The sequence below is a fragment of the Arsenicicoccus piscis genome (assembly GCF_022568835.1).
Classification (GTDB): domain Bacteria; phylum Actinomycetota; class Actinomycetes; order Actinomycetales; family Dermatophilaceae; genus Arsenicicoccus; species Arsenicicoccus piscis.
This window is the reverse complement of sequence record NZ_JAKZHV010000001.1, coordinates 453906-565396: the sequence shown is the minus strand read 5'-3', so window position 1 is coordinate 565396 and position 111491 is coordinate 453906. Positions and strand designations below refer to the sequence as shown.

At 70.4% G+C, this 111491-nt stretch carries 112 protein-coding genes, 5 pseudogenes and 1 riboswitch (2 of these 118 cut by a window edge); of the genes and pseudogenes, 67 read left to right on the top strand and 50 right to left on the bottom strand.

All coding sequences use genetic code 11. The features are described 5' to 3' along the window. The 3 genes from MM440_RS02645 to MM440_RS02635 all read left to right on the top strand — a co-directional run. Positions 1 to 1005: the 3' portion of a DHA2 family efflux MFS transporter permease subunit gene (locus MM440_RS02645; RefSeq protein WP_241441745.1), read on the top strand. It extends 498 nt beyond the left edge of the window; 1005 of the gene's 1503 nt are visible here — the last part of the coding sequence; its start codon lies off the left edge, out of view; the stop codon is at positions 1003 to 1005. A gap of 45 nt (positions 1006 to 1050) precedes the next feature. After that, on the top strand, positions 1051 to 3396 hold the full coding sequence (locus MM440_RS02640; RefSeq protein WP_241441626.1) for a 6-phosphofructokinase: 2346 nt from the start codon (positions 1051 to 1053) through the stop codon (positions 3394 to 3396). A 148-nt stretch (positions 3397 to 3544) separates the two neighbouring features. Further along, entirely contained in the window at positions 3545 to 4519 is a 975-nt protein-coding gene (locus tag MM440_RS02635) for a DUF2382 domain-containing protein (RefSeq protein WP_338155597.1), read from the top strand. Positions 4520 to 4589: 70 nt separating this feature from the next. On the opposite strand, the gene MM440_RS17215 is transcribed toward MM440_RS02635, so the two are convergent. Next, positions 4590 to 4895 carry a GMC oxidoreductase gene (locus tag MM440_RS17215; protein WP_338155596.1) on the bottom strand — a complete coding sequence of 102 codons (306 nt, stop codon included), beginning with the start codon at positions 4893 to 4895 and terminating at the stop codon, positions 4590 to 4592. Beyond that, entirely contained in the window at positions 4892 to 6148 is a 1257-nt protein-coding gene (locus MM440_RS02630) for a GMC family oxidoreductase N-terminal domain-containing protein (protein WP_338155595.1), read from the bottom strand. Before MM440_RS02630 ends, MM440_RS17215 begins: the two co-directional genes overlap by 4 nt. Positions 6149 to 6313: 165 nt before the next feature. Between MM440_RS02630 and MM440_RS02625 the strand changes: the two genes are divergently transcribed. Continuing rightward, complete coding sequence (locus MM440_RS02625) at positions 6314 to 7627, top strand: glucose-6-phosphate dehydrogenase (RefSeq protein WP_241441743.1); 1314 nt, start codon at positions 6314 to 6316, stop codon at positions 7625 to 7627. A gap of 33 nt (positions 7628 to 7660) precedes the next feature. Here MM440_RS02625 and MM440_RS02620 read toward each other — a convergent pair whose 3' ends face one another. After that, positions 7661 to 8575, bottom strand: a complete 915-nt coding sequence (locus MM440_RS02620) for a DMT family transporter (RefSeq protein WP_241441625.1) — start codon at positions 8573 to 8575, stop codon at positions 7661 to 7663. Then, entirely contained in the window at positions 8566 to 9393 is an 828-nt protein-coding gene (locus tag MM440_RS02615; protein WP_241441624.1) for a CPBP family intramembrane glutamic endopeptidase, read from the bottom strand. The genes MM440_RS02620 and MM440_RS02615 overlap by 10 nt, the downstream gene beginning before the upstream one ends. 90 nt (positions 9394 to 9483) lie before the next feature. Between MM440_RS02615 and MM440_RS16875 the strand changes: the two are divergent. The 3 genes and pseudogenes from MM440_RS16875 to argF all read left to right on the top strand — a co-directional run. After that, a pseudogene (locus tag MM440_RS16875) lies at positions 9484 to 9819 on the top strand (arginine deiminase family protein); the annotation flags it as partial. A 94-nt stretch (positions 9820 to 9913) separates the two neighbouring features. Beyond that, positions 9914 to 10738 (top strand): arginine deiminase, encoded by an 825-nt coding sequence (locus tag MM440_RS02610; protein WP_277626183.1) that lies wholly within the window; start codon positions 9914 to 9916, stop codon positions 10736 to 10738. Beyond that, the gene (argF, locus tag MM440_RS02605; protein WP_241441623.1) at positions 10735 to 11745 is read left to right on the top strand and encodes an ornithine carbamoyltransferase; all 1011 of its coding nucleotides are present in this window, start codon (positions 10735 to 10737) and stop codon (positions 11743 to 11745) included. The genes MM440_RS02610 and argF overlap by 4 nt, the downstream gene beginning before the upstream one ends. A gap of 584 nt (positions 11746 to 12329) precedes the next feature. On the opposite strand, the gene hppD is transcribed toward argF, so the two are convergent. From hppD to MM440_RS02590, 3 genes are all read right to left on the bottom strand, one after another. Further along, complete coding sequence (gene hppD, locus MM440_RS02600) at positions 12330 to 13592, bottom strand: 4-hydroxyphenylpyruvate dioxygenase (protein WP_241441622.1); 1263 nt, start codon at positions 13590 to 13592, stop codon at positions 12330 to 12332. A gap of 127 nt (positions 13593 to 13719) precedes the next feature. Further along, a complete protein-coding gene (locus tag MM440_RS02595) occupies positions 13720 to 14268 on the bottom strand; it encodes a pyridoxamine 5'-phosphate oxidase family protein (protein WP_241441621.1) in 549 nt (182 codons plus the stop codon). Positions 14269 to 14306: 38 nt separating this feature from the next. After that, a complete protein-coding gene (locus MM440_RS02590; protein ID WP_241441620.1) occupies positions 14307 to 14783 on the bottom strand; it encodes a hemerythrin domain-containing protein in 477 nt (158 codons plus the stop codon). 141 nt (positions 14784 to 14924) lie between these two features. Here MM440_RS02590 and MM440_RS02585 point away from each other — a divergent pair, with 141 nt between their 5' ends. Beyond that, positions 14925 to 15467 carry a methylated-DNA--[protein]-cysteine S-methyltransferase gene (locus MM440_RS02585; protein WP_241441619.1) on the top strand — a complete coding sequence of 181 codons (543 nt, stop codon included), beginning with the start codon at positions 14925 to 14927 and terminating at the stop codon, positions 15465 to 15467. A 47-nt stretch (positions 15468 to 15514) separates the two neighbouring features. Here the strand turns inward: MM440_RS02585 and MM440_RS02580 are convergent, their stop codons facing one another. From MM440_RS02580 to MM440_RS02560, 5 genes are all read right to left on the bottom strand, one after another. Continuing rightward, positions 15515 to 15886: a hypothetical protein gene (locus MM440_RS02580; protein WP_241441618.1), complete on the bottom strand. Its 372-nt coding sequence runs from the start codon at positions 15884 to 15886 to the stop codon at positions 15515 to 15517. A gap of 42 nt (positions 15887 to 15928) precedes the next feature. Then, positions 15929 to 17245, bottom strand: a complete 1317-nt coding sequence (locus MM440_RS02575) for a Dyp-type peroxidase (protein ID WP_241441617.1) — start codon at positions 17243 to 17245, stop codon at positions 15929 to 15931. Then, positions 17245 to 17913 (bottom strand): copper chaperone PCu(A)C, encoded by a 669-nt coding sequence (locus MM440_RS02570; RefSeq protein WP_241441616.1) that lies wholly within the window; start codon positions 17911 to 17913, stop codon positions 17245 to 17247. Before MM440_RS02570 ends, MM440_RS02575 begins: the two co-directional genes overlap by 1 nt. 310 nt (positions 17914 to 18223) lie before the next feature. Further along, positions 18224 to 18904 (bottom strand): hypothetical protein, encoded by a 681-nt coding sequence (locus tag MM440_RS02565; RefSeq protein WP_241441615.1) that lies wholly within the window; start codon positions 18902 to 18904, stop codon positions 18224 to 18226. Positions 18905 to 18927: 23 nt separating this feature from the next. Further along, positions 18928 to 19755, bottom strand: coding sequence for a methyltransferase domain-containing protein (locus MM440_RS02560; RefSeq protein WP_241441614.1), 828 nt, complete (start codon positions 19753 to 19755; stop codon positions 18928 to 18930). A gap of 100 nt (positions 19756 to 19855) precedes the next feature. Between MM440_RS02560 and MM440_RS02555 the strand changes: the two genes are divergently transcribed. The 4 genes from MM440_RS02555 (at position 19856) to MM440_RS02540 (ending at position 23964) form a co-directional block, all read left to right on the top strand. Then, on the top strand, positions 19856 to 21526 hold the full coding sequence (locus tag MM440_RS02555) for a hypothetical protein (protein WP_241441613.1): 1671 nt from the start codon (positions 19856 to 19858) through the stop codon (positions 21524 to 21526). 66 nt (positions 21527 to 21592) lie between these two features. Next, entirely contained in the window at positions 21593 to 22738 is a 1146-nt protein-coding gene (locus MM440_RS02550) for an App1 family protein (protein ID WP_241441612.1), read from the top strand. Further along, entirely contained in the window at positions 22738 to 23598 is an 861-nt protein-coding gene (locus tag MM440_RS02545) for an Fpg/Nei family DNA glycosylase (protein ID WP_241441611.1), read from the top strand. Before MM440_RS02550 ends, MM440_RS02545 begins: the two co-directional genes overlap by 1 nt. 18 nt (positions 23599 to 23616) lie before the next feature. Beyond that, positions 23617 to 23964 carry a rhodanese-like domain-containing protein gene (locus MM440_RS02540; RefSeq protein ID WP_241441610.1) on the top strand — a complete coding sequence of 116 codons (348 nt, stop codon included), beginning with the start codon at positions 23617 to 23619 and terminating at the stop codon, positions 23962 to 23964. A gap of 9 nt (positions 23965 to 23973) precedes the next feature. Here the strand turns inward: MM440_RS02540 and MM440_RS02535 are convergent, their stop codons facing one another. Then, positions 23974 to 24663: a VOC family protein gene (locus tag MM440_RS02535; protein WP_241441609.1), complete on the bottom strand. Its 690-nt coding sequence runs from the start codon at positions 24661 to 24663 to the stop codon at positions 23974 to 23976. Positions 24664 to 24757: 94 nt separating this feature from the next. Between MM440_RS02535 and MM440_RS02530 the strand changes: the two genes are divergently transcribed. Further along, the gene (locus tag MM440_RS02530; RefSeq protein ID WP_241441608.1) at positions 24758 to 25975 is read left to right on the top strand and encodes an ATP-binding protein; all 1218 of its coding nucleotides are present in this window, start codon (positions 24758 to 24760) and stop codon (positions 25973 to 25975) included. A 106-nt stretch (positions 25976 to 26081) separates the two neighbouring features. Here MM440_RS02530 and MM440_RS02525 read toward each other — a convergent pair whose 3' ends face one another. The 6 genes from MM440_RS02525 to MM440_RS02505 all read right to left on the bottom strand — a co-directional run bounded on the left by MM440_RS02525 (position 26082) and on the right by MM440_RS02505 (position 31539). Next, entirely contained in the window at positions 26082 to 27437 is a 1356-nt protein-coding gene (locus MM440_RS02525; RefSeq protein WP_277626176.1) for an IS256 family transposase, read from the bottom strand. A 284-nt stretch (positions 27438 to 27721) separates the two neighbouring features. Beyond that, the gene (locus tag MM440_RS02520) at positions 27722 to 28669 is read right to left on the bottom strand and encodes an HNH endonuclease (RefSeq protein ID WP_241441607.1); all 948 of its coding nucleotides are present in this window, start codon (positions 28667 to 28669) and stop codon (positions 27722 to 27724) included. A gap of 658 nt (positions 28670 to 29327) precedes the next feature. Continuing rightward, entirely contained in the window at positions 29328 to 29528 is a 201-nt protein-coding gene (locus MM440_RS02515) for a hypothetical protein (protein ID WP_277626249.1), read from the bottom strand. Positions 29529 to 29592: 64 nt separating this feature from the next. After that, positions 29593 to 30852, bottom strand: a complete 1260-nt coding sequence (locus tag MM440_RS02510) for an IS256 family transposase (protein WP_241441567.1) — start codon at positions 30850 to 30852, stop codon at positions 29593 to 29595. Positions 30853 to 30919: 67 nt separating this feature from the next. Further along, the gene (locus MM440_RS17560) at positions 30920 to 31312 is read right to left on the bottom strand and encodes a transposase (RefSeq protein WP_420914120.1); all 393 of its coding nucleotides are present in this window, start codon (positions 31310 to 31312) and stop codon (positions 30920 to 30922) included. After that, positions 31309 to 31539 (bottom strand): hypothetical protein, encoded by a 231-nt coding sequence (locus MM440_RS02505; RefSeq protein WP_241441605.1) that lies wholly within the window; start codon positions 31537 to 31539, stop codon positions 31309 to 31311. The genes MM440_RS17560 and MM440_RS02505 overlap by 4 nt, the downstream gene beginning before the upstream one ends. A gap of 450 nt (positions 31540 to 31989) precedes the next feature. Here MM440_RS02505 and MM440_RS02500 point away from each other — a divergent pair, with 450 nt between their 5' ends. From MM440_RS02500 to MM440_RS02490, 3 genes are all read left to right on the top strand, one after another. Continuing rightward, positions 31990 to 32946 (top strand): Abi family protein, encoded by a 957-nt coding sequence (locus tag MM440_RS02500; RefSeq protein WP_241441604.1) that lies wholly within the window; start codon positions 31990 to 31992, stop codon positions 32944 to 32946. Positions 32947 to 33261: 315 nt separating this feature from the next. After that, positions 33262 to 33504 carry a type II toxin-antitoxin system Phd/YefM family antitoxin gene (locus MM440_RS02495; protein ID WP_241441603.1) on the top strand — a complete coding sequence of 81 codons (243 nt, stop codon included), beginning with the start codon at positions 33262 to 33264 and terminating at the stop codon, positions 33502 to 33504. Next, positions 33501 to 33773, top strand: a complete 273-nt coding sequence (locus MM440_RS02490; RefSeq protein ID WP_241441602.1) for a Txe/YoeB family addiction module toxin — start codon at positions 33501 to 33503, stop codon at positions 33771 to 33773. Before MM440_RS02495 ends, MM440_RS02490 begins: the two co-directional genes overlap by 4 nt. Here the strand turns inward: MM440_RS02490 and MM440_RS17555 are convergent. Continuing rightward, a complete protein-coding gene (locus MM440_RS17555) occupies positions 33688 to 33981 on the bottom strand; it encodes a sigma factor-like helix-turn-helix DNA-binding protein (RefSeq protein ID WP_420914119.1) in 294 nt (97 codons plus the stop codon). The genes MM440_RS02490 and MM440_RS17555 overlap by 86 nt on opposite strands. Positions 33982 to 34114: 133 nt before the next feature. Between MM440_RS17555 and MM440_RS02485 the strand changes: the two genes are divergently transcribed. The 13 genes and pseudogenes from MM440_RS02485 to MM440_RS02430 all read left to right on the top strand — a co-directional run bounded on the left by MM440_RS02485 (position 34115) and on the right by MM440_RS02430 (position 42417). Beyond that, positions 34115 to 35110: a siderophore ABC transporter substrate-binding protein gene (locus tag MM440_RS02485; protein ID WP_241441601.1), complete on the top strand. Its 996-nt coding sequence runs from the start codon at positions 34115 to 34117 to the stop codon at positions 35108 to 35110. Next, positions 35110 to 35856, top strand: a pseudogene (locus MM440_RS17550) (iron chelate uptake ABC transporter family permease subunit); the annotation flags it as partial. The gene MM440_RS02485 and the pseudogene MM440_RS17550, both read left to right, overlap by 1 nt. An 82-nt stretch (positions 35857 to 35938) precedes the next feature. Beyond that, entirely contained in the window at positions 35939 to 36136 is a 198-nt protein-coding gene (locus MM440_RS16865) for an iron chelate uptake ABC transporter family permease subunit (RefSeq protein WP_277626181.1), read from the top strand. After that, positions 36133 to 37167 carry an iron chelate uptake ABC transporter family permease subunit gene (locus MM440_RS02475; protein ID WP_241441600.1) on the top strand — a complete coding sequence of 345 codons (1035 nt, stop codon included), beginning with the start codon at positions 36133 to 36135 and terminating at the stop codon, positions 37165 to 37167. The genes MM440_RS16865 and MM440_RS02475 overlap by 4 nt, the downstream gene beginning before the upstream one ends. Next, entirely contained in the window at positions 37164 to 37967 is an 804-nt protein-coding gene (locus tag MM440_RS02470) for an iron ABC transporter ATP-binding protein (protein WP_241441599.1), read from the top strand. The genes MM440_RS02475 and MM440_RS02470 overlap by 4 nt, the downstream gene beginning before the upstream one ends. Positions 37968 to 38014: 47 nt before the next feature. Beyond that, entirely contained in the window at positions 38015 to 38359 is a 345-nt protein-coding gene (locus MM440_RS02465; RefSeq protein ID WP_241441598.1) for a phosphotransferase, read from the top strand. Between the two features lies 1 nt (position 38360). Then, entirely contained in the window at positions 38361 to 38849 is a 489-nt protein-coding gene (locus tag MM440_RS02460; protein WP_241441597.1) for a low temperature requirement protein A, read from the top strand. Positions 38850 to 38980: 131 nt separating this feature from the next. After that, positions 38981 to 39169 (top strand): ArsR/SmtB family transcription factor, encoded by a 189-nt coding sequence (locus MM440_RS02455; RefSeq protein ID WP_241441596.1) that lies wholly within the window; start codon positions 38981 to 38983, stop codon positions 39167 to 39169. A 120-nt stretch (positions 39170 to 39289) separates the two neighbouring features. After that, positions 39290 to 40534 (top strand): IS256 family transposase, encoded by a 1245-nt coding sequence (locus MM440_RS02450; RefSeq protein WP_241441595.1) that lies wholly within the window; start codon positions 39290 to 39292, stop codon positions 40532 to 40534. A 106-nt stretch (positions 40535 to 40640) separates the two neighbouring features. Then, the gene (locus MM440_RS02445) at positions 40641 to 40793 is read left to right on the top strand and encodes a hypothetical protein (RefSeq protein ID WP_241441594.1); all 153 of its coding nucleotides are present in this window, start codon (positions 40641 to 40643) and stop codon (positions 40791 to 40793) included. After that, positions 40790 to 41254, top strand: coding sequence for an SRPBCC family protein (locus MM440_RS02440; protein WP_241441593.1), 465 nt, complete (start codon positions 40790 to 40792; stop codon positions 41252 to 41254). The genes MM440_RS02445 and MM440_RS02440 overlap by 4 nt, the downstream gene beginning before the upstream one ends. Positions 41255 to 41330: 76 nt before the next feature. Beyond that, positions 41331 to 41894, top strand: coding sequence for a dihydrofolate reductase family protein (locus MM440_RS02435; protein ID WP_241441592.1), 564 nt, complete (start codon positions 41331 to 41333; stop codon positions 41892 to 41894). Positions 41895 to 41958: 64 nt separating this feature from the next. Continuing rightward, entirely contained in the window at positions 41959 to 42417 is a 459-nt protein-coding gene (locus MM440_RS02430; protein ID WP_241441591.1) for a hypothetical protein, read from the top strand. Here MM440_RS02430 and MM440_RS02425 read toward each other — a convergent pair. Together MM440_RS02425 and MM440_RS02420 are read right to left on the bottom strand one after the other, a co-directional pair. After that, positions 42386 to 43030, bottom strand: coding sequence for a maleylpyruvate isomerase family mycothiol-dependent enzyme (locus MM440_RS02425; protein WP_241441590.1), 645 nt, complete (start codon positions 43028 to 43030; stop codon positions 42386 to 42388). The genes MM440_RS02430 and MM440_RS02425 overlap by 32 nt on opposite strands. Positions 43031 to 43090: 60 nt before the next feature. Continuing rightward, positions 43091 to 44053: an RNA polymerase subunit sigma-70 gene (locus MM440_RS02420; RefSeq protein ID WP_241441589.1), complete on the bottom strand. Its 963-nt coding sequence runs from the start codon at positions 44051 to 44053 to the stop codon at positions 43091 to 43093. A 90-nt stretch (positions 44054 to 44143) separates the two neighbouring features. Between MM440_RS02420 and MM440_RS02415 the strand changes: the two genes are divergently transcribed. From MM440_RS02415 to MM440_RS02375, 9 genes and pseudogenes are all read left to right on the top strand, one after another. Beyond that, entirely contained in the window at positions 44144 to 44386 is a 243-nt protein-coding gene (locus MM440_RS02415; RefSeq protein WP_338155594.1) for an SDR family NAD(P)-dependent oxidoreductase, read from the top strand. A gap of 125 nt (positions 44387 to 44511) precedes the next feature. After that, on the top strand, positions 44512 to 45597 hold the full coding sequence (locus MM440_RS02410; protein WP_241441588.1) for a hypothetical protein: 1086 nt from the start codon (positions 44512 to 44514) through the stop codon (positions 45595 to 45597). Between the two features lie 27 nt (positions 45598 to 45624). After that, positions 45625 to 46439: pseudogene (locus tag MM440_RS02405) on the top strand (DUF72 domain-containing protein). A gap of 41 nt (positions 46440 to 46480) precedes the next feature. After that, a complete protein-coding gene (locus tag MM440_RS02400) occupies positions 46481 to 46693 on the top strand; it encodes a hypervirulence associated TUDOR domain-containing protein (protein WP_241441587.1) in 213 nt (70 codons plus the stop codon). Positions 46694 to 46842: 149 nt separating this feature from the next. Next, positions 46843 to 47172, top strand: coding sequence for a helix-turn-helix domain-containing protein (locus MM440_RS02395; RefSeq protein ID WP_241441586.1), 330 nt, complete (start codon positions 46843 to 46845; stop codon positions 47170 to 47172). Further along, on the top strand, positions 47169 to 48008 hold the full coding sequence (locus MM440_RS02390) for an ImmA/IrrE family metallo-endopeptidase (RefSeq protein ID WP_241441585.1): 840 nt from the start codon (positions 47169 to 47171) through the stop codon (positions 48006 to 48008). Before MM440_RS02395 ends, MM440_RS02390 begins: the two co-directional genes overlap by 4 nt. After that, positions 48009 to 48617, top strand: coding sequence for a PIN domain-containing protein (locus MM440_RS02385; protein WP_241441584.1), 609 nt, complete (start codon positions 48009 to 48011; stop codon positions 48615 to 48617). It abuts the gene before it with no gap. A gap of 24 nt (positions 48618 to 48641) precedes the next feature. Beyond that, entirely contained in the window at positions 48642 to 49349 is a 708-nt protein-coding gene (locus tag MM440_RS02380; protein ID WP_241441583.1) for a FadR/GntR family transcriptional regulator, read from the top strand. 128 nt (positions 49350 to 49477) lie between these two features. Beyond that, complete coding sequence (locus MM440_RS02375) at positions 49478 to 50857, top strand: four-carbon acid sugar kinase family protein (RefSeq protein ID WP_241441582.1); 1380 nt, start codon at positions 49478 to 49480, stop codon at positions 50855 to 50857. On the opposite strand, the gene arr is transcribed toward MM440_RS02375, so the two are convergent. Continuing rightward, positions 50818 to 51771 (bottom strand): NAD(+)--rifampin ADP-ribosyltransferase, encoded by a 954-nt coding sequence (gene arr / locus MM440_RS17205; RefSeq protein ID WP_338155592.1) that lies wholly within the window; start codon positions 51769 to 51771, stop codon positions 50818 to 50820. The two genes, MM440_RS02375 and arr, sit on opposite strands and share 40 nt — an antisense overlap. 77 nt (positions 51772 to 51848) lie before the next feature. Next, complete coding sequence (locus MM440_RS02365; RefSeq protein ID WP_241441581.1) at positions 51849 to 52433, bottom strand: DUF4334 domain-containing protein; 585 nt, start codon at positions 52431 to 52433, stop codon at positions 51849 to 51851. Positions 52434 to 52696: 263 nt separating this feature from the next. Between MM440_RS02365 and MM440_RS02360 the strand changes: the two genes are divergently transcribed. The 7 genes from MM440_RS02360 (at position 52697) to MM440_RS02330 (ending at position 62463) form a co-directional block, all read left to right on the top strand. Next, positions 52697 to 53578 carry an alpha/beta hydrolase gene (locus MM440_RS02360; protein WP_241441580.1) on the top strand — a complete coding sequence of 294 codons (882 nt, stop codon included), beginning with the start codon at positions 52697 to 52699 and terminating at the stop codon, positions 53576 to 53578. Positions 53579 to 53777: 199 nt separating this feature from the next. After that, positions 53778 to 55994 (top strand): RNA polymerase recycling motor ATPase HelR, encoded by a 2217-nt coding sequence (helR, locus tag MM440_RS02355; protein WP_241441579.1) that lies wholly within the window; start codon positions 53778 to 53780, stop codon positions 55992 to 55994. A gap of 135 nt (positions 55995 to 56129) precedes the next feature. After that, on the top strand, positions 56130 to 57443 hold the full coding sequence (locus MM440_RS02350; RefSeq protein ID WP_241441578.1) for an alpha/beta hydrolase: 1314 nt from the start codon (positions 56130 to 56132) through the stop codon (positions 57441 to 57443). Positions 57444 to 57474: 31 nt separating this feature from the next. Further along, positions 57475 to 57539: riboswitch (guanidine-III (ykkC-III) riboswitch) on the top strand. A gap of 10 nt (positions 57540 to 57549) precedes the next feature. Beyond that, positions 57550 to 57864, top strand: coding sequence for a DMT family transporter (locus tag MM440_RS02345; protein ID WP_241441577.1), 315 nt, complete (start codon positions 57550 to 57552; stop codon positions 57862 to 57864). 154 nt (positions 57865 to 58018) lie between these two features. Continuing rightward, a complete protein-coding gene (gene lysX, locus MM440_RS02340) occupies positions 58019 to 61330 on the top strand; it encodes a bifunctional lysylphosphatidylglycerol synthetase/lysine--tRNA ligase LysX (RefSeq protein WP_241441576.1) in 3312 nt (1103 codons plus the stop codon). Next, positions 61327 to 62088, top strand: coding sequence for an alpha/beta fold hydrolase (locus MM440_RS02335; RefSeq protein ID WP_241441575.1), 762 nt, complete (start codon positions 61327 to 61329; stop codon positions 62086 to 62088). Before lysX ends, MM440_RS02335 begins: the two co-directional genes overlap by 4 nt. 9 nt (positions 62089 to 62097) lie before the next feature. Continuing rightward, positions 62098 to 62463 (top strand): UBP-type zinc finger domain-containing protein, encoded by a 366-nt coding sequence (locus MM440_RS02330; protein ID WP_241441574.1) that lies wholly within the window; start codon positions 62098 to 62100, stop codon positions 62461 to 62463. A gap of 72 nt (positions 62464 to 62535) precedes the next feature. Here MM440_RS02330 and MM440_RS02325 read toward each other — a convergent pair whose 3' ends face one another. Beyond that, positions 62536 to 63324, bottom strand: coding sequence for a GAP family protein (locus tag MM440_RS02325; RefSeq protein WP_241441573.1), 789 nt, complete (start codon positions 63322 to 63324; stop codon positions 62536 to 62538). Between the two features lie 117 nt (positions 63325 to 63441). On the opposite strand from MM440_RS02325, the gene MM440_RS17200 reads away from it, so the two are divergent. Continuing rightward, a complete protein-coding gene (locus MM440_RS17200) occupies positions 63442 to 64797 on the top strand; it encodes an ATP-binding protein (protein ID WP_241441572.1) in 1356 nt (451 codons plus the stop codon). Further along, a complete protein-coding gene (locus tag MM440_RS02315) occupies positions 64794 to 65444 on the top strand; it encodes a response regulator (protein WP_241441571.1) in 651 nt (216 codons plus the stop codon). The genes MM440_RS17200 and MM440_RS02315 overlap by 4 nt, the downstream gene beginning before the upstream one ends. Before the next feature lie 32 nt (positions 65445 to 65476). Here MM440_RS02315 and MM440_RS02310 read toward each other — a convergent pair whose 3' ends face one another. Both MM440_RS02310 and MM440_RS02305 read right to left on the bottom strand, forming a co-directional pair. Further along, the gene (locus tag MM440_RS02310; RefSeq protein ID WP_241441570.1) at positions 65477 to 65986 is read right to left on the bottom strand and encodes a putative immunity protein; all 510 of its coding nucleotides are present in this window, start codon (positions 65984 to 65986) and stop codon (positions 65477 to 65479) included. Between the two features lie 6 nt (positions 65987 to 65992). Next, complete coding sequence (locus tag MM440_RS02305; protein WP_241441569.1) at positions 65993 to 66796, bottom strand: HAD-IIA family hydrolase; 804 nt, start codon at positions 66794 to 66796, stop codon at positions 65993 to 65995. A gap of 98 nt (positions 66797 to 66894) precedes the next feature. Here MM440_RS02305 and soxR point away from each other — a divergent pair, with 98 nt between their 5' ends. Next, positions 66895 to 67353, top strand: a complete 459-nt coding sequence (soxR, locus tag MM440_RS02300; RefSeq protein ID WP_241441568.1) for a redox-sensitive transcriptional activator SoxR — start codon at positions 66895 to 66897, stop codon at positions 67351 to 67353. A gap of 262 nt (positions 67354 to 67615) precedes the next feature. On the opposite strand, the gene MM440_RS02295 is transcribed toward soxR, so the two are convergent. Beyond that, positions 67616 to 68875, bottom strand: a complete 1260-nt coding sequence (locus MM440_RS02295; RefSeq protein WP_241441567.1) for an IS256 family transposase — start codon at positions 68873 to 68875, stop codon at positions 67616 to 67618. 67 nt (positions 68876 to 68942) lie between these two features. Continuing rightward, the gene (locus MM440_RS02290) at positions 68943 to 70085 is read right to left on the bottom strand and encodes a glycosyltransferase (RefSeq protein ID WP_241441566.1); all 1143 of its coding nucleotides are present in this window, start codon (positions 70083 to 70085) and stop codon (positions 68943 to 68945) included. Positions 70086 to 71637: 1552 nt separating this feature from the next. On the opposite strand from MM440_RS02290, the gene MM440_RS02285 reads away from it, so the two are divergent. From MM440_RS02285 to MM440_RS02265, 5 genes are all read left to right on the top strand, one after another. After that, positions 71638 to 72426: a maleylpyruvate isomerase family mycothiol-dependent enzyme gene (locus MM440_RS02285; RefSeq protein WP_241441565.1), complete on the top strand. Its 789-nt coding sequence runs from the start codon at positions 71638 to 71640 to the stop codon at positions 72424 to 72426. A 148-nt stretch (positions 72427 to 72574) separates the two neighbouring features. After that, entirely contained in the window at positions 72575 to 72946 is a 372-nt protein-coding gene (locus tag MM440_RS02280; protein ID WP_241441564.1) for a YciI family protein, read from the top strand. Continuing rightward, entirely contained in the window at positions 72927 to 74288 is a 1362-nt protein-coding gene (locus tag MM440_RS02275) for an RNA polymerase sigma factor (protein ID WP_241441563.1), read from the top strand. The genes MM440_RS02280 and MM440_RS02275 overlap by 20 nt, the downstream gene beginning before the upstream one ends. A 66-nt stretch (positions 74289 to 74354) precedes the next feature. Then, positions 74355 to 74876, top strand: coding sequence for a GNAT family N-acetyltransferase (locus tag MM440_RS02270; RefSeq protein WP_241441562.1), 522 nt, complete (start codon positions 74355 to 74357; stop codon positions 74874 to 74876). Positions 74877 to 74908: 32 nt separating this feature from the next. After that, positions 74909 to 77398, top strand: coding sequence for a phosphoketolase family protein (locus MM440_RS02265; protein WP_241441561.1), 2490 nt, complete (start codon positions 74909 to 74911; stop codon positions 77396 to 77398). Positions 77399 to 77422: 24 nt separating this feature from the next. Here MM440_RS02265 and MM440_RS02260 read toward each other — a convergent pair whose 3' ends face one another. From MM440_RS02260 to MM440_RS02225, 8 genes are all read right to left on the bottom strand, one after another. Next, the gene (locus tag MM440_RS02260) at positions 77423 to 77908 is read right to left on the bottom strand and encodes a VOC family protein (RefSeq protein WP_241441560.1); all 486 of its coding nucleotides are present in this window, start codon (positions 77906 to 77908) and stop codon (positions 77423 to 77425) included. Between the two features lie 66 nt (positions 77909 to 77974). Further along, positions 77975 to 78457, bottom strand: coding sequence for an SRPBCC family protein (locus MM440_RS02255; RefSeq protein ID WP_241441559.1), 483 nt, complete (start codon positions 78455 to 78457; stop codon positions 77975 to 77977). Then, positions 78454 to 78870 (bottom strand): ArsR/SmtB family transcription factor, encoded by a 417-nt coding sequence (locus tag MM440_RS02250; RefSeq protein WP_241441558.1) that lies wholly within the window; start codon positions 78868 to 78870, stop codon positions 78454 to 78456. Before MM440_RS02250 ends, MM440_RS02255 begins: the two co-directional genes overlap by 4 nt. Positions 78871 to 79460: 590 nt before the next feature. Then, entirely contained in the window at positions 79461 to 79778 is a 318-nt protein-coding gene (locus tag MM440_RS02245) for a hypothetical protein (protein ID WP_241441557.1), read from the bottom strand. A 12-nt stretch (positions 79779 to 79790) separates the two neighbouring features. Next, positions 79791 to 81536 carry a sodium:solute symporter family protein gene (locus tag MM440_RS02240; RefSeq protein ID WP_241441556.1) on the bottom strand — a complete coding sequence of 582 codons (1746 nt, stop codon included), beginning with the start codon at positions 81534 to 81536 and terminating at the stop codon, positions 79791 to 79793. A 131-nt stretch (positions 81537 to 81667) separates the two neighbouring features. Continuing rightward, complete coding sequence (locus MM440_RS02235; protein ID WP_241441555.1) at positions 81668 to 82255, bottom strand: mismatch-specific DNA-glycosylase; 588 nt, start codon at positions 82253 to 82255, stop codon at positions 81668 to 81670. A gap of 23 nt (positions 82256 to 82278) precedes the next feature. Beyond that, entirely contained in the window at positions 82279 to 83208 is a 930-nt protein-coding gene (locus MM440_RS02230; protein WP_241441554.1) for a glycoside hydrolase family protein, read from the bottom strand. Next, positions 83187 to 83612: a hypothetical protein gene (locus MM440_RS02225; protein WP_241441553.1), complete on the bottom strand. Its 426-nt coding sequence runs from the start codon at positions 83610 to 83612 to the stop codon at positions 83187 to 83189. The genes MM440_RS02230 and MM440_RS02225 overlap by 22 nt, the downstream gene beginning before the upstream one ends. A gap of 109 nt (positions 83613 to 83721) precedes the next feature. Here MM440_RS02225 and MM440_RS02220 point away from each other — a divergent pair, with 109 nt between their 5' ends. Together MM440_RS02220 and MM440_RS02215 are read left to right on the top strand one after the other, a co-directional pair. Next, positions 83722 to 85332 (top strand): ABC-F family ATP-binding cassette domain-containing protein, encoded by a 1611-nt coding sequence (locus tag MM440_RS02220; RefSeq protein WP_241441552.1) that lies wholly within the window; start codon positions 83722 to 83724, stop codon positions 85330 to 85332. Between the two features lie 42 nt (positions 85333 to 85374). Beyond that, entirely contained in the window at positions 85375 to 86958 is a 1584-nt protein-coding gene (locus MM440_RS02215; protein ID WP_241441551.1) for a fatty acyl-CoA synthetase, read from the top strand. A gap of 30 nt (positions 86959 to 86988) precedes the next feature. On the opposite strand, the gene MM440_RS02210 is transcribed toward MM440_RS02215, so the two are convergent. From MM440_RS02210 to MM440_RS02200, 3 genes are read right to left on the bottom strand one after another with little or no spacing between them, the layout of a single operon-like run. Next, positions 86989 to 87477 (bottom strand): SRPBCC domain-containing protein, encoded by a 489-nt coding sequence (locus MM440_RS02210; protein WP_241441550.1) that lies wholly within the window; start codon positions 87475 to 87477, stop codon positions 86989 to 86991. Beyond that, positions 87474 to 87806, bottom strand: a complete 333-nt coding sequence (locus MM440_RS02205; protein ID WP_241441549.1) for an ArsR/SmtB family transcription factor — start codon at positions 87804 to 87806, stop codon at positions 87474 to 87476. Before MM440_RS02205 ends, MM440_RS02210 begins: the two co-directional genes overlap by 4 nt. A gap of 33 nt (positions 87807 to 87839) precedes the next feature. Continuing rightward, positions 87840 to 88742: a LysR family transcriptional regulator ArgP gene (locus tag MM440_RS02200; RefSeq protein ID WP_241441548.1), complete on the bottom strand. Its 903-nt coding sequence runs from the start codon at positions 88740 to 88742 to the stop codon at positions 87840 to 87842. A 41-nt stretch (positions 88743 to 88783) separates the two neighbouring features. Between MM440_RS02200 and MM440_RS02195 the strand changes: the two genes are divergently transcribed. From MM440_RS02195 to MM440_RS02180, 3 genes are all read left to right on the top strand, one after another. Beyond that, the gene (locus tag MM440_RS02195) at positions 88784 to 89407 is read left to right on the top strand and encodes a LysE/ArgO family amino acid transporter (RefSeq protein ID WP_241441547.1); all 624 of its coding nucleotides are present in this window, start codon (positions 88784 to 88786) and stop codon (positions 89405 to 89407) included. Positions 89408 to 89471: 64 nt separating this feature from the next. Next, the gene (locus MM440_RS17195; RefSeq protein WP_338155591.1) at positions 89472 to 90758 is read left to right on the top strand and encodes a PPOX class F420-dependent oxidoreductase; all 1287 of its coding nucleotides are present in this window, start codon (positions 89472 to 89474) and stop codon (positions 90756 to 90758) included. A gap of 14 nt (positions 90759 to 90772) precedes the next feature. After that, positions 90773 to 91318, top strand: coding sequence for an SDR family NAD(P)-dependent oxidoreductase (locus MM440_RS02180; protein WP_277626240.1), 546 nt, complete (start codon positions 90773 to 90775; stop codon positions 91316 to 91318). A 70-nt stretch (positions 91319 to 91388) separates the two neighbouring features. Here the strand turns inward: MM440_RS02180 and MM440_RS02175 are convergent, their stop codons facing one another. From MM440_RS02175 to MM440_RS02165, 3 genes are read right to left on the bottom strand one after another with little or no spacing between them, the layout of a single operon-like run. Beyond that, entirely contained in the window at positions 91389 to 92441 is a 1053-nt protein-coding gene (locus MM440_RS02175) for a hemolysin family protein (protein ID WP_241441546.1), read from the bottom strand. After that, positions 92438 to 93796 carry a hemolysin family protein gene (locus tag MM440_RS02170; RefSeq protein WP_241441545.1) on the bottom strand — a complete coding sequence of 453 codons (1359 nt, stop codon included), beginning with the start codon at positions 93794 to 93796 and terminating at the stop codon, positions 92438 to 92440. The genes MM440_RS02175 and MM440_RS02170 overlap by 4 nt, the downstream gene beginning before the upstream one ends. An 8-nt stretch (positions 93797 to 93804) precedes the next feature. Continuing rightward, a complete protein-coding gene (locus MM440_RS02165) occupies positions 93805 to 94692 on the bottom strand; it encodes an SGNH/GDSL hydrolase family protein (protein ID WP_241441544.1) in 888 nt (295 codons plus the stop codon). 207 nt (positions 94693 to 94899) lie between these two features. Here MM440_RS02165 and MM440_RS02160 point away from each other — a divergent pair, with 207 nt between their 5' ends. Both MM440_RS02160 and MM440_RS02155 read left to right on the top strand, forming a co-directional pair. Further along, positions 94900 to 95715, top strand: coding sequence for a vWA domain-containing protein (locus MM440_RS02160; protein ID WP_241441543.1), 816 nt, complete (start codon positions 94900 to 94902; stop codon positions 95713 to 95715). 24 nt (positions 95716 to 95739) lie between these two features. Next, entirely contained in the window at positions 95740 to 97476 is a 1737-nt protein-coding gene (locus MM440_RS02155) for a VWA domain-containing protein (RefSeq protein WP_241441542.1), read from the top strand. Positions 97477 to 97495: 19 nt separating this feature from the next. Here MM440_RS02155 and MM440_RS02150 read toward each other — a convergent pair whose 3' ends face one another. Beyond that, positions 97496 to 99193: an FAD-binding dehydrogenase gene (locus MM440_RS02150; RefSeq protein WP_241441541.1), complete on the bottom strand. Its 1698-nt coding sequence runs from the start codon at positions 99191 to 99193 to the stop codon at positions 97496 to 97498. 162 nt (positions 99194 to 99355) lie between these two features. On the opposite strand from MM440_RS02150, the gene MM440_RS02145 reads away from it, so the two are divergent. Next, positions 99356 to 100993 (top strand): alpha/beta hydrolase, encoded by a 1638-nt coding sequence (locus MM440_RS02145; protein WP_241441540.1) that lies wholly within the window; start codon positions 99356 to 99358, stop codon positions 100991 to 100993. Between the two features lie 93 nt (positions 100994 to 101086). Here the strand turns inward: MM440_RS02145 and MM440_RS02140 are convergent, their stop codons facing one another. After that, a complete protein-coding gene (locus MM440_RS02140) occupies positions 101087 to 101845 on the bottom strand; it encodes a TetR/AcrR family transcriptional regulator (protein ID WP_241441539.1) in 759 nt (252 codons plus the stop codon). An 86-nt stretch (positions 101846 to 101931) separates the two neighbouring features. Here MM440_RS02140 and MM440_RS02135 point away from each other — a divergent pair, with 86 nt between their 5' ends. The 3 genes from MM440_RS02135 (at position 101932) to MM440_RS02125 (ending at position 104300) form a co-directional block, all read left to right on the top strand. Next, positions 101932 to 102705: an ABC transporter ATP-binding protein gene (locus tag MM440_RS02135; RefSeq protein ID WP_241441538.1), complete on the top strand. Its 774-nt coding sequence runs from the start codon at positions 101932 to 101934 to the stop codon at positions 102703 to 102705. Further along, positions 102702 to 103478 carry an ABC transporter permease gene (locus MM440_RS02130; RefSeq protein WP_241441537.1) on the top strand — a complete coding sequence of 259 codons (777 nt, stop codon included), beginning with the start codon at positions 102702 to 102704 and terminating at the stop codon, positions 103476 to 103478. Before MM440_RS02135 ends, MM440_RS02130 begins: the two co-directional genes overlap by 4 nt. Positions 103479 to 103733: 255 nt before the next feature. Beyond that, positions 103734 to 104300, top strand: coding sequence for an ATP-binding cassette domain-containing protein (locus MM440_RS02125; RefSeq protein ID WP_241441536.1), 567 nt, complete (start codon positions 103734 to 103736; stop codon positions 104298 to 104300). A gap of 229 nt (positions 104301 to 104529) precedes the next feature. On the opposite strand, the gene MM440_RS02120 is transcribed toward MM440_RS02125, so the two are convergent. The 5 genes from MM440_RS02120 to MM440_RS02100 all read right to left on the bottom strand — a co-directional run bounded on the left by MM440_RS02120 (position 104530) and on the right by MM440_RS02100 (position 109094). Beyond that, the gene (locus tag MM440_RS02120) at positions 104530 to 105456 is read right to left on the bottom strand and encodes a LysR substrate-binding domain-containing protein (protein ID WP_241441535.1); all 927 of its coding nucleotides are present in this window, start codon (positions 105454 to 105456) and stop codon (positions 104530 to 104532) included. Then, on the bottom strand, positions 105453 to 107033 hold the full coding sequence (ahpF, locus tag MM440_RS02115) for an alkyl hydroperoxide reductase subunit F (RefSeq protein WP_241441534.1): 1581 nt from the start codon (positions 107031 to 107033) through the stop codon (positions 105453 to 105455). Before ahpF ends, MM440_RS02120 begins: the two co-directional genes overlap by 4 nt. A 158-nt stretch (positions 107034 to 107191) precedes the next feature. Then, the gene (gene ahpC / locus MM440_RS02110) at positions 107192 to 107755 is read right to left on the bottom strand and encodes an alkyl hydroperoxide reductase subunit C (protein ID WP_241441533.1); all 564 of its coding nucleotides are present in this window, start codon (positions 107753 to 107755) and stop codon (positions 107192 to 107194) included. A gap of 182 nt (positions 107756 to 107937) precedes the next feature. Beyond that, positions 107938 to 108447: a prolyl oligopeptidase family serine peptidase gene (locus MM440_RS02105; RefSeq protein WP_241441532.1), complete on the bottom strand. Its 510-nt coding sequence runs from the start codon at positions 108445 to 108447 to the stop codon at positions 107938 to 107940. Further along, positions 108405 to 109094: an alpha/beta hydrolase gene (locus tag MM440_RS02100; protein ID WP_241441531.1), complete on the bottom strand. Its 690-nt coding sequence runs from the start codon at positions 109092 to 109094 to the stop codon at positions 108405 to 108407. Before MM440_RS02100 ends, MM440_RS02105 begins: the two co-directional genes overlap by 43 nt. Positions 109095 to 109248: 154 nt before the next feature. On the opposite strand from MM440_RS02100, the gene MM440_RS02095 reads away from it, so the two are divergent. The 3 genes and pseudogenes from MM440_RS02095 to MM440_RS17685 all read left to right on the top strand — a co-directional run. Further along, positions 109249 to 110121 (top strand): SGNH/GDSL hydrolase family protein, encoded by an 873-nt coding sequence (locus tag MM440_RS02095; RefSeq protein WP_241441530.1) that lies wholly within the window; start codon positions 109249 to 109251, stop codon positions 110119 to 110121. A gap of 49 nt (positions 110122 to 110170) precedes the next feature. Beyond that, positions 110171 to 111076 (top strand): annotated as a pseudogene (locus MM440_RS02090) (HAMP domain-containing protein); the annotation flags it as partial. Positions 111077 to 111115: 39 nt separating this feature from the next. Next, positions 111116 to 111491, top strand: a pseudogene (locus MM440_RS17685) (sensor histidine kinase); its annotated part runs 62 nt beyond the window's last position; the annotation flags it as partial.

Genomic DNA, 111491 nt, shown 5'->3' with positions numbered 1-111491 from the left:
GACACCCTCGGCTGGGAGTGGATCTTCATCATCAACGTGCCGGTCGGCCTGATCGCCTTCGTCGCGGCGATGCGCCTGGTGCCCGCCCTGCCGACGCAGGGCCACAGCTTCGACTGGCTCGGTGTCGTGCTCTCGGCGGTCGGCCTGTTCTGCGTCGTGTTCGGCATCGAGGAGGGGCGCTCCTACGACTGGGGCACGATCAGCGGACCACTCACGATCTGGCGGCTGATCGCCCTCGGCGTCGTCGTCCTCGGCCTGTTCGTGCTCTGGCAGGCGCGCAACCCGCGCGAGCCGCTCGTCCCGCTGCGCCTCTTTCGCGACCGCAACTTCTCGGTCGCCAACGTCGCGATCACCACGGTCGGCTTCGCGATCACCTCGATGGCCTTCCCGCTCATGCTCTGGGCGCAGGTGGTGCGAGGCTACTCACCGACCCGCGCCGCCTGCCTGATGATCCCCATGGCCGTGCTGTCGGGTGGCCTGGCGCGCTGGGTCGGCACCCTGGTCAACAAGATTCACCCGCGCGTGCTGTCCGGCTTCGGCCTGCTCCTCTTCTCCGTCTCGCTGTTCCTCATCGGGCTGCTGATGAAGCCGGACACCTCGATCTGGCTGTTCGAGATCCCGGTAGCCCTCCTCGGCATCTCCAACGCGTTCGTCTGGTCCCCGTTGTCGACGTCCGCGACGGCCAACCTGCCGCCGCAGCGGGCCGGGGCGGGTGCCGGGGTCTACAACACCACCCGGCAGATCGGCTCGGTCCTCGGGTCCGCCGCGATCGCGGTCTTCATGCAGTCCCGGATCGCTGCCAACCTGCCCAGTGGGGCTGGCGGTGGCACCGCGACGTCGGGGATGTCGACCGGTGGGCCCATCCCGGACATGATCCGTGAGCCGCTCTCGACCGCCTTCGGCCAGTCCATGTGGCTGCCGGCGGCCGTGCTGCTCGTCGGGCTGGCGGCAGCCCTGCTCTTCGAGCGACCCGCCCACCACGCCCGCGCAGCAGGTCCGAGGTAGACCCCGGGGGTGGTCGCCGGTGCACCCCCTCGGCATGATGGAGCCATGGCGACCACAGCCGGCACCGGCAGCGAGCTGATCGACATCGGGGACTTCACGGACGACGCGCTGGGGGCCGGCAAGGGTCTCGCGGTGCTCACCAGCGGCGGCGACGCGCAAGGGATGAACGCCGCCGTCCGCGGGGTCGTGCGCACCGCGCTCCACCTGGGAGCCGAGGTGCACGCGGTCTACGAGGGCTACCAGGGGCTGGTCGACGGCGGCGACCTCATCAAGCGGCTTGACTGGGACGACGTGGCGCGCATCCTGCACCGTGGCGGCACGATGATCGGGACCTTCCGCAGCAAGGACTTTCGCGAGCGCGAGGGCCGGCTGAAGGCTGCGGCTCACCTCGTGGACCGGGGCATCGACCGGCTCGTCGTCATCGGCGGCGACGGCTCGCTGTCGGGGCTCGACCTGTTCCGTCAGGAGTGGGCCGGGCTGCTCGCCGAGCTGGTCGAGCGCGACCGGATCACCGTCGAGCAGGCCGACGCCCACCCGGCGCTGATGATCGCGGGGCTGGTCGGGTCGATCGACAACGACCTGGTCGGGACGGACATGACGATCGGCGCCGACAGCGCGCTGCACCGGATCGTCGAGGCCATCGACGCGCTCGCGTCGACGGCGGCGAGCCACCAGCGCAGCTTCGTCGTCGAGGTGATGGGGCGCCACTGCGGCTACCTCACCCTGATGAGCGCGATCGCCGGCGGGTGCGACTACGCGCTGATCCCGGAGAACCCACCGGCCGACGGCTGGCAGGACCGGATGTGCGCCGAGCTGCGCCGTGGCCGGGCGGCCGGGCGACGGGACTCGATCGTCGCGGTCGCCGAGGGGGCGCAGGACCGCGAGGGCCGCCCCATCACGGCCGACATGGTCCGCGCCATCATCGAGGAGCAGCTGCACGAGGACACGCGCGTCACGATCCTGGGCCACGTCCAGCGCGGTGGTCGGCCGAGCGCCTACGACCGCTGGGCGTCCACCTGGCTCGGCTACGCCGCCGCCCACGAGGTGCTGTCGGCCACTGCCGACACCGAGGGCAAGGTCATCGGGCTGCGTGGCGACCGGGTCGTCGCGGTGCCGCTGGTGCAGGCCGTGGAACGCACCCGCGAGGTCCCGCAGCGGATCGAGGAGGGTGACTACGCCGGGGCGATGGCGCTGCGCGGCGGCTCCTTCACCGAGATGGTCCGGGTCTTCCGGGACCTCTCGGAGCCGCCGACCGTCGAACCGCGGCACGACGCCACCGCCCGGCGCATCGGCATCCTGCACGCCGGCGGGCTCGCCCCGGGCATGAACACCGCAGCCCGGGCCGCCGTGCGGCTCGGCATCGAGCGCGGGCACACCATGCTCGGCATCCGCGGCGGCTTCCCCGGCCTGCGGGACGGGCACGTGCGCGAGCTGTCCTGGGGCGACGTCGAGGGGTGGACCGCCACCGGTGGTGCCGACCTGGGGATCCGGCGCACCGTCCCGCCGATGGAGCAGCTCTACGCGATCGGGCGCTCGCTGGAGCGCGCCGAGATCGACGCCCTCATGGTCATCGGCGGGTGGAACGCCTATCAGGCCACCTGGACCCTGTGGTCCGAGCGCGAGCGCTACCCGGCGTTCGACATCCCGCTGCTCTGCGTCCCCGCCTCGATCGACAACAACCTGCCCGGCTCGGACCTCGCGATCGGCGCGGACACCGCCCTCAACGTGATCGTCGAGTCGATCGACCGCATCAAGCAGTCGGCCGCTGCCACCCGGCGCTGCTTCGTCGTCGAGACGATGGGGCGGCACTGCGGCTTCCTCGCGCTGATGGGCGGGATCGCCGGCGGTGCGGAGCGGGTCTACTTGCACGAGGACGGGCTCAGCCTGCAGGAGCTCGCCGAGGACGCGGCGACCATGGCGCGCGCGTTCGGCGACGGTCGCGAGCTGTGGCTCGCGGTGCGCAACGAGTGCGTGAGCGAGAACTACTCGACCCACTTCCTCGCCCAGCTCTTCGCGCAGGAGAGCGGCGGCCGCTTCGACGTCCGTGAGGCGGTGCTCGGCCACCTGCAGCAAGGCGGCGACCCCTCGCCGTTCGACCGCATCCTCGCGACCCGGCTCGCGGCGCACGGCATCGACCTGCTCGACCGCGAGCTGGCGGCCGGTGCGCGCGGGGCGCACTACGTCGGGCTCGTCGAGGGCACGGTCACGCAGTCGCCGATCGCATCCATGCGCGAGGAGTCGGACCTGGTCCACCGGCGGCCGCGGCACCAGTGGTGGCTGGCGCTGCGGCCGGTCCTCGCCGCCATGTCGAGCCCCGACGCGCAGGCTCGGGTCGAGGTGACCCGAGGGGAGTCGAGGCGCCATGCAGTGAATCGGGGTGACGCAGAGTGATCACACCCACCAGGTGGTCCATCTCGCGACAATTTCGGCCGACAAGGGGTTACCGAATCGTGATCTGGGGCATGGTGGTGCTTGTCGGCCCGACCCCCCCTGGGGTGCCTGACACACCCGAATTCGTGACAACGGAAGAGGCTTGAGCATGATCACGCAGGACAACGTGGAGCAGTACCTGAACGGCGTCGTGACCGATGAGTCCGGTGACAAGATCGGCAACGTCGGCGACATCTACTTCGACGACCAGACCAACAAGCCCTCGTGGGTGACGGTCAACACCGGTCTGTTCGGCAACAAGAGCTCTTTCATCCCGCTCGAGAACGCGTCGTTCGACGGCGACCAGATCCGCGTCCCCTTCAGCAAGGACAAGGTCAAGGACGCGCCGCACTTCGGCGACGACGGCCACATCTCCGAGGAGGAGGAGCGCGAGCTCTTCCGTTACTACGGCCAGGACTACGACGCCGGCTGGACCGACGGTGACCGGGACCGCACCCGCGACGCCGACGGTGACGTCGACGCCGACCGCCGCCGCGCCGCCGACACGGACACTGAGGGCGTCGTGCGCCACGAGGAGCAGCTGAACGTCGGCACGCGCGAGCGTGAGGCCGGCCGCGTGCGTCTGCGCAAGTACGTCACCACCGAGGAGAAGACCGTCACCGTGCCGGTGCAGCGCGAGGAGGTCCGCGTCGTGCGCGAGCCCATCGCGGAGGGCGACCGTGGTGTCGACCTCGGCGACGCGAAGCTCGGCGAGGACTCCACCGAGGTGATCCTGCACGAGGAGGAGGTCGTCGTCGAGAAGAAGGCCGTGCCGGTCGAGCGGGTCGGCCTCCAGAAGGAGACCGTCACCGACGAGAAGCAGGTCACCGAGCAGGTGCGCTCCGAGCACATCGACGTGGACCAGAGCGGCGACGTCGAGCGTGGCACGGGTCGTCGGATCTCCGACGAGGACTACCGCGACACCAACTACGACGGTGAGGGCTACAACCGCGCCGGCTACAACCAGGAGGGCTTCGACCGCGACGGTCTGGACCGCGACGGCCGTGACCGCCACGGCAAGCCGGGCCTGGTCGACCGCATCAAGGACAAGCTCGACCGCGACAACGACGGCCACGTCGGCTGATCGACCGCGATCCTTCGAGGGCCACCCCGCACCCCGGTGCGGCGGTGGCCCTCGTTGCGTCCGGCTGGTGTCAGGGGTGGGGACTCGCCGGCGCCTCGAGCCGCAGCGCGGCCGGCGCGTGCGCGGGAACGGCCGCCCGCCGGGGCGCGACCGGCTCCACCGGCTGGTAGCCGCTGCCCGGGGTCGGACGCGGGTCGGGGTCACCGGCATTGGGCCACATCGACATCGCCCGCTCCGCCTGCGCGGTGATGGTGAGCGACGGGTTCACGCCGAGGTTGGCCGAGATGGTCGAGCCGTCGACGACGTGCAGGCCGGGGTGCCCGTGGACCCGGTGGTAGGGGTCCACCACCCCCGTCTCGGGGCTGTCACCGATCACGCAGCCACCCCATGAAGTGGGCCGTCATCGGGATGTCGACGACCTCGCCCACGGTGCTCACCGGGAAGCCGCCCATGACGGCGGCCATCTGTCGATAAGCCTTGTTGGCCAACGGGATCCACGTCGGGTTCGGCGCCCCGTGGCCCTGCCGCGAGGTGAGCCGCACCCCCCCCGCCGAGGGCCCGGCGCACCCGTCCGGAGCGGCGCCGCTGCGGCGACACGGTGATCGAGTTGTCCACGTCCTGCATGACCAGGCCGATCATGCTGCGCTCGGACCCCTCGTGGTAGTGCCGCACCAGCGCGATCAGGTCGCGCGGGTTCCGGGCCGCGGAGCGCAGCCACTCGAGCCAGCGCGGTCGACCGGTGCCGCCGTCGACCAGGACGGTCGTGAAGATCCCCATCGCGTTGAATCCCTTGCCGTACCTGCAGGGTTCGAGGTGGGTGTGCTCGTCGAGGTGCACGGAGGACGTGATCGCGACCCCGCGCGTGTAGTCCGCCGGACCGCGGGTGACCGCGCCGCCGAGCGCCTCGCTGTTGGTGCGGGTCAGCACCCCCAGCCGGTCGGACAGCTCCGGCAGCGTCCCCTCGGCCTTCGCGCGGTGCAGCAGGTGCTGGGTGCCCCAGGTGCCCGCCGCGATCACCACGTCGTCGGCGCGGTAGACCCGGTGGCTGCGTCGGCGGCCGACCGGTCCCGCGCCCGTGCGCGAGGTATGGACCTCGTAGCCGGTGCCGTCCAGTCGCGGGACCACCCGGTCTACGGTGGTCAGGGGGTGGATCTGGACGCCCAGCCGCTCGGCGAGGTGCAGGTAGTTCTTGACCAGTGTGTTCTTGGCGCCGTGCCGGCAGCCGGTCATGCACTCGCCGCACTCGAGGCAGCCTCGGCGCTCGGGCCCGGCGCCCCCGAAGTAGGGGTCCGGGCAGGCACGACCCGGCTCCTTCGCCCCGTCGCGCCCGTAGAACACCCCGACCGGCGTGAGCCGGAACGTGGCCCCCACGCCGAGCCGCTCGCCGACCTCGCGGATGACCTCGTCGGACGCGGTGAGGGTGGGGTTCGTGACGACACCGAGCATCCGCCGGGCCTGGTCGTAGAAGGGGGCGAGCTCGGCCTCCCAGTCCGTGATGGCACCCCACTGCGGGTCCCGGTAGAACGTGTCGTGCGCCGGCTCGTAGAGCGTGTTCGCGTAGTTGAGCGAACCACCTCCGACGCCCGCCCCGGCCAGGATGAGCACGTCGTGGTCGCTGCGCTGCGACATGCCCGGATGCTAGCCCGGAAAGCTACTGACCGGTAGGTCGATCCCCGAGGTACCGCCGGACGAGCGAGCGCCGCCGATGCGGGGGAGGATGGCGTCATGGCGCCCACCTCTGCGCAGCCCGTGACGCTCGTGATCCTCGGTGCGTCGGGCGATCTGACCCGCTGACTGCTGCTGCCCGGTCTCGGGACGTTGCTGCGCCGTCGCCCCGAGCTGGAGATCGAGCTGGTCGGCGCGGCCGGGCGCACCATCCCCGAGGACGACTGGCGCGCCATCGTGCGCGACGGCCTGAGCGAGGGCGGTGCACCCGAGGAGGTGGTGGCCCGGCAGCTCGAGCACACCCGCTACGCGTCAGTCGACGTCACGGACCCGGCGGCGCTCGGCGACCTGCTGGCGTCGCTGCCCGCCGGTGACCCGGTCGTGCTCTACCTCGCCCTGCCGCCGGCCATCAGCGAGCGGGCGACCGAGGCGCTGGCCCAGGTCGAGCGGCCCGAGGACCTGCGCGTGGCGATCGAGAAGCCGTTCGGCGCCGACCTCGCGTCGGCGCAGCGCTTCAACGCGCTGCTTGCCCAGATCCTGCCCGAGGAGCGGGTCTTCCGGGTCGACCACTTCCTCGGCATCGCGACGGTGCTCAACATCCTCGGGCTGCGCTTCGGCAACCGGGTGCTGTCGCGGGTCTGGAACGCCGTCGACGTCGAGCGGATCGAGGTGGTCTACGACGAGGAGCTGGCGCTCGAGGGTCGGGCGGGCTACTACGACAAGGCCGGGGCCCTCGAGGACATGCTGCAGAGCCACCTGCTGCTCGTGGCCGCGCTGCTCACGATGGAGGAGCCGGCCCGGATCGACTCGGTCGAGCTGCGCGACCTGCTCACGCACGCGCTGCGGGCGATCCACCTGTGGGAGGACGACCCGAGCGTGGCATCGCGGCGGGCGCGCTACACGGCGGGGCGGATCGGGGACCGCGAGATCCCGGCCTACGTCGACGAGCCCGGGGTGGACCCGAGCCGTGGCACCGAGACGCTGGCCGAGGTCATCGTCGAGGTGCGCAACGGCCGCTGGAAGGGCGTGCCCATCGTGCTGCGCAGCGGCAAGGCGATCGCGGGCGGGCGCCGGGAGGCGCGGATCGACTTCCGGCCGGTGGCGCATGTGCCGGAGGGCTTCGGCAACGAGCCCGTCCCCGACCGGCTGGTGCTCGGCATGCACCCCGAGACCATCACGCTCACCATGGCCTGCAGCGGCAGCGAGGCGGCGCTGGACTTCTCGACCGTCGACCTCTACGCGCAGCTGAGCAGCAGCGAGATGCGCCCCTACGGCGAGATCCTCGGCCGGCTCATCGACGGCGACCTGCTGCTCGCGGTCCGCGGTGACATGGCCGAAGAGTGCTGGCGGATCATGTCGGCGGTCCTCGAGGCGTGGGACGCGGGCGAGGTGCCGCTCGAGGACTACGTCGCGGGCTCGTCGGGTCCGCAGGGCTGGGCGTAGCCCGTCCGGTCGGCTCTGCTCAGCCTGGTGTGCTCAGCCCGGGGGCGGGTCGTCGTGCCGCGCGCCCGCGCCGGCCAGCACCAGGCCGACCAGCACCACCAGGACCCCGACCGCGGAGAGCAGACCCAGGTGCTCGTGCAGCAGCAGCACGCCCAGCAGGGTCGCGGTGAACGGCTCCGCCAGCGACAACGTGCTCGCCAGGCCGGCGGGCAGGTGCGCGAGGCCGCGCTGGAAGAGCAGGTAGGCCACGCCCGTCGCCGCGACGCCGAGCCACAGCATCGAGATCGCGCCGCGCGGGGAGACCAGCCAGCCGAGGTCCGCACCGACGAGCCGGGGGAGCAGCACCACGGTCGCGACCGCGAAGAACAGGGTCATCATCAGCTGGCCGTGGACGCCCGCCACGAGCAGCCTGCGGCCGAGCACGGTGTAGAGCGCGTAGCCCGCCGCCGCGCCCAGCGCGAGCAGCACCCCGCCGACGTCGACGCTGGCGCCGCGCCCGGAGCCGAGGACGATCAGGACGATGCCCACGATGGCCACCGCGGTTGCGACGATCCACGAGCGGGTGGGACGCTCGCCGAGGGCCCAGCCGAAGAGGCCGGTCAGCACGGGGGCCGAGCCGAGCGCGACCATCGTCCCCACGGCGACACCTGTGCGGGCGACCGCGACGAAGAAGCACAGCTGGTAGGCCGCCACCGCGAGGCCGCCGAGGACCAGCCAGCCGGCCGACCGACGCAGCGCGGGGAGCTCGCGCGGGATCGCCCGGCTCTCGCCGCCGATCAGCACGATGGCCGCCATGGTCGCGGTGCCGAGCACCATGCGCAGCGCGCCCACGCTCTGCGGCTCGGCGGCCGCTGGGGCGAGCGCCTGGGTCGTGCCCGTGGTGCCCCAGAGCACCCCCGCCGTGATCGTGGCCAGCAGCCCCGGGCGCAGCAGCGGGTTCACAGCCACGACAGGTGCCCCTTCGCGAGCGTATAGCCGACGAAGGCGACCACGTCGAGCACGGTGTGCGCCACGATCAGCGGCAGCACCCGCTTGGTCCGGGTGAAGTACCACCCGAAGACGACGCCCATGACGGCGTTGCCGAGGAACGGGCCGAACCCCTGGTAGAGGTGATAGGTCCCACGCAGCACCGCGGAGATCGCGATCGCCACCCACGGGTGCAGGCCGATCTGGCGCAGCCGGGTCAGCAGGTAGCCCACGACCACGACCTCCTCCAGGACGGCGTTCTGCACGGCCGAGAGCACGAGCACGGGGACGGTCCACCACGCGCCGGACAGGTTGGCCGCCTGCACCTCGGTGGTGATGCCGAGCTGGCGGCCCACGACGTAGAGCAGCAGGCCGGGCAGGCCGATCAGCGCGGCCAGGCCGAGGCCGTGGAGCAGGGCGCGCGCGGGTGCGCGCCGGTCGGCGCCGTCGCGCACGGGTGCGCGGCGATCGGCGCCGTCGCGCAAAGGGGCGCGGCGAGCGAGACCGAGCGAGGGTTCTACCGGAGCCGGCGCAGCCGTCCCCGGACGCACCCGCAGCAGGTAGAGCGCGAGGAGGGCGGGGACCACGCCGAGCCCGATCCCGACGAGCTGGTAGGCGAGGTCTAGCCACGGCCGGTCGGGGGTGACCGAGGTGTTGAGCTGCGAGGACTGCTGGTTGAGGGCGACGTTGCGGGTCGTGCGCTCGATGATCCGCAGGATCGACCACAGCGCGGAGGCGCCGAGGCTGACCCCCAGCAGGAGCAGCACCTCGACGATGGTCGTGCGCCGCTCGCTTCGCATGGTGGCCAAGTCTAGGGTGGACGACGCTGGGCGACGGTCGCCCGGTCCGGCAGGATCAGCGGTGACCGCCGCGCTCAGCACCTGGAGGAGATGACCATGACCGCGACTGCACGGGTCCACGTGGGCTCGGAGGTCGGCGCGCTGCGCCGTGTCGTGCTGCACCGGCCGGACCAGGAGATCTCCCGGCTCACGCCCAACAACAAGGAGGGCCTGCTCTTCGACGACCTGCCCTGGATCGAGGAGGCGCAGCGCGAGCACGACGGGTTCGCGGACGTGCTTCGCGGCGAGGGCGTCGAGGTGCTCTACCTGCGCGACCTGCTGACCGAGACGCTCGAGGTGCCGGCGGCCCGCGACTTCCTGCTCGACTCGCTGCTCGACGACAAGATCTTCGGGCCGCAGGCGATCGAACCGATGATGGCGCTGCTGTCGACGCTCGACGAGCAGGCCCTCTCCGGGGTGCTCATCGGCGGGCTCACCAAGGACGAGATGCTCGGGCTGCTGCCGAAGGACCCGGGCTCGCTTGCTGCACGCGATGGGCGCGCGCGAGTTCGTGCTGCCGCCGCTGCCCAACCACCTGTTCACGCGGGACACCTCGTGCTGGGTCTACGACGGGGTGTCGGTCAACGCGATGATGATGACCGCCCGCAAGCGCGAGTCGCTGCACTACGACGCGATCTACCAGTGGCACCCGGTGCTCGGGGCCCAGGCGACGGGCGCTCGCCGCTTCGACGAGGGCCGCGGTGCGGTCGCCGGCCTGTCGACCATGGAGGGTGGCGACGTCCACATCCTCGGCGGCGGCGCCGTGCTCGTCGGGCTCTCCGAGCGCACCACCCCGCAGGCCGTGGAGCACCTGGCCCAGCAGCTGTTCACCACCGGCTCCGCGGACACGGTCGTGGCGCTCGCCCTGCCGAAGGCGCGCGAGTTCATGCACCTCGACACGGTGATGTCGATGGTCGACCAGGAGACCTTCACCAAGTTCGCCGGCCTCGGGATGCTGCCGAGCTGGACCCTGCGCCCGCGCGACGACGGATCCGTCCACGTCGAGGACCATGCCCCCGAGCACATGCACCGCGCCATCGGAGCAGCGTTGGGCATCAAGGAGATTCGCACGCTGACCGCCGACCAGGACCTCGCCGCCGCCGAGCGCGAGCAGTGGGACGACGGGTGCAACGTTCTCGCCGTCCGCCCCGGTGTGGTCGTGGCCTACGAGCGCAACGTCGTGAGCAACGAGCACCTGCGCGCCAACGGCGTGGAGGTGCTGACGATCAAGGGAAGCGAGCTCGGTCGGGGCCGCGGTGGTCCCCGCTGCATGAGCTGCCCCATCGAGCGAGAGGACCTGACGTGATCGACCTGCGCGGTCGCAGCTTCATCAAGGAGCTCGACTTCACCCCCGAGGAGTGGCTCGGGCTGATGGACCTCGCCGACGAGCTGAAGGCCGCCCGTCGCTCGGGTTTCCAGTCCAAGCACCTCGTCGACAAGAACATCGCGCTGATCTTCGAGAAGACCTCCACCCGCACCCGCTGCTCGTTCGAGGTCGCGGCCCACCTCGAGGGCGCCCAAGTGACCTATCTGGACCCGCTCGGCTCGCAGATCGGCCACAAGGAGTCGGTCAAGGACACCGCTCGCGTCCTCGGCCGGATGTTCGACGGCCTGCAGTACCGCGGCGCCGCCCAGAGCTCCGCCGACCGTCTCGCCGAGTTCTCCGGCGTCCCGGTCTGGAACGGCCTCACCGACGACTGGCACCCCACCCAGTCCCTCTGCGACCTGGTCACCATGCGCGAGCACTCGGACAAGCCGCTCTCCGAGATCTCCTACGCCTTCCTCGGCGACGCCCGCAACAACGTCGGCAACTCGCTGCTCGCCGCCGGCGCCCTGATGGGCATGGACGTGCGCATGGTCGCCCCGCCCAAGCAGCAGACCTCCCCCGAGATCCTCTCCGCCGCAAGGGATCTCGCCAGCCGCACCGGCGCCCGGATCCTCGTCACCGACGACATCTCCGAGGGCGTCCGCGGCGTCGACTTCGTGCACACCGACGTCTGGGTGTCGATGGGTGAGCCCAAGGAGATCTGGGAGGAGCGCATCGACCTGCTGCGCGACTACCAGGTCAACGCCGACCTGATGGCCCGCACCGGCAACCCCGACGTGAAGTTCATGCACTGCCTCCCGGCCTTCCACGACCGCGAGACCCAGGTGGGCGAGGAGGTCTACCGCCTCTTCGGCATCGACGGCGGCATCGAGGTCACCGACGAGGTCTTCGAGTCCCCGGCGTCGATCGTCTTCGACCAGGCCGAGAACCGCATGCACACCATCCGCGCTGTCATGGTGGCCACTCTGGGGTCGTCGAGCTCGTAGGCCGTCGCGCTGGTTGGGCTCGTGTGGTTGGGCTCGTCGGCGGTCGTGGGGCCCGGCCCTACGGGCCTACCATCCGGCGCTCGCCAGCTCGCGCCTCCCGCCAGGCCCGCCACGGCCCTTCGGGTCGGGCCCCACGCCCCGCTCGGCTCGCGCGAGGCCGGTGGGCGTGCGCTTCGGACTGATTCACGCCGTGTAGAACGTGCAAATCGTCTGGTTTGGGCCACGAATCAGTCCGAAGGGTACGGGTGCGGCGTCTCGGGTGGCCGGCGCTCGGTCGTGGCTGCCGTGGTGGGGGTGTGGCGATATGCGCGGGGCCTCTCAACCGCCGCGGCCCCACCGTCCACGTCGAGCGGCCCGATCCGAGCGCGAATGCGAGCGCAAACCGGTGAGACGCGCAGGAAACCGTGAGACGCCGCCCTCCCGACCCTGCGCACCTCACGGGAGCCTGCGCAGATCACCGCAACGTGCGCACAGACGACCAGCCAGCCCATGCGCTCGGCCGGCCCGCCGACTAGCCAAGCCTCCGAGCGGCCAGCAAACCGAGCGGCCAGCCAGCCCGACCAACCGACCCGACGGGACCCGGTCTACAGGTTGCCGCGGATGTCCTGCTCGCGCTCGAGGGCTACGAACAGGGCCTTGAAGTTGCCCTTGCCGAAGCCGAGCGAGCCGTGCCGCTCGATGAGCTCGAAGAACACGGTCGGGCGGTCGCCGAGGGGCTTGGTGAAGATCTGCAGCAGGTAGCCGTCCTCGTCGCGGTCGACCAGGATGCCGCGCGACTGCAGCTCCTCGATCGGGACGCGGACCTCACCGATGCGCTCACGCAGCTCGGGGTCCTCGTAGTACGAGTCGGGGGTGTCGAGGAACTCGATGCCGTTGGCGCGCAGCTCGTCCACCGTGCGCAGGATGTCACCGGTGGCGAGGGCGAGGTGCTGGGCGCCGGGGCCGCGGTAGAAGTCGAGGTACTCGTCGATCTGCGAGCGCTTCTTGGCGATGGCCGGCTCGTTGAGCGGGAACTTGACCCGGTGGTTGCCGTTGGCGACGACCTTCGACATCAGCGCGGAGTAGTCGGTGGCGATGTCGTCGCCGACGAACTCGGCCATGTTCACGAAGCCCATGACCTTGTTGTAGAACCCGACCCACTCGTCCATCTTGCCGAGCTCGACGTTGCCGACGATGTGGTCGAGCGCCTGGAAGAGGCGCTTCGGGGCGTCGGGGCGACGCACGAGGGTGGAGTTCTTGGCGACGTAGCCCGGCAGGTACGGCCCGGTGTAGCGCGAGCGGTCGACGAGCGTGTGCCGGGTCTCGCCGTAGGTCGCGATCGCGGCGACCCGGACGGTGCCGTGCTCGTCGGTGACGTCGTGCGCCTCCTCGAGGATGGTGGCGCCGGCCTTCTGGGCCTGGGCGACGCAGCGGTCCACGTCGGGGACCTCGAGCGCGATGTCGACGACGCCGTCACCGTGCTTGGCCTGGTGTGCGACCAGCGGGCTGTCGGGGTCGACGGCACCCTTGACGACGAACCGGATCGACCCCGAGCGCAGCACGAACGCCTTGTGGTCGCGGTTGCCGTGCTCCGGGCCGCTGTACGCCTCGAGCGTCATGCCCCACGCGGACTGGTAGTAGTGCGCGGTCTGCGTGGCGTTGCCCACCACGAACACGATCGCGTCCCACCCGGTCACGGGGAACGGGTCCTTGTCGATGTCGTAGTCCACCAGCCCCACCAGCTGCTTGAGCTGCTGCAGGTCCAGCTCGGCGCGGCGCTCGGCCTGGGTCAGCTCCAGGTGGCTGCCGTCGGCCGGCTGGGTCGCGGTGGCGTCGTCGGTCGCGGGGTTCAGCGTCGAGTGGGTCATGCTCGCCAGGGTGGAGGCGGGGTCGCGGCGATGTCTACCGGCCGTCAAGAGATCGATCACACTGCCGCCTGATCCCGCTGCACGACAGCCCGGGGCTGGACACTATGTCCAGTCACAGGACTAATCGTCAGACAGACTGCTCATCACCCGGTGACGGCGTCGCGACCCGCTCACGCAGCAGCCGCTCACGCTCGAACGCGTACCCGACCATCCAGCTCGGCACCAGCCGGTAGATCCGGATGTCGGGCCCCCAGCCCCGCGGGTCGCTGTCGTAGTGGGCGATGAGGTGCGCCACCGTCTCCTCGTAGACCGCTGTGCCGGGTCCCAGCAGCTCGGCGTCCCCGTGTGCGAAGACGGCCATCTCCTCGCCGTCCACGTGGGCGACGCTGACCGCCGGTCGCGCCTCGAGGTGCCGCGCCTTGGCGGAGTCGCCCGATGTCGAGAAGATCCAGGTGCCGTGCAGGAAGTGCCCGTCCAGCGCGCTGATCCGCGGCGCGCCGGCGCGCGTGACGGTGGCGACCGAGAGGACCTTCATGCCGGTGAGGAGGGCCGCGAGATCCGTTGCGGTGAGCCGACGTTCGTCGTTGATGATGCTGCGCAGGTGCCCGGTGGAGCGTGCGTGCGACGCGTCCAGCAGCTCCTGCAGCCGGGTGAGGTCCTCGGGCGTCTCGCGCATCGGTGGCTCCTCAGGTCGCCCCCGGGTGGTCGCTGGGGTCAGTGGCTGTGACCCGGGTGGTCGTGCACGTTCGAGTATGCTCCGCCGGCCGCGTCGAGCGCCACGATCCGCTCCCACTGCTCGCCGTCGAGGCTGACCGCCGCGGCTGGGAACAGGCCGTTCTCCTCGCGCTCGATATGCACGCGCAGGCGGCGTTCGAAGGCGTCGAAGCCGGACGGGTCGCCGTCGCGGATCGTCTCGAGCATCTCGTCGAGGTCCCGGTGCTCGGAGCAGAGGCTGTCGACGTGGTCGGTGAAGTCGTCGTCCTCGCGCAGCACCGCAAACAGGCCGCGCTCCTCGGAGTGGGTGTGCGGTCGCAGCAGCTCGTCGAGGTGCACCATGGCCGCGCGGATGGCTTCCTGGTCGCCGGACTCCACCGCGCGGCGGGCGTCACCGAGACGGTTGACGCACTCGTCGTGCTCGTCGGAGTAGCGACCGATCAGGGTGAGGTTGCGGCACCCGCAGTAGGAGCACATGGCTCCACGATGCGATGTGCGGTGCAGGGTGTCAATTTAACGGAGCGAGGTGTCTATTTGACGGACATCGCATGGCGAGACCTCACGCTCAGGCCGCCGCACGCGTCTACGCCATGACACCCTGACCCAGGACAGACGCACATGACCCAGACGCACACCGAGGCTCGACCCACCACGGCTCGGCACACGCGTGTGACGAGCCCGCTCGGCGACGTGGTGCTGGTGGCGCGCGAGGCCGCGCTCGTGGGCGCCTACTTCGACGGGCAGCGCTACCTTCACGAGGCGTGGACCTTCGGACCTCGGGTAGACCCTGGCGCGGACCCTGTGCTCGGGCTCGCGGCCGAGCAGCTCGCCGAGTACTTCGCCGGGGAGCGACGCGCGTTCGACCTGCCGCTCGCTCCACGTGGCGACGCCTTCGCCCAGCGGGTGTGGGCGCTGCTGTGCGCCATCCCGTACGGCGCCACCACGACCTACGGCGCCTTGGCCGAGCAGGTCGGCGGTCGGGGGCTCGCCCAGGCCGTGGGTCAGTCTGTCGGGCACAACCCGATCAGCGTGATCGTGCCGTGCCACCGGGTGCTCGGCAGCGACGGGTCGCTGACGGGCTACGCCGGTGGCCTCGACCGCAAGCGCGCGCTGCTGGCTCTGGAGGAGCCGGCCGAGGTGACGGCGACGCGCTTGTTCTAACCGCTGTTGCCCCGGCCCGGTGGGCTGCCGCCTCTGGCCAGGACGACTCAGGTGAGCGCCGGGCGGTCCGGGTGCTCGGGGTCGTCGTCGCCGTGGACGTTCGGCTCGTGGCGAGCGGGCTTCGCCGCGCCGGGCCCGTAGAGCACCTCGCCGCTGTCCACCGTGATGGAGATGTCGCCGTCGGAGCGCATGATCGTCTCGGCGAGGTTGCGGGTGACGACGTCGTTCTCGCTCACGCCGGCGGCGTCGAGCTCGTCCTGGAGGATCTTCGTGACCTCGACGTGGTCCTTGCCCCTCGCCTGGCGCGCGGTGGCCACCAGAGCCGACACGTACGCGTCCAGGTCCCGCTCGCTCATCTCGTCGACCGCAGCCGAGTTGAGCTCGATGTTGCTTCCGTAGCCACTGTTGTCAGTCTGCATCCCAGAGTCATACCCCAAATCGCGTCCGCTCACCCCCTCAAGTCACCGCCACAGACCCTCGGCGAGGACCTCGCCCTCACGGACCCCGCGCGGGATGGCGTAGACCGCGGACCCCACCGGCGTCGTCCAGGCGTTGAGCCGGTCCGCCTCGGCCAGCCGACGCTGCACCGGCAGGAACTGCCGCTCCAGATCGGCCTGGAACGCGACGAACAGCAGGCCGGCGTCGGACAGGGCGTGGGCGCTGGGACCCTCGTCGTAGGTGTACGGCCGCCGCAGGAACCGGTCGACGCCGCCGTGCTCGTGCGGCATCGAGCGGCGCACGTGGGAGAACGTGTCGATCACCGGCAGGCCGATGGCGTCGGTGGCCTGCAGGTCGGGGACGTCGTGCTCGACCTGGCCGGTCAGGGGCGCCCCGGTGGCTTGGGTGCGCCCGAGGGCGAGCTCCCGGCTGACCGAGTCGGCCTGCTCCCAGGTGGACAGGTTCATGGCGATCCGGCGTAGCACCATCGACGTCCCGCCCCGCAGCCAGTCGGGTGCGGAGGCACACATCCAGACGACCGGATCATCCTGTCCTGCAGCAGGATTCACCGTGCCGTCCACCTGCCCGAAGAGGTTGCGCATCGAGCGACCCGGCACCTCGGTGCCGACGGCCTCGCGGAATCCCTTCTGGCACCAGACGATCCGCGCCAGCGAGCGAGCGTCCTTGAGCAGCACCCACTGGGCGTGCGCCACGGTGAGCGGCGAGTCCGCGCAGATCTGGACGACAAGATCCGTGCCACGCCAACGCTCCTCGAGCTGGTCGATGCTCGGGAATGCCGGCAGCGGACGCAACCACCCGGGGCGGTCAGCGGTGATCCCGGTGAGGTCGAACACGCCTGGTCCCACACCAAACGTGATCGTGAGTCCCGCCGTGACAGCGGCCATCTCGGGCTCGGTGTCGGCGAGCGGGCCTCGCCCGGACATCAGCGCCGCCGCGTCGTCGGTCCAGATCGTGAAGAGCCGCCGGAGGGTGCTCGCGTCCGCTTCCTCCACGAGGTCGAGACCGAGCCACACGCCGTGTGCCTGTGGCCGATCGAAGACCCCGCCCTGGTGCGTGCCGTAGAACGGTCGCCTCGCCCGGCCCAGGGCGCCGGGGCCGGTCGTGGCGTCAGCGGTCGCCGACGTGCCGGTGCCGGTCGCGCCAGTCGCTCCGGAGCTGGCTGGCCTCGCAGGGGAGCCCTCCGCGTGGGCCGCCTGGTGCCCGGCGAGCCCGCCCAGGCCCAGCCCGCCGAGGGCGCCCACGCCCCCGGCGAGCAGGTCCCGGCGGCGTGGTCCCGGGGAGCGCGAACCGGGCGCGTCCGAGGCTGATCCGACAGCCATCAGTGCCCCGACGTGGGCGCCGGGCTGGCCCCGGTGGAGCCCTCGGTGCCGGGGGCGTACGTCTCCTTGGCGCCAGAGAACTCTCGCCCTGGCGCCGAGATCCGCAGTGTCGCACCGGAGTCCGTGGTCAGCGTGACCTCGGTCGACGTGCCCGAGAGCACCGGCTGGCGCAGCTCCATGAGCATGACGTGGTTGCCGCCCGGCTTGAGCTCGACGCTGCCCTTGGCCGGCACCGTGAACCCGTCGTGGGTCTGCTTCATCACCATGGCGCCGCCGGCGTCCTTGACGGTGATGTGCAGCTGGACCATGTCGGCACCCGGGCTGGTGGCCTTGACGACCGTGACGGGGTGGTCGGTCGTGTTCGTCAGCGTGCCGAACATCCCGGTCATGGTGCCCGTCGTGGCCTTGACCCAGGCGTTGCTGATCACCAGGCCTGAGGTGGAGCTGGCTGAGTCGGTGCTGGTGGGGGTCGACGCGGTCGCTGCCGCGCCTGCGATCTCGGGGGAGGTGGCGCCGGTTGTGCCGACGCCGCCTTGACCGCACGCGCCGAGGGCGGTGGCTGCTGCGAGGGCTACCAAGATGGTGCGGATGTGCCTGGTGGTCCCGCTGGAGCTGGAGGTGCGGATCTGGCTGGTCGGGCTGATGGTGCGGTGGGTGGTGCGAAGCATGAGGTCCCCTTTCACGGGTGCGCGAGATGCGCGAGGTCGAGAGAGCTGGTGGTGGGCCACAGGGCCAGGGCATCGGGTCGGTGCTGCTGGAGCGCCATCGGAGGGCCCGAGCTCGGGCAGCCTGGCGGTGTGGCAGCCGGCTTCGGAGCACGGCATGCGCAGTCGGTGGGCCCGGCGTGCGCGCCCGAACCGAGTCGGCCAGGGTCGCCCCGGGAGGCGTCAGTGCCCCGACCCGAGCGAGCCAGGGCGGCGTGACGGTCTACCGGTCAGGGAGGCGGCAGCACCCCGGCGCCGAACCCCGAGGGTCAGGTCAGCCGAGCGAGGGGACCAGCGTCGGCGGCCCGCGCCGGGGTGCGACGGTGGCGGTCCACAAGGGTCGGTAGGTGGCCGTCCGATACGCCGGGCGAGCGAGGAGCACGGGGAGCGCCCAGAGCTGGCGGACGAGCACCAGCACGGGCAGGAGCCAGGCGGCGAGGAGCCAGAGGGCGGCTTCGCCCCGGGCGAGCACGACGGCGGTGACGACGGTCGCGACGACGTGGGCGGTCAGCATGAGCAACCCGGCAGCGCCGGTCGCGTGGCCCATGTCATCCATCGCACCCAGCGAACCCGCCGAACCGACCGAGCCGGCAACAGTCCCCACCACGGCATGCCCGTGCCCGTGATGCCCAGCGCCCACGACACCGGCGAGCGCACCACCAGGGGCGAGCGAATGTTCTACGGGTGCAAGGGTGTTCGCCGCGAGAAGGGCGAAGGTGTGGTGCAGCGCGAGCTCACCGGCACCGAGCACCGCGAGCAGTCGGCGGGTGCTGAGGCGGCGCGGAGTGATGACGAGGGCGGCGGCTACGACGAGCCCGACGACGCCGGCAAGCACGCCGGGGTGGGGGAGCGCGCCACCGCCGAGGACGTGGGCTGCCCCTGCGAGACCGAGCAGCACCACGGCGAGCGCAAGCGCTCGCAGCAGGCGCGGCAGGCCGCGGTCGGGAGTCAGCACGCGGCCATCTACGAGAGGCCTCGTCAGGGCAGGAGGGGGGCCTCCGGCTTGCGCAGGTGCAACCAGAAGCGGATCTTCGTGGCCTGCAACGGTCGTCCGGCGCCGATGGTGTCGTCATGGAGAGCGAGGAGCTCGTCGGCGTACTCGTCGACGCTGAAGTCGTCCGGCGCGTCCCACGGCACCCGCTGCAGATAGGCGATGAGCGCGGCGACGTCCGCGAATCGGTAGAACCCCACGTGCTCGTCCGCGTCCAGCACCTCGAAACCGGCCTGCGCCGCCTCTTGCGCGAGCCGCGCCAGGTCGATCTCGGGATAGCGCGGGAGCAGCCCCAGCGCCCGGTGGATCTCGCCCAGCTCGCTGCCGCCGACCTGCTGCGTGACGAAGTGCCCACCCGAGCGCAGCACGCGATAGATCTCGCGCGCGTCGTACGCCTCGTGCCGGCTCAGGACCACCTCGAATCGCGCGTCCGGGAACGGCATCGGCGTCGGAGGCTCGCGGTCACGATCGTGCGCCCAGTGCACGACCTCGATGCTGTGCGGCGCGAGCAGCCGCCGCGCGACGGCGACGTTGGGTGCCCAGCCCTCGGCGGCGAATGTGTCGTCGGGCAGGTGCCCGTCGAAGCGCAGCAGGTGCTCCCCGCCGCCCGTGCCGAGGTCGAGGGCGGTCCGGGTGCCGGTCAGCACCTCGCGGTAGGTCCGGTCGAGGTCCCACGGCACGGGGTCCTCGACCATCCGGCCCTCGAGCGCGCTGAAGTCCCAGCCCTCCGGCTGGCCCCGCTCCTCCGCGCGCCAGGCCGTGAGCAGCGCGTCGCGGGTCGGCGGCTCCGCCTGATCCCTCCGCTGCACGTCCACACGAGTGATTCTTCCCCCAGTCGCCGCGCCGCGCCCGTCCCGCCTCGCCGGCCACCCGGGTGGTCTATCACCGCAGGAAGGCGGCCGTTAGGGTTCGACCATGGCTGAGCAGCACGGTGTGGTGTTCCCCCTCAGCGGGGATCCTGGCGCGTCCCCGGACGACGACGCTCGGCGGAGCACGTCACTCGCCGGTCAGCAGATCGTTGCGGCTGCGCTGCGCGCGGTCGATCCCCTCGGGGCGGCGGCTGCCGAGCGCGAGTCCTCCTGGCGCCAGGGCTATCCCGTCCACTTCCGGCGGTTGGTCGAGGCGGGTCTGGTCACTCCGCTCCCCGGGGTAGACCGTGCCGCCGGGTCCCAGCCCGCCGCGCCGGCCGACCCCGCGAGGCCGACAGCCGACCCCGCACACGCGAACCCGGCCGCCGACCACGCAAACCCCACCGCCGACCCCGCGGTCGCGATCGCACGCACCGGACTGGCCGCCGTCCACGACACCATGCGCTGGCGGCCAGACCCCGAGGGGCCCGACCAGCCCTTGACCAGCGCGTTCGGTGAGCCGGGCGCGCTCGGCAGCGAGGGGTCTACCGGGTCGGGAGCGGAGCGCCTGGGCACGGGTGTCGTCGTGGGGGAGGGCGCCCGCGAGACTTCGCTGACCATCCCCTACCAGGGCGAACGCCTCGGCGGTGACGCGCTGCGCGCCCGGCTCGACACCTGGGCCGCGGACGGGGTGATCGAGCCCGGCGTCGCCACGGCGGTCGAGGCCGTCCTGGCCGAGCCGGACTGGCTGGACCTGCGCGACACCACCGTCGCGGTGCTCGGCGCCGGCGCCGAGATGGGCCCGCTGCAGTCGCTGCTGCGCTGGGGCGCGGACGTCGTCGGGGTGGACCTGCCGCGCACCGAGCTGTGGCGGCGCGTCCTCATGCACGGTCGCCGCGGGGCCGGCCGGCTGATCGTGCCGTGCTCGGGGCCGCAGGCCTCGACCGACCCGCAGCCGGTCCCCGAGCGCTGTGGCGCGGACCTGCTGCACCAGGTCGACGCGGTCGAGCGGTGGCTGCAGGAGCTGTCCGGTCCGTTCGTGCTCGGCAACTACGTCTATGCCGACGGGGCGACCAACGTGCGGGTCGCGACCGCCGTCGACGCCCTGGGTGAGCGCCTGCGGGAGACCCGTGGGGATGTCGGCCTGGCGTTCCTCGCGACGCCGACCGACGTGTTCGTCGTCCCGCCGGCCGCGGTCGAGCAGTCGCGAGCGGCCTACGCCGCCGGGCGGCTCGGGCACCTGGTGCGCGGTCCGTTGCGGGCCGTGTCGGGTGGCCGGCTGCTGCGTCGGCAGTACCCCGCGCGTGGCCCCGTCGGCCCGGGCATCAGCGACAGCATCGTGCCGCAGCAGGGCCCGAACTACTTGCTGGCCAAGCGGATCCATCGGTGGCGCGCGACGGAGGCAGCCGCCGACGGGGCGCTCGTCTCGATGAACGTCGCCCCGCCCACCCGCACCCGCTCCGTCACGAAGAACCGCGCGCTCGCCGCGGCCTACGCCGGCGCGCACTGGTTCGGCATCGAGGTGTTCGAGCCGGCGACGTCCAACACCCTCATGGCTGCCCTGCTGGTGCACGACCTGCGGGGGGGTGGCTCGGCGCCGCTGCTCGCCGACGGTGCGCACCCATGGGAGGCCGAGGCGCGTCAGGCGGCGCACGGTGGGCTGTGGCGCACGGGCTACGACCCGCGCAGCGCGCTGGGTGTCGCGGCGCTGCTGGGGCTCGGCGGCGCCCGCACCTGAGCGGCTGGGCGTTGCGAGCGGGCGACTCACCCACCGCGACGTCCGGCCGCCGCATAGGCTGACGCCATGGCCTCCCGCCGTCCGCACCTCGCGTCCATCGTCGAAGACAAGTGGCACAGCCGCGCCGAGCGGGTGCTGCGTGCCCGCGGCTGGCGCACGCGCGCGCTCGGCTACACGGGCTACGGGTCGCCGGAGCAGGTCCGGGTGCTCGGACGCATCAAGCTCGCGCCCAGCGGCAAGGACTCGCACGGCGAGCCGGTGGAGGAGAAGGCCGACCCGGTGCGGCAGCTGCGGGGCTACGACGAGCGGCGTGGCTGGCGCTCGTTCACCACGCCCCCTCCGGCGGTCAACGCGGCCGTCGAGGTGCGCGTGGGCAACAAGGTGGTCAACTGCCGCACGGACCGGTCGGGCTACGTCGACGTGGTGGTCGAGAAGCACGGGCTGAAGCCGGGGTGGCACGAGGCGACCATCCGCTCGGACGACAGCGACGCGGCCACGGCGCCGGTGCTGATCATCGGCCCGGAGACGCGCTACGGGATCATCAGCGACCTCGACGACACGTGCATCTCGACGATGCTGCCGCGCATGATGATCGCCGCGTGGAACACCCTGGTGGTCCACTCTCAGGCGCGCACCGCGGTGCCCGGGATGGCGCCGTTCTATCGCGAGCTGCGGCAGATGTATGACGACGCGCCCGTCATCTACCTGTCGACCGGGGCGTGGAACACCGCCGACACGCTCGAGGACTTCCTGCAGCGGGCCGGGTTCCCGAAGGGGCCGATGCTGCTCACCGACTGGGGCCCGACCAACACCGGCTGGTTCCGCAGCGGGCAGGAGCACAAGCGGGCCACGCTGCGTCGGCTGTGGCGCGAGTTCCCGCACGTGCACTGGATGCTCATCGGTGACGACGGTCAGCACGATCCCAAGATCTACGGCGACTTCGCCGAGGACCACCCGGACGTCGTGGAGTTCATCGCGCTGCGCGAGCTGACCCCCGCCGAGCAGGTGCTGTCGCACGGTCTGCCCGTCCGCAACGAGGACCTGCTGCCGAGCGAGAGCATCAACGCGACGACACCCGTCTACCGCGCCCCCGACGGCTACAGCCTCGCGGCCAGGATCAAGGCCAAGCACGAGGCCGAGCAGGATCGGGAGGCGCGGCGACCGTCGTTGCGGCGCATCGCCGCTCACAACACTCGTCGCCGGAGGCGCTGATGCCCGAACTGCCCGAGGTCCAGGGACTCGTCGACTTCCTCGCCGAGCGCGCGGTCGGTCAGGCTGTCGTGTCCGTAGAGCTCGGCTCGATCTCCGTCCTCAAGACGTACTCACCTGCGCCGCAAGCACTCTCCGGGCTGATGATCGACGCGATCACCCGGCACGGCAAGTGGATCGACCTGGACTGCAGCGGGATTCACCTCGTCTTCCACCTGTCGCGGGCGGGGTGGCTGCGCTGGTCGGAGTCGTTGTCCACCAACCCGCTTCGGCCGGGCAAGTCACCGATCGCGTTGCGGGTCAGGCTCTCTGACGGGTCCGGCTTCGACCTGACCGAGGCAGGCACCAAGAAGAGGCTGGCCGCCTACATCGTCGAGGACGTGTCGACGATCTCGCAGATCGCCTCGCTCGGGCCCGAGCCGCTCGCGGACTCCTTTGACCAAGAGGCGTTCTCGGCGATCCTGCGTGGCCGCAAGGCACAGATCAAGGGCGTGCTGCGCGACCAGTCGATCATCGCCGGGATCGGCAACGCCTACTCCGACGAGATCCTGCACGTAGCCCGCCTGTCGCCGTTCGCGATCGCGGCGTCGCTGTCGGACGATCAGGTCACCACGCTCTACACAGCCCTGCGGGAGACCCTCGCCGGAGCCGTGGTCGCCGCCTCCGGCAAGCCGGCCGCCGAGCTCAAGGACGCGAAGCGCGCCGGCATGCGCGTGCACGGACGCACGGGCGAGGTGTGCCCCGAGTGCGGTGACGTGGTTCGCGAGGTGTCCTTCGCCGACTCCTCCCTGCAGTACTGCGCCACCTGCCAGACCGGCGGCAAGCCGCTGGCCGACCGCCGCACCAGCAAGTTCCTCAAGTAGCCCACGAAAGGATCGACCATGACCATCCCGGCCAACCCCCAGCCGAACGTGCCGTCCGTCGACAACTCCGAGGTGGCCGACGACGCCGTGATCCTCGACGTCCGCAACCAGGACGAGTGGGACGCCGGGCACGCGCCTGGCGCCGTCCACATCCCCCTCGGCGAGCTGCCCGACCGGCTGGACGAGGTGCCGACCGACGCCGGTCTCGCGGTCACCTGCCGTGGCGGTGGCCGCTCCTCGCGTGCCGTCGCCTTCCTCACCGGTCAGGGCCGCGAGGTGCGCAACCTCGTCGGTGGGATGTCCGGCTGGGAGCAGGCGGGCAAGCCGGTCGTCACCGACGACGGGGCGCCGGGCTCCGTCAGCTGATCTGCGGCTCTACCAGGTCTCGCCGGCGCGGGGATAGGCGTAGAACTCGTTGCCGTCCGGGTCGGCGAGCACCATCCAGAGCCGGTGGTCCGGCTGGTCGACGACCGAGGCACCGATGAGGGTGAGGATGTCGGGGTCCAGCACCTCGACCCCGATCGCGATGCCGTTCGCGCAGGTCTTGGGCGACTGCTCCTGGGCGAACAGGATCGACTCGAACGGAGCGTGCGGCACCGGCTCGACGAAGGCGATCGTGGGATCCTCCGGGACCGGGTGGACGGGCGCGCCGAGCACCTTGCCCCACCAGGCTGCGTTGGCCTCGGGGTGGGGGGAGTCGATGACGAGCTGATACATCCGCTTCGGCCGATCGTGCTCGAGCACGAACACGCCGACCTCGCGGTCCTCAGGGTCGGTGAGCAGGTCCCACGGGAAGCTGTTCTGGTCGACCAGGTCCGCGCCCGCGTCCAGCAGGTCGACGACGTTCTGGGCGTAGACGTCGAGGTGGATGCGACGTCGCTCCTGGCGCGGCGCCACCAACGGCTGGATCCAGACGAGGTCCTCGCGGTCGTGGCCGCGCAGGGCCACCCCGCCCCGCTCGTCGGGCGGGCTGTCCTGCAGACCCAGTGCCCGAGCCCAGAAACGGCTCATCCGATCGACGTCGTATGCGTCGATGATGAGTTCGCGATATCGGGCCAGGTACACGCTCTTCACGGTAACGGGTGCGACACGCGTCCCAACAATCGGGGTCTCTGCGTGTCTCTTGGGATCGTGCTAGAGGAGCCCATAGGGTGACATCGTGGACCCGATCAGGAATCCGTATGCCCCTGGCGCCGGCCAGCGCCCGCCCGAGCTCGCCGGTCGCGACGAGCAGCTCACGGCGTTCGACATCGTGCTCAAGCGGGTCGCCGCGGGTCGCCCCGAGCGGTCCATCGTGCTGACCGGGCTGCGAGGTGTCGGAAAGACCGTGCTGCTCAACGCTCTACGCTCAGCCGCGGTGCGGGCGCACTGGGGCACAGGCAAGCTCGAGGCGCGTCCTGAGCAACGGCTTCGTCGTCCGCTCGCCGCTGCGCTGCACACCGCGGTGCGCGAGCTGGGTCACCCCCAGGGCGATGACGTAGACCACGTGCTGGGTGTCATCAAGGCCTTCGCTCAGCGAGATGTGGACCCCAAGGCCAAGATTCGCGACCGGTGGAACCCCGGGATCGACGTCCCGGCGGCGCTCGGTCGAGCCGACTCCGGCGACATCGAGATCGATCTCGTAGAGCTCTTCACCGACTGCGCCGGCCTCGCCGCCGACGTGGGGCGCGGCATCGCGATCTACATCGACGAGATGCAGGACCTGCACCCCGAGGACGTGTCGGCGTTGTGCGCGGCGTGCCATGAGCTGTCGCAGTCGGGCTCGCCCCTGATCGTCGTCGGGGCCGGGCTGCCGCACCTGCCCGCCGTGCTGTCGGCGTCGAAGTCCTACAGCGAGAGGCTGTTTCGCTACACGCGCATCGACCGCCTCGCGCGCGAGGCTGCCGACCGGGCGCTGCAGTCGCCTGCCGAGGTGGAGGACGCGTGCTTCGCCGACGAGGCGCTCGCGGAGATGTATGCCGTGACCGGTGGCTATCCCTACTTCATCCAGGCGTACGGCCAGATGGCGTGGGACGCCGCCCCCGCGTCGCCCATCACCGCCGACGACGTCCGCGTCGCCGCACCCCTGGCGGAGCAGGAGCTCGCCGTCGGGTTCTTCGGCTCCCGCTACGAGCGGGCCACCCCCGCCGAGCGGGAGTACCTGCGCGCCATGGCCGACGCCGCCCTGGCCGAGAAGGAAGCCGGCGGCGCCCTCGACGACATCGAGTCGGTCGCGACCTCCGCCGTTGCCACCGTCCTCGACCGCAAGCCTCAATCCCTATCTCCAGCAAGGGATTCCCTGCTGAAGAAGGGCCTGATCTACTCCGGCGAGCGCGGCCGCATCGCGTTCACCGTCCCTCACTTCGGGCGCTACCTGCGGAGCCAGTCCGAGGTGTGACGGACAGCGGCGCACCCCTGGTCCGTGGGTGTCTGTCGACAGGCGACCAAACCTGACTGCCATGTAGGGGGGGACTATCCGATTATCGGTGTAAGTGGCATTTTCGTTACTGGTGGGTGCTGGCCGCGGGCATGCGGTCAGCGAAGGTGACGGCGAACGCGTTCAACGCTGGCTTCCAGCGCATCCCCCAGCGGGTCTGGCCGGTGCCCTTGGGGTCCAACGATCTCACGGTCAGGTAGAGCGTCTTCAACGCGGCCTGCTCGTTCGGGAAGTGACCGCGGGCCCTCACCGCCCTGCGGAACCTGGCATTGAGACTCTCGATCGCGTTCGTGGAACAGAGGACTTTGCGGATCTCGACGTCGTAGTCCAGGAACGGGATGAACTCGGTCCAGGCGTTGCGCCAGAGCCTGATCATCGCGGGGTAGGCCTTGCCCCACTTCTCGGCGAACTGTTCGAACGCCCGCTCCGCATCGGCCGGGGTGGATGCTTCGTAAACGGGCCTGAGGTTGGCGGCGATCTCGGGCCAGTGCCGCTTCGAGGCATAGCTGAAGCTGTTGCGCAGCAGGTGGATGATGCAGGTCTGGACCTTCGCGGCGGGGAACACGGACCCGATGCTGTCGGGCAGGCCCTTCAACCCGTCGCAGACCATGAAGAACACGTCCTTGACGCCTCGGTTCTTCAACTCGGTCAGGCAGGCAAACCAGAACTTCGCCGACTCCCCATCGCCCTGCCCGGGCCAGATCCCCAGAATGTCCTTGTGCCCGTCGAGGTCGACACCGATCGCGGCGTAGTAGGGCTGGTTACGGACCTGCCCATCCCTGACCTTGACCACGATCGCGTCGATGAAGACCGCCGCGTAGATCGGCTCCAACGGGCGGGCCATCCACGTGTTCATCTCGTCGACGACGCGGTCGGTGATCCGGCTGATCGTGTCCTTCGACACCGAGGTCCCGTAGACCTCCGCGAAGTGGGCAGCGATCTCCCCAGTCGTCAGGCCCTTCGCGAACAGCGACAGCACCATGGCGTCCATGTCCGACAACCGGCGTTGGCGCTTGGTGACCAACTGTGGCTCGAACGTGCCATTGCGATCCCGCGGCACCCGGATGTTGACGGCACCGACGTTGTCGGTGATCACCGTCTTCGAGCGGGTGCCGTTGCGGGAGTTGCCCGACCCGCGACCGACGGGATCATGCTTGTCATAGCCCAGGTGCTCGTTGAGTTCTTCGTCGAGGGCTGCTTCGACGATCTGCGCCGTGAGGGTCTTGAGGAGGCCGTCGGGGCCGGTCAGGGCGATACCGGCGTCCTTGGCCTGGCGCACCATCTGCGCGACGGCTTCACGCTGAGCCTTGTCCAGCTCGGCCGGCTCATCCTGCGGTGGTGGTGGGTTTGGGGTCACAGTCTCCAGTCTGGCCGACTCCACGGCCTCCGCACTGCTGCTGGTGGTGGTTGTCTCGGTCATCATGACTCCTCCTGCCCTTGCGGGCGATGGAGCCACTTACACCGTTTCTCGGATACTCCCTGTAGGGGAACCAGCTCAGGTCCAGGTGGAAACCACTCAGCCGAGTCTCCGACTTAAGCTGTCGTCTCCCGGTACTGCTCTCAGGTCTAGGACTTCTGGGAGGTTGGGTCTGGTCGTGGAGGGAGTGCTGCGGTTCACGGTTCCAGGCGAGGCGGCCGCCCGTGTTGCAGTATGGCGCCTGGCTGACGCCAGGCCGCACAACGTCGCCCGCCGGGACGTGAAGCGCGCTAGGAGGGTGACTTCGTGTCTGCGGCGTACCTGCGTTCGAGGTGAGCTCGAGCGGGCGCGGCCTTGGTCGGCTTGCGCAACGGCTGTCCGTCGAAGGGAGTCAACATCTCCGCGAGGGCGGGGTCTTCGGTGAGTCGGGAGTGGTTGATCTCGACAGTCGCGTCCGGGGTGAGGTGCAGGCGCCCGGTGTCGAAGGCCCGGTCGATGAGGGTGGACAGGCACACTCCGTTGGCGGGGTCGAGACGGGTGGTCTCGTCGGTGGACCAGGGCACGATGTGAGAGGCGACGAGGAAGTCGTGGCTGGTGATGCCGGTGACAGCGCATCGGCGCTCGTAATTGGTTTTCACAGCGTCCGCGAAGGCGCGTTGGGCGCTACCGCGGGTCTTGGCAGTGGCGTAGGTGTCCTGAACGGTGTAATCACCTGCGATGAGTCGGGCGGCGAGGGTCGCTACCTCTACCGGGTCGGCGGGCGCGTGCTCCGCGCGTGCGTCGTCATCGATCAGAGATGGGCGAGGCCCGAGGACGCGATCCACGAGCTCACGTATCCCCCCGGTGATCTTGCGGCGGCCCTGAAAGTTGTCCCCCACGCCGTCGGAATGCTTGGCGACGCGCAGCTCTGCGAGGGACAAACCCTCGCGTTCGCTCTGGGTGAGCATCCGCTCGAGACGAATCCGCATCCACAACCTGGCTTCCCGACGCGCCAGTGCGGCGCGATCGTGCCAATACTCAATGCTCGGATCGCCGGTGGGGTCCATGATGTCGCGTTCGATCACGGTCAGGACATGGGTGACGGAGCCGACAGGCTTTGTCGCGTACAGGTACACGAGGTCGCCGACCTGGATACCGGGCGACTGGCTCCACAGCACGTAGGGGTGATCGCGCAGGGCGGATTCAGCGTCGAACAGATTGACGTTGTTGGAAACGAGCCACGGCGTCGGTGAGCCCATGGTGTCCTCCTAAGACGCGGGGCGGTCATCATCGAAGCACACCCAATGGCGCTCGCCGGGCGTTTGCTGTGGCGTGCCGGCTCGGTAAGTTCGGCCAGTCCAGGCCATGGACACCCAGGGAGCTTGTCTGCTAGCGGGGGAGAGGCTCAGCAGCAGAGTTTCGGGACACTCCGGGCTGGCGTCCGAGATCACTCGTCAAGGCTGTCGGTGTCCGACGCTGAACTTCAGCGCGTACGCAGATCAGAACTCCCGACACCGCGTCTCAGGTCTCGTCACGACCGGTCGGACCGGTCGGGATCGGGAAGGTAGCGTCAACAAAGGGGTCTTCGACTTTCCGCGTGAACGCGTGGGTAGAGACGCTGCCGTTCGGGCGGCGCTGTAGAGCATGATGCAGCATCGGTAGTTGTGGTGCGAGCGGTAGCCGCGGCCGGTTCTCTTGATGTCCTTGACGGTGATGTTCGCGGCCGCGGTCTTGGCCTTGGTGGCGGGGTGAGGATGAGGTTCCGATGGCTGTCCACCAGGTGTCGATGGTCTCCTTCAGCCGGGTTGTCTCAGGTGTCGAAGCGAGGGTGACGGCCGGCTGGGGACCGCGCGGTCGCGTTTGGGCGTCGTGAGGGTGGTGCACGCCAGGATTTGGCGGAGCTGTTCCCTTGACGCCTTACTCGGCGTCGATCTGGTTGGTCGGGTCGTCCTGTCCCAGAACAGCTTTCAGCTTGGCTCGGCCGCGGTCGGACAGGGTGTCGCAGCCGCCCATCAGCAGCTGCCGGTTCGCCGAGGTCAGGTCGGTGCCTCGGCCACGGCGGCCGCGGGTCTCCCACGACACCCGGCGCCGCACTGCGGTGACCATGTCGTTGGCCAGCTTGACCAGGTGGGGTCAAGTCCTGCTGCGTGGTGTACGAGGGTGATTCCTTCGTTTGGGTTGGTTAGGCGCTGATCGCGCCGATGATGGTGTCGTCTCCTTCGTCGGTGTCGGGTGTGTCCGTGAGAGCGGCTCGGCATTGCTTGAGCAGGTCCAGTCCGAGGTATCGGCGCATCTCGATCCATTCGTCGTGCTGCTCGGCCAGGACAGCTCCGACGAGTCGGATGACCGCGCCGCGGTCGGGGAAGATCCCCACGACGTCGGTGCGGCGCCGGACTTCCCGGTTCAGGCGTTCGTTGGGGTTGTTGGACCAGATCTGACGCCAGCAGGCCTTGGGGAAGACGGTGAACGCGAGGATGTCCTCCCGGGCGGCCTCGAGGTGCTCGGCCACGGCGGGGAGCTTGTCGAGGAGGGTGTCGTGGATCCGGTCAAACTGGGCGTGGACCGCGTCGGCGTCGGGTTGGTCGTACACGCTGTGCAGCAACGCTTTCACCCACGGCCAACTGCTCTTGGGTGTGGCACTCATCAGGTTCGCGGCGTAGTGGGTGCGGCATCGTTGCCAGCCCGTGCCGGGCAGGGTGGCACCGATCGCCTCGATGAGGCCGGCGTGCGCGTCGGAGGTGACGAGCCCGACCGGTCCGGCGCTGGTCAGGCCGCGGGCGACCAGGTCCCGGAAGAAGCTGAGCCATCCGGGACCGGACTCGGTCGAACTCGTATGCACGCCAAGGATTTCGCGGTATCCCTCCGCGTTGACACCTGTCGCGATCATCACCGCGATCTTGACCACGCGATTGTTCTCCCGGACCTTCATCGTCAACGCGTCGGCGGCGACGAAGGTGTAGGGGCCGGCGTCCAACGGGCGGGTGCGGAACGCCTCGACCTGCGCGTCGAGGTCCTGGGCCATCACGCTGACTTGTGACTTGGACAGGCCGGTGATCCCGAGGGTTTGGACGAGTTTGTCCATCCGGCGGGTGCTGACCCCGAGCAGGTAGCAGGTCGCGACCACGGTCGTCAGGGCCTGCTCGGCGCGGCGGTGGCGTTCCAGTAGCCAGCCGGGGAACATGCTGCCCTCGCGTAGCTTGGGGATCGCGACATCGATCGTGCCGACGCGGGTGTCCAACTCGCGGTGGCGGTACCCGTTGCGGGAGTTGATCCGGTCGGGGTCACGTGTGCCGTACTCCGCGCCACACACACTGTCGGCCTGCGCCGACAGCAACGCGTTGATGAACGTGGACAGCATGTCCCGCATCAAATCCGGTGAGGCCTGGACCAGCTGGTCCTGCAGAAACCGGGCAGGGTCAATATCGTGGGGTGAGGCGGTCATCGTGTGCTCCTTCTTCGAGGTGGTTGTGGAAGATCTCTCGAAGAATCACCGGTGACCGCCGCTCACGTCATGAGCGACACGGCCACCAACTCGTACACCACTCTGCTGGACTCAACTCCAGGTGGAAGTGGTCGACGCTGACCCTCCCCTTGAGCAGACGTCCGGGCACGGCAGAGCGGAGAGCTGCCGACCGATCGACGGCCACGACCCGGGCCCGGTGGCGCCACCACCGGCGCCGGGCCCTGAGCCAGGTCTTCCTCGCGGTGCTGTCGCGGCCGTCGACGACGCTGATGACCTGCCAGGGGCACAAGTTCGTGAAGATAGTCGTCCACGGTTCGACCCGACGCCACACCTTCTCCTGGTCGCGGTGCCAGCGTTCCGTCCGGATCCGGTGTGCTGCGACCCCTAGGGAGTGCACGAGTCGTGGGTGAGCCCGCGCGGCGGCGGCGTGGGCGGTCATCGCCGCGCCGAGCTGCCGGATCCCGGTCGGCCGGCCACGCCAAGATCGGCGGCGACCGCTTGCACGCACCGGACTTGCTCGGAGAGCGCGGTCACGATCTTCTCCTTGAGCCGGGTGGTGAGCCGTGCGGAGGGCGGCACCTGAGCGGTGTGCTCGGTGATCGTCCCCTTGGCGCATGCGGGTTCGGCGTACCGCCCCCCATCTGGGGCGGCGAGGAACAACACCATCGCCCCGTATCTCCACCGTGATGAGGAGCACTCGTCCCCGTCCTGGACACCGACCCCACGGGTACTGACCACCATGACGCCGTTCGAGGCCGAACAGGTCTGCGCACCCCACGCGAGCCGCCCTCACCGCGAAAACCGCGCCCTTCCGTCAAGACATCCCCAGCCTCAGTGAGCAGCGTACGGCGCCTGGGTCGCGGCGAGTGGTGGCCAGCAGCCCCCGTAGCGCGTCCACGATCCGCTCGGGCGAGATCGATTCGGGTCGAAGTTGAGCACGTCGTGCGCCACTAGGTTAGCCTGTCTGCAACAGTCCCCCCGCAGCCTCTCGACGATGCGCAACCGGGGGTCCTCGCACACAGTTGCCCCCTCGCTCGAGCGAGGGGGCAACTGCGTGTCACCTGCCCTCGGCCCAGTCGTGACGTTCAGCAGTCGCAGCCGTCTATGCTCACGCACATGGTCGACGCAGTGCCTTTTCTGGGGCCGGAGCAGAAAGTGGAATACCTCTACGAGCGTTCCTACTTCCCCGCGGACACCATCATGGATGATCACGTCGCCCGCCTCAGTACGGTCAACTTCCACTACTTCCTTGGGTACGCCCGCAACTACCGGCTGCTCGCGTCTCAGCGGACAGCTGGCATCGCCAGCTCTACGCCCGATGACGTGTTCCGCATGATCGACCGGGATCACGCCGTCGCTCAGCTCCTCTACAAGGGTCTGCGGCAGGTCGAGTGGCGTCTGCGCGCGCTCATCGTGGACGAGTACTGTTCGCGGTTCGATGCCTGCTCGTACCTGCAGGCGGAGCAGTATCTGCGCAGGAAGCCGGGCAGCCAAGTGGACATGGTGCGATCCGTCCTTCAAAGCGTCCTGCGTCATGGGGAACCCTATGTTGATGACCACATCACTGACCTCGCGGGGGCCAGTAGACGGGACCGACCTAAGAAGTACGAGGAGGCTCGCCACGAAGAGTTGGTCGGCTACGTCAAGGATCTGCCACTGTGGGCTGTCGTCGACTCGTTCACGCTGGGCACACTGTCCCACTTCATCACCGAATGCGACGGGACGAGCGACCCGGACCGGGTTGCCTGGAGGTCGGTCGCCCACGCGCTTGAGATCAAGCATCCGATGTTTCATACGAACATCGAGTCGCTTACTGTGCTTCGTAACCAGGTCTCCCACCATGCCCGCCTCTGGATGCGGCCGACCACGGCCTCCCCAAAGAAGCCGCGAATATTCGACAAGGAACTGCGGGACGCTGATCCCAAGTCGATGATGGTCGCCTTCGCCAATGTTGCCCTGTTCCACGGCCCCGACCAGCGTCACGAGGTCCTCGATGAGGTGTTTACCCTGGTCAAGCAGGACCCGCTCTACTACCACGGTGTCACGAAAGTGCGGAGGCGGCCTAAGGCCTGAGGCATAGGGCCTGTCCCACACTCTATGTAAGTGCCCTCTCGTGGTTCGCCCATATCACCAGAGATCGAGTGCATGAGGCGCGACTGGCGGGTCGGGCCGCGGACCCGTCGACACTCTCGGTGTTGATGACCCGTTCCAGTCCCGCTTCGAAGGCCCCGTGCCCGTCAAGGCCTCTCTTCCGTGGGTTTGCGGCACCTCGGCGGCCAAAGGACTCCCCTCCGCGACAAGCAGGTCCTGCGCTCAGACCTCGGAAGGGTATGTTGGCCGGGGAGAAAACGTACGTGATGACGTACGGTTGCGATGGAGGTGGAGAACATGACCGCGGTGACCGCTACCTCGGCACGAGCAAACCTGTACCGGCTGATCGATCAGGTCAACGAGGAGTCTGAGCCGCTGACCATCACCGGTCAGCGAGGCAATGCCGTGCTGATCGGCGAGGACGACTGGCGTGCGATCCAGGAGACCCTGCTCCTCGAGTCCGTGCCCGGGATGTCTGAGTCGATCCGCAAGGCGCGTGCCGAGGGCATCGAGTCCGGCTCGACCGAGCTGGACTGGTGAGCAGCGACCCCTGGACTCTGGTCTACTCGCGCCAGGCCCAGAAGGACGCCAAGAAGCTCACATCCTCAGCGTTGAGGGTGAAGGCTCAGGTCCTGCTTGCGGTCCTGGCTGCGGATCCGTTCGCCACGCCCCCTCGGTACGAGAAGCTGGTCGGCGATCTCGCCGGCTGTTACTCGCGGCGGATCAACATCCAGCACCGGCTCGTGTACGAGGTCGTGCCGGACGAGCGGGTCGTCCACGTCCTGCGGACGTGGACCCGCTACGAGTAGCGCGGCCACGCAGCTGCTCACGAGCTCGTTGAGCGCGCTTACGGGCAGCGGGGTGGGTGATGCCGATGACGGTGGCTGCTTGGTCGAGGGTGAGGCTTTCCCAGTAGACGAGGCGGAGCAGCTCACGGTCGCCGGTGGCAGCGACCGCAGGGTATGAGTCGGCCCCGCACGCACAGTCTCCAGCAGAGGGTCGGCGGGCCGGGGGCATCAGCCGTCTCCCGGGTTGGGCGAGACGGCGGTGTGCGGTTAAGGTAAGGCTCACCTAACTCAGGCAATTCTTATCTGATCCCCGACAGGTGCACCAGGCCATCGCCACACCCCCACCCGAAAGGCACGACCTGATGACCATCACCCGCTCCCGCCGTGCCGGAGCCCTCGCCGCCCTCGCGACCGCCGCCCTTCTCGCCGCCGGATGCGGCAGCTCTACCGGCGGACCGACGTCGGCCGGGTCCTCCGCCGCGAGCGAGGCGTCGGCCGGCTCCGTGAGCATCACCGATGCGCAGGGGCGCATGGTTCAGGTGCCGGCCAACCCCAAGACCGTCGTCGCCACCGACTGGAGCGTCATCCGCACCCTGACCGACCTCGGCGTCGAGGTCGACGCGGTGCCGAAGGCGAGCTCGGCCCTCCCGGCAGACCTCGCGAGCTACGAGAAGGCGACCCAGGTCGGCACCCTCTTCGAGCCCGACTACGAGGCGATCGCTGCGATGAACCCCGACCTGGTCATCGTCGGATCGCGCAGTGGCACACCAGAAGTCGTCAAGGAGCTCGAGAAGTTCGCGCCTGCCGTGATCGACATGTCGGTGCGTTCGAAGAAGCCGGCGGACACCTTCACGCTCACGTCCGAGCGGGTCACGCAGCTGGGCTCGATCTTCGGCAAGGAGCAGCGGGCCAAGGACCTGATGGACTCGGTCGCGAGCGACGTCGCCACGGTCAAGAAGTCTGCAAGTGGCTCGGGCAAGACCGCGATGGTCGTCCAGGTCTCCGACGGCACGGTCAGCGCCTACGGCCCGGGCTCGCGGTTCGGCACGGTCTACCAGGACTTCGGCTACAAGCCCACCGGCGCCCCGCTGGACGACAAGGGCGGCCACGGCGAGGAGATCAGCCAGGAGTTCTTCGTCCAGCACAACCCGGGCGTGCTCTTCGTCCTCGACCGCGCCAAGGTGGTCGGTCAGAAGCAGGCGCCCGCGCTGGACGTGCTCAACAACGGTCTCGTGGGGACCACGGATGCTGCGAAGAGCAAGAAGATCGTCGAGATCGACGGCTTCTCCTGGTACGTCGCCACCTCTGCGCCCAGCTCGTGGCAGCAGATGGTCAAGGACGTGCAGGGCTCGCTCTGATGAAGACCCTGCCCGCGAGGGCCACGGACGCCGGCTCCCGCCGGGGGAGTGGTGGCGTCCGCGGCTGGCATCTCGCGGTCGCGACGGTGGCGTTGCTCGTCGCCGCGTACCTATCGCTGACGGTCGCCGTCGTGCCGATCCCCCTGCGCGATCTGCTCGACCCGAGCCCGGAGCAGTGGCAGCTGCTTTCGTTGTCCCGCATCCCGCGGGTGCTGTCGATCCTCATGGCGGGTGCGGCCCTCAGCGTCGCCGGACTGATCATGCAGCGGATCACTCAGAACTCCTTCGTCTCCCCGTCGACCTCGGGGACCACCGAGGCCGCCATCCTCGGCGTGCTCATCGCGACCCTCGTCACACCCGATGAGAGCCTGATCGTCAAAATGGTTCTCGCCATTGGGGTTTCGCTGCTCGGGACGTTCGGCTTCATGCAGATCCTGAGCCGGATGCCGGCCCGCGACCCAATCGTCGTGGCGCTCGTCGGCCTCATGTACGGCGGAGTCATCGGCGCGGTCACCGTCTTCGTCGCGTACCAGGTAGACCTCCTCCAGCTGCTCGAGATCTGGTCGAGCGGGTCCTTCAGCGCAGCGATGGCGGGCCAGTACGAACCGCTCTACCTCGTCATCGTCGTCGGTCTCGTCGGCTACCTCTACGCCGACCGGTTCACCGTCGTCGGCATGGGTCGTGAGTTCGCCACCAACCTCGGGGTGTCCTATCGCACGGTGCTCAACATCGGGCTCCTCATCGTCTCGGTCATGGCGGCCACGGTCATCGTCGTCGTCGGCATGATTCCCTTCCTCGGCCTGATCCCCCAACGTCGTCTCCCTCCTCATGGGCGACCACGTGCGCCGCACCCTGCCGGTCACCGCGCTGGCCGGCGCCGGCTTCGTCCTGCTCTGCGACGTCATCGGCCGCGTCATCCGCTTCCCCTACGAGGTGCCCGTCGGCACCGTGGCCGGCGTCATCGGTGCCGCCGTCTTCGTCTGGTTGGTCATGCGCAGCGCCGCGGGCAAGGAGGCGCACGGATGAATTCCCCTGTCGTCACGGTTCGTTCGGCCGACCCCGCACCTCGGTCACATGCCTTCCGCTCACCCGCCGAGGCCGCCCGCCGTCGGCGGGTGAAGGCGACCCTGCTGGTCCTCGCCGGGCTCTGCGTCGCCGCGTGCACGGTCTACCTGGTCTGGAACCTGCGGGGGAACTGGAGCTATGCCCTCGACCTGCGCTCACGACAGCTCGGCGCGCTCGTCGTCGTCGGGGTCGCGGTCGGGGTGTCGAGCCTGGTCTTCCAGACGGTGTCGGGGAGCCGGATCCTGACGCCGGGGGTGATGGGCTTCGACGCCCTCTACTCGTTCATCCAGACCGTCATCGTCTTCACCCTCGGGGCGGGGACGCTGCAGCTGCTCGGGGTGGTCGAGCAGTTCCTGCTCAACACGGCGCTGCTGTCGGCGTTCGGGATGCTGCTCTTCCGGTGGCTGTTCCGCGCGCACAGCCGCAACCTGTTCGTCCTCGTCCTGGTCGGGATCGTGCTCAGCGGACTCTTCTCGTCGCTGAGCTCGTTCGCGTCACGGCTGCTGAGCCCGGATGACTACCTCACCCTGCAAGGGGTGCTCTTCGCCAGCTTCACCACGGTGAACGTAGACCTCCTGGTCGCCTGCGCCGTGGTGACGGCGCTCGGTTGCCTGGTGCTCTGGCCGCTGCTGCGCCAGCTCGACGTCATCGACCTCCGTCGGGACCGCGCGGTCGCCCTCGGGGTGGACCACCATCGCGTCGTCACCCGGGTGCTGCTCGTCGTCACCGTGCTCGTCGCGACCTCGACGGCGCTCGTGGGTCCGATGGTCTTCCTCGGGCTGCTCGTCGCCAACCTCGCCCGCCAGCTCGTGCCGACCCACGAGCACCACGCCCTGGTGGTCGGCGCCTCGCTCGTGGGCGTACTGGCCCTGGTGCTAGGCCAATTCGTCGTCCAGCACGGCCTCGGCCTCGCCGTCCCGCTGTCCGTCGTCGTGAACCTCGTCGGCGGGCTCTACTTCCTCGTCCTCCTCGTCAAGGCGGTCCGACTGTGATCCGTGCCCGGGCTCTGAGCCATTCCTACGACAAGGGCGCGACCCTCGTCCTCGACGACGTCTCGGTCGAGCTGACGCGAGGCTGCGTCACCGGCCTCATCGGACCCAACGGTGCCGGCAAGTCGACCCTGCTGTCGGCCATGGCGCGACTGCTCGTCCCCGACTCGGGACAGGTGCTGCTCGACGATCTCGACGTGCTGAAGGCCCCGGCCAAGGAGGTCGCCAAGCGGCTCGCAGTGCTGCGCCAGGACGCTCGCGTCACCGCGCGGCTGACTGTCGTAGACCTCGTCCGTTTCGGCCGATTCCCTTACAGCAAAGGGCGATTGACCGACCGCGACCACGAGGTCGTGCAGGAGTGCCTCGACCAGGTGGGGATGGACGGCTTCCGCGACCGCCACCTCGACGAGCTGTCCGGTGGCCAGCGACAGCGCGCCTTCGTGGCGATGGTGCTGGCCCAGGAGACGGAGTTCGTGCTCCTCGACGAGCCGCTCAACAATCTCGACATGGAGCACGCGGCAGCGACCATGCGGCTGCTGCGCCGGGCCGCCGACGAGCTGGGGCGCACCGTCATCGTCGTCCTGCACGACGTCAACGTGGCTGCCGCTGCCTGTGACGTCGTCGTCGGGATGCGCGACGGACGGGTGGTCGCGCACGGCTCGGCGCGCGAGGTGGTCTCGTCCGAGGGTCTGCGGGAGGTCTACGGGCTCGACATCCCGGTGCACGAGATCGACGGCAGCCCGGTGGCCCTGCACTGGGCGATGGGCGCCCGACGTCCCGAGCCGGCCGTGCCCGTGAACTGACCGCGAAACCCAGTTGCCTGACGTGGGCAGTCGCCATGATGGGCAGCGTGACTGCGACTTCCACCGGTGACGCATCGTCCGAGGTCACGCCCGGGCCCGAGCTCGTCTCTCGGCTGCTGCGGGGCCAGGTGCCTCACCTCGCTCACCTGCCGGTTCGTGAGATCTCGACGTCCGGCAGCAGCAACTGGGTCTACCGCCTGGGCGAGGAGCTCGCCGCCCGGCTGCCGCGGACCGACGGCTACGTCAACGACCTCAAGACCGAGGTGCGCTGGCTGCCCCACATCGCTGACCGGCTGCCGTTTCCGGTGCCGAGGGTCATGCCGATCGGCAAACCCACGGAGCTCCGGAGAGACCATCGTCGCCACGACCGCCGGAGCCGCCGCCGATGGTGACATGACGAGCGCAGTGCTCACAGCGGCGGGGTTGGCATTCGTTGTCTGCTGTGCCCTCTGGTGGATCTACTTCGACCTCTCCGCGCCTGCCATCGAGCACGGCCTCGAAGTAGCCCGCACGCACATCGACATCATCCGGCCAGTCCTCTCGTACGGCTACCTCGGATTCATCGCCGGGATCGTCGGGGTCGCCGCAGCTATTGGCGCCGCCGTCCGTGAACCCACGAGCCCCCTTCATGCCGACATGGCCATGCTGCTGTTCGGCGGAGCAGCGATCTACCTGGGCACCTTTGGCTTCACCCGGTGGCGGCTCCTGCACACCCTGGCCGTCCCACGCCTTGCGGCTGCAGGCTGCTGCCTGGTCCTGGCGATCATGGCACCGCCACTGCCAGCTGCGTGGTCGCTCGTCCTGCTGTCGCTCGTCCTGGTCGGAGCCTCTGCCGCCGACTCTTGGCAGGCCAAACGAGCCACCACCGTGCCCCACGTGTAGATCGGACGGCCGGCAATAGGAGGCCCTGACCTGGGCCACGGAGGATGGGGTGCCATCGTCCACCGCGGACCTTGACCTGCCCGTGGCCTTCCCGTACGTTTAACCATGTCGTTAAATGAGGAGGTGGCCGGATGGTGGCCAACGATCAACTGAGTCGGGTGTTCTCGGCCTTGGCCGACCCCACGCGACGAACGATCCTGGCTGAGCTGGCTCAGCGTGAGGCGACCGTGACGCAGCTCACCGCCCCTCTCTCGATCTCCATGCCAGCGGTCTCGCGGCACCTCAAGGTCTTGGAGCAGGCGTCGCTGATCTCGCGCTAGTGGAGTCCAGCAGAGTGGTGTACGACGGACCTGAGTGAGCGCGTGCCTCCAACGTAGGCGCGGCCACCAGGTGGATCCTTCGAGTGATCTCTCACAACCGACTCGAAGAAGGACACCTTGATGACCGCTGTGCCCAGTATCGACCCTGCCCAGTTCCTGAACGAGCAGCTGTCCCAGGCGAGCCCCGACCTGATGCGGGACTTGCTCACCACTTTCGTCAACGCGTTGCTGTCCGCGCAGGCCGACGCGGTGTGCGGCGCGGGCTTCAACCAGCGAAGCCCGGAGCGGGTCAACTCCCGCAACGGCTACCGCCACCGTGACCTCGACACCCGGGTCGGCACCCTCGACGTCGCTGTCCCGAAGCTGCGTCAGGGCAGCCTGTACCCGGAGTGGCTGCTCGAACGAAGGAAGCGGGCTGAGAGGGCCCTGACCTCGGTGGTGGCGACCTGCTACCTGCTCGGGGTCAGCACGCGCCGGATGGACAAGCTGGTCCAGACCCTCGGCATCACCGGACTGTCCAAGAGCCAGGTCTCGGTGATGGCCAAGGAACTCGACGAGCACGTCGAACAGTTCCGCACCCGGCGCCTGGAGGACGGCGGACCGTTCACATTCGTCGCTGCCGACGCGCTCGTGCTCAAGGTCCGCGAAGGCGGCCGGGTGGTGCCCGTGCATGCGCTGGTCGCGACCGGCGTCAACGCCGATGGGCACCGCGAGATCCTCGGCGTGCAGGTCACCACCAGCGAGGACGGCGCCGGCTGGCTCGCCTTCTTCCGCGACCTGACTGCCCGCGGCTTGTCCGGGGTCAAGCTGGTCACCAGCGATGCTCACGCTGGCCTAGTGAACGCGATCGCGGCCACCATCCCCGGCGCCGCGTGGCAGCGCTGCCGCACCCACTACGCGGCGAACCTCATGTCCGCGACACCGAAGTCGTCGTGGCCATGGGTCAAGGCGCTGCTGCACTCGATCTACGACCAGCCCGACGCCGAAGCGGTACACGCCCAGTTCGACAGGGTCATCCACGCCCTTCACGAGAAGCTCCCCGCCGTGGCCGAGCACCTCGAGATCGCTCGCGCCGACATCCTCGCGTTCACGCCGTTCCCGAAGGAGGTCTGGCGCCAGATCTGGTCGAACAACCCCAACGAGCGGCTCAACCGCGAGATCCGCAGGCGCACCGACGTTGTTGGGATCTTCCCCGACCGGGCCAGCATCATCCGGCTCGTCGGTGCCGTGCTGGCCGAGCAGCACGACGAGTGGGCCGAAGGCCGCCGCTACCTCGGACTCGACGTCCTCGCCCGAGCCCAGGCCGTCGACACCAACCACGTCGAGGAGGTGACCGACCTAGAACCCCAGGCCCTCACAGCCTGACCGACACACCCAACCGAGGGATCAACCTCGTACACCACCCCAGCGGACTTGACCCTCGCGCTCTCAGGACGGCAAGTGGCGAGCCAGCAGGTTGGAGGCAGCCTCCTTGCGAGAGGCCGTCGACTGGCTGGAGCTCTTCCGCCGGTTCTGGGACTCCTCGTTCAACCGACTCGACACACATCTGGCTGCTGTGCAGGCCGCTGACCGCACCAGCGGCGAACCGGGTGGCACCGAAACCGACCCCGAGGAGCAGCAGTGAGTGACGCACCCCAGGTCTCGATCAGACGGGTCTTCGACGCGCCGCGGCACCTGGTCTACCGGGCCTTCACCGACCCAGAGCAGCTCGCCTCGTGGTGGGGGCCGGAGGGGAACTCGATGCCGCTCGACGAGATCGTCATGGACGTGCGCACCGGTGGCTTCCAGCGCTGGACGGAGGTGGTCGGAGGCGATCCGACCATCCGGACGCACATCTCGATCGACCTCACCGACGTCACCCACGAGGAAGTCCTCGAAGGGGTCATGCGCGTCACGGGCAGGCTGCGAGGCGGGTTCGAGCCGTTCGAGACCAGGTTCCGGATCACGTTCAGCGACGAGCCCGACGGCCGCACCCGCCTCGAGGTCGCCCAGTGGCTGCCCGACCAGGTCGCACCGCCTGCGGAGCAGGGATGGCGCGAGGCCTTCGCCAAGCTCGACCGGACGCTTCAGGACGCTCTCGCCTGAGCCCTGCGTGGCCACCGGGTCCAACCCGACCCGTTCCAACCCGACGCATTCCTATCCGCATACGGAGGAGACCGCCATGTCCAAGCTGATCTACGCCATGAACATGACCCTCGATGGCTACGTCGCAGACGAGCACGGTGCCGTAGACCTCGTCCCGATGAACGCCGACGTGTTCGCCGACCACACCGAGCTGCATCGCTCGATCGGCACCATCCTGTACGGACGACGCCTCTACGAGACGATGGCCGTGTGGGAGACGGACCCCGAGCTGGCTGCCACGTCCCCGGCCATGGCTGACTTCTCCGCCGCGTGGAAGCGGCCGGTGAAGATCGTGTACTCCACGACCTTGACCACGCCGATCACCGACAACACCCGCATCGAGCCCGCGCTCGACATCGAACAGGTCAGGACGCTCAAGCGGACCACCGCGGGGGATCTCATGATCGGTGGACCCGAGCTGGCCGGCCAGGCCATCCAGGCCGGAGTCGTCGACGAGCTGCACCTGTATGTCCTGCCACTGATCCTCGGCGCCGGCACGCTCTGCCTCCCCAGCGGCCACCGCACCGACCTCGAGCTGATGGACGAGCGGCGGTTCGGCAACGGCGTCACTCGGCTGCGGTATCGCTGCCTGGAGTCCTGAGGTGCGCCCACCTCGCGAATCCGCTCAAGACCGCCCGGGGGGTCCTCCTCCGTACGGTGGGGGCATGGTGACGTGGGAAGAGATCACAGCGGCCGTGGGCCTGACCCTGAGCGGTGCACGGGAGGAGGGCGGCGCGGCCCTGAAGCGGTGCTGGGACCAGACCGCCGAGGGCAACCATGCCGAGCGGTGCGTCCTCGCTCACTACCTCGCTGATCTTGAGTTCGACGTCAGCGACGAGGTCGTGTGGGACGAGCAAGCGCTGGCCAACTTCGCGCACGTCGACGACGAAGATCTGGCGGTGCTCGGCATCGCCTCGGCGCGCGGGCTGGCGCCGAGCCTGCACCTGAACCTGGGAGACGGCTATCTGCGCCAAGGGCGACTCCAGGAAGCGCGCGCCCAGCTGGCAGCAGGTCTCGCGCATCAAGATGCTCTCGCGGACGACGGCTACGGTGCGCTGATCCGCAACGGGCTGCAGGACCTGTCTACCCGCATCACCGCGGCTTCCGGCTCGGCCGATCGCTGACGTCGCGGTGGCCCGGCGTGGTGTGTAGTGGTCGGCGCCCGGTGACCACGAGCAGGACGTCACACGCGCTCATGGAGTAGACCGTGGCACCGGAACCAATCGTCACCGGAGCGTCCGTGGCCTCCAGGGCCGCACCGCCGAGGTCTACGCCGAAGTACCGGACCAGCCGCGGTTTCACCCCACCGAGCACCAGAGCAACCCGGTCCACCGGCGGCTGCGGGAGTCCCAGGGGTTCGGTGACGTCGAGCCCGTGGATCAGGTCGTGGCTCAAGGCACCCAGCTGCCCGCCGCCGGGCGGGGTCCAGGTGCTGGTGACGTGTGCCTGCAGGTCGGCCAGGAGCTGTGGACGATCCAGCCGGGTAGCCGCATCTCGCGCGGCGCCTTCGGCAAAACGGTTGAACGAGAACCCATTTCGAGCCGTCCCGAGAAGGACCGAGAGTGGGGACGTTCGTGCGGGCATGGTCATGTGAGCGATCACGTCTCTGATCCGCCAGCCGGCGCACAGTGAGGGTGCGTCCCATTGCTCGTCGGAGAGGTCCTCGAGCATTCTGACGAGGCGCTGTCGCTCCTGACGGGTCTCGTGGACGAGGTCGGGGGTGGTCTCTGGACTCATCGGTTCGGGTCCTCCTGACTCGGTGGCACGGGACGTGTACTTGTACGTCTCAGCACCCCGTTACTCATCGGTCGAGGGCGACGCCGGCCCGTCCAGCACCGGGGGCAGGCCGAACTCGGCGAACCGGTGGGCGCTTTCGAGGAACGTGACGACCGTGCTGATGAGCCCCTTCTGGACCTCCACGGCTACCAGGGCAAACGGCACCAGCCGGCCCCCGCCGTCCGGTCGGTACTGGCCGAACCCTGGTGCGCCGTTGAGGCTGCAGGGAACCAGGCGAGCACCGGCGCAGGCGTCGGAGGCCGCCATCAGTGCGGCGATATTCGCGCGGCCGCACACGAGCCAACTGAACGGCGGCATCGCGCTGGCAGCGTCCTCGTGCAGGACCGACACCAGCGCGTCGTAGTCGTGGGCCTCGAAGGCCGCGACATATCGGTCGAGCAGCCGTCTGGTGGGTAGATCGTCCGGCTGGGGCAACGCCTCTGCCGCAGGCAGGCTCGACAACGTCGCGCGGGCACGCTGGAGTGCGCTCGTGGTCGCGGGCACCGTGATGTCCAGCACGATCGCGGTCTCCTTGGCCGAGTAGCCGAGCACGTCGCGCAACAGCAGGACGGCGCGCTGTCGCGGGGGGAGGTGCTGGAGAGCCGCCAGGAACGCCAGGCGCACCGACTCACGGGCGATGACACGGTCTACCGGATCCCCGACGAGCTCCACGCGTGACGTCGGCATCGGCTCGATCCACGACTCGCGGCTCACGCTCTCGCCGACCACCTGAGTCGGATCCGGGTGCGGCACGGTCGGGACCAGGGCTCGTCGCTTGGCCGACCGGAGCTTGTCCAGGCAGACGTTGGTGGCGATGCGGTGGACCCACGTCGAGAGCCGGCCTCGGTCAGGGTCGAACTGCGACAGCGCGTTGACCGCCTTGAGCAAGGTCTCCTGGACGGCGTCTTCCGCGTCGTGGACAGAGCCGAGGAGCCGGTAGCAGTAGCCGAGCAGCGGGGCTCGCAACTGCTCGAGCTCGTCCACCGTTGGTGATGATGTCAACGTCGGTCCTCCGGGCAGCGCGATCGGTGAAGCGATAGCCAACCATGGCACGGCCGGAGCGCGAGAACCCCGGTGTCACAATGGAGGACATGGGGAGAACTCGCAGTTGTCACCGGGGCATCGTCGGGGATCGGCTTCGAGATCGCGCGGCAGCTGGCCGCCAGGGGCTACGACATCGTTGGTGTCAGATCGAGCGATCGCGTCGAGCAGCTGGCAGCGAAACTGCCTGGCGTGCAGGTGATTCCGGTTCGTGCTGACCTCAGCAAGCCTGAAGCGCGATGCGCCCGCCTGTGTCGTGGCAGCGGGGGTGAGTAATGATGACGGCGCGACCGGAGGCAGGACGACAACCCACGACAGACGCTGACTACGGAGGTCCCCGTCGTGGTCGCGCTCGTCACGCTCTCGGGGTCGGGTGGTGCGCGGTCCTGCTCGGGGTGCTCGTGGCATGCAGCTCGACCGAGGATCCGCACTGGGCCCCGGTTGCCGACTCGGGGGAGCGGGTCCTGGCGCTCGTCGCGGACGGCTCGGACCTGGTGGTGGGCCGCGAGAAGGTCACCGCGACAGGGCGGTTCGTGCTCGACGTGCAGCGAGGTGACGACACAAGGCAGGTGTCGATCCAGAGCTCGCCGGATGGCTACGGATATCAGGCGCAGCTGCACTCGATCAGCGCTCGGGACGGCGCGCTTGTCGTGCTGGGCGGGGTGCGTGCGGGGGCGCACGGCAACGTGCGGTGGTCGGTCTGGCGTGGAAGCCTCGACGGGATCTCGGAGCAGCCACAGCTCTTCGACACCTTCGGCGGGTATGGAGCGGGGGATCTCGTCGGCGCTGCTGTCACGACAGCGGGTCCGATGATCATCGGCTCCTGGTCGAACCTGACCGGGCTCGGCATGGAGGTGACGTCGTGGATCCCACAGGGACAGAAGTGGGTTCGGAGCACCGACCCCGTGGTTGCCGCGGCGACCGCGACCACGCTGCCCACTGCCGCGGCGGTCACCAGCACGGACGCCGAGTACGTCGTGGCGGGCTCGATCACCCATCTCCTGCCGAAGCTCTGGGAGGAACCCGTCGTGTGGCGCGCGGACCGGCCGCGGGGCCCGTGGCGGCAGATCTCGCTGCCCCTGCCCGCCGAGACCGCGAGTGCCCGGGCGCTCGCCCTCTCCTGCTCCGTAGACCATTGCGCGGTCGTGGGACGCGCCGGCCGGGATGCTTATCACTGGCGGTTGGAGCTGAACGATCACCGAGTCGGCCCATCTGGTAGGCCGACTCGGGCCCTAGACGGTCTTGACGAGCCCGGCCGAGCAGCCCCTGTGTTGGTTGTTGTGACGGGGTCGAGCGACGTCGTGGCAGCGACCGCCGCAGGGTCGACGAGGACGGCGATCGTCGAGGGGTCACACGTGACGGTCGTGGAGAGCGTCCCAGGGGCAGCGGTAGCCATTGCCGCCCCGTCGTCGGGTCAGGTCGAGCTCGTCACCGAGGTCCAAGGCCGCTCGTCGCGCTGGTCGCTGGTCGCCCCAGGCGGCCGTTAGGGCAGGACCAAGGCGTACGGTGACCAGGTGGCAACCATCAAGGTCGGGCTCTCGGGCTGGAGCTACAGCGAGTGGCGTGGAGACTTCTACCCCGACGGGCTCCCGGCGAAACAGCGGCTGCGCTACGCCGCCGAGCACTTCCCGACCCTGGAGATCAACGCCTCGTTCTACTCGCTGAAACGCCCGAGCACCTATGCCGGTTGGCACGAGGAGGCACCCGCGGTCACGTTCGCGGTGAAGGGCTCCAAGCTGGTGACGCACGTGCGGCGACTGGCCGATGTAGAGCAGGAGCTCGCCAACTTCTTTGCCTCAGGAGTGTTGGCTCTCGGCCCCGGGCTCGGTCCGTCCTGTGGCAGCTCCCGCCGAGCCTGCGCTTCGACGCCGAACGGGTCCAGGACTTCCTCGACCTGCTCCCACGGACGACCAGGGAGCTGGCGAGACTGGCGGCTCGACACGACGAACACGTCACTGCGGCAAGGGCACTCGTACAGGCGGAGGTAGACCGGCCGGTGCGCCACGCGCTCGAGCCGCGGCACGCGAGCTGGGCCGACCCCGAGGCCCACGCGCTGCTCGCCGAGCACGACGTCGCCATGGTGGTCTCGGACCTGGCGGGCCGTTACCCGATGTTCGAGGTGGCGACCACGGACCTGGTCTACGTGCGCCTGCACGGCCACACCCGGCTCTACCGCTCCGGGTATGAGCCGGCGAGCCTGGAGGCCTGGGCGCAGCGGTGTCATCGTTGGCGTGCCGAGGGACGTGACGTGCTGGTCTACTTCGACAACAGCGCAGAAGGCCGCGCTCCGCACGACGCCCTCGCCCTGATGCGGCGGCTCGAGACCTGAGTGGCCGTGCCGTCGTCTGGTTCGTAACAAGGAGGCTGGAGATGAGCAAGCGATTCGCGGTGGGGGACCACGTGAGGTGGAACTCCGAGGCCGGGCACGTCTCGGGGAGGATCATCAAGGTCCACACGTCCGACTTCGACTACAAGGGCCACACGCATCGCGCCAGTGACGCCGACCCGCAGTACGAGATCAAGAGCGACAAGACCGATCACGTTGCGGCGCACAAGGGCTCCGCGCTGACGGCGATCGACTAGCGGGCACTTGCCCCTGACGTCGCGGCCCAGCATGCGCTTGCACGCGAGGCGCCAGTTGGCGAACGAGCTGGATCGACGCGACCTGGGGAAATGTTCATGGCTCTCTCAGCCCGGCATGTCAGAATCAACATGAGAGGGGAGTGATTCAGATGGAAGCAGTGCACGAGAGAGTGCGGCGCCTGCGCGAGCGTTCGGGCCTCAGCCAGCGTGACGCAGAGCGCGAGAGTGGGCTGTCGCAATCCACGTGGTCGCGCATCGAGTCCGGCGCGCGCCAACCCAGTGCGATCGAGATCGTCGCGATTGCAGACGCGATCGGTGCAACCGTCGGTGAGGTGACGGGGACATCCCATGTCAGGACGGAGGCGGTCTCCGCCGCCCGTGCCGATGGCGAGGCCGTGGAGGCGATGCTGGAGGAGTTGACCAGCTACCTAGAGCTGTCTGATCATCTCGATCGCCAAGGCTTCGGCAGCGCGGCGTGAGCGGTGAGGCACTCGGTCGGCACGGCGCGCAGGCCTTCAGGGAGAAGCACGGGCTCGGGTCTCAGCCACTCCTGGACCTGATCACGGTGGTCGAGCAAAAGTGTGAATGCGACATCACCGTCCTCGATGGGAGCGATGAAGCGCACGGCATGACCGTGCGACATGGCGGGACGACAATTATCGGTGTCGCCCGCAGCCGCAATCCGATGCGCCAGCGCTCGACGATCGCCCACGAGCTGGGGCATATCTGGTTTGACGACCTGCGTGACGCGACTGCGCGAACCCGCTGGGCTGAGCGCAGCCCTGAAGAGGTGCGGGCCGACGCCTTTGCTCGACACCTGTTGCTCCCGCTCGAGGCGGTCGAGTCCCACGCGCGCAGCAGGGAGGTCGATGAACGCCTCCTGTCCGACCTCGTGCAGACGCATCGCGTGTCGGCCGCCATCGCTGCCATTCAACTGCGTGAGGCCGGCCTCATCGACGAGCGGACCTGTGTTGACTGGACGAGGTTGACCACCCCCCGATTGGCGACCCGTTTCGGATGGTCGCCGCTTTATCGAACGCTCCAGGTCGAGTCCGATACGAAGAGCCCACCGCAGCGACTGCTGACGCGGGCGATCTCTGCGTATGCCGAGGGGGTTGTGTCGGCGGCGACCATTGCCCGGCTGAATGGATCGACCGACGACGTCCAGGGGGTCCGGCAGGAGCTCGCCGATGAAGGCATCGAGCCGCGAGCACCCGAGACCATCCAGGTCGCCATCCGACCGCGTGCTGGTGCGGGAGGACTGTCGAGCATCGAGCTGGACGAGCTCCTGGGCACCGTGACGAACGACGAGTAGATGTATATCGTCGACACCGGTCCGGTCCTCAAGTTCTTCGCCACCAACACCGAGCGCTGGTTCTTCGGGGCGTTGGCGGGTCAGCCGATCCACGCACCGCAAGCGGTGTGCGCGGAGGTCTTCGATGTTCCGAGGCGCCGACCTCAGTTCAGCTCGGCGCCCGACGTCTGGCGGAAGGTCGCACCCAAGCTCATCGTTGAGTTACCGGACGATCCCACGCCGGCCTTGGAGCAGGCCGCGCGGGACGTCTTGCGCCAGGATCTGGAAGCCGTGCAGCGGGTCCGTCAGGACCTCGGGGAGAAGATGGCTCTGCTGCACGCCTCGGTCGAGGCTCAGGTTGGGCGGGAGGTTGTGCTGTGCTGCGACGATGGGCCCGCGCAACAGCTCATCGCCAGGGAGGCGGCCCGCCTGAGGCGCCTGAGTGTGCCGGGTTCCATCCAGGTCGTGGACTCGATTCAAATTCTGCGCTGGGCGATCGAGGCCGGCGCCATCAAGGACAAGGCGATTCTCCGACAGCGCTACGACAGGATGGCAGGTCTCGACGAGAGCCTCCCCAAGAACATCCGCTCGACCCCGCTGCTCGACAGCCCGCCCTGGCCCAGCCGATGATCGGCTGCGTGCGAGAATGCACGCATGTCCAGCTCCCGGGCCCAGGAGGTAGCAGACGCCCTCCTCGAGCGCATCGTGAACGGCGATCTGGCGCCGGGATCCGAGCTCGAGCCGGAGGCCACGATCGCCGAGGACCTGTCGGTCTCCCGGCTCACCGCGCGTGAGGCGCTGAAGCTGCTGCAGTCCCAGGGCGTGGTGCGAGCGGTCCACGGCAAGCGGGGCGTGGTCAACCCGGTGAACGAGTGGTCTGCGATGGCGCCGATCATCCGGGCTGTGATGCACCGCCTGGGGGAGCGCGAGGTCTCGCGACAGCTGGTGGAGATGCGCGAGATCATCGAGGTCGGTGCAGCCGGCCTGGCTGCGGACCGCCGCGCTCCCGAGCATCTTGACCAGCTGCGCACCGAGCTGGCGCAGATGAAGGCGGCGAACTTGTCCGGCGATCTGGAGGAGTTCGTGCGGGCGGACATCGCGTTCCACAACATCGTGTTCGCCTCCACCGGAAACGAATTCATCCGCCGGGTGTTCGACCCGATTCAGGCGATCCTGCTCGAGGGTCGACGGGAGACGAGCGCGGTGCACCAGGTCCAGATCAACGCGATCGCCCAGCACGAGCGGGTGCTCGCCGCCCTGGAGGCCGGCTCGGCCGAGGCCGCCCGGCGCGCGATGGGGGATCACATGGCGCAGACCGCCGAGGACCTGCGCGACCTCAGAAGCCACTGGGCGACCCATTGACAGGCGGGCTTGCAACCAGCACCATAGATGAACAGATCAGATATCTGACATCAGATGAGACACTCAAGGAGCTCCTGGCGGACGTCCCGCCGCCCGTCTCGATCGATGCCGGGGAGCTGGCCGAGTCGGTGCGTCGCGCCGGGCGCGTGCTGGTGGTCCTGGACGACGACCCGACCGGCACCCAGTCCGTGGCCGATCTACCGGTCGTGACGGCGTGGGATGTCGAGGACTTCCGCTGGGCCTTCGCCCAGGACCGGCCCGCGGTCTACGTGATGACCAACAGCCGCAGCCTTGACCCGGCGGACGCCGAGCGGGTCAACCACGAGGTCGCCACGGCAGCACTGGCCGCCGCGGCGGACATGGGTCTGCAGGTCGAGCTGGTGAGCCGCAGCGACAGCACGCTGCGTGGCCACTACCCCCTCGAGACCGAAGTGCTCGCCGAGGAGCTCGTCGCCGCAGGGCAGCCCGCACCGGACGGTGTCCTCCTCGTCCCCGCGTTCCCGGACGCCGGGCGGGTCACGATCGACTCCGAGCACTACTACGTGGTCGACGGCGAGGCCATCCCGAGCGCCCAGACCGAGTTCGCGAAGGACGCCACCTTCGGCTACCACTCGTCGAACCTGCGGGACTACGTGGCCGAGAAGTCCGAGGGGCGCATCCCTGCTGACACCGTGGTGGCCCTCACCCTGGCGCAGATCAGGCGCGGCCCGGAGGCGGTCGCCGAGATCCTCCGCGGCGTCACCGACGGGGTTCCCGTCGTCGTCGACGCGGCGGTCGAGTCCGACCTGCTCGTGGTGGCGGCGGCTGTGGAAAGCGTTGTCGCTGAGGGGAAGTCGTTCCTCTATCGCGTCGATCCGCCCTTCCCGAGGACGCGGATCGGGCAGAGAGCGCACGCACCACTCGAAGCCGCCGGGATCTTCGCCGAGCGACCGCCCCAGCCTCGGAGTGGACTGATAGTGGTGGGCTCGCACGTGCCGACCACCACTCGACAGCTCGAGACACTGACCCTCGAGCATCCCGAGGTGACCCGCATCGAGATCGAGGTGGAGCAGGTGCTCGACCCCGACCGTCGCGACAGCCACCTCCGTGATGTCGTAGACCGTGCGGCAGCCGCCTTGGACCACGGTCAGGTCATCGTCAGCACCACTCGCGCACTGCGCACGGGTGCATCAGCTACCGACAGCCTGCGGATCGCCCGCGAGGTCTCTGCCGCCATCATCGCCACCGTGCAAGGCGTGCTGGCCGCAGCCCCACCGCGATTCGTCATCGCCAAGGGCGGCATCACCTCCAGCGACGTGGCCACGCACGGGCTGGGCATCCGCCACGCGCGAGTGCTCGGCCCGATGCTGCCCGGAATCGTGTGCGCAACCAGTACGGCACGACCGGCCGGCCCGAGCGGCGCTACCGAGAGCTCTGAGCCCGACGCTGCGTGGTGCGGCGGGGCCGCGCCGGCACCCACACGGCGGGCTCAGTCGTCCATCGCCTCGATGCCCAGCTCGGCTAGCTGACCCAGGCTCGCGCGGATGGCCTCGACCCGCTCGGGCGGGACCCGCTCGAAGTCCCGGATCTCCTCGAGCACGCGCAGCGGCTGCTTGGTGCGGTAGGACCGGGTCGGGTTGCCGGGGAAGCGCTTGTCCGTGACGTTCGGGTCGTCCTCGAGGGTGCCGAGCGGCTCGACGCGGTAGACACGCGGCGGGCCGTCGCCCTGGGCGAGCGCCGCGGCGAGCGGAGCGCCCTGGGCGCTGGCCGTCACGTAGATGTTGTTGGACGTCCGCCGCGACCCGTAGTTCGACCGCCACCCGGGGCTCAGCAGGTCGCCGACCTGCACGTCGGCCCGCGTCCCGTGGAAGAACGGTCCCGCGTCGTCGACCACCCGCGGGGTCGGTGCCGGGTCGCGCAGCAGGCTGTCGAGCCGTCGGGTGAGGGCGGCGACGCGGCTGCGGCCCTCGGACGCTCGCGGGTAACGGCTGAGCACGTCCAGCACCTGCGGGGTGGCCCGCTGGGCGGCCGCCGCGATGACGTACTCGGCCACCACCGGGTCGTCCCCGCGCCAGAGCTCGGCCGCTCGGGCGGTGTGCGCGGCCGGGCCGAGCAGGTGGCCCAGCTGCGTCGCCTTGGCGAGCGGGTGCAGATAGGCGGAGGCTGCCGCGGCCCCGGCGGCGTAGGCCGCCTGTCTGGCCGTCTCGGTCGGCGCCTCGGCCGCGGCCTTGTTGGCGGCGACGGCTGCGGTGCGCTGCAGCCGCGACCGCCGGCCACCCTCGGCGAAGATCTTCGCCGCGGCGAGCGCCTCAGCCGGTCGGTCGTCGTCCGGGACCTCCCTCGCGTAGAGCACCAGCGCCGGCTCCGCGCACGCCGCCGCAAACCCGGCGACCGCTCTCAGCTCGTCCATCGTCAGCTCGAAATCCCCTGTGCCAGTACCCATCTCGCCCAGTCTGGCACGTCCCGGTGGGCCGGTCTACGGGCTGGTGTCTTGGCTTGACGGTCAGGGGATCTCGGTGGTCAGGGGAGCTCGCGTCGCAGGACGAACACGAACGGCCGCTCGTCGCCGCGGCGGTCCATGACGCCGAGCATGGTGTCGTCCGTCACCCGCCGGAAGTGGTCGTTGATCGGCAGCGCGTCGTAGACCATCGTCGCCGTCACGACACCACGGTGCTCCATCATCCGCAGGCGGGCGGCGGGCCTCGATGTCCGCGCGAGCCGCAGCGCCCGACGCCCGACAGTCTCGACGAGGGGCCGAGGCACCATCAAGCCGACGCGGACGGTGGCCGACAGGGGGATCAGAGCGAGGTTGACGCTGAAAAGCGTTGTGCCAAAGCCGAATACGAGCGGATGCACGTCCTCCGTGCTCTCGAATCGTTTGCCGTGCCAGCCGCTTGCCTCGAGCACGCCGGCGAGCGGGTGACCGGTGCGGACGCCCTCGCCGCGCCAGCTCCCGAGCATCTGCTCGACCGGCACCGCCGGGCACGCGTCGAACAGCGCCAACGCCTCGCCCAGACCCCCGGCCCGCCGGAGCGCCTCGAGCCGCTCCGCCACGGAAGCCTCGGGCAGGGGAGCCTCGGGTCGGTCCGCACTGCTCGGCGTCATGGACCCACCGTACGACCCAGGGTTGCTCGCCACATCCATGAGCCGGCCCCGGCAGGCGCGCAGGAACGCGGGAGATGCGCACGTTTCCGTGAGGTGCGGGGGTCCGGGAGGGCGGCGTCTCACCACTTCCTGCGCGCACCACGGGTACGTGCGCGGATCCACTCGTCGGGGGTGGTTCCTGCGGTGACGCCGACTCCTGCGGTGACCCTGACTCCTGCGGTGACCCTGACTTCTGCGATGTTCCAGACTCCTAAGATGACCCCATGCGATCAGCTCGACGACTGGCTCTGCTCGGCGCGACCGCGACCGTGACGTCGCTGGCTGCGGCGGCGGGGGCGACGCTGGCGGCTCGACAGATCAGCGGCCCGCAGCGGGCCGCCCTCAGCTACGGCTTCACACCGTTCGAGGTGGGGGCGCAGGCCGAGGACGTCACCTTCACCGCGGCCGACGGCGCCCGGCTCGCCGGCTGGTGGTTCGACCGGCCGGGCTCGGAGCAGGTCGTCGTCGTGTGCCACGGGCACCGGGGGAGCAAGGCCGACATGCTCGGCATCGGACCGGGCCTGTGGCGTGCGGGATTCGGCGTGCTGCTCTTCGATTTCCGCGGCAACGGCGACTCCGAGGACGGCCCGCAGTCGCTGGCGCACTACGAGCAGCGTGACCTCGAGGCGGCCATCGATCTCGCCATCGAGCGTCGACCCGACGCCGAGATCGACGTCGTGGGGTTCTCGATGGGGGCTGCCGTCGCCATCCAGGTGGCCGCTCGCGACCCGCGCGTCGGCCGGGTCGTCGCGGACTCCGCGTTCGCGGACATGCGCGGGGTGGTCGCGGCCGCGGCGCGCTCGCTCCACCTGCTGCCCGTCCCCCTCGTCGATCTCGTAGACCGGGTGACCCGGTTGCGCTACGGCTATCGGTTCGGGGATGTCGCCCCCGTGACGCTGGTCGCCCGGATCGCGCCACGACCTCTGCTGCTGATGCACGGGACCGAGGACTCGGTCATCCCGGTCGAGCACGCCCACCGGCTGGCGGAGGCGGCCGGGGAGGGCTCGCAGCTGCGGATCACCGAGGGCGTCGACCACTGCGGCGCCTACTTCGCCGACCGGCCGGGCTACATCGCGGCGGTGGCGGACTTCCTGCGCGCCGGCTGACGGCGCCCCGTCGTCCCCAGCCGACACACCCCGGACACAGCAGTGGAAGGGCACCGAGGTGTCCTTCCAACTCCACGGTATACCCGCCCAGGGGTCTTGCCGCAAGGCCCCCACCGGGGCGCACACTGCTCGACGTGCCAGGGCGTCCGGAGGGGCCGAGCGCAGTCGAGACCTGGTGACGAGGCCGGGGGCGGGAGACGTGAATCCATTGACCACCAACGCTTTTGATCTACCTGACGCGCTGGCTCACAAGGGTGCGCCGCGCCTGGTCGAGGCGGACGCGGCGCACTTCGCGGCCATCGCCGCAACCCTGGAGCACTCGATCGCCGAGCTGTCGCAGCGGCTCGACGTCGAGCGGGCGCGCGAGGCCGGCGGGGGCCAGCGAGCGCTGGACCGCGACCAGGAGATCCACCGCCTCAGCGCGCGGCTGCGGCTGCTGCGGCGCTTCGGCCTGGACCTCTGCCTCGGCCGCATGGTGCTCGGCGTCGGAGGCGACCTGGGGGAGCCGGGGGACGTGGTCTACGTGGGGCGCCTGGGACTCACCGAGGACACCGGTCGGCGGCTGCTCGTCGACTGGCGCTCGCCGGCAGCCGCGCCGTTCTTCGGTGCCACCCATGCCGACCCGATGGGCCTGGCGAGCCGCCGACGCTATCGATGGAGTCACGGGCGGGTCACGGACTACTGGGACGAGGCCTTCGGGGATGCCGGGTCGTCGGCCGAGGGCTGGGTCGACGGGTTGGCGCTCGACGACGACTCGGCCTTCCTCGCGAGCCTCGAGGTCAACCGGTCCAGCCGGATGCGCGACGTGCTCGCCACCATCGCGGCCGATCAGGACGCCATCATCCGGGCCGGGGCACGTGGTGCGCTGGTGGTCGACGGTGGGCCTGGCACGGGGAAGACCGTTGTGGCACTGCACCGTTCGGCCTACCTGCTCTACTCCGACCCGCGCCTCGGGCAGCACGGTGGAGGCATCCTCTTCGTCGGTCCGCACCAGCCCTACCTGGCCTACGTCGCCGACGTTCTCCCGAGTCTCGGCGAGGAGGGTGTGCAGACCTGCACGCTCCGTGACCTCGTCCCGGAGGGTGCGACCGCCGTCGTCGAGCCGGACCCAGAGGTCGCCCGCCTCAAGTCCTCCATAGACCTCGTGGGGGCCATCGAGGAGGCCGTCCGGTTCTACGAGGAGGTGCCCGCGACGGACACGACCGTCGACGTCGACTGGGCCGAGGTGCGGGTGACGGTGGACGACTGGGCCGCGGCCTTCGACGCGCCTGCTCCCGGGACGCCGCACAACGAGGCCCGGGACGACATCTGGGCCGAGCTCGTCGACATCCTCGAGGACAAGGTGAGCGACGAGGACTTCGCGCCAGCGGATCTACGAAAGGCGTTGGCGCACAACGAGGAGCTGCACGCGCTGCTCAACCGAGCCTGGCCGCTGATCGAGCCCACCGACCTGGTCGGCGACCTGTGGACCGTGCCCGCCTACCTGCGGCTGTGCGCACCGTCGCTGAGCCGTGCGGAGATCCGTCTGCTGCAGCGCCCGGACGCTGCAGCCTGGACCGTGTCGGACCTGCCGCTGCTCGACGCGGCGCGACAACGCCTCGGCGACCCGCAGGCCCCGCGCCGACGGCGTCAGCGCGCCGCCGCCGTCGCCGCCGAGCAGGCCGAGCGGGACAAGGTGGTCGAGCACCTGATCGCCTCCGACGACTCCGAGATGAGACTGATGTCGATGCTCAAGGGGCATGACCTGCAAGGGGCGCTGATTGACGAATCCGCTCTGCCCTCAACCGATCACGACCGACTGGCCGGGCCCTTCGCCCACGTGGTGGTGGACGAGGCGCAGGAGCTCACGAACGCCGAGTGGCAGATGCTCCTGCTGCGCTGCCCGTCCCGCAGCTTCACGGTCGTCGGCGACCGGGCTCAGGCCAGGCACGGGTTCGCGGAGTCGTGGCAGCAGCGGCTCGGACGGGTGGGGCTGGACCGAGCGACCGTCGCTCCGCTCCGGGTCAACTACCGCACGCCGCAGGAGGTCATGACCGAGGCCGAGCCCGTGATCCGTGCCGCCATCCCGGACGCGAACGTGCCGACATCCATCCGGAGCAACGGGATTCCCGTGGGCCGGGCCCGCGTCGCGGATCTCGCAGGGGTCGTGGAGCGGTGGCTGGCCGCCCACGAGGAGGGTGTCGTGTGCGTCATCGGGACCGCGGGCGCCGGTGACCTGGTGGGCACCGCGGGCGCCGGCGACCTCGCCGACACCGTTCGCGTCCGCACGCTCACGCCCGAGCTGGCCAAGGGCCTGGAGTTCGACCTCGTGGTCCTGGTCGACCCGGCAGCGTGGGGCGACGGCATCGAGGGCGCGGTCGACCGCTATGTCGCGATGACCCGCGCCACCCAGCAGCTGGTGATCCTCGAGCCCTGACTCCTCGCCGGCGGAGCCGAGGCGATTCGCGAGTGTCTCAGTTCCCCATCGACACCCCATCAGGTGGTGATCGGAGGACCGGCGATCAGCGCACTTCAGGACTGCGCGCGCGAGGCCAGCCCTACCGTCGAAGGCATGACCTTCCCGACCCTCGACGACCTGCTGCGGCTGCCGGTGACCACACCGACCGCGGTGAGCCTCACCGCGCTCGCCGCGGTGCTGGGTGGCACCGCCTTCGGGGTGCTGGTGCTGCTCGCGCAGGGTCCGCTGGAGTGGGTGTCCGAGCTGCCGCCGCAGGCTGCGGCGTGCGTCGTCGCGGGTGGCGCCGCTCTCGGCGTGGCCCTGGCGAACCTCATCGGTGCCACACCGTGGCGTCGCGTCGGTGCGCTGGCCGCCGTGCCCGCGTTGGTCGTGGTGACGGCGCTCGGCGTCAACGGGGTCTACGGCATCAACCCGACGCTCGGTGCACTGGTCGGGCGCCCGGTGGTCGACACCCTGCAGCTGCCGCCCGTCGGCCCGGCACCCACCGCCCAGGCTGCCGGCGGCTCGTCCCACGCGGCCAGGGGTGCGCGGCCGACCGACCAGGCTGGCCCCAGGAAGACCCAGGCGCCCAAGCCGCTCTACTCCACCTGGAAGGCGCCGGCCGACCTGCCCGCCCAGGGCCGCACGGGTGCGGTCGACATCCCGCCGACGAGGTGGGGCTTCGTCGCCCGCCGCGCCGCGGTCTACCTCCCGCCGGCCGCGCTGGTGGCGAACGCGCCGGTGCTGTCCGTGGTCGTCTTCATGATGGGTCAGCCGGGCAGCCCGGACCCGTCGTTCATCGCGACGGCCCTCGACCGGCTCGCGGCGCGTCACCACGGCCTCGCGCCGATCGCCGTGGTCGTCGACCAGATCGGGCGCCCCGACACCGACACCATGTGCCTGGTCTCGGCGCGGTTCGGCAAGGTCCGGACCTACGTCAACGTCGACGTGCCCGCGTGGATCCACAGCCACCTGCGGGTGCGCACCGACCGTGCCGGCTGGACCGTCGCGGGCTACTCGCTCGGCGGTGGCTGCGCCCAGGGCTACCTGCCGCGCTACCTCGACACGTGGGGCAGCGGGATCGCCATCTCCGGCGAGGAGTTCCCCGGCTCGGACCGGCCCGTGCGCACCCTCACTGAGATGTTCCGCGGTGACCGCGCGGCCTACGAGGCGGTCAAGCCGGTCAACCTCCTCGCCGCGGCGAAGCCGATCAAGGACACCCTCGTCGTCGCCACCACGTGCGCCGACGCCCCGGCCGACGTCACCAGCGCCCGGCGAGTCCAGGCCGCGGCCGCCAAGGCCGGCGCGCGCACCGTGCTGCACGTGTTCCCGACCGGCGGACACATCCTGCCCGCCCTGCGCCAGGGCCTCGACGCGGGTCTCGCCACGCTCTACCCCTGGTGGGGCCTCGCCCCCACGGCCCGGTAGACCATGCGCACGCTGTGTGAGACCGTGGAGGGCAGAGTCCGTGCTGGACTCCCGGACGAGGGGCGCCGTACCCGGAGCGCGACAAGACGGCCCACCAGGAGCTGTCATGTCGTGGATCGTCCTCGTCCTGTCCGGAGTCCTCGAGGCCGTCTGGGCCACCGCCCTCGGCCGGTCCGAGGGGTTCTCCCGGGTCGGACCCTCGATCGTCTTCGCCGTCGCCCTCGTGGCCAGCATGGCGGGCCTGGCGTTCGCGATGCGCGAGCTGCCGGTCGGCACGTCCTACGCGGTCTGGGTGGGGATCGGGGCGGGGCTCACCGTGGCCTATGCCATGGCCACGGGCACCGAGCCCGTGTCGGTGGCCAAGGTGTTCTTCCTGCTGCTGATCATCGCCGGAGTCGTCGGTCTGAAGCTCGTCCACTAGGGCGCCGCGCTCGGACGTTCAGGTGGCCCGTTGTACCCTCGCGACAGGGGGAGCACGGCCCGATCGGCGTGCCTGTCCAGCGCCGGTCGACCTGCTGGCGTGGCGTGCTCGCCCGACACCATGATCCTGTCGGCCCACGACGAGAGCGTCATCCATGAGCACAGCGACTCGACCAGCCACCGAGGCCCTCACGGCTGAGCCCCGCCACGCGCTGCCCGCCGGTCCCACCGGCCTGGTCGCGCGCGTGCCTGGCCTGATCGCCGGCATCGTGGGCACGTTGTCCCTGGTCACGGCTGTCGGCTACCTCTGGCCGCAGCTGCGCGCCCAGGTCGAGACCCCCGGCTCGCTGCTCGAGACCTTTTCGATCTACTACGCCGACATCCAGCCGAACCTCGGCTGGGCGACGGTGCTCCTGCTGGTGGCTGCGGCGCTCGCCGTGCGCAAGCGGATCGCCTGGTGGCTCGTCCTGGTCTACACCGGCTTCTACCTCGTGCTGGACGTCGAGAGCCTGCGGATCGGCGACAACCAGGCGATCGGTTCGGCGATCGCGCACCTGCTCATGCTGGCCCTGCTGCTGTTCGGCTACCGGGCGTTCACGGCACGGGTGCGTCAGGGCGCCTTCGTGACCGCGCTGACCACCCTCGTCGTGGGCCTGGCCGTCGCCGTCCTGCTCGGCTGGGGGCTGGTCGAGCTGGCGCCCGGCACGACCCAGGCTCCCGACCGGCTCGCCTGGTCGGTCGGCGAGATCGTCGGCCTGGGCTTCGGCGACGCCGACCCCTACGACGGCGAGCCGCCGGGCTGGGTGATCCAGACGCTCAGCCTGCTCTCGACCGGAGCGCTCGTCGGGGCCGTCGCCGTCCTGCTGCGCTCGCGCCGAGGCGCCGTGGGGCAGAGCGCCCACGACGAGGCCGCGCTGCGCATCCTCATAGACCGGTTCGGCCAGGACGACTCGCTGGCCTACTTCGCCACCCGCCGGGACAAGTCGGTCGTCTTCTCCCCGGACGGGCTCGCCGCGGTCGCCTACCGCGTCGAGGCCGGCGTGTGCGTCGCGTCCGGCGACCCGATCGGGGACCGCGCATCGTGGGACGGCGCCATCCGCGCGTGGCTGGCCGGTGGCGAGCGCTACGGCTGGACCCCGGCGGTCGTCGGTGCCTCGAAGGCCGGCGCCACGGCCTACCACCGCCGCGGGATGCGGGTGCTGGACCTCGGTGACGAGGCCGTGATCGAGACCGCCGACTTCTCCCTGCGTGGTCCGGCGATGACCCCCGTGCGGCAGGCCGTCACCCGTGCCACCCGGGCGGGCGTCCGGGTCGTGATCAGCCGGCACGAGGACCTGCCGGCCGAGGAGCTGCGCCGGCTCGGCGAGCTGGCCGACCGGTGGCGCGGCGAGGAGGACGAGCGCGGCTTCTCGATGGCGCTCGGTCGCTGGAACGACCCAGAGGACGCCCGCTGCCTGCTGGTGCAGGCGGTCGTGGACGGGCCCGACGGGCCGGACGGGCCGGGCGACTCCCCGGTCACCGTGGGCCTGCTGTCGTTCGTCCCCTGGGGTGCCACCGGCGTCTCGCTCGACGTGATGCGCCGCTCGCCGGAGGCCCCCAACGGCACCTTCGAGCTGATGGTCAGCGAGCTGTGCCGCGCCGGCGACGACCTCGGCGTCCGCCGGGTCTCGCTGAACTTCGCCATGTTCCGCTCGGCGTTCGAGGAGGGTGCCGAGATCGGTGCCGGCCCGGTCCTGCGGCTCTGGCGCGGGTTGCTGCTCTTCCTGTCGCGCTGGTGGCAGCTGGAGTCGCTCTACAAGTCCAACGTCAGGTATCACCCGCACTGGGTGGACCGCTACATCTGCTTCCCGGACACCCGCCGGCTGCCCCAGATCGGTGTCGCGGTCGGCATCGCCGAGGGCTTCCTGCGGCGCAGCCGGCCCCGCTGGGACTTCCGGGGCGCGACCGGTGAGGTCGCCAGCAACGCCCCGTCGCTCGCCTCGCTCGAGGAGGTGGAGGCGGCCCCGCGTCCGTTGCCCGAGCAGGTGCGGGTCCGGGTCGCCAAGGCCGAGGACCTGGCCGCACGCGGCATCGACCCGTGGCCGGTCGCGGTGCGTCCGAGCAGCACCATCGCCGACGCGGTAGATCTCCCGGCCGGCTCCACGGTGTCCGTCGCCGGGCGGCTGCTCGCGCTGCGCGACTTCGGCGGCGTCGTCTTCGGCACCCTGCGCGACTGGTCCGGTGACGTCCAGGTCGTCTTCGAGCGCGACCGCCTCGGGGCCGACTCGCTCGCCGAGCTCGCCCGCAGCGTGGACCTCGGTGACCTGCTCGGGGTGAGCGGCACCATGGGCACGAGCCGGCGGGGCGAGACGTCGGTGCTGGCGCAGCAGTGGCGGGTGGAGGCCAAGTGCCTGCACCCGATGCCTGACAAGAGGCGCGGCATCGCCGACCCCGAGGCGCGGGTGCGCCAGCGCTACCTCGACATCGCCGTGAACCCGCAGATGCGCGCGCGGCTGCAGGCCCGCTCGGCGGTGCTCACGTCGCTGCGCTCGACGCTCGGCGAGCACGGCTTCCTCGAGGTCGAGACGCCGATCCTGCAGACCATCCACGGCGGCGCCAACGCGCGGCCGTTCCAGACGCACATCAACGCCTACGACCTCGACCTCTACCTGCGGATCGCCCCCGAGCTCTACCCCAAGCGGCTCTGCGTCGGCGGGATGGACCGCGTCTTCGAGCTCGGTCGCACCTTCCGCAACGAGGGCGTGGACTTCTCGCACAACCCGGAGTTCACCATCCTCGAGGCCTACGAGGCGCACGGCGACTACCGCTCGATGATGGACCTGACGCGCGAGCTGATCCAGCGAGCTGCCTTGGCGGCCAACGGTTCTTGCGTCGTCAACGACCCGGACGGCAACCCCGTGGACATCTCCGGGGAGTGGCCGGTCAAGACCCTCTTCGGCGCCGTCTCCGAGGCGCTCGAGGCGCGCGGCGGGCACGCCGTGTCGGTCGAGAGCTCGCTCGAGGAGCTGCGCGAGCAGTGCGACCTCGTCGGGGTCCCGTGGCAAAAGGTTTGGGACGCAGGGGCGGTTGCGCTGGAGATGTACGAGCACCTGGTCGAGGAGACCACGACCCGACCCACGTTCTACACCGACTTCCCGCTCTCCGTCTCGCCGCTCACGCGGTCGCACCGCTCGGTGCCCGGCGTGACCGAGCGCTGGGACCTGGTGGCGTGGGGTGTCGAGCTCGGCACGGCCTACTCCGAGCTGACCGACCCGATCGAGCAGCGGCGCCGGCTCACCGCGCAGTCCGAGGAGGCGGCCGGCGGTGACCCCGAGGCGATGGAGCTGGACGAGGAGTTCCTCACCGCGCTGGAGTACGGCATGCCGCCGACCGGTGGTCTCGGCATCGGCGTCGACCGCGTCGTCATGCTGATCACGGGTGCGAGCATCCGCGAGACGCTGCCCTTCCCGATGACTCGGCCGCGGTGACCGCCACCCCGGCACCCGAGCCCCGCACCGAGGGCGACGGCCCGCCCGTCGTGCTCTGCCAGGGCCTCGGCATGGCTGCGTCGTCGTGGGACCCGGTGGTGGCTGACCTCGCACCCGACCACCAGGTGGTGACCTTCGACCGCCCGGGGCTCGGCGAGTCCGAGCACCACCGGGTGGCGTCCTGGCCGAGCCTCGCGCTGTGGACCGAGCAGCTGGAGCACGCGCTCCGCGCCGCGACCGACCGCCCGGCCGTGCTGGTGGGGCACTCGATGGCCGGCTTCGTGGTCGAGGCGCTGGCGCGGCGTCGACCGCACCTCGTGCGTGGGCTGCTGCTCGTCGACGGCAGCGTAGAGCGGCACCCCGCACCCTCCAGCCCGCGCCGGCTGGCGGTGTGGGGGATGGCCGAGATGGCGCTCGAGGCCGTCCCGCTGGTGCCGCGTCGGTGGGCGACCGCGGTGGTCGAGGACGCGGTCTACCCGGACATGGCGGCCGACCTCGCCGAGCTGCGCGCGCGAGAACCGTTGCCGGACTTGCCGATCCGCGTGCTGGTGGCCGCGCGCAGAACCTGGTCGCCGCTCGCGGCGCGGTGGGAGCGCAAGCAGCGCGAGTTGGCCACGACGCTTGCATCTGACGGCGACCGCCCCGGGTCGAGGCAGGTCGAGGTCGAGGTGGTCCGGCCGAGCGGCCACCTGGTGATGCGGGACCGTCCTGAGGCGATCGGCCGCGCAGTCCGTGCCGTCGAGGCCGCCGCCCGGTAGCGTCGGACCATGAGCCCGAAGCAGCTGGACCCCAGCGACATCGACGTCACCGTGCCACCGTCCGGGTCCGGGTGCGAGGAGTGCCTGGCGAGCGACGACGGGTGGTGGGTGCATCTGCGGCGCTGCGCCTCGTGCGGGCACATCGGCTGCTGCGACACCTCGCCGTCCCAGCACGCATCGCACCACGCGCGGGACACCGGCCACCCGACCATCCGCAGCTTCGAGCCGGGGGAGGTGTGGTTCTACGACTTCCGCGACGAGTCGATGGCTCGTGGACCCGAGCTGGCCCCGCCGACCAGCCGTCCCGAGGACCAGCCCGTCCCCGCACCGGCCGACCGGGTGCCCGAGGACTGGATGGAGCAGCTCAACTCCTGAGCTCCTCGCCGGCGCGAGCGCCGGTCAGCCGAAAGGGAGCTCGGCCAGAGGGGAGCTCGGCAATAGTTGAGCTCAGCCGAAGGGGAGGACGTCGGCGAAGGTCGGCGCGTTGCCCACGGCGTCCCGGGCGATCAGGAAGCCCACGATGCCGATGATCCACCAGACCGTCTCGCCGCTCTGCCGCTCCATCCAACCGGCCAGGCGGCGCAGCGGGGTCTCGAGGCGTCGGCCGAGGCCGAGCCGCAGGGCCAGCAGCGCCAGGGCCGGCAGGATCATCACCAGGCAGTAGGCCACCAGCAGCAGCACCCTTGTCGGGGCGGTCAGGTCCGCCTGCCCGATCATGCCGATCGCCGCGAGGTAGGGGAGCATCGACGCCGCCTCGATCGTCGCCGCGGCCAGCGCGAGGCCCACCAGCCCGGCCGCCCCACCGGCACCGTCGGCCGTCATCGCCTTGTCGCGCCAGCGCAGCAGGCGGCTCGGTGGTCTGGGTTTGGAGCCTTGGTGCTGGGTGTCCTGGTGCTGGGTGTCCTGGTGCTGGGCACTCGCTTCGCCTGGCTTGCGCTTGCTCGGCCACAGCAGGCTGGCGGCCAGCATCACCGCCCCGACAGCGAACTGCAGCCGCACACCCGTCGGCGTCAGCAGGAACCCGGTGAGGTCGTCCGCCACGAGGCTCGCCCCGGAGACGAGCGCTATCCCGAGCGCGAGGTAGAACGCGGCGACCGTCCCAAGGAAGACCAGCACCCGCGTGGGCCGCGGCCGACCGGGCGCGAGGAGCAGCCAGAGCGGGATCAGCAGCGTCCCGAAGCTGGTGGCGTCGATGAGGGCGAGGACGGCGAGGGAGGCGAGTGTGGCGGTGCTCATGACCCCACTGTCGGTCGCCGGCGGGGGTGCGCACATCGGTCGGAGGGTCCATCGGGTGGGTCGGGGTCTACATCCTTTGGCTGACGTCCCTGCGAGCCGTCGTGGTGCAATGGCGGGGTGAGCGAGCCTGCTGCGACCCGTGATCGCACCTCCGCCGGGTTGCCTGCGCGCGGGGGCGTGGACGTGCGGGGTGCCGTGCTGATGGCGCTGCTCGGGCTGCTGCTGATTGAGCTCGACCTGGTCGGCATCTGGAGCGACGCGTGGGGGATGCCTGGGGGCGTGAGTCGATGGTGGCACGCCGCGCCGTTGCTCGTGCTGTGCGTGCTGATGGCGCTCCGACGGCGGATCCCGTTGCTGGCCATGGGTTTTGGCGTGCTGGTGTTCGCCGCTGAAGCGGTGTGGGGAGGCAGCGTCGGATCGCTGATCGTGCTGATCGAGCTGGTCTACGCCGGGGCGCTCCATGGCCGGCCGGCAGCGGTGCGGGTGCTCGAACCCTTGGTGGGCGCGTTGGTCGTGATCGCCGGTTTGACGACGCTCGTCCTGACCCGTGACGTGCGCGCCGCTGTGCTGGTCGCCCTGCAGGTGTTCGCGGTGTTCGGCACGTCGTTCTGGTGGGGTGCGTCCAGCCGTCGGCACGTCGACCTCGCCGAGGCGGAGCGGCAGCGGGCGGAGGCGCAGCGACAGCGCGCGGAGGCGCAGCGGCAGCGTGCGGAGGCGGAGCGCGAGCGCGCCCAGTCACTGACCCGGGTGGCCGAGCTGCGCGAGTCTGCGGCGGTGCGCGACGAGCGCCGGCGGATGGCGGCCGACCTGCACGACGCGCTGTCCGGCAACCTCGCGGCGATCACCATCCACGCCGAGGCGGCGCTGGCGGCCGATGGTGGCCAGGGGTCCGTGCAGCACCAGGCGCTGACCGTGATCCGGGAGACCTCGCGACACAGCCTGGCCGAGCTGCAGACCATGATCCTGCTGCTGCGTCCCGACGCGGGGGACGCGGCGACCGCCCCGGGTCTCGACGGGGTGGGGGCCCTCGTCGAGCAGGCGCGCCGTCAGGGGCTCGCCGTGGATGCGGACCTCGACCTCCCCGTCGAGCTGCCCGGTGAGACCCCTCCGGGCGTGGCGCAGGCGGCGTATCGGATCGTCCAGGAGGCGCTGCACAACGCCGCCCAGCACATGCCGGGCGGGTCGGTCGACGTCGCCCTCCGCCCCGTCGGCGACCGGCTCGACCTGGTCGTGTCGTCCCACCCCGGTCCTTCGGTAGACCCCTCGCTCACTGGGTCGGTCGGGTCGTCGTCGCAAGGTGCGGGGCTCGGGCTACGGACGATGCGGGAGCGTGCCGAGGCGCTCGGCGGGCAGCTGAGTGCCGGCCGGGAGGACGAGCGCTGGGTGGTGCGGGCGCACCTGCCGCTGACCCGGTCTACTGCTGGCCACGATGCTCTCGACCCGGCCGCTGCGAGCGAAGGAGGGGCCCGATGATCCGCATCCTGCTCGCCGACGACCACGCCGCGATCCGGTCCGGGCTGCGGCTGCTGCTCTCGGGCCAGGAGGGCCTCGAGGTGGTCGGCGAGGCGGGCGACGGCGAGGTGGCCGTGCAGCAGGCGCGGGCGCTGCGACCCGACGTCGTGCTGATGGACGTGCGCATGCCGGTGCGCGACGGCATCAGCGCCACCGCCCAGATCCTCGAGGAGGGGCTCGCGCAGGTGCTGGTGCTGACCAGCTTCGAGATCGACGACTACGTGCGGCGGGCGCTGCAGGCCGGTGCCGCCGGCTACCTGCTGAAGACCACCGACGCCGCACCGCTCGCCGACGCGCTGCGCCGGGTGGCCGCCGGTGAGGCCGTGCTCGCCCCGGAGGTGACGCGCCGGGTCATCGAGGGGTTCACCCGGTCGCAGCCCGCGCTCGCGGCGGAGGGCGAGCCCCCGGCCGGCCTCGCGGAGCTGACCACCCGCGAGCGCGAGGTCCTGGCGGCTCTGGGGCAGGGCCTGTCGAATGCCGCTCTCGCAGAGGAGCTCTCGATCTCCGAGGCCACCGCCAAGACCCACGTCTCCCGCGTCCTTGCCAAGCTCGATTGCGCCTCGCGTGTGCAGGCGGCGATCCGGGCCCGGGAAGCAGGGTTGGTGTGACGGGCTGGTGTGACGGGCTGGTGTGACGGGGCTCAGTCCGAGAAGACCGACCAGCAGATCTCGTTGCGGCGGGCCTGGTCGTCCAGCACGAGCTGGCGCACCTGGGCCGGGAGCTGGGCGCGTTGCCAGTCCCGCTCGTCCCGGGCGGCGTGCGGGTCGCCGGGCGCCGCGGCGGCAGCCGCCTTGATCGCGTACGCCGCGGCGCCGAGGTCGTGCTCCGCAACGTGTCCGACGCATGCGGCCTGGCCGGCGGCGTAGGCGGCGAAGCGGGGTGCCCCGGTGAGTGGCCGCGCCGCACCCATGGCATGGCCGCCCGCCGCGCGCGCCTGCATCATGGGCAGCTCCCCGGCCGCCCACGCCCGAGCGGCCGCGATGGCCGCGCGCGGTCGCTCGTCGTCCGGCACCGCGTCCTCGAAGATCGGGAGGACGCGCTCGGCGCACGTCGCCGCCCACACGGCCAGCAGCTGGTGGTCCTCGTCCGTCAACGAACCCCCGCGGCGGATCGTCACCAGGCGCGGATCGCGCACCGTGGGCAGGATCATGGCGGCTCAGCTCGAGACGTCGCGCTCGGCGACCAGCGGCACGACCTCGGCGATGGACGGGCAGATCCGGGTGGGGCGATAGGGGAAGCGGTCGACCTGCTCGGGCCGGGTGGAGCCGGTCAGCACCAGGATGGTCCGCAGCCCGGCCTCGAGACCGCTGATGACGTCGGTGTCCATGCGGTCGCCGATCATGACCGTGGTCTCGGAGTGCGCCTCGATGCGGTTCAGCGCGCTACGCATCATCAGCGGGTTGGGCTTGCCGATGAAGTACGGCTTGCGACCGGTGGCCGTGGTGATGAGCGCTGCGACCGAGCCGGTGGCCGGCAGGGTGCCGGCGGGCGACGGACCGCTCGGGTCCGGGTTGGTCGCGATGAAGCGAGATCCCTTCTCGATCAACCGGATCGCCCTCGTGATCGCCTCGAACGAGTAGGTGCGCGTCTCGCCGAGCACCACGTAGTCCGGGTTCCGCTCGCTGATCGTGTAGCCCGCCTGGTAGAGCGCCGTCGTCAGACCCGCCTCGCCGATGACGAACGCGCTGCCGCCGGGTCGCTGGGTGCGCAAGAAGTCCGCGGTGGCGAGCGCCGAGGTCCAGATGGTCTCCTCCGGCACGTCCAACCCGCTGGATGCCAGTCGCGCCCGCAGGTCGCGCGGGGTGTAGATCGAGTTGTTCGTCAGCACGGAGAACTTCAGCCCGCGGGACCGGATCGCCTCGATGAACTCGGCTGCACCGGGCAGTGCCTGCTCCTCGTGCACGAGGACGCCGTCCATGTCGGTGAGCCAGCTGTGCACGCGCTTCTGCTCTGAGGTCATGACCCCATTCAACCCCGGGGCACGGGATTGCGACAGGGCGACCCCGGCCGCGTGTGCCATGGTTGAGCCAGTACATCAACGGCACTTGAGGTGACCAGATGCTGAAGTCCAACGATCTGATGGCGATCGGCGAGGTGGGCCGGCGCAGCGGGTTGGCGCCCTCCGCGCTGCGGCACTACGAGGCGCTGGGTCTCATCGCCAGTCATCGTGACTCCGGCGACCGGCGGCGCTACCAGCGGGCCGTGCTGCGGCGCCTGGCCGTCATCCGGGCGGGTCAGCGAGTCGGTCTGTCGCTGGAGGAGATCCGAGCCTCGTTCGCGCCGCTGGACCCCCACGCAGCGCCCACCCGTCAGCAGTGGCGGCGCATCTCCGCCGCGTGGCAGCCGCTGCTCGACCAGCGGATCCGCGAGCTCGAGCAGGTGCGGGACAACCTGGCCGACTGCGTGGGGTGCGGCTGTCTGTCGATGCGCCAGTGCGGGCTCTACAACACCCAGGATCAGCTGGCCGCCCAGGGCGCCGGCGCCCGTCGGCTCTTCCCCAGGGACGACCCGGCCTGAGGCCTGCCGACCGGCCGGACCTCAGACCTCGGACCTCAGACCAGCAGCGCCCCGCCGTTGCGCGGCGCACCGTCCTTGATGGTGATGAGATTGGCTCGTACGTAAGGGATGTTGTGCGCCTGGTGCCACTCGGTCGGATAGAACGTGATGAGGCGCGAGCTCTGGAACCGCGCGGTGATGGTGGGGACGAACGCCCGGTACTGCTGCTCGGGGTCAAGTCCTGCTGCGTGGTGTACGAGGGTGATTCCTTCGTTTGGGTTGGTTAGGCGCTGATCGCGCCGATGATGGTGTCGTCTCCTTCGTCGGTGTCGGGTGTGTCCGTGAGAGCGGCTCGGCATTGCTTGAGCAGGTCCAGTCCGAGGTATCGGCGCATCTCGATCCATTCGTCGTGCTGCTCGGCCAGGACAGCTCCGACGAGTCGGATGACCGCGCCGCGGTCGGGGAAGATCCCCACGACGTCGGTGCGGCGCCGGACTTCCCGGTTCAGGCGTTCGTTGGGGTTGTTGGACCAGATCTGACGCCAGCAGGCCTTGGGGAAGACGGTGAACGCGAGGATGTCCTCCCGGGCGGCCTCGAGGTGCTCGGCCACGGCGGGGAGCTTGTCGAGGAGGGTGTCGTGGATCCGGTCAAACTGGGCGTGGACCGCGTCGGCGTCGGGTTGGTCGTACACGCTGTGCAGCAACGCTTTCACCCACGGCCAACTGCTCTTGGGTGTGGCACTCATCAGGTTCGCGGCGTAGTGGGTGCGGCATCGTTGCCAGCCCGTGCCGGGCAGGGTGGCACCGATCGCCTCGATGAGGCCGGCGTGCGCGTCGGAGGTGACGAGCCCGACCGGTCCGGCGCTGGTCAGGCCGCGGGCGACCAGGTCCCGGAAGAAGCTGAGCCATCCGGGACCGGACTCGGTCGAACTCGTATGCACGCCAAGGATTTCGCGGTATCCCTCCGCGTTGACACCTGTCGCGATCATCACCGCGATCTTGACCACGCGATTGTTCTCCCGGACCTTCATCGTCAACGCGTCGGCGGCGACGAAGGTGTAGGGGCCGGCGTCCAACGGGCGGGTGCGGAACGCCTCGACCTGCGCGTCGAGGTCCTGGGCCATCACGCTGACTTGTGACTTGGACAGGCCGGTGATCCCGAGGGTTTGGACGAGTTTGTCCATCCGGCGGGTGCTGACCCCGAGCAGGTAGCAGGTCGCGACCACGGTCGTCAGGGCCTGCTCGGCGCGGCGGTGGCGTTCCAGTAGCCAGCCGGGGAACATGCTGCCCTCGCGTAGCTTGGGGATCGCGACATCGATCGTGCCGACGCGGGTGTCCAACTCGCGGTGGCGGTACCCGTTGCGGGAGTTGATCCGGTCGGGGTCACGTGTGCCGTACTCCGCGCCACACACACTGTCGGCCTGCGCCGACAGCAACGCGTTGATGAACGTGGACAGCATGTCCCGCATCAAATCCGGTGAGGCCTGGACCAGCTGGTCCTGCAGAAACCGGGCAGGGTCAATATCGTGGGGTGAGGCGGTCATCGTGTGCTCCTTCTTCGAGGTGGTTGTGGAAGATCTCTCGAAGAATCACCGGTGACCGCCGCTCACGTCATGAGCGACACGGCCACCAACTCGTACACCACTCTGCTGGACTCAACTGCTGCTCGGTGTAGTACCAGAACGAGTTCTCCTTGTAGTAGGCGACGTGCGTCGGGTCCTGGAAGGCGCCGCGGCCGTCGGTGCTGGGCGTGAGGGTCAGCAGCATCCCGCCCGGGGCGAGCACGCGGTAGAGCTCATTGATGAGCGCCACCTTGTCCACGACGTGCTCCAGGAAGTCGTGGGCTCGGATCACGCCGACCGTGCCGTCCGGCAGGTCAGGGGGACTCGGGAGCGTGGCCACGATGTCGACGTCGGGGCCAGGGTACTGATCGACGCCCAGGTAGCCGGCCGGTCGGTTGTGGGCCGCCCCCAGGTCGAGCGCGAGCAGGCCCTGTCGACGGCTCCAGGCCGGGGCGTTCGCCTCGATGTAGCGGTCGTAGAGGAGGATCGTCTGCTGCTGGATGTAGGCGTTGGTCTCGCCGTCCCGCCGGGTGTTGATCGCGTGCATGCGCTGCAGGTAGAGGCAACGGTCGACGGGCACGAACTCACCTAGCGCGTAGAGCCGGCACATCAGGTCCTGGTCGTCGAGGACGGTCAGCGACGCGTCGTAGCCACCGGCCCGGTCGTAGGCCCAGCGCGGGAACGCGCGGACGTGGTTGGGCGCGAACCAGATGTAGGAGACGTTGTGCGGGGTGGGCGCGAGCGACACCGCATGGATGAGGGATCGCCCGTCGACGTCGACGTCGCGATACTCCCAGCCGGCGTCCGCAGCGAACCGGGAGTCGTCGCGGCTCCCGTCCTCGAGGACCTGCGCCGCGTGGCTGTAGACCAGTGCCGCACCGGGATTCGCGTCGAACGCCTCGACCACGGCAGCAAGGGCGTCCGGCGTGAGGAGGTCGTCGTGGTCGAGCTCGACGAGGATGTCGCCGGTGGACTCCTCGCAGACGCGCCGCTTGGCGGCGCCCGCGCCGGTCAGCTCGTCCGCGACGACGAGTCGCACTCTGCCGTCAGGCTTCTCGGGACGCCACCGGGCGTTGCCGTTGAGGACGATCACCCACTCCCAGTCTTCCCAGGTCTGCCGTTGCAGGCTGGCGAAGCACTCGTCGAGGTAGCGGGTCTTGTGACTGGGGGTGAAGACGGAGACCTTCGGCACGGTCAGCCCTGGGTCGCCCTGGCTGCCCTGGGCTCCCGTGTCGCCCTGGACTCCCTGAGCACCCGTCGAACCCTGGCTCCCTTGGTTGCCCTGTGAACCTTGAGCGCCGGTGTTGCCTTGGGCACCTTGAGCGCCCGTGGTGCCTTGACTGCCTTGAGAGCCGGTGTCGCCTTTGAAGCCTTGGTAGCCCTGCGGGCCTTGGGTGCCAGTCGAGCCCTGAGCGCCTGTTGCGCCTTGAGTGCCCTGACTTCGTTGGGCGCCTTGGGCTCTGGCGCCACCCTGGGTGCCCTGACTGCCTTGTGCGCCGGGGGAGCCCTGCGACCCCGTAGCACCCTGCGGGCCGGCCGAGCCGGCGACACCTTGAGGTCCGGGTGCGCCGGTCGTGCCCTGGAAGCCCTGCGGCCCGGGCATGCCTGTTGCACCGGACGGTCCGACCTTGCCGTCGGCGGATCCCGCTGCGCCCTGGATCCCCCGAACCCCTTGAGCCCCCGGAGTGCCGGGTGCCCCCGAGCTCCCTTGCGCACCAACGGATCCCTGCGCGCCGGCTCCGCCGTTCAGGCCGTCCGCACCGTCGATCCCTGGCATGCCTTCGCTGCCCTGCGGCCCCTGAGGCCCCTGTCGTTCCGCCGATGCGCTTGCCGTCGAACGAGATTCACCGGGGAAGGTCAGGCTGCCATCCTGGAAACCCTGGACCCCCGCAGGCGCCACGCAGTCGACGATGACCTGGTCCGGCGACTGGTAACCCTGCGCGCCCAGCGCTGCGTCGTAGGGAACCGGGGTCGGGGTCGGGGAGTCCACGCAGACGGTCGACAGGCCCTGGACGCCGATCTGATAGCCCTGGACGCCCAACGGATCCGCCGAGGCCGGGCGCTGGGAGGTGCGTGCTGCGGGAACGGCGCCGAGGACTGCTACGGGCAGCTTGTCCGGTGCGAGGTAGGGGATGGGGCCGGTGGCGACACGCGACTGGCCCGCGATGGCCGTCTCCGCGGCGTGCGCCTGGACGGAGGGGGAGGCGAGGGCCGCCGCGGCCAGGGTCGAGCTGACGCCCAGAGCGACCCGCCGGGGCAGTCCAGCGACTGCCGCACGTCGATGCCGACCCGCCATGACTTGCTTCCTACTGCTCCGGCCCCCGCGGAGGCATGCCTCGACCATCACCAGCCTATGGTGACTATCAGTTACTGGACATTACGAAAGGTAGGTTTTCGACACCCTGAAAGCCCAAATGGCTGACCCTCGCCCCGCGGCGCCTGGTCGCTTTCGACCTCGCGATCGCCGCTGTCGCCCAGCACGTCCGGCCCTCGCCGTCGTGACGTGCCGGGGGCCCTCGCGGCCGTACCGTTCGGACGGATTCACGCCCCCGTAGAGCGGATTGGAACGTTCATACGGCCATGAATCCGTCCGAAGCGCTCACCCCCGGCCGGTGCCGGCGCGTCAGAACGGTTCTGGCGACCAGAGACCTGCGCCCCGGACACCCCTGACACCCCCGGCACTCCCCGGGGAACGGCGGCGGGGAACCCTGGTGCCGGCAGTCGCGACCGTGCTGAGATGAGTCATGGACTACATGCAGGCCATCAGCCGGGAGTCCGACCGCTTTGCGGACGTGCTGCGCGAGGCCGACCCGACAGCGCCCGTCCCGACGTGCCCCGGTTGGACGGCAGCCGATCTGCTCTGGCACCTGGGCGAGGTCCACCTGTTCTGGGCCGAGGTGCTGCGTTCCGGTGCCCTCGAGGACGACGACATCGAAGCGATCGAGCAGGCCAAGCCCCCGCGCCCCACGGACCAGGACGGGCTGCTGGCGCTGTTCGAGGACCAGACGTCGAACCTGTTGCGGGAGCTGGCCTCTCGTTCGGATGACACGCCGGCGTGGTTCTGGCTCCCCACGGCCAAGACCGTCGGCTCCACCCGCCGGATGCAGGCGCACGAGGCGCTCATGCACCGGATCGACGCGGAGCTGGCGGCCGGCGCAGTGCCGGCGCCGATCGACCCCGAGCTCGCGGCCGACGGCATCGCGCACGCCTTCGAGGTGATGTGGGTGTGGTGGGGTCTGATGGGTCTGGACCTCGAACCGGTGGGCGCCACCGTGACGATCACCGCGACGGACGTCGATCGTTCCTGGGTCGTGCAGGCGGGCCGGTGGCGCGGGACCTCCCCGGACGGGAAGGTCTTCGACGAGCCAGGCGTAGTGCTGGTCGAGGGCCCCGCGTCCTCGGACGCCACGGTCAGCGGCACCGCCGAGGCCGTAAACCGTTGGCTCTGGGGTCGCGGTCCCGAGCCCGACTTCAGCGGCAGCACGGTCGAGCTCGACGCCCTGCGCGAGGCCGTCGGCGCGGGCATGAACTAGGGCACGAACCAGGTGCATGAGCCACGGCCCGAACGAAGGCGCGATCCGCCACGCTGCGCCAGGTGACGATCTCGACCCCACTCGTTCGTCATGGAGGTGGAGCGACGCGACCAGCGCGGAGCCCAGGACGAGATGAGAGGTTGACGCCATGCGCTACGCACTGCTGATGCACTACGCCGAGCCGGCCGACGGCGAGCTGGACCCGCAGACGATCCAGGAGGCGATGGAGGCCTTCGGCGCCTACGGACGAGCCCTGACCAGCGCCGGTGTCCTGATCGCCGCCGACGTGCTGCAGCCCACCGCGGCGAGCACGACGGTCACGCGGCGCCACGGTGACCTGCAGGTCCAGGACGGCCCGTTCGCCGAGACCAAGGAGGCGCTCGCCGGAGTCTTCGTGATCGACGTCCCGCACCTCGACGCGGCGATCGGGTGGGCCGAGAAGTGCCCGGGCGCCCAGTGGGGCTCGATCGAGATCCGACCCACCGCAACGGCTTTCGTCGATGGTGCCTGGACTCGCTGAGGACCCGGTCGGCTTCGACGCAGCCGCAGCCGCCGCGACCACAGCCACGGCCGCGGCCACGTCCACCGCCTCTGCCAACGACGTCCCGCAGGACGAGGCGGTGGAGGCGGTGGCGCGCGCGGCGCGGGAGCACTACGGACGCCTGGTCGCGCTGCTGGCCGCGACAGGGGCCGACATCACCGCGGCCGAGGACGCCCTGGCGGACGCCTTCGAGCGGGCCGTGCGCACCTGGCCCGTCGACGGCGTGCCGACCAAGCCGCAGGCGTGGTTGCTGACCGTGGCCCGCAACCGGCTGCGCGACCGGTGGCGCAGCGCTGAGCACAGTCGGACCACGCTGCTGGTCCCCGAGGCGCACGACCCGGCCGTCGTGCAGGAGGTCGACGTGGACGCGATCCCGGACCACCGGTTGGCCTTGATGATGGTGTGCGCGCACCCCGCCATCGACCGCACCCTGCACACGCCACTCATGCTCACGACGGTGCTGGGCTGCACGGCCGCGCAGGTCGGTCGGGCCTACGCCGTCCCCCCGGCGACCATGGCGACCCGGCTGGTGCGCGCCAAGCGTCGGATCCAGGCGGCCGGCATCCCGTTCGTCGTGCCTGATCTCGACTCGCTGCCCGACCGCCTCGATGCCGTTCTCGAGGCGGTCTACGGCGCCTTGGCCGTCCAGTGGAGCACCACCGGCTCGGAGGAGCGCGAACTCCCTTGGGAAGCAGCGCGACTCGCCGAGATCCTGGTAGAGCTCGTGCCGGCGGAGCCCGAGGCGCGCGGTCTCGCGGCGCTCGTCGAGCTCGACTGTGCTCGCCGCCCTGCTCGACGCGGCGCCGGGGGTCGGTTCGTCCCGCTGGCCGAGCAGGACACGATGCTGTGGGACGCGACGCTGATCGAGCGGGCTCGCGAGCACCTGCGCGTCGCCCACGGGCTCGGCCGGCTGGGTCGGTTCCAGCTCGAGGCGGCGATCCAGGCCGTCCACTGCGCGCGGCTGGAGAGCGGACGCACCGACTGGCCGGCGCTGCTCGGGCTGCACGACGCGCTGCAGCAGGTGGCCCCGTCCCTCGGAGGCGCGGTGGCCCACGCGGCGGTCATGGCCGAGGTGTCCGGGCCCGCGGCCGCGCTCGACCGGCTGAACCAGCTGGACCGCGAGAGCGGCGTCGCGGCCGCGCGCTTCCAGCCGGCGCTCGTGCTGCGGGCCCACCTGCTCGAGCGGCTGGACCGGTGCGCGGAGGCGGGCCCGGTCTACGACCAGGCGGTGGCGCTCACGCACGACCCGGCCGAGCGCGCGCACCTGGAGCGGCGACGGGGCGGGCTGGGGCGGTGGTGCGCGCCGAGTCCGGGCCCGTAGAGTCTGCGGTGATGAACCGACGTCCGCCCCCGAGCAGCCCGAGCAGCCCGAGCAGCCCGAGTCACCATGACTGAGCTGCTGATCCGTGATGGGGTCGCCGAGGTGGACGCCCAGTCCTGCGCGGACATCTACGCGCCGTTCGTCGACTCGACCGCCGTCACGTTCGAGACCGAGATCCCCGACTCCGTCGACTTCGCGCGCCGCATCAACGAGGCCCAGCGCAGCCACGCCTGGCTGGTGGCCGAGCAGGACGGCGAGGTCGTGGGCTACGCCTACGGCGTGGCGTTCCGCAGCCGCCCCGCCTACCGCTTCTCCACCGAGGTGAGCATCTACCTGCGGCAGGGCTATGAGGGGCAGGGCCTTGGGACCCGGCTCTACGGCGAGTTGCTGGAGCGGCTGACCGGCCTCGGCTACCGGATGGCGGTCGCCGGGATGGTCGTCCCCAACCCGGCCTGCGAGGGGCTGCACCGGGCGCTCGGCTTCGAGCCGGTCGGGGTCTTCCGGCGGGTCGGGTGGAAGCAGGGCGAGTGGCGCGACGTCGCCTGGGTCCAGCGGCCGCTCGGCGACGACACCTCACCCCCGCTGTAGCCACCGCCACGGTCGCGGGCGAGGATGGGGTCATGACGACTCCCGTCGCGGACACCCCGCTCACCGAAGACATCCGTCACGACCTCGCCCACCCGACCACCGAGGACATCGCGCACCTCGACGCCTGGTGGCGAGCCGCCAACTACCTCACCGTCGGCCAGATCTACCTGATGGCCAACCCGTTGCTCCGCGAGCCCCTCGTGAGCGACGACATCAAGCCCCGCCTGCTCGGCCACTGGGGCACCTCGCCCGGCCTGGCGTTCATCTACGCCCACGCCTCCCGGCTGATCCGCAAGACCGGTCAGCCGATGATCTACCTCGCCGGCCCGGGGCACGGCGGCCCGGCCCTGGTGGCGGCCGCCTACCTCGAGGGGGAGTACACCGAGCGCTTTCCCGCGGTCACCCAGGACGTCGACGGCGTCCGCCGCCTCTTCCGCCAGTTCTCCGCGCCCGGCGGCATCCCGAGCCACGCCTCGGTCACCACGCCCGGCTCGATCCACGAGGGCGGCGAGCTCGGCTACGCGCTGATCCACGCGTTTGGCGCGGTGATGGACAACCCCGACCTGATCGCGCTGTCCGTGGTCGGCGACGGCGAGGCCGAGACGGGTCCGCTGGAGGGCTCGTGGAAGGGCATCTCCTTCCTCAATCCCGCGCGCGACGGTGCCGTGCTGCCGATCCTGCACCTCAACGGCGCCAAGATCGCGGGACCGACCGTGCTGGCCCGCAAGGACCCGGCCGAGGTGCGGTCCCTGCTCGAGGGTCACGGCTACGACGTCATCGAGGTCGAGGGCAGCGACCTGCCCGGCATGCACGAGCGGTTCGCCGAGGCGCTCACCGAGGCCTACACCAAGATCCGGGCGATCTGGGCCAAGGCGCGTGGCTCCGAGGGTGGTTCAGCCGCAACGGATCCCGCGTCCGGTGAGGTAGAATGGTCGCCCACCGGCCGCCCCCGCTGGCCACTGATCGTGCTGCGCTCGCCGAAGGGCTGGACCGGTCCGCACGAGGTGGACGGCACGGTCGTCGAGGGCACCTGGCGGGCCCACCAGGTGCCGCTGTCGGGGGTGAAGGACAACCCCGAGCACCTCGCGCTGCTCGAGTCGTGGCTGCGGTCCTACCGACCGGAGGAGCTCTTCGACGACTCCGGTGCTCCGACCCCGCTGGTCACGGCCAACAACCCCGAGGGCGACCTGCGGCTGTCGGCGACGCCGCACGCCAACGGCGGGGTGCTCACCGAGGACCTGGACCTCCCGGACATCGCCACGCTCGAGACGCCGGTAGAGTCGCCGGCCACGTCGCGGGCCGAGTCCACCCGGGTGCTCGGCGAGCTCATGAAGCAGCTCTACGAGCGCAACCCGCACTCCTTCCGGCTGTTCTGCCCCGACGAGACCAACTCCAACCGGCTGGGCGCCGTCTTCGACGTGTCCGAGCGAATGACCATGGAGCGGGTCGTCCCCGAGGACGTCAAGCTCTCCTCGGACGGCCGGGTGATGGAGGTGCTCTCCGAGCACAACTGCCACGGCTGGCTCGAGGGCTACACCCTGACCGGTCGGCACGGGCTGTTCGCCACCTACGAGGCATTCGCGATGGTGAGCGCCAGCCAGACCATCCAGCACGCCAAGTGGCTGGAGGAGGCGGCGCACCTGGACTGGCGGGCCAAGGTCCCGAGCCTGAACATCCTGCTGACCTCGACCGCGTGGCGCAACGACCACAACGGGTTCAGCCACCAGGGTCCCGGGCTCATCACCACGATGATCCAGCACCGGGGTGACGTGGCCCGGGTCTACCTGCCGCCGGACGCGAACTGCCTGCTGTCGGTGTCGGAACACTGCTTCAAGTCCCGCTCGCACGTCAACCTGATCGTCATCGACAAGCAGCCCCAGCTGCAGTACCTCACGCTCGACGAGGCCAACGCGCACTGCCGTGCCGGGGCCGGCGTGTGGGACTGGGCCGGCAACGAGCTGCCCGGCCAGGATCCCGACATCGTCCTCGGCTGCGCCGGTGACGTCGTCACGATGGAGACCGTGGCCGCGGCGCAGATCCTGCGAGAGCGGTTGCCGGAGCTGTCGGTTCGCGTCGTCAACGTCGTCAACCTGATGACCCTGTCGCGTCCGAAGGACCACCCGAACGGCATGTCGGACATGGCGTTCGAGGAGCTCTTCACCAACAACAAGGACGTGATCTTCAGCTTCCACGGCTACCCCGGTGCGATCCACCAGCTGGTGCACGGCCGGTCGGACGCGGACCGGTTCCACGTGCGCGGCTTCATCGAGCAGGGCACGACGACCACGCCGTTCGACATGGTCGTGCGCAACCAGGCGTCCCGCTACCACCTGGTGATGGACGCGCTCAACAACTCCAAGCGGCACCCGCGCGGGTCGGCCGCGCTGAAGGCCTGGTGCCAGAGCCAGCTCGATCGCCACGAGGTCTACATCCGCGAGCATCTGGAGGACCTGCCCGAGGTGCGCGACTGGATCGCCCAGGAGCCTGGCTCAGAGGTGTCGGGTAAGTCCGGGAAGGCTTGAGCCGCAAGCGGACTCGGTCAGCGGTCAGTTGCTGCTGGCCGAGTCCGCTGCCGCCCGCAGGGCGGCCACGTCGATGCGTCGCATCTGCAGCATGGCCTGGGTCGCCGCCTGGGCGCGGCGCGGGTCCGGGTCGCCCATGAGCTCGTAGAGCTGCTGCGGGATGATCTGCCACGACAACCCGAAGCGGTCCTTGAGCCAGCCGCACTGGCTCTCCTCGCCGCCGTCGGCGACGAGCGCGTCCCAGTAGTGGTCGGCCTCGGCCTGGTCCGCGCAGGTCACCGAGAACGAGAACGCCTCGGTGTGCGGGAACATCGGGCCGCCGTTGATGCCGCGGCAGCGCTGGCCGAGCATGGTCCAGTCACCCGACACGACGGTGCCGGGCTGGCCCGGGCCGGCCTCGCCGTAGCGCTGGAAGGTGCCCGGCTCGGAGTCCGGGAACAGATCGGTGTAGAACCCCACGACCTGCTCGAGGTCGTCGTCGAACCACAGGCACGGTGTGATATCAGGCATGGCGTATCTCCTTGGTAGGTGAGGCTGTTGAGGTGGGTCGAGCGGCGTCGAGCGGCCCGGTGAGGGTCACACGGACCCGTCGGCGATGAGCGCGTCCAGCTTGGCGTAGCCGTCGTTGACGCCGGTCTCCATGCCGCTGGCGAGCCAGGCGTCGCGGCCCTCGAACGAGTCGACCAGCGACTGGGCGTGCAGCCGGGTCATGCCGTCGCCGAGGTCCTCGAAGCGCAGCGTCTCGAGGCTCACCGACTCGGGCATCCCCTCGAAGGTGAACGTCTGCACGATCCGGTCGGGACCGACCTCGTGGAACGAGCCGTGGAAGGCGTACTCCTCGTCGCCGCGGACGTTCAGGAACCGCCACGACCCGCCGGTGCGGGCGTCCCAGTAGTCGATTCGGGTGCTGATGCCGTGCGGGCCCACCCAGCGGGCGTAGAGCTCGGGGTCGGTGTGGGCGCGCAGGAGCTGGGCGGGCGTGGCCCGGAAGTCGCGCGTGATCCGGATGAGCGGGACGGTCGGGTCGGCCTGGATCTGGGTCTCGGCGATGAGTGTCATGATGCCTGTCCTTCCTGGAAGGTGGTGCGGGTGGGGTGGGTGCTGCTGGAGCGAACGGCGCGGGCGTCGTCGGCCGGGAGGGGGTTGCCGTCCTCGTCGAGCTCGGCGAGGACGTCCTCGAGCCGCCGGTAGCGCGCCTCGGCCTCGCGCCGACGACGTTCCAGCCACCCCGTGGCCAGGTCGAAGACCTCGGCCTCGAGGTGCACCGGGTCCCGGCGCGACGTGCTCGGTCGGCTGACCAGGCCGGCCTGGGTGAGCACCTTGAGGTGCTTGGAGATGGCCTGGACGCTGACGTCGTAGGGCTCCGCGAGCTCTCCGACCGTCGCGTCCCCCGTCGCCAGCCGCGCCACCAGGTCCCGCCGGGTGGGGTCGGCCAGCGCCGAGAAGACCAGGGTGAGTCGGTCCTCGGTCATGGACACCTCCCGTTTTCATCAACCATTCGGTTGACAAGGACTCTACGAGGGTGTGGCAAGGTTGTCAATCATTTGGTTGAGAAATGTGCCGTGCCGTCCGCGTCAAGGGACCCGCCGGACGATGTCCCAGGCTCCGTTCTTCCACATGGACGAGTAGGCGACGCGGTCGAGCACAGGAGTGTGGAACAGGATCCGAGTCCACCCTGGGCAACGATCAAGGCGGGGCACCAGGCCGTACCCCTCCGGCGTCCAGTTCCACGCCGGCCTGCGGCCGGGTGGGGCGACCCACCGACCAGGCGACCGGTGGCGCTCGACAGTCTTTGGGGCGTCGCCCAACGGTGCACTCCCCATCCTCGGATCGGCTTGGCGTGGCTCGCCCGGACCGGATCCGACAATGCGAAGACCACGTCGTGCGACCCACGCGTGGGGGCCTCGTGACATGACCAAGACCTCCCTCCAGCTGGCGCCAGCGACGCTACGACTGGTCCGCTACTGGGTCAACAGTTTCGTTGAGAAGAGCCGAGGGCCGGGTGGGGCGACATCGCCACACCCGGCCCTCGTGCCGTGCCGTCCTGCGTCAGTGCGCAGGGTCAGTGCGCGGGGCGACCCCCGCCGTGCGTCTGGTGGCCGTGCCCGTCGGCGTCGTCACCGTCGTGCTCGACGTGCTCGGGGACGAGGATCGGCTTGAGCCGCGCCCACAGCATGAACAGGCCGCCGACGACGAGCAGGACGATGCCGGCCCAGAGGTTGGCGTTGACCCCGCCGGTGCGGTCCCGGGCCTGGTCGCCGAACAGCCCCATGAGCAGCAGGATCACGCCGTAGATGGCGAGCAGCAGCCCGATGATGTTGCGGATGTCGAAGGCGCCCGCCTTGTGCTTGGCGGTGCCGGTGGTGTTGGTGGAGGACATCGTCGGTGCTCCTTAGAACGCGATGTTGAGGGCGATGACCATGACGAGCGCCACCAGGGCGAGCGGCACGGTGCGGCGATACCACGGGTAGGTGTGCTCGAGCGGGTCGGTCCGGTCCGCCACCGGCGTCTCGGAGTAGACCAGCCCCACCAGCTCGCTCGCGGGCTTCGGTCGCGTGAACATCGTCACGGCGACGCTGACGGCGACGTCGACGATGAAAGCCGTTGACGCACAGACGAAGGCGAGTCCCTGACCCGGCAGCGTGAACGCTCCGCCGAACTTCGAGGCGACCCAGAGCCCGATGGCCGCGAGGGTTCCACTGACCAGGCCCGCCCAGCCGGCGTGGGGCGTCATCCGCTTCCAGAACATGCCGAGGATGAACGTCGCGAAGAGCGGGGCGTTGAAGAACCCGAAGAGCGTCTGCAGGTAGTCCATGACGTTGGAGAACCCGCCCGCGATCGAGGCGGTGAAGATCGCGATGAGCGTCGCGGCGACGGTCGCGAGGCGGCCGACGCCGAGGTAGTAGCCGTCGTCGCGGTTCTTGACGACGTACTCCTGCCAGATGTCGTAGCTGAAGACCGTGTTGAACGCCGAGATGTTGGCCGCCATGCCGGCCATGAACGCGGCGAGCAGACCCGTGATCGCCAGTCCCAGAAGGCCGTTCGGCAGGACGTCGCGCATGAGCAGCAGCAGCGAGTCGTTGAAGGTCACCCCGTTGCCGGACGACCCGCCCGCAGGGGTGCCGCCGTTCTTCAGCTGACCGATCTCGCTCACGAGGACCGCGGCCATCATGCCGGGGACGATGGTGAGGAAGGGGACGAACATCTTGGGGAAGGCGCCGATGATCGGGGTCTTGCGGGCGGCCGAGATGGAGTCGGACGCCATCGCGCGCTGCACCTCGACGAAGTTCGTCGTCCAGTAGCCGAACGACAGCACGAAGCCGAGACCGAAGACGATGCCGACCACGGACAGGATCGGCGAGTCGAAGCCCGACAGCGCCTGACCCGGCCAGGAGTGCAGCTGCTCGGCCGCCGGGGCGACCTTGGCGGCCGGCGGGGCGGACGCGGCTGCGGCGGTGATCTTGGCCTCGAGCCCGCTCCAGCCGCCGAGGCGGTGCAGACCGATCAGGGTCAGCGGGAGCAGCGACGCGACGATGACGAAGAACTGCAGGACCTCGTTGTAGATCGCGGCGGAGAGCCCACCAAGAGTGATGTAGGACAACACGATTGCCGCCGCGACGATCAGCGTGACCCACATCGGCCAGCCGAGCAGGGCGTGCACGATCGAGCCGAGCAGATAGAGGTTCACCCCCGCGATGAGCAGCTGGGCCACGGCGAACGAGATCGCGTTGACCAGGTGGGCGGGCTTGCCGAAGCGGCGGAGCATGAACTCCGGCACCGAGCGCACCTTGGACCCGTAGTAGAACGGCATCATCACGACACCGAGGAAGAGCATGGCCGGGATGGCGCCCACCCAGAAGTAGTGGACCGTCGGGATGCCGATCTGGGCCCCCGTCGCGGACATGCCCATGATCTCTACCGCGCCGAGGTTGGCGGAGATGAACGCAAGACCGGTGACCCACGCCGGCAGCGACCGGCCGGAGAGGAAGAAGTCGATCGAGTCGGACACCTGGCGCCGGGCCAGGAAGCCGATGCCGAGCACGAAGGCGAAGTAGATCGACAGGATCAGGTAGTCGACCGCGCCGGCCTGGATGAGAGTTTCTCTCGGGGCCAGCAGTGCGGGAAGCGAGTTCGCCATTGAGGTTCCCTTCTGCGAGTGCGGCGGCGTCAACGTACGCCGCCCTCGCGCAGGGCAGTGGCCTCTGCTGTGGCCTCACAGCCAGTTGCAACCCGAATGTGACGCGCCCCGCACGGCCGCTCATCGCCTGGTCAGACGACTCCTGCAGCCTCGGCGGCCTCGCGGTAGGCCGCCGCGAGGCTCTGCACGCTCTCGTGGGCGTTGAGCCCGCTCGGGTTGGGGACCACGAACAGCGGTGCGCCCTCGAGGTCCTCGGGCTGGCGACCAACCTTCGCGGTGCGTCGGCCGAACGCGAGCCGGTAGGCCGTGATGCCGGCGACCGCCACCACGTGCGGGTGGTGCTCCCGCACGGTCCGCCGCAACCGCTCGCCGCCCTCCCGCAGCTCCTCGGGCGTCAGCTCGTCGGCCCGGGCCGTGGCGCGTCGGACCAGGTTGGTGACGCCGACACCGCGCGCCACCAGCTGCGCCCGGTCCTGCTCGAGGTAGCCCGCGGAGGCGTCGAAGGGGTGGTCGATGATCCCGGCCCCCGCCAGTGCCGCGTAGAACCGGTTGCCGGGCCGGGCGAAGTGCGCGCCGGTCGCGGCCGTCCACAGCGACGGGTTGATGCCCACGAAGAGGAGGCGCAGCGGGTCGGGCAGCAGGTCCTCGACCGTGGCGTCCCGGAACTGCACGAGCTCACCCGCCGTGGGGCGCCGGCCGAGGGGCTGAACCTGCCGCATGGGCCTCAACGTACGCCACGCCGTCAGGCGGGCGCCGTGAACAGGTCGTGCGCGCCGTCGGGACGGGCTGCCTCGAAGTACCACCGCCGGGTGCCGTTGGGTGCCGTGGCGAGCGCGGCGTAGCGCAACGCCCCGTCGCTGTGCGGGGAGTGCGCCCGCCAGCCCTCGTCGGGCTGCAGCGCGCCGTCGTGCTCGACGGCCAACCCGGTGGTCTCGTACCAGTTGCTCTGCGCGTCGGGGCGCCCGTCGTAGGTGAGCGTCAGCGGCTCCTCGGCCACGAGCGCGGTGACCCGGGCGCCACGTGCGTCCCACCGGCCCGGTCGACCCGCCAGCACCTCACCCTGGTCGGTCCACGCGAGCCCGTCGTCGGACGTGAGGTAGCGCGTGGTCATGCGGTCCTCGTGCCCCGCGTCGGTCAGCGGGTGGCAGCACAGCCAGGCGCGCCACCGGTCGCCGTCGCGCACGATCACCGGATCCTTGACGCCGACGGTGTCGTCGCCCGGGAAGACGATCTGCCGCTGGCCGTCCGCGAGGTCGGCCAGCGTTGGGGCAGTGAGGGATTCGACCCACCAATGCTTCGAGTTCGGCGTGGCGCACGAGACGTAGAGCCGCCACCCGTCCTCGAGTCGCACGAGCGCCGGCCGCTCCAGGGACTCGGCGCCGAACTCGTCCCGGGCCGCGGTGGCTACCGTCTCGAACGTGACGCCGTCGCGGGAGCGCGCCACCACGACACCCACCCCGCGACCGTCCAGCACCGGCCGTCGCACCCGGTAGGCGATGACCCACCAGCCGTCCGCGTGCACCGCGCAGGGCGCCCCGGACCAGTTGCCCGGACCGGCTCCCGGCGCAGGCACCACCACCTCGGCCCGGGCCACGTCCGGTCGGCGGGGGAGGTCGTCGGGCCGGTGGTTGGGCAGGTCGGGCGTCGAGGTCATCCGCGGCTGGTCTCGCATGACGTCAGCATGCCGCGTCGGCGGAGAAATCGAAGGATCAGTCCAGTCGCGAGCGCGGCCGCCGCGATCAGGACGATCCGGTCCGACCAGGGCTGGGTCGGTCCCGAGAAGCCGCCCCTGGTCGCGCTGTAGACCATGACGGCGGGCGCCAGCAGCGCAACCACGAGGTGCGGGAGCCGAGTGCCTCGAGCGATGTTGCCGACGATCGCCATGACAACCCCGGCGGGCAGGGCGACGCTCATCCAGAACCGGTAGGAGCTCGACTCGAAACCGTTGGTCATCCCCAGCAGCGCGTCGGTCCCGTAGTAGCTGACCACTGCGGCCGCCAGGGCGATCGGGCCGCCCAGGGCGACCCCGCACGCCAGGTAGGCCACGAGGGCCACCGGCAGCCGACCGTTGAACACCCTGACCTCCCGTCGGCTACCATCGAAGCACCATGTGGATCTGACTCAGCCCTCGCTCACGACCGCGGCCCTGCCCGGTGAGCGTCCTTCCTGCCGCTGAGGTCTGCCCATGTTATTGCTTCCCCTTGTCGTCCGTGACCTTGCCTGGTCCGCGCCCGATCGCGTCGTCCTCGACGGGGTCGATCTCACCGTCAGCCCCGGCCAGCGGGTCGGTCTGATCGGCGAGAACGGCTCCGGCAAGTCCACCCTGCTGCGCCTGGTCGCCGGGGAGCTCGTCCCGTCGCGGGGCTCGATCGAGGTGCCGGAGGATCTCGGATTCCTCGCCCAGCACACGGCATTCGCACCAGGCGCGACCGTGCGGTCGGTCCTCGAGGATGCGTTGCGACCCCTGCACGACGGGGTGGAGCGGCTCGAGCAGCTGGCCGCCCGGCTCGCCGAGGCGGACGCCGACCAAGGCTCGATCGCCGGCACCTACGACGCGACGCTCGAGTGGGTGACCGCCCATGATGCCTGGGACGCCGAGCGGCGCGCTGTCCTGGCCGCCCAGCGGCTCGGACTCGCCGACATCGACCACGACCGCCCGGTCGCCGAGCTCTCCGGAGGGCAGCGCAGTCGGCTGGCCCTCGCCGCGCTGCTCACCCGTCGTCCGTCCTGCCTGGTGCTCGACGAGCCGACGAACCACCTCGACGACGACGCGCTCGCCTTCCTCGAGGACGAGCTCTGCTCGCTGCCTGGGGTGGTGCTCGTCGCCACGCACGACCGCGTCTTCCTCGACGCCGTGTGCACAGCCCTGGTCGATCTGGACCCGTCGCACTTCGGGACAGACGGCGACGGCGGTCGACGGTTCAGCGGGGGCTACAGCAGCTATCAGCAGCACAAGCTCGACGCCCGTCGGCGCTGGGAGGACGCCTTCCTCGCCCAGCACGAGGAGCTGAATGCGTTGCGGGACAAGGCAGTTGCCGACACCTCGGCGGTCGCCCGCAACCGGGCTCCGCGCGACAACGACAAGTTCATCTACGGGTTCAAGGGCGCCAACGTGCAGCAGGCCGCGCGCCGACGCGCGCGGGGCGCGGAGCAGCGCATCGCTCGCATCGAGCGCGAGCTGGTGCCCAAACCTTCTGCGCCGCTAGGCTTCTCGGGCGACTTCGACGCCCGCGATCCCGGCTGGGCCACGGTGCACGATCTCTGTGTGCCGGGGCGAATGACGTTGGGGCAGTGGCAGGTCGAACCGCGAGAGCGGGTGCTCGTCACGGGCGCCAACGGGTCAGGCAAGTCCACCCTGCTGCACGTGCTGGCCGGACGGCTGCCGCACGAGGGGCAGGTGCACGTGTCGGCCCGGCACGTCGGGCTGCTCACCCAGGACGTGGAGCTGCCCGACCCCGACGCGAGTCCGCGGGAGCTCTACCGGCTGGCGCGGGAGGCCGCCGATGGCGACGCCAGCTCGGTGCCGCTGCGCTCCCTCGGGTTGATCCACCCTCGGGACCTGCACCGCCCGGTGTCGGTGCTCAGCCTGGGGCAGCAGCGTCGGCTGGCGCTGGCGCTGCTGCTGGCCGGCCCCACCGATCTGCTGCTCCTCGATGAGCCGACCAACCACCTGTCGCTGGCGTTGGTCGAGGAGCTGGAGGACGCGCTACGGACGACGCCGGCGACCGTGGTCGTGGCCAGTCACGATCGCTGGCTCCGACGACGGTGGCGGGACCGCACGACGTCCCTAGGATGAGCGGACGACGCCACCACACCACGCAACGCCGCGAGGAGAGCCATGTCGCACGAGCAGCCCATCGAGCCCGACGACCTCGTCCAGCCATCGAGGGCCAACGCCCTGGGAGACGTGCTTCGGCGCAGCGCTGCTCGCTACAGCGACCGCGTGGCGATCGTGGACGGTGAGACGTCGCTCACCTTCCGCGAGCTCGACGGCGCGGTCACGGCCGTCGCTGCAGGTCTGGCCCGGCTGGGTCTGGAGCCCGGCGACCGGCTGGCACTGGTGAGCCGCAACTGTTGGCAGTTCGCGGTGCTGGCGTGGGCGACGGCCCGAGCGGGAGTGGTGCTCGTGCCGGTCAACTTCATGCTCGGCGCGCACGAGATCGCCTACATCCTCGGGCACAGTGGAGCCGCTGCCGTCGCGGCCCAGCCGGACCTCGCGTGCACGGTGCAGGGCGCAGTAGACCTCGTGGACGAGCCGCTGCCACAGTGCGTCCTCGTCGCGGGGGAGGGGGTCGAGATCCCTTCGGGTTGGACCGGATTCACCGACCTGTTGATGACCGCGGCGGAGGGCTGGCAGCCGCCGTTCGTGGGGGACGACGACCCGATCCGGATCATGTACACCAGCGGCACGGAGTCCCGACCGAAGGGAGCGATGCTGTCCAGCCGCGCGCTGCTGGCGGAGTACTACAGCTGTGTCGTCGACGGTGGCATGACCGGCGACGACGTCGAGCTGCACACGCTCCCGCTCTACCACTGCGCCCAGCTGGACTGCTTCCTCGGTCCGGACCTGATGCTCGGCGCCACGAGCTACCTGCTGCCGGCGCCCGACCCGGGTCGGGTGCTGACCGCGATCGCCGAGCACGGCATCACCAAGTTCTTTGCCCCACCGACGGTGTGGATCGGGCTGCTGCGTCACCCCGATTTCGACTCGACCGACCTGTCGAGCCTACGCAAGGGTTACTACGGGGCGTCCGCCATGCCGGTGGAGGTGCTGCGCGAGATCGGTCAGCGGCTGCCCGACCTCCAGCTGTGGAACTTCTACGGGCAGACCGAGCTGGCGCCGGTGGCGACGATCCTGCCGCCGCACGAGCAGCTCGAGCACGCCGGATCCGCCGGTCGGCCGGTGCTCAACGTGCAGACCCGGCTCGTCGACGACGACGACCGCGAGGTGCCCGTCGGCGAGGTCGGTGAGGTGGTGCACCGCAGCCCGCAGGCGACCCTGGGCTACTGGCGGGACCCGGACAAGACGGCCGAGGCGTTCCGCGGTGGGTGGTTCCACTCCGGCGACCTCGGTGTGCTCGACGCCGACGGGCGGCTGACGATCGTCGACCGCAAGAAGGACATGATCAAGTCCGGCGGTGAGAACGTCGCGAGCCGAGAGGTCGAAGAGTGCATCTACGCCCACCCCGACGTCGCCGAGGTCGCCGTGTTCGGGCTGCCGGACCCCCGGTGGGTCGAGGCGGTGACGGCTGCCGTCGTGCCGCGCCAGGGGTCCGGCCTCACCGTCGAGGAGGTGCAGCGGCACTGCGCCGAGCACCTCGCGGGCTACAAGCGACCCAAGCTGGTGGTGCTGGTCGACGCACTGCCGAAGAACCCGTCCGGCAAGATACTCAAGCGCGAGCTGCGGACGACGCTGGGCTGACGTGCCGGTCCAGCGTCGCCCGCCGGTGCCTCAGCTGCCGCTGCCCGACATCGAGCGACCGGACTCCAACAACGTCTTCAGGCCGCTGAGGATCCACGGCCAGCCGCCGCCGCCCTCGTTGGTGGCAGGCCCGGCACCCTCGACCATCTCGGCGGTCTTCGGCGCGTCGGTCAGGTCGTTGGTGAGGGTGACCCGGCACGAGCCGTTGCCGGTCGGCTCGATCTCCCAGGTGAGGCGCGTGGCCGGCTCCTCGACCCAGACGGGGTCCCACATCAGGACCAGTCGGTGCGGCGGGTCGGCCTCGACGACCTCGCCCGTGACGACCACCTCGGGCATCCCCATCTGGACCATGCCCGGGGTGGCGAAGTTGCGGTAGGTGCCTCCCGGTCGCAGGTCGATCTCGAGGTTGCCCCCGTAGCCGTACTGGTTGTTCAGCTCGGACGTCGTGATGGCCTCCCAGATCCGCTCGGCGGGGGCGTCGATGTAGATCCGGAACACCTGGGTCGTGTTGTCGCTCATGGCTTTTCCTCCAGTCGGTCCTTCAGGTCGAGCAGGGCGCTCGCCGTCGTGGCGGTGTACTTGTCGATCCACCGGCGGTGGATCGCCTGGATGGGCACGGGATTGAGGAAGTGCAGACGCTCCCGGCCCTGCTTGCGGCTCACGACGAGATCGGCGTCCTCGAGCAGCCGCAGGTGCTTGGCCACCCCGAACCGCGTCATGGCGGTGGTCTCGGTCACCACCTGCTCCAGGTCCGACAGGCTCCGACCGTCCCGCTCGAACAGCGCGTCGAGCAGGGCCCGGCGCGTGGGGTCGGCCAGGGCCTTGAAGACCAGGTCGTCGTCGTTCACCCCTCGACCATAGGTGACCAAATAGTCACCTGTCTAGAGGTGGGACTCGTTCTGTCGCGGAGCCGGTCCGTGCCGCAGGGCCCGCGCGCAGTCGGTGATGGCCGCCGTGAGGCGGGTGACCGGCTCGGAGGCGAGCGACCACACCTGGAAGGCCAGCTCGACGTCGACGTGGCGCCGGGCGTCCAGGCGCACGAGTCGGCCGGTGCGCAGGTCGTCGGCCAGCTGCAGCTCCGGCACCAGGCCCCAGCCGAGCCCGGCGCGCACGGCTTCGTAGAACCCGCTGGGGGACGGCACCTGTGCGGTCGGGGGTGCCGTCTCGACTCCGCGCTCGCGAAGGAAGGCGCCCTGCAGGTCGTCCTTGCGGTTGAACTGCATCACCGGCATCGCCGACCAGTCCACCGAGCGGCCCAGCCGGTGGGCGTCCCGCAGCGCCGGAGCAGCCACCGGCAGGTAGCGCATCGCGCCGAGCGGCACCACGCGACACCCCGAGACCGGTTGCGGCGCAACGCAGACGGCGCCGCACACCTGGCCGCGGCGCAGGTTGTCGACGCTGTGCTCCTGGTCCTCCACCTCGATGTGCAGAGAGAGGTCCGGCCAGGTGGCGGCGACGTGCAGCAGCGGCTTGAGCCAGGTCTCGAGGGAGTCGGCGTTGATCGCGACCGAGACGATCGTGCGTCGTCCCTCGGCCAGGCCCAGCTCGCTGCGCGCCTCGGCCTCGAGCAGATCCACCTGGCGCGCCATCCGCAGCAGCGGGGCCCCCGCGTCGGTCACCTCGCACGGTGTAGACCGTCGCACCAGCACGCGACCGACCTCGGCCTCCAGGGCCTTGATCCGTTGGCTCACCGCCGACGGCGTGACGTGAAGGGCGAGGGCCGCCCCCTCGAAGCTGCCCTCGACCACGATGGCCTGCAGGGTGCGGAGCTGATCGAGCTGCATGAAGCCATGCTAATGATCGTTAAGGATCTTTCGTTGGACTGATGTGCGATCGCCCTCCTACCGTTGCAGGTGTGAGCAGCCCATTCGTGTCCGGACTCCTGGCCGGCCTAGCCCTGATCATCGCCATCGGCGCGCAGAACGCCTATGTCCTGCGTCAGGGGGTGCTGCGCCACCACGTCGGGACGGTGGCGCTGATCTGCCTGCTGAGTGACGCGCTGCTGATCGCGCTCGGGACGGGCGGCGTGGGTCTGCTCGTCCAGCAGCACCCCGACGTGCTGGTGGTGCTGCGCTGGCTGGGGGCGGCCTACCTGGCGTGGTTCGCCATCTCGTCGTTCCGGACCGCCGCCCGTCCCCACGCCCTGGAGATGGCGGCGACCGCGAGCAAGGGCTCGGTGGTGGCGACCACGTTGGCGCTGACCTACCTCAACCCGCACGTCTATCTCGACACGGTCGTCATGCTCGGCAGCCTCGCCAACCAGTTCGGTTCCTACCGTTGGGTCTTCGCGGCAGGGGCCGCGACCGGGAGCGTCCTGTGGTTCACCGGGCTGGCGTACGGCGCCCGGGCCCTGCGCCGGCCGCTGGCCCAGCCCCGCACCTGGCGCTGGATCGACGTCGTCATCGGGGTCACCATGCTCGGCTTCGCGGCGCGCCTGGCCCTCGTCTGACCAGGGCGGTCCATCCGCCCGACTTGCCCTGTCAGCGGCGACCGTCGCGGCGTAGGGTCGGGCCGTGGACCACTTCACCCGATCCGGCCTGACCTTCGACGTCATCGACTCCGGGCCCGTCGACGGCACGCCCGTCGTGCTGCTCCACGGCTTCCCGCAGGACGCGCACGCCTACGACGAGGTGCGTCCGCTGCTCAACGACCGGGGCCTGCGGACGCTGGCACCGCACCAGCGGGGCTACTCGCGTGGCGCCCGGCCGGACGACCCGGCCGCCTACGTCATGCGCGAGCTGGTCGCGGACGTGCTGGCGATGCTGGACCAGGCCGGGCTGGAGCAGGCCCACCTGGTCGGCCACGACTGGGGGGCCGCGGTGGCGTGGGCCGTCGCGATCCGGCACCCCGGACGGGTGGCGTCGCTGACGGCCCTGTCGGTGCCGCACCCCGACGCCATGGGGTGGGCGCTGCGGCACAGCACCCAGGGCCTCAAGAGCTGGTACATGCTCGCCGTGCAGGTCCCACGCCTGCCCGAGCAGCTCGTCCTCGGGCCGCTCGGCGGTGGCTTCGAGCAGGGGCTCACCCGGTTGGGGGTGCCGGCCGAGCCGGCCCGGCACTATGCCGCCAGGTTCCGTCGACCGGAGGACCTGCGCGGTCCGCTGAACTGGTATCGCGCTCTGCGCCACCAGACTTCCCGCTCCACCGCCAAGACCGGTGCGTCCGCCAGCCCCGGCACAAAGACCGAGCGGGGCACCAGCGTGACGGTGCCCACCACGTTCGTCTGGGGCAACCAGGACGCCTACCTCGGTCGCGCCGGTGCCGAGCGCACCGGCGAGCACGTCTCCGCCGACTACCGATTCGTCGAGGTGGACGCGACGCACTGGCTCCCCGAGACGCATCCAGACCTGGTGGCGGCCGAGATCGCGGCTCGGGTGCTCGGCGAGGCAGCGCCGCCGGAGCCGCTGACGCTCACCGAGCGGCTCGGCCACCAGCCCTTCCTCAGCGTCACGACCTTCCGCCGCTCGGGAGAGCCGGTGTCGACGCCGATGTGGGTGGTGCAGGACGGTGACCACCTGGCCTTCACCACCCCGCTCGGGGTGGGAAAGCTCAAGCGGCTCAAGCACACCCAGCGCGTCGAGGTGACCCCGTGCGACCGGCGCGGTCGGGTTGCCGACGGAGCCGAGCGTGTGCCCGGGACGGCGGTCGTCAGCACCGATTCACGCGAGCTGGCCCGCGTGGAGCGGCTTCTCGAGCAGAAGTACCGTTTCGAGTACCACATCATGAAGGTCGTCGAGCGCGTCGCCAGCCGCGGTGAGCGCGACCGAGCCGTCCTGCGCGTGGACGTCGACCGACCGTAGCCCCAGGAGCCACGCTGTCTGATCTCGAGCCCGGCAAGTACCTCGTCACCGGAGCCTCGGGAGGCATCGGGTCCGCCACCGTCCGCCGTCTCGCGAAGGCGGGCGTGGAGGTCTACGCGAGTGGGCGGGATGTCAGCAAGCTCGACGCGCTCTGCGCCGAGACCGGCGCCACCGCGGTGACGTTCGACCTGACCAAGGACGACGAGGTCGCCGACGCGGTGGGTGCCCACCAGTGGTTCGGCGTCGTCAACTGCGGTGGCAACGGCGGTGAGATCGCGACGCCGCAGGACACCGACATGGCGGTCTACGACCGCGTGATGGCGATCAACGCGCGCGGCACGCTGCTGGTCACCAAGTTCGCCGCCCCCGGCATGATCGAGGCGGGTCGCGGTGGCTCGATCGTCAACGTGTCGAGCCAGGCGTCCCTCGTCGCGCTCAAGGGGCACATCTCCTACGGCTCGTCCAAGGCGGCCGTCGACAACATCACGCGGGTGAGCGCGCTGGAGCTCGGGCCCTACGGCATCCGCGTCAACGCGGTAAACCCGACCGCTCGACGATGATCTCCGGCGTCACCCTCGCCATCGACGGCGGCTTCACGATCCAGTAGACCGTGGCGCCCTCGTCACCAGGTCAGCGAGAGGGCGCGACGGCCGGGTCGGTCTCGTCGTCGAACTCGCCGAGCATCCGCTCGAGCAGGTCCTCCAGGGCGGTGATGCCGACGACGCGGCCGGCGCGGGTGACGAAGGCCAGCTGGCTGCGCTCCTCCTGCATGACCGACACCGCGTCGAGCAGGTTCTCGTGCTCGTCCAGCCGGACCGTGTCGTAGACCAGGTCGCCGGCCCGCAGGTCCAGGTCGCCACGAGCGGTGGCCCGGACGGCGTCCCGCACGTGCACGAGCCCGACCGGCGTGCCCGCGTCGTCGACCACGACGAGGCGGGAGCGGCCGGAGTCGCGGGAGGCCCGCTCGATCTCCAGCGCCGTTGCCGTCCAAGGGACCTCGACGACGTCGGCGAGCGGCAGCGTCACGTCGTAGACCGGGGTCTCGTGCAGCGCGAGGGCGCCCGAGAGGATCCGGTGCTGGTCGTCGGGGAGCTGCCCGTCGTGCCGGGAGGCGTCGAGGAGCATGCGCAGCTCCTGCGGGCCGTGCACGTTGGCGAGCTCGTCCTGCGGCTCGACCTTGACGGCCCGCAGGCACAGGTTGGCGAGGTGGTTGAGCAGGGTGAGCAGCGGGCGGGTGACCACGACGAACGCGCGGAACGGCCAGGCGAGCAGGACCGCGCTGCGCTCCGCGTCGGAGATGGCCCACGACTTGGGCGCCATCTCGCCGACCACCATGTGCAGGAAGACGACGATCGACACGCCGAGGACCACACCGATCACCGTGGACACGGCGTCCGGCACCCCGACCAGGCCGAGGCCGTCGGCCAGCAGCCCGGCGATGGCGGGCTTTGCTAGGGCACCGAGGGCCAGGGTGCACAAGGTGATGCCGAGCTGGGCGCCGGCCAGCATGAGCGAGAGCTCACGACTGTTGCGGACAGCAGCGCGCGCGGCCGAGCTGCCTTGCGCGGCAAGGAAGTCCAGGCGGTGCCGCTTGGCCGCGACGATGGCGAACTCGGCCGCGACGAAGAACGCGTTCGCGACCAGCAGACCGAGGGAGACGAGGAGGGCTGCACCGACGTTCATCGCTGGTCACCGTCCTTCGAGACCGTGGTGATCGTGACGACCGCCGGGACGCGCCGCCGCAGCTCGTCGACGTGGATGCGCACCTGGCCGACGTGCGGCTCGTCGGAGCCGTCGACGTGCTGCGGTCGCAGGTCGACGACGATGGCCTCGCCCTCGCGGGGCAGCCGGCCGAGGGTGGCGATGACCAGCCCCGAGAGGGTGTCGTAGCCCGGGCCCGGTGCGAGCTCGAGCCCGGTGGCGACGTCGAGCTCGTCGAGCCGGGTGATCGCCGGAACCGTCCACGAGCCGTCCGGGTTGGCACCGCCCGTCGGCTCGTCGACGTCGTCCTCGTCGCGGATCTCGCCGACGACCTCCTCGGCCAGGTCCTCGAACGTGATCACGCCCGCCAGCCCGCCGAACTCGTCGATGACGACGGCGATCTGCTGGTGCGCGCTGCGCAGGGCCTCGAGCGCGGAGAGGGCGGGCATCGTGGTCGGCACGACCACGGCCGTGCGGGCCACGTCGCCGACCGAGGTGGTGGCGCGCTCCGGGCCGGGGACCGAGAGGATCTCGGTGAACCCGGCGACCCCGAGCACGTCGTCGTTGTCGGTGTCCACCACGGGGAAGCGGGCGCGGCCCTGCTCGGTCAGGTCCAGCAGCTCGGTCAGCGGCGCCGAGGCCGAGATGGTCTGCACGTCCACCCGCGGGGTCATCACCTGCGCGACCGTGAGCCCGCGCAGGCGCAGCCCGCGGTCCAGCAGTCGGGAGATGGCGGGGTCGAGCGCGCCCTCGCTGGCGGAGTCGTCGACGATGCGCTCGAGGTCGTCCGGCGTGGCGGCGTGGGCCAACTCCTCGACCGGCTCGATGCCGACCGCGCGCAGCAGGCGGGTCGAGGAGGAGTCGAACAGCCGGATGATCGGCCCGGCGACGGTGAGGTAGAGGTGGGTCGAGCGCGCGAGCGCCCGCGCCAGCGGCAGGGGGCGCGCGATCGCCAGGTTCTTGGGGGCCAGCTCGCCGATCACCATCTGCAGGGCGGTGGAGAAGATCAGCACGACCAGCACGGACAGCGACAGCCGGGCGGCGTAGGGGAGGCCGGTGCCGCCGAGGGCCTCGGCCAGCCCCTCGCCGATCAGCGGCTCGGCTGCGTAGCCGACGAGCAGGGCGGTCAGCGTGATGCCCAGCTGAGCGCCGGAGAGGGTGAAGGAGAGCCGCTCGGTGATCTCGTAGGCGCGGGCTGCCTGGGCGTCGCCCTCGTCGGCCAGGCGGCGCAGCTGCCCGCGGTCGACGGCGACGTAGGCGAACTCCTGGGCGACGAAGTAGCCGGTGGCGACGGTCAGGAGGATGACGACCAACAGGCCGAGAGCGAGCGAGGTCATGGGGAGATCTACGCTAGGTCCCGCGTCTGGACGAATCCTGAGCGTTCTCTCAGGGCTGCGCCCGACATCGAGCCGGCGAGGCGTTTGAGCCCGTCCGAGGGGTGCACGGGCACGGGCCACTTGGCCACCATGGTGTCGCTCTCGCGCACCCCGGTCACGCGGCGACGGACGAGCGGCACGACCTCGGAGCGCACGAAGGCCAGCTCGTCGACGGCGGTCCGGCGCCAGTGTCTCGGCTGCGTCGGCTCCAGCTCGCGCAGCCGCAGCGTGTGCGGGATCCCCAGCTCGGCGAGCACGAGCGCTGCCATCCGCTTGTGCCCCTGGGCGGACAGGTGGATCCGGTCGGGTGCCCAGAGCCGCGGGTCGTCGTACTCGCGCACCAGCGTGTGGTCGAGCAGCTGGGCGCCGTGCTGGGCAGCGAGCTGTCGGACCCCGTCGTTGAACGTGAGCACCCGCCGGCGCAGCGGCTCCAGCAGGAAGGTCGTCCGGGTGTCGAACGTCGTGAACACCAGCACCTGCGGCACCGTCGCGACCAGCCGGCGCAGCACGCTCTCGTAGTCCGTGAGCAGGGCGTCCACGTCCAGGCGCAGGGAGAGCAGGTCGTTGCCTCCCGCGTAGAACGACAGGTGCGTCGGGCGCAGGGCGAGGGCCGGCTCCAGCTGGTGGCGGGCGACCTCCTCGAGGGTGCGCGAGCGCAGCGCGAGGTTGACGTACTCCCAGTCCGGGTCGGCGCGGCCGAGCTGGCGGGCGAGCCGGTCGGCCCAGCCACGGACGCCGTTGGGGTAGAGCAGGTGCGGGTCGCCCACCCCCTCCGAGAAGGAGTCGCCGATCACGACGAAGCGGCCCGCACGCTGCTGGTGGCTGCGGGGAAGACGGTGGACACGCTGCGGTGACATCACTGACCACTCTAGGTGACAAACGGGCGGATTCATCGGCGGAAATGGTGGACAATACGTGACGAAAATTGACGCATGGTGACGACCCGGGTGAAGTACATGAATGTTGAACAAATCGCCCTCGAGTCGGGTTAGTTTGCTCCCGTGGGTCGGCACTCAGCACCGCGCAGGAAGCGCACCGGATTGTGGTGGATCGGCGCTGCGTGCGTGGCCGTCGCGCTCGTCGTCGCAGCCTCGTGGTGGTCGAACCGGTCCGCGGACCCGGCCGCGACGGCCTCCCCTGGCGGCACGGTCACCCAGGCCTCGCCGTCGGTGGGCACGTCGAACTCCACCACGCCCGGGGATGCCGGGTCCGGCGCGACCCAGAACCCGAGCGACCCGGCGCCCAGCACCCCGGCGGCCATCCCCCAGACGCTGACGTCCAAGGTCACCGTCCTCGTCGACGCCTCCTCCGTCACGGCCGCCAAGGGCGGCAACGGGGCCGGTCTGATCACGCAGCAGGCCGCCCTGGTCTCGATGCTGGACTCGCTGACCGACCAGTCCACGCTCACGGTCTACACGTTCCCGGGGGGTGGCGGGCCGCTGCGGCAGGTGGTGAGCCACGCGCTCGGCGGCAAGGAGGGCGAGGAGCGCGGACGGGACGTGATCACCGCGGACGTCCAGGCGCTCAAGGCGTCGAGCTCGGGCAACCGGCCGGTGCACGAGGCCACCGCGGCGGGGTGGGCGGCGGCCAACAAGACCTTCCAGCCGTCGGTCAAGAACGTCATGGTCGTCTTCACCGGCGGCGCCGAGATCCCGGCCACCGGGATGGACCGCGCCACCATGAACAACGCGATCATCGCCGCGTCCTCGCCCGACCGTGACATCGCGATCGCGGTGGTCGCCGTCGGACCCTCGCCCGACCTCGCCGCAGCCCAGCAGATCGCCTCGATGGCCGGCGGCCGCGCCTACTCCTTCGACTCCGCCGACTCGGCCGCCACCGTCGGCCGCCAGGTCGTCGCGGACGCCCTGACCGCTCCCTGACCCCCTCACCCAGGAAGACCGATCATGACCGGCAAGCACCGCGCCCCCGTCCACGGCCCGTTCGCTCGAGGCCACCGCCCAGGCGGGGCGCCCGCCACGCGCCACGGGATGGCGGGTGTCGTCGCCGGCGCGGCCCTCGTCCTGTCGTCCTGCGTCTCCAGCCCGGACACCCCGGCCTCGTCCGCCTCCGGCTCGGCGGCCGGCGGTGCGGGCGCGGGCCAGGCGGCGGCCGGCGGCTCCGCGAGCTCGTGCGCGACGACGACGCCGGTGCGGGTGAGCGTCGCCCCCCAGATCGTCGACGTGGTGCGCTCCGTCGCGACCCAGCTGCGGTCGGCCGGCGGCTGCGCGGACTACCAGGTCACCGGTGCGGCACCGGTCATCGCGGCGCAGGGGATCACGACGGGCACAGACCTGCCGGCGCTGTGGATCCCCGACTCCCCGATCTACGCCGATCAGGTCAACAAGGCCAAGGCGGGCACCGTCGTCGCGTCGGGGGCCCCGATCGCCTCGAGCCCGATCGCGTTCGCCGTGCCGAAGGCGCTGTCCTCCTTCGGCGACGGGTCCCGGCCCTGGCTGCAGATCGTCGGGTCCGTGGGCGACAAGCTGCGCGTCGCCAAGCCGGACCAGTCCACGACGTCCGCCGTCATGCTGCTCGCCGCGTGGACGGGCACCGCCTCGAATACCGCCGGGCAGAAGGCGCTGACGAACGCCGTCATCCCGCTGTCGCGCACAGCCTCGACCGACGCCGCCCTGCTGCAGGGTGCGGCCGGTGCGGCCAAGGACGCCGCGGTCTTCCCGCTCAGCGAGCAGGCGATGGCCGCCTTCAACAAGGACCACCCGAACGCCCCTCTCTCGGCCCTGGTGCCGTCCGAGGGCGTGGGTGCGCTGCAGTTCACGCCGTTCACCACCTCCTCGACCAAGGAGGTGAGCAACGAGGTCACCCAGCTGCTGGCCGCGCTGCGCGGGGACTCCGGGCAGGCGGCCCTCACCGAGGCCGGGATGCGCGTCGGCGATGGCGCCGGCCCCGGTGTCCCCGGCATGCCGGCCCAGCCCAAGGTCGTCGTGCGGCCGACCCCCGGTCTCGTAGACCTCACCATGAGCACCTGGGCCTCGATGTCGCGCGACCTGCGGCTGCTGACCGTGATCGACGCGTCCGGGTCGATGAAGTACAAGACCGCAAACGGCATGACCCGCATCGACGCCGCGACCAAGAGCGCCGGCGAGGCGATGGGGCAGGTGCCGCCCGGCACGCGGGTCGGCCTGTGGCTGTTCGCCGAGAACCGCGGCGGACCCGGTCAGGACTGGAAGCAGCTGGCCCCCGTCGCGCCGGTCTCGGCCAAGGAGGGATCGACCACGCACGGCGAGAACGTGCTGCGCGCCTTCGGGTCGATCCGGTCGCAGGTCGGCGGCGGGACCGGGCTCTACGACACGATCTGGGCGGCCTACGACCAGGCGGTGCGGACCTACGACCCGAAGCTCGCCAACGTCGTCATCGTGCTCACCGACGGCAAGAACGAGGACCCCAAGACCATCGGTCTACCTGCGCTGCTGACCAAGGTCAAGGCCGCCACCACGCCCCAGCGCCCGGTCAAGCTGATCCTGATCGGCATCGGCGCCGAGGCCGACCTCGGCGTGCTGCGCCAGATCGCGGGTGCTGCCGGTGGCTCGGCGTTCAACGGCGACAAGGGCGCCACCGTCCGCGACGTCCTGGTCGACGCGCTCGTCCCCGTCCGACCCGAGGGCGTCCGCCCCGCCAGCTGAGTGAGTGTGCGCAGGAGGGCTACAAGGTTGAGGCGGCGGCGCGGCCGGCGACCCGCCCGGAGAACAGGCAGCCGCCGAGGAAGCTGCCCTCGAGGGCGTTGTAGCCGTGCATGCCGCCACCGCCGAAGCCGCTCACCTCGCCGGCGGCGTAGAGCCCGGGCAGCGGCTCCCCGCCGGGGCGCAGCGCGCGGCCGGAGAGGTCGGTCTCGAGGCCGCCGAGGGTCTTGCGGGTGAGGATGTTCAGCCGCACCGCGATGAGCGGCCCGTTGGCGGGGTCGAGGAACGCGTGCGGGGCGGCCGTGCGCATGATCCGGTCGCCGCGGTAGCGCCGGGCGGCGCGGATGGCGCTGACCTGGGCGTCTTTGCCGAACGGGTTGGCGAGCTGCCGATCACGGGCCTCGATCAGCGCGCGCAGCTCCTGCTCGTCGATCAGGGCGGTGCCGTCGTCGCCCGGACCACCGACGCGGTTCATGCCGTCGACGAGCTCGGTGAGGGTGTCGGCGACGACGAAGTCCGCGCCGTGCTGCTTGAACGCCTCGACCGGCCCGGGCGCGCCGGACCCCAGCCGCGAGGCGAGCAGCCGCAGGTCCTTGCCGGTGAAGTCGGGGTTCTGCTCCGACCCGGACAGCGCGAACTCCTTCTCGATGACCTTCTGGGTGAGCACGAACCAGCTGTGGTCGTAGCCCGTGCCGCGCAGGTGCCGCAGGGTGCCGAGGGTGTCGAAGCCGGGGTAGAACGGGGCGGGCAGTCGTCGACCCCGGGCGTCCAGCCACAGCGACGACGGTCCCGGCAGGATCCGGATGCCGTGCTGGGGCCAGATCGGGTCCCAGTTGCGCAGGCCCTCGACGTAGTGCCACATGCGGTCCGGGTTGATCAGGCTCGCCCCGGCGTCCTGCGCGATCGCGAGCATGCGTCCGTCGACGTGCGCGGGGACGCCGACGACCACCTCGCGCGGCGGAGTGCTGAGGCGAGCGGGCCAGGCGCGACGGACCAGGTCCACGTCGCCGCCGATGCCGCCCGAGGTGACGATGACGGCCTGCGCGCGGACGGCGAACTCGCCGACCTCCTCGCGCGAGCTCGGCCGACCGCGCTCGACGTCGCTCGGGGCGAGCACCGCACCCCGCACCCCGGTGACCGCCCCACCCTCGAGCACCAGGCCGTCGACGCGTCGGCGAAACAGCAGCCGGATCCGCCCGGCGTCGACGTGCTCGCGCACCCGTCGCACGAATGGCTCCAGCACGCCCGGTCCGGTGCCCCAGGTGAGGTGGAAGCGGGGCACCGAGTTGCCGTGCCCCTCGGCGCGCCCGTCACCGCGCTCGGCCCAGCCCACGACGGGGATCAGTCGTAGACCCTGCGCCGCCAGCCACGCTCGCTTCTCGCCGGCCGCGAACTCGACGTAGGCGCGCGCCCACTGCCGGGGCCAGTGGTCCTCGGGGCGGTCGAACTTGGCGCTGCCGAGCCAGTCCGCCCAGGCGAGCTGGAGCGAGTCGTGCACCCCCATCCGACGCTGCTCGGGGGTGTCTACGAGGAACAGCCCGCCGAGCGACCAGAACGCCTGACCGCCGAGCGACTGCGCCGGCTCCTGGTCCAGGACCAGCACCGTGCGCCCGAGATCCGCGGCCTCGGCGGCGGCCACCAGCCCGGCGAGACCGGCTCCGACGACGACCAGGTCGGCGTGGCTGTCGTCGAGGGCGGGACCGGGAAGGTGAGGAGTCATGGCCCCATCCTCACCTAAGAGCCGGCCGAGAAGTTCCCGCTGCAGGGAGGAATGAAATCACTGTCAGTGATCAGAGTTCTACGTGTTGGGGGTGGGCAGGGCGTCTTCTTGGTGGTTAGGTGTGAAAACCATCAGGATCGCCATCGACCGAAAGAGACCAGGATGAAGAAGCTCGCCTCAGCCCTGCTCGCCTTCAGCGTCGCCGGTGTGGGTCTCGTCGCAGTCCCCACCGCCACCGCCGCCGAGTCCACCGGGGGGCACCGCACGCCGCCCGGCTACACACCGCCACCCATCGAGTGGGGCACCTGCGCGAGCAAGGCCATGGTCGCCGCCAAGGCTGAGTGCGGACTGCTCACCGTGCCGCTCGACTACGCCAACCCGAACGGCACCAAGATCAAGATCGGCGTCTCCCGGATCAAGCACAAGACGGCGGACTCCGCGGCCCAGGGGATCATGCTGGTCAACCCCGGTGGTCCTGGTGGCTCCGGCCTCAACCTCGCGCGGCTCGGCGGCTTCGTGCCCAACAAGGCGGGCGACCCCTACGACTGGATCGGCTTCGACCCGCGCGGCGTCGGGACCAGCCAGCCCAAGCTCACCTGCGACGGCGACTACTTCGGCTACAACCGGCCGGACTACGTGCCGAACTCGCGCCAGTCCAACATCGTCTGGATGAACAAGGCCGCCGGCTACGCCAACGCGTGCGCCAAGGCGGGCGGTGAGCTGCTCGACCACATGAAGACCACCGACTGGGTCCAGGACATGGAGAGCATCCGCAAGGCGTTCGGTGCCAAGCAGATCAACTACTACGGCTTCTCCTACGGCACCTACCTCGGTCAGGTCTACGCGACGATGTATCCCGAGCGGGTCCGCCGCATGGTCTGGGACGGCGTCGTCAACGCCAAGCGCGTCTGGTACGACGCCAACCTCGACCAGGACGTCGCGTTCGACCGCAACATGAGCATCTTCTTCGACTGGGTGGCCAAGCACGACGCCACCTACCACCTCGGCACCGACGGCGCGAAGATCCGCCAGCTGTGGTTCAACATGCTCGAGCAGACCCGCAAGGCGCCGTTCGCCGGCAAGATCGGTCCGGACGAGTGGACCGACGCGTTCCTGTCGGCCGGCTACTACGTCTATGGCTGGGAGGACACCGCCGCCGCGCTCGTCGCCGCGGTCAAGGGCGACTACGGCCCCGTCGTCGCCGCCTACGACGACGCCAACGGCGCCGGCCCCGGCTCGGACAACACCTACGCGGTCTACAACGCCGTGCAGTGCACCGACGTGCAGTGGCCGACCAGCTGGCACAAGTGGGAGGTCGACAACTGGCGCGTCCACCAGCAGGCTCCGTTCGAGACCTGGGCCAACGCGCGCTACAACATGCCGTGCCTCTACTGGCCCGCCAAGGCGGCCAAGAAGGCCGTCAAGGTCAAGGACAAGGGCGTGCCGCCGATCCTGATGATCGCCGAGACCAACGACGGCGCCACGCCGTACTCCGGCGCCCTGCAGACCCGCGCCACGTTCCGGAAGTCGGTCCTCATCGAGGGCGTCGGCGGCACCACCCACTCCGGCTCGCTGTCCGGCGTGGCCTGCACCGACAACCGGATCGCGGACTACCTGCTCACCGGCAAGCTCGACCCGCGGGTCAAGGGCAAGAACCGCTCGGACGTCCAGTGCGACCCGGTGCCGGCTCCGGACCCCGCGCCCACGGCCGCCAAGTCCGGTAGCACCGGTGGCTCGACCCGCTCGGGCATGTCCCGTGACCTGCGCGAGTCCCTCGAGAACGCTCAGGCGGCCCTCTGAGTGATCCGCTGAGCAACACCCGACAGCCGGTCTCCCTCGCCACGAGGGGGACCGGCTGTCGCGTGCGGCGGGGGCCTCTTCCCCGCTACCGCCTCAAGGTCGCCCAACTCGTCGTTCCAGGTCCCCGACGATGGTCTCGACGGCACGTGCACAGAACCCTGGGGGGTCGCCGGCATTGGCGAGGGTGTGGCCCACGCGGCTGGAGATGGGCAGGTCGTTGTCGCCGAGCATGTCGCTGAGGCGAGGGCCGACCGTCTGCCACCACTGCGCGTCGGAGAGCTTGCTCTCGGCACGAGCCCGGTCCATCGCCACTTGCCATCGGGCTGCGTGCTGCGTGGTGGCGAGCACGTGCGTCAGGGCTTGGTCCATGGCCAGGTCGTCCAGACCTATACCGTCCAGCGGGGCGAGCTCGTCCTCGTACTTCGCCAGGTGTCCGGGCCCCAGGATGGGCCTGGCCGGGGCCACGTCGCCGATCCAGCCGTGCTCGACGGCGTGTTCGTAGTTGCTGGTCGCGATGTGCCGTAGAGCGGCGCGCCAGTCGGGCAGATCGGCGGGCTTGTCACGTCCCGCGTACGTCATCGCGGCCACGCGGTCGATCATCAGCTCGACCAGCTCTGGCTTGCCGGGGACGTAGCCGTACAGGGTCATGGCACCCACACCCACCTCGTCGGCGAGGCGGCGCATCGTCAGCGCCCCGATCCCGTCGGCGTCGGCCAGGGTGACCGCACGCTCGACCACGGCGTCCAGCGTCGTGCCGGACCGGCCCATCTTCGTGGCGGGGCTCCACAGGAGCTGGAGCAGGCGGAGCGGGTCGGGTTCGCCGCCTGAGCGGGCGTCCCTGGACGGCTTCATCGCTGACCTCCTTGTTCGTACCGGGAATATATCCGCCATCCGTACCGTACAATGTACGGTACGGATGCCTTAGAGAGGAGTTCGGGATGACGGTGGTCCTTGAGGCAGAGGGGCTGACGAAGCGGTTCCCAGGTCGGCAGGCGGCTGCGGTCGACGGCGTGGACCTTCGCCTGGAAGAGGGTCGGGTGCTGGCGCTGCTGGGTGCGAACGGTGCGGGGAAGACGACGACGTTGCGGATGCTGACGACGCTGACGCGCCCCACGGGTGGTAGCGCTCGCGTCGCTGGGGCCGACATCAGAACCAGCGGCTCTGCGGTGCGGCGCCGGATCGGTGTGGTGGGTCAGTACGCAGCTCTGGACGAGGTGTTGTCGGGTCGCGCGAACCTCGTCCTGTTCGGGCGCCTGCTGGGGCTGGCTCCCGCTGCGGCGCGACAGCGGGCCGCGGAGCTGCTCGTGCAGTTTGACCTCGTCGAGGCGGCGGGACGTCCGGTTGGCCAGTATTCGGGCGGGATGCGCCGACGCATCGATCTTGCGGTGGCGCTCATTAACCGTCCGCGTGTCTTGTTCGTGGACGAACCGACCACTGGCCTGGACCCGGTGGCTCGCCGTTCGCTGTGGGACGCGGTGCGCGAGCTGGTCGACAAGGGGACCGCTGTGGTCCTGACGACCCAGTACCTGGAGGAAGCAGATGCCCTGGCCGACGACGTCGTTTTCCTGCGTGACGGGTCGGTGGCCCTGGCTGGATCCATCGACGAGCTGCGCCTCCTCGCGGGACCCCCACGGATCGAGACTCGCCCACCGTCCCTCGAAGACCTCTACCTCACCCTGTACGGCCCGACGACCGCCGAGGAGAACCGATGACCCGCGCCATCACCCAGTCCATCGTCCTTGCCGGTCGGACGTTCGGCCACTGGCGAGCCCAGCCGGTCCCCTTCCTGGTCAATCTGCTCTTCCCGACTCTGGTCCTGCTCATGATGGGGGGCCTGCTCGGTGGCGCCATCGCCGGCGACCTACCCACCTACTTTTGGTATGCGGTCCCAGGGGTCCTGGCCGTCGCGATGCTCTTCGGTCTGGAAGGAACGATGCTCGCGATCACCACGGATGCGAAGAACGCGATCACCGACAGGCTCCGATCCCTACCCATCTCGGGCGCGGCCGTGCCGGCGGGACGCTGCCTGGCCGACATGGCGGCCTCGCTGCTCGCGCTGGCCACGACCTGCACAGCCGGCCTTCTCATGGGGTGGCGACCCGGCAGCTGGACTGGTCTCGTCGAGGCCGCGCTGGTGCTCCTCGCCTTCCGTTTCGCGCTGCTCTGGCTCGGACTGTTCGCTGGTCTGCGCGCCACGTCGCCTGAGGTTGTCGTCGCGGTTCAGATTCTCGTGTGGCCGATCAGCATGCTCTCGTCGGTCTTCGTGGATCCGGCGACCATGCCTCGTTGGCTGGGCGCTGTCGCCGAGTGGAACCCCTTGTCAGCAGCCGCTAACGCAGTCCGCGAGCTGACCGGGTCACCGACCTTCACCTCCACCACCTGGGCCGGACAGCACGCCGTCATGCTCTCGCTGGTCACGTCAGGCGTCGTCACGGCGGTCTTCGCGCCCCTCGCCGTGCGCGCCTACCGCAACCTCGACGCCTGACCCTGCCTGACCGACTAGGTCTGCGCGACGCCTGACATTGGCGTCCTGGACCGGCATGCTCGACGAGATCCGCCGCATCTACGCCAAGGCGACGGGCCAGCCTGCCGGGCTCTTCTCACCCAACGCCGACGGGGGCTGCCGTGCCTGCGACGGCACAGGCCTGACCTTCATCGACCTCGGTTTCGCAGACTCCGTCACCACCCCCTGCGAGACGTGTGCAGGCCGACGCTTCCCCCCGGGGCCCTACGACACACAGTGAACGGGCTGTCCATCGCGGACGTCTTCGAGCTGACCATCGACGAGGCACACGACCACCTGACCGACACCCGCCTCACCCGCCTGCTCACCACGGCCGCACAGGTCGGGCTCGGCTACGTGACCCTCGGCCAGAACCTCACCACCTTGTCCGGCGGGGAACGACAGCGCCTCAAGCTGGCCCGGGAGCTCACGGCCGGTGCCGAGATCATCGTCCTGTACGAACCCACCACCGGCCTGCACCCGATCGATACCGGCCGGCTCGTTGACCTGCTCCACCACCTCGTCGACGGCGGCCGCACCGTCATCGTCATCGAGCACGACCTCGACGTCATCGCAGCCGCCGACCACGTCATCGACCTCGGACCCGACGGCGGTCACCACGGCGGACTGGTGCAGTTCACGGGCAGCGTCGCTGACCTAGCCCGCACAGGCACCCATCCCGGTGTTGCGGGGGAGCACCCCGGCGCTCGACCCGCGTCCGAGCGGCGCCGCGGTGGCCGGGGTAGGCCCGGCCGGGACCGGTTCGCCGGCGTCGGCGGGCGCCGTGGCGGGGAGCCGGAGTGAGGCTGGCGCCGCTGTGGCCGCCGGTGTCGTCGGGCCGAGGAGGGCGGCCGCGCCGAGCGCGAGCAGCGTCAGGACGACGACGAGCAGTGCGCGAGCGTCGGGTCGGACGGCGCGGCGTTGGAGCCGGCGGACGGGTCGGCGCACGCGCGACGCACCACCGAGACGACCCCTGCCCATGGGTCTACCTTCGTCCCCGTTTGTGGAGAGTTCAAGTAGTTGGGGTGGTGCATCACCCGCTGGTCTTGGGCTGCCAGGGCGTGACCGCGGCTCCCGGGGGGTTGCGCAGGACCGAGGCGACGTCGCGCACGAGCTCGGCCACGGCGCTCGACCCGCGCCAGAACAGGGCGATGTCGCGGTGCGGTGCGGGGGCGGCGAACGGCAGCAGCCGTAGACCGGGTGCGGGCGCTACCGGCGGGGAGACCGACATCGCGGGCAGCAGCGTGGAGCCGGCTCCGGCGGCCACCATGTGACGCAGCGTCTCCAGGCTGGTGGCCTGGAACTCCTGGTGCTCGATGGCGCCCGACACGCGGCAGAGGGCGACCGTCTGGTCGCGCAGGCAGTGGCCGTCCTCCAGCAGCAGCAGCGGCTCCCCGGCGAGGTCGGCAGGGCGCAGCGGCCGGTGCAGCTGGGTGAGCTGGTGACCGTCGGGGACCGCCATCAGGAAGTCCTCGCGGAACAGCGGCTCGCTGTGCAGCGAGTCGTCGGCGACCGGCAGGGCCAGGGCGGCCGCGTCGAGCCGCCCCGCGCGCAGCTGGTCGAGCAGCTCGGGGCTGCGCTCCTCGACCAGGCGCAGCTCGATGTCGGGGAACCGGCGCCTGAGCGTCGGCACGACGTGCGGCAGCAGGTAGGGCGCGAGCGTCGGGAAGATGCCGAGCCGCAGCGTGCCCGAGCGCGGGTTGCGGGCCCGGTCGGCGAGCACGCGGATCTCGGCGGCCTCGTCCAACATGATGCGGGCGCGAGCCGCGACCTGCTCACCGGCGGGGGTGAGCAGGACGCGGCGCACACCACGCTCGACCAGGGGCACGCCCAGCTCGGTCTCGAGCTTCTTGACCTGCGTGGAGAGCGTCGGCTGGCTCACGTAGCAGGCGGCTGCGGCGCGGCCGAAGTGGCGGTGCTCGTCGAGGGCGACCAGGTACTCCAGGTCGCGCAGGTTCATGCAGCCTCGTCGCTCGTCGGGGCCGAGGTGCGGATGAGGTGGTCGAACGCCGAGAGGGCGGCGGTGGAGCCGGTGCCCATGGCGACGACGATCTGCTTGAACGGCTCGGTGGTGCAGTCGCCGGCCGCGAAGATCCCGTCGGCGCTGGTGGCGCCGCGCTCGTCGACGACGATCTCGCCGCGCGGGTTCAGCTCGAGGGTGCCCTGCAGCCACTCGGTGTTGGGCAGCAGCCCGATCTGCACGAAGATGCCCTCGAGGTCGAGGTGCTTCAGCTCACCGGTGACGCGGTCCTCGTAGTCGAGGCCGGTGACCTGGTCGCCGTCCCCGAGCACCTCGGTGGTGCGGGCGCTCATCACGATGTCGACGTTCGGCAGGCTCTTCAGCTTGCGGACCAGGACCTCGTCGGCGCGCAGGACGTCGAGGAACTCGACCACGGTGACGTGACCGACGACGCCGGCCAGGTCGATGGCCGCCTCGATGCCGGAGTTGCCGCCACCGATCACGGCGACCCGCTTGCCCTTGAAGAGCGGCCCGTCGCAGTGCGGGCAGAACGTGACGCCCTTGTTCTTGTACTCCTGCTCACCCGGCACACCCATGTGCCGCCAGCGCGCGCCGGTCGCCACGATGACGGACTTCGCCGACAGCCGTGCATCGGGCCCGAGCTCGACGGTCGCGAGGCCGCCCGGCTCGGTGGCCGGCACCAGCTTGGTGGCCGCGAGACCCTTGTAGAGCTCTACGTCGTAGTTCTTGACGTGCGCCTCGAGCTCGGCACCCAGCTTGGGGCCCTCGGTGTAGGGGATGGAGATGAAGTTCTCGATCGCCATCGTGTCGAGGACCTGCCCGCCGAAGCGCTCCGCGACCAGGCCGGTGCGAATTCCCTTGCGGGCGGCGTAGATCGACGCTGCAGCACCGCCGGGGCCGCCACCGACGACGAGCACCTCGAAGGGCTCGACGGCGTTGAGCTTGGCGGCGACCTTGGCGCCGGCGCCGGTGTCGAGCTTGGCGACGATATCGGCCACGTCCATCCGGCCCGAGCCGAACAGCTCGCCGTTGAGGTAGACCGTGGGGACGGCCATGATCTTGCGGGCGTCGATCTCGTCCTGGAACAGCGAGCCCTCGACGGCCACGTGCTTGATGCGCGGGTTGAGGACGCTCATGGCGTTGAGCGCCTGCACGACCGTGGGGCAGTTCTGGCAGCTGAGCGACATGTAGGTGACGAACTCGAGGTCACCCTCGAGGTCACGCACCGACGCGATGACGTCCTCGTCCTCCTTGACCGGGTGGCCGCCGACCTGCAGCAGCGCCAGCACGAGGGAGGTGAACTCGTGGCCGAGGGGGAGGCCGGCGAACTCGACGGCGACGTCGGTGCCGACCCGCTCGATGCGGAAGCTGGGACGGCGCTCGGCGGTGCCGTCGAACCGCGCGGTGACGAGGTCGGACTGGCTCGCGATCTCGGTGAGCATCGCGCGCAGGTCGGCCGACTTGGGCCGCTCGTCGAGGGACGCCACCAGCTCGATCGGCGCCGTGACGTTGGCGAGATAGGTCTTCAGCTGGGCGAGCAGGTTGGCGTCGAGCACGACGAGGCTCCTTGCGAGATGTGGTGGTGGCGTGGAGGTTTCAGGCTGGTGGGGTCAGGCTGGTGGGGTCAGGTCAGGCTGGTGGGGTCAGGCTGGTGCGCTGAGCAGCGACGCCCCGGCCACCGCCGGTGGTCGGGGCGTCGCGACGGTGGGACGACTCAGATCTTGCCCACGAGGTCGATCGAGGGGGCGAGGGTGACCTCTCCCTCCTCCCACTTGGCCGGGCAGACCTCACCCGGGTGGGCGGCGACGTACTGCGCGGCCTTGACCTTGCGGACCAGCTCGGCGGCGTTGCGGCCGATGCCCTCGGCGGTGACCTCCATGAACTGGATGACGCCTTCCGGGTCGACCAGGAAGGTGGCGCGGTCGGCCAGGCCCTGGCCCTCACGCATGTTCTGGAAGTTGTTGGTGATGACACCGCTCGGGTCGCCGAGCATGAAGTACGAGATCTTCGCGATCGTGTCGGAGCTGGCGTGCCAGGCCTTGTGCACGAAGTGCGTGTCGGTGGACACCGAGTAGACCTCGACACCCAGGCCCTTGAGCTCGTCGTAGTAGTCCGCCAGGTCACCGAGCTCGGTGGGGCAGACGAAGGTGAAGTCCGCGGGGTAGAAGAAGAAGATCGCCCACTTGCCGAGGACGTCGGCGTCGGTCACGTCGACGAAGGCACCGTCCTTGAAGGCGGTGGTGGAGAAGGGGAGGATCTTGGTGTTGACCAGGGCCATGCGTACACACCTCGTGGAGTTCGTTCGGTGGATGACTGTCGATAAACAGTCTATATCGAAACACCACCTAACCCAAGGCGTGGTCGATCGATTGTCTCGATCCCGACGATAGGGTCGGCCAATGCGATCCAGGTCACTCGATCGACGTCGGCGGTGCTGGTGGCCGTGGTCGGCTCAGTGGTTCAGGGCTGGTGGTTGAGCAGGAACGGCAGCACCTGCTCCTGCGTGCCGAGCCAGGCGGCGAGGGTGTGTCCCTGGCCCGGGACCATGACCACCCGCACGCCGGGACGTCCAGCCACGGCTCGGCCGAACGCGGCGGTCTGGTCGTAGGACTGGGCGTCGGACGGCGAGGAGATGGCGAGCAGGCGCAGCTGGTCGCGTGGGGTCTTGTTGCGGATCAGCCTGCTCACGCTGGCCTTGTTGCGCAGGGCCGCGCTGCGCATCAGGTCCAGCTTGAGCGCGCCGGTCGTCCCGTCGGGCTCGGGCTCGAAGTAGCCCTGGACCGCGGCGGCGGCGACGAACCGGCCCGGGTCGCTGGCCTGCAGCTTGGCGGCGCAGTAGCCGCCGAGCGACCAGCCCTGCACGCTCCAGCGCCGCCGGTCGGTCGAGCTGTGGAAGGTCTGCGTGACCCAGTGCGGGATGTCCGTGCTCAGCCACGGTAGGCGAGCACCCCGCTCGGGTAGTCCACGCACTCGGTGTCCTGGGGCGCCTGCACGTTGATGTCGGGGAAGACGGCGATGAACGGCTTAACCTTCTTGGCCGCGATGAGCCGGCTGGCCTCCTCGCCGAAGTAGAGGAAGTCCACCGTCCAGTCCAGCGACACGTACGCCCCGCCGAGCACCATCATGACCGGCAGGTTCGCGACCGACTGGCCGGAGTCGTAACCCGGTGGCAGCCACACCACGACCTTCTTGGTCACCCCGCTCTTCGGCCCGGTCACGACATAGTCGCGGTAGACGCCGGCCGCACCCTTGGGCTGCTTGTGGTGCAGCGCGTAGCCCTTGGTGCGGACGGACTTGAGCTGGTCCGGTCCCAGCCCGAGGCCGTCCTGCTGGGGGGCGATGCCCACCTGGGCGAGGGCGTCGCTCGGGTCGGCGTTGACGGCGTCGACGACGCTGCCCCAGGTCGGGAACAGCGTGAGATCCCGGTTGAGCGCCAGCCCCAGGGCGCCGACCGCGAGGACCTGTGAGGCGAGGACGGCGAGGGCTACGCCGACCCCGTGCAGGATGCGGGTGCGCAGCCGACCTGGCCGGCGCGCCACCAGCACTCCCAGCACGACCGGCACGGCGAGCGCCAGGGCGCCGACCAGCAGCACCACCTTGAGCGACGTCGGTCCCATCGACCCCCCTGACCCCCAGCATCCACGTCGGTCCGCTGCGGACGAGTGTGCCCGCCAGGGTACGACGTCACACCACGGGCTCAGCGTCCGCTCAGCCCGCAGACGGCGTCCCGTGCGACCATCGGGGGAGGCGGTAGTCGGAAGGATCGTGTCGATGCGTCGTGCGCCCACCTCGGTAGCCCTCGCTGCCACTGGGTTGCTGACCGTCGCCGGCACCGTGGTCGCCATCCCGGAGCTGCCGGGTCTGGCGCACCGCCTCGCCGCCGTCGCGGCGGCGCAACCGTCCGGGCCGGCCGCCGGAGGCGCGGACGGCCGGGCCGCCAACGCCACCGCTCCCGCGACGAGCAGGCCTCTCCCGGACGTCCACCGGGTCGTCGCGCTCGGTGACTCGGTGCCTGAGGGCAGCGCGTGCGACTGCGCCGCCTATCCCGAGCTGGTCGCCCAGTCGCTGCAGACCCGGCTCGGCCACCCGGTGAGCGTCGACAACCTCGGTGAGGCGGGGTCTACGAGCACCGACCTGGCGGAGTCGCTGCGCAGCGATCCCACGACCCGCACGGCCGTCTCGGGGGCCGACCTGGTCGTCGTCACCACCGGCGCCAACGACCTGGCCGACCTCGAGGACGGCATCACGGCCGCCTCCTCCGCCACCTGGGCACCCAGGGTCGCCACAGCGACGGCCTCCGTGGCTGCCGATGTGGCGCTCGTGCACCAGTTGGCCCCGAAGGCCCGGGTCCTCGTGACGACCTACTGGAACGTCTTCCAGGACGGTGACGTCGTGACGGACGCTGCGACGCGCCGGGCGAACGACACGCTCACCACGCAGTTCAACGCCGCCCTCGTCACGTCGATCGGCCAGAGCGCGACGGTCGTGGACCTCTACGAGCCGTTCAAGGGCGGGGGCGACCTGGACCCGACCCCCCTGCTGGCCGACGACGGCGACCACCCCGACGCCGCCGGTCACCGGCTCATCGCGGCCGAGATCTTGAAGGCCCTGACGAACTCGTCGACCGCGACCGCGGCCGACTGACCGGCTCGTGCGCCCGTCCTCGCGGCCGCCCGACCTGGACAATGGCCGCATGGCCTTCCTTCGCCCCGGTAGCCGCGGGGTCCGTCAGCAGCTCACCGTCGTGGCGGTGCTCATCGTCGCCGTGCCGCTCCTCGCGGGCGTCCTGGCGCTGACCCAGCTGCTGCATCGCGCGCTCACCGACAGCCTGGTCGAGACCCTGTCCGGGCACGTGCACGACGTGGCGACGATGGTGAGCACGTCCGGCCCGCGCGAGGTCTCGGGACTGCAGGAGTCGCTGACCGCGGAGGGCTTCCGGGTGGAGGTGGTCGACCGCGCGACCCGCGAGGTGGTCTACGCCTCGACCTCGCGGACGGCCGGCTCGATGCCCACGCTCGACCCGCCCGCCGGTGAGGACGAGCTCGTGGGGGTGCGTCCGTGGTGGACCCCCGACGACGACCCCGACCTGGTGATCATGGCCCGCCGGGCGAGCCACCAGGGGCACAGCTACGTCGTGCAGCTCGCAACGAGTCAGGACAGCCAGGAGGAGGCCGTGCGCACGACCGGCCTGATCCTGCTCGCCGGGGTGCCCTTCCTCATGGTGGTGAGCGGGCTGTCGGCCTGGTGGATCGTCGGCCGCTCGCTGCGCCCCGTCGCCGAGATCCGCTCGCGGGTCGACCGGATCAGCAGCGCCCGCCTCCACGACCGGGTGCCGGTGCCGCCCAACGACGACGAGATCGCCCAGCTCGCCCGCACGATGAACGCGATGCTGACCCGGCTCGAGGCGGGGCAGACCGCACAGCGGCGGTTCGTCGCGGACGCGAGTCACGAGCTGCGCTCGCCGCTCGCCACCTTGCGGGCGTCGATCGAGGTCGCCCAGACCGACCCGAGCGGGCAGACCTGGAGCGGTCTCGGCGAGCTGATGGACTCCGAGACGACCCGGCTGGCCCACCTCGTCGACGACCTGCTGCTGCTCAGCAAGTCCGACGACCGCGGCATCATGCTCGGCGAGGAAGACGTAGACCTCGACGACATCCTCGAGCAGGAAGCCAAGCGGCTCAACGAGATTCGCGACCACAAGGTGATCCTGGACATCACCCCGGTCCGGGTGCGCGGCGACCAGCGGCGGCTCGTGCAGGTCGTGCGCAACCTCGCCGACAACGCCGCCCGACACGGTCGCACCCGGATCGCGTTGCGCGTCAAGGAGATTGACGGCTGGGCCGTGCTGCAGGTCGACGACGACGGCCAGGGGGTCCCGGCGGAGGACCGCGAGCGCATCTTCGACCGGTTCGTGCGCCTCGACGCCAGTCGGTCGCGTGACTCAGGAGGGTCCGGCCTCGGCCTCGCCATCGTCCGCGAGATCGTCCAGGCGCATGGCGGCACCGTCGTCTCCG

Excerpts from the sequence above, each read along its gene's own strand:
- MM440_RS02640 (WP_241441626.1), top strand. The coding sequence starts at position 1,051 with ATGGCGACCACAGCCGGCACCGGCAGCGAGCTGATCGACATCGGGGAC.
- MM440_RS02635 (WP_338155597.1), top strand. The coding sequence starts at position 3,545 with ATGATCACGCAGGACAACGTGGAGCAGTACCTGAACGGCGTCGTGACC.
- MM440_RS02630 (WP_338155595.1), bottom strand. The coding sequence starts at position 6,148 with ATGTCGCAGCGCAGCGACCACGACGTGCTCATCCTGGCCGGGGCGGGC.
- MM440_RS02615 (WP_241441624.1), bottom strand. The coding sequence starts at position 9,393 with ATGCGAAGCGAGCGGCGCACGACCATCGTCGAGGTGCTGCTCCTGCTG.
- hppD (WP_241441622.1), bottom strand. The coding sequence starts at position 13,592 with ATGACCCACTCGACGCTGAACCCCGCGACCGACGACGCCACCGCGACC.
- MM440_RS02595 (WP_241441621.1), bottom strand. The coding sequence starts at position 14,268 with ATGCGCGAGACGCCCGAGGACCTCACCCGGCTGCAGGAGCTGCTGGAC.
- MM440_RS02590 (WP_241441620.1), bottom strand. The coding sequence starts at position 14,783 with ATGTGCTCCTACTGCGGGTGCCGCAACCTCACCCTGATCGGTCGCTAC.
- MM440_RS02585 (WP_241441619.1), top strand. The coding sequence starts at position 14,925 with ATGACCCAGACGCACACCGAGGCTCGACCCACCACGGCTCGGCACACG.
- MM440_RS02580 (WP_241441618.1), bottom strand. The coding sequence starts at position 15,886 with ATGCAGACTGACAACAGTGGCTACGGAAGCAACATCGAGCTCAACTCG.
- MM440_RS02575 (WP_241441617.1), bottom strand. The coding sequence starts at position 17,245 with ATGGCTGTCGGATCAGCCTCGGACGCGCCCGGTTCGCGCTCCCCGGGA.
- MM440_RS02570 (WP_241441616.1), bottom strand. The coding sequence starts at position 17,913 with ATGCTTCGCACCACCCACCGCACCATCAGCCCGACCAGCCAGATCCGC.
- MM440_RS02555 (WP_241441613.1), top strand. The coding sequence starts at position 19,856 with ATGGCTGAGCAGCACGGTGTGGTGTTCCCCCTCAGCGGGGATCCTGGC.
- MM440_RS02550 (WP_241441612.1), top strand. The coding sequence starts at position 21,593 with ATGGCCTCCCGCCGTCCGCACCTCGCGTCCATCGTCGAAGACAAGTGG.
- MM440_RS02545 (WP_241441611.1), top strand. The coding sequence starts at position 22,738 with ATGCCCGAACTGCCCGAGGTCCAGGGACTCGTCGACTTCCTCGCCGAG.
- MM440_RS02540 (WP_241441610.1), top strand. The coding sequence starts at position 23,617 with ATGACCATCCCGGCCAACCCCCAGCCGAACGTGCCGTCCGTCGACAAC.
- MM440_RS02525 (WP_277626176.1), bottom strand. The coding sequence starts at position 27,437 with ATGATGACCGAGACAACCACCACCAGCAGCAGTGCGGAGGCCGTGGAG.
- MM440_RS02520 (WP_241441607.1), bottom strand. The coding sequence starts at position 28,669 with ATGGGCTCACCGACGCCGTGGCTCGTTTCCAACAACGTCAATCTGTTC.
- MM440_RS02510 (WP_241441567.1), bottom strand. The coding sequence starts at position 30,852 with ATGACCGCCTCACCCCACGATATTGACCCTGCCCGGTTTCTGCAGGAC.
- MM440_RS17560 (WP_420914120.1), bottom strand. The coding sequence starts at position 31,312 with ATGACCGCCCACGCCGCCGCCGCGCGGGCTCACCCACGACTCGTGCAC.
- MM440_RS02505 (WP_241441605.1), bottom strand. The coding sequence starts at position 31,539 with ATGGTGTTGTTCCTCGCCGCCCCAGATGGGGGGCGGTACGCCGAACCC.
- MM440_RS02500 (WP_241441604.1), top strand. The coding sequence starts at position 31,990 with ATGGTCGACGCAGTGCCTTTTCTGGGGCCGGAGCAGAAAGTGGAATAC.
- MM440_RS02495 (WP_241441603.1), top strand. The coding sequence starts at position 33,262 with ATGACCGCGGTGACCGCTACCTCGGCACGAGCAAACCTGTACCGGCTG.
- MM440_RS17555 (WP_420914119.1), bottom strand. The coding sequence starts at position 33,981 with ATGCCCCCGGCCCGCCGACCCTCTGCTGGAGACTGTGCGTGCGGGGCC.
- MM440_RS02485 (WP_241441601.1), top strand. The coding sequence starts at position 34,115 with ATGACCATCACCCGCTCCCGCCGTGCCGGAGCCCTCGCCGCCCTCGCG.
- MM440_RS16865 (WP_277626181.1), top strand. The coding sequence starts at position 35,939 with ATGGGCGACCACGTGCGCCGCACCCTGCCGGTCACCGCGCTGGCCGGC.
- MM440_RS02475 (WP_241441600.1), top strand. The coding sequence starts at position 36,133 with ATGAATTCCCCTGTCGTCACGGTTCGTTCGGCCGACCCCGCACCTCGG.
- MM440_RS02460 (WP_241441597.1), top strand. The coding sequence starts at position 38,361 with ATGACGAGCGCAGTGCTCACAGCGGCGGGGTTGGCATTCGTTGTCTGC.
- MM440_RS02455 (WP_241441596.1), top strand. The coding sequence starts at position 38,981 with ATGGTGGCCAACGATCAACTGAGTCGGGTGTTCTCGGCCTTGGCCGAC.
- MM440_RS02450 (WP_241441595.1), top strand. The coding sequence starts at position 39,290 with ATGACCGCTGTGCCCAGTATCGACCCTGCCCAGTTCCTGAACGAGCAG.
- MM440_RS02435 (WP_241441592.1), top strand. The coding sequence starts at position 41,331 with ATGTCCAAGCTGATCTACGCCATGAACATGACCCTCGATGGCTACGTC.
- MM440_RS02430 (WP_241441591.1), top strand. The coding sequence starts at position 41,959 with ATGGTGACGTGGGAAGAGATCACAGCGGCCGTGGGCCTGACCCTGAGC.
- MM440_RS02425 (WP_241441590.1), bottom strand. The coding sequence starts at position 43,030 with ATGAGTCCAGAGACCACCCCCGACCTCGTCCACGAGACCCGTCAGGAG.
- MM440_RS02400 (WP_241441587.1), top strand. The coding sequence starts at position 46,481 with ATGAGCAAGCGATTCGCGGTGGGGGACCACGTGAGGTGGAACTCCGAG.
- MM440_RS02395 (WP_241441586.1), top strand. The coding sequence starts at position 46,843 with ATGGAAGCAGTGCACGAGAGAGTGCGGCGCCTGCGCGAGCGTTCGGGC.
- MM440_RS02385 (WP_241441584.1), top strand. The coding sequence starts at position 48,009 with ATGTATATCGTCGACACCGGTCCGGTCCTCAAGTTCTTCGCCACCAAC.
- MM440_RS02380 (WP_241441583.1), top strand. The coding sequence starts at position 48,642 with ATGTCCAGCTCCCGGGCCCAGGAGGTAGCAGACGCCCTCCTCGAGCGC.
- arr (WP_338155592.1), bottom strand. The coding sequence starts at position 51,771 with ATGGGTACTGGCACAGGGGATTTCGAGCTGACGATGGACGAGCTGAGA.
- MM440_RS02365 (WP_241441581.1), bottom strand. The coding sequence starts at position 52,433 with ATGACGCCGAGCAGTGCGGACCGACCCGAGGCTCCCCTGCCCGAGGCT.
- MM440_RS02360 (WP_241441580.1), top strand. The coding sequence starts at position 52,697 with ATGCGATCAGCTCGACGACTGGCTCTGCTCGGCGCGACCGCGACCGTG.
- MM440_RS02350 (WP_241441578.1), top strand. The coding sequence starts at position 56,130 with ATGACCTTCCCGACCCTCGACGACCTGCTGCGGCTGCCGGTGACCACA.
- MM440_RS02345 (WP_241441577.1), top strand. The coding sequence starts at position 57,550 with ATGTCGTGGATCGTCCTCGTCCTGTCCGGAGTCCTCGAGGCCGTCTGG.
- lysX (WP_241441576.1), top strand. The coding sequence starts at position 58,019 with ATGAGCACAGCGACTCGACCAGCCACCGAGGCCCTCACGGCTGAGCCC.
- MM440_RS02330 (WP_241441574.1), top strand. The coding sequence starts at position 62,098 with ATGAGCCCGAAGCAGCTGGACCCCAGCGACATCGACGTCACCGTGCCA.
- MM440_RS02325 (WP_241441573.1), bottom strand. The coding sequence starts at position 63,324 with ATGAGCACCGCCACACTCGCCTCCCTCGCCGTCCTCGCCCTCATCGAC.
- MM440_RS02315 (WP_241441571.1), top strand. The coding sequence starts at position 64,794 with ATGATCCGCATCCTGCTCGCCGACGACCACGCCGCGATCCGGTCCGGG.
- MM440_RS02310 (WP_241441570.1), bottom strand. The coding sequence starts at position 65,986 with ATGATCCTGCCCACGGTGCGCGATCCGCGCCTGGTGACGATCCGCCGC.
- MM440_RS02305 (WP_241441569.1), bottom strand. The coding sequence starts at position 66,796 with ATGACCTCAGAGCAGAAGCGCGTGCACAGCTGGCTCACCGACATGGAC.
- soxR (WP_241441568.1), top strand. The coding sequence starts at position 66,895 with ATGCTGAAGTCCAACGATCTGATGGCGATCGGCGAGGTGGGCCGGCGC.
- MM440_RS02295 (WP_241441567.1), bottom strand. The coding sequence starts at position 68,875 with ATGACCGCCTCACCCCACGATATTGACCCTGCCCGGTTTCTGCAGGAC.
- MM440_RS02285 (WP_241441565.1), top strand. The coding sequence starts at position 71,638 with ATGGACTACATGCAGGCCATCAGCCGGGAGTCCGACCGCTTTGCGGAC.
- MM440_RS02280 (WP_241441564.1), top strand. The coding sequence starts at position 72,575 with ATGCGCTACGCACTGCTGATGCACTACGCCGAGCCGGCCGACGGCGAG.
- MM440_RS02275 (WP_241441563.1), top strand. The coding sequence starts at position 72,927 with ATGGTGCCTGGACTCGCTGAGGACCCGGTCGGCTTCGACGCAGCCGCA.
- MM440_RS02270 (WP_241441562.1), top strand. The coding sequence starts at position 74,355 with ATGACTGAGCTGCTGATCCGTGATGGGGTCGCCGAGGTGGACGCCCAG.
- MM440_RS02265 (WP_241441561.1), top strand. The coding sequence starts at position 74,909 with ATGACGACTCCCGTCGCGGACACCCCGCTCACCGAAGACATCCGTCAC.
- MM440_RS02260 (WP_241441560.1), bottom strand. The coding sequence starts at position 77,908 with ATGCCTGATATCACACCGTGCCTGTGGTTCGACGACGACCTCGAGCAG.
- MM440_RS02255 (WP_241441559.1), bottom strand. The coding sequence starts at position 78,457 with ATGACACTCATCGCCGAGACCCAGATCCAGGCCGACCCGACCGTCCCG.
- MM440_RS02250 (WP_241441558.1), bottom strand. The coding sequence starts at position 78,870 with ATGACCGAGGACCGACTCACCCTGGTCTTCTCGGCGCTGGCCGACCCC.
- MM440_RS02245 (WP_241441557.1), bottom strand. The coding sequence starts at position 79,778 with ATGTCCTCCACCAACACCACCGGCACCGCCAAGCACAAGGCGGGCGCC.
- MM440_RS02240 (WP_241441556.1), bottom strand. The coding sequence starts at position 81,536 with ATGGCGAACTCGCTTCCCGCACTGCTGGCCCCGAGAGAAACTCTCATC.
- MM440_RS02235 (WP_241441555.1), bottom strand. The coding sequence starts at position 82,255 with ATGCGGCAGGTTCAGCCCCTCGGCCGGCGCCCCACGGCGGGTGAGCTC.
- MM440_RS02230 (WP_241441554.1), bottom strand. The coding sequence starts at position 83,208 with ATGCGAGACCAGCCGCGGATGACCTCGACGCCCGACCTGCCCAACCAC.
- MM440_RS02220 (WP_241441552.1), top strand. The coding sequence starts at position 83,722 with ATGTTATTGCTTCCCCTTGTCGTCCGTGACCTTGCCTGGTCCGCGCCC.
- MM440_RS02215 (WP_241441551.1), top strand. The coding sequence starts at position 85,375 with ATGTCGCACGAGCAGCCCATCGAGCCCGACGACCTCGTCCAGCCATCG.
- MM440_RS02210 (WP_241441550.1), bottom strand. The coding sequence starts at position 87,477 with ATGAGCGACAACACGACCCAGGTGTTCCGGATCTACATCGACGCCCCC.
- MM440_RS02200 (WP_241441548.1), bottom strand. The coding sequence starts at position 88,742 with ATGCAGCTCGATCAGCTCCGCACCCTGCAGGCCATCGTGGTCGAGGGC.
- MM440_RS02195 (WP_241441547.1), top strand. The coding sequence starts at position 88,784 with ATGTGCGATCGCCCTCCTACCGTTGCAGGTGTGAGCAGCCCATTCGTG.
- MM440_RS02175 (WP_241441546.1), bottom strand. The coding sequence starts at position 92,441 with ATGAACGTCGGTGCAGCCCTCCTCGTCTCCCTCGGTCTGCTGGTCGCG.
- MM440_RS02170 (WP_241441545.1), bottom strand. The coding sequence starts at position 93,796 with ATGACCTCGCTCGCTCTCGGCCTGTTGGTCGTCATCCTCCTGACCGTC.
- MM440_RS02165 (WP_241441544.1), bottom strand. The coding sequence starts at position 94,692 with ATGTCACCGCAGCGTGTCCACCGTCTTCCCCGCAGCCACCAGCAGCGT.
- MM440_RS02155 (WP_241441542.1), top strand. The coding sequence starts at position 95,740 with ATGACCGGCAAGCACCGCGCCCCCGTCCACGGCCCGTTCGCTCGAGGC.
- MM440_RS02150 (WP_241441541.1), bottom strand. The coding sequence starts at position 99,193 with ATGACTCCTCACCTTCCCGGTCCCGCCCTCGACGACAGCCACGCCGAC.
- MM440_RS02145 (WP_241441540.1), top strand. The coding sequence starts at position 99,356 with ATGAAGAAGCTCGCCTCAGCCCTGCTCGCCTTCAGCGTCGCCGGTGTG.
- MM440_RS02140 (WP_241441539.1), bottom strand. The coding sequence starts at position 101,845 with ATGAAGCCGTCCAGGGACGCCCGCTCAGGCGGCGAACCCGACCCGCTC.
- MM440_RS02135 (WP_241441538.1), top strand. The coding sequence starts at position 101,932 with ATGACGGTGGTCCTTGAGGCAGAGGGGCTGACGAAGCGGTTCCCAGGT.
- MM440_RS02130 (WP_241441537.1), top strand. The coding sequence starts at position 102,702 with ATGACCCGCGCCATCACCCAGTCCATCGTCCTTGCCGGTCGGACGTTC.
- MM440_RS02120 (WP_241441535.1), bottom strand. The coding sequence starts at position 105,456 with ATGAACCTGCGCGACCTGGAGTACCTGGTCGCCCTCGACGAGCACCGC.
- ahpC (WP_241441533.1), bottom strand. The coding sequence starts at position 107,755 with ATGGCCCTGGTCAACACCAAGATCCTCCCCTTCTCCACCACCGCCTTC.
- MM440_RS02100 (WP_241441531.1), bottom strand. The coding sequence starts at position 109,094 with ATGGGACCGACGTCGCTCAAGGTGGTGCTGCTGGTCGGCGCCCTGGCG.
- MM440_RS02095 (WP_241441530.1), top strand. The coding sequence starts at position 109,249 with ATGCGTCGTGCGCCCACCTCGGTAGCCCTCGCTGCCACTGGGTTGCTG.